Annotated in this window: 73 protein-coding genes and 2 tRNA genes; 37 read left to right on the top strand and 38 right to left on the bottom strand. The window is 61.3% G+C overall.

The window, feature by feature from the left end; genetic code table 11:
• Positions 1 to 155 precede the first annotated feature (155 nt).
• The 7 genes from AB1781_07975 to AB1781_07945 all read right to left on the bottom strand — a co-directional run bounded on the left by AB1781_07975 (position 156) and on the right by AB1781_07945 (position 10946).
• The gene (locus tag AB1781_07975) at positions 156 to 1886 is read right to left on the bottom strand and encodes a hypothetical protein (protein ID MEW5704503.1); all 1731 of its coding nucleotides are present in this window, start codon (positions 1884 to 1886) and stop codon (positions 156 to 158) included.
• Between the two features lie 399 nt (positions 1887 to 2285).
• A complete protein-coding gene (locus AB1781_07970) occupies positions 2286 to 4847 on the bottom strand; it encodes an MMPL family transporter (protein MEW5704502.1) in 2562 nt (853 codons plus the stop codon).
• Positions 4848 to 4866: 19 nt separating this feature from the next.
• A complete protein-coding gene (locus AB1781_07965) occupies positions 4867 to 5982 on the bottom strand; it encodes a YCF48-related protein (protein ID MEW5704501.1) in 1116 nt (371 codons plus the stop codon).
• A gap of 461 nt (positions 5983 to 6443) precedes the next feature.
• Positions 6444 to 7475 carry a 2Fe-2S iron-sulfur cluster-binding protein gene (locus AB1781_07960; protein MEW5704500.1) on the bottom strand — a complete coding sequence of 344 codons (1032 nt, stop codon included), beginning with the start codon at positions 7473 to 7475 and terminating at the stop codon, positions 6444 to 6446.
• 137 nt (positions 7476 to 7612) lie between these two features.
• The gene (locus AB1781_07955; protein ID MEW5704499.1) at positions 7613 to 8071 is read right to left on the bottom strand and encodes an MmoB/DmpM family protein; all 459 of its coding nucleotides are present in this window, start codon (positions 8069 to 8071) and stop codon (positions 7613 to 7615) included.
• A gap of 33 nt (positions 8072 to 8104) precedes the next feature.
• A complete protein-coding gene (locus AB1781_07950; protein MEW5704498.1) occupies positions 8105 to 9262 on the bottom strand; it encodes a methane monooxygenase in 1158 nt (385 codons plus the stop codon).
• Positions 9263 to 9380: 118 nt separating this feature from the next.
• On the bottom strand, positions 9381 to 10946 hold the full coding sequence (locus tag AB1781_07945) for a methane monooxygenase (GenBank protein MEW5704497.1): 1566 nt from the start codon (positions 10944 to 10946) through the stop codon (positions 9381 to 9383).
• Between the two features lie 442 nt (positions 10947 to 11388).
• Here AB1781_07945 and AB1781_07940 point away from each other — a divergent pair, with 442 nt between their 5' ends.
• Both AB1781_07940 and AB1781_07935 read left to right on the top strand, forming a co-directional pair.
• The gene (locus AB1781_07940) at positions 11389 to 12300 is read left to right on the top strand and encodes a LysR family transcriptional regulator (GenBank protein MEW5704496.1); all 912 of its coding nucleotides are present in this window, start codon (positions 11389 to 11391) and stop codon (positions 12298 to 12300) included.
• A 33-nt stretch (positions 12301 to 12333) separates the two neighbouring features.
• Positions 12334 to 13989: a sulfotransferase gene (locus AB1781_07935; GenBank protein ID MEW5704495.1), complete on the top strand. Its 1656-nt coding sequence runs from the start codon at positions 12334 to 12336 to the stop codon at positions 13987 to 13989.
• Positions 13990 to 14005: 16 nt separating this feature from the next.
• Here AB1781_07935 and AB1781_07930 read toward each other — a convergent pair.
• Both AB1781_07930 and AB1781_07925 read right to left on the bottom strand, forming a co-directional pair.
• Positions 14006 to 14094: transfer RNA gene (locus AB1781_07930), tRNA-Leu, on the bottom strand.
• Positions 14095 to 14162: 68 nt separating this feature from the next.
• Complete coding sequence (locus AB1781_07925) at positions 14163 to 14921, bottom strand: competence/damage-inducible protein A (protein ID MEW5704494.1); 759 nt, start codon at positions 14919 to 14921, stop codon at positions 14163 to 14165.
• A gap of 84 nt (positions 14922 to 15005) precedes the next feature.
• On the opposite strand from AB1781_07925, the gene sfsA reads away from it, so the two are divergent.
• From sfsA to AB1781_07905, 4 genes are all read left to right on the top strand, one after another.
• Positions 15006 to 15713 carry a DNA/RNA nuclease SfsA gene (gene sfsA / locus AB1781_07920; protein MEW5704493.1) on the top strand — a complete coding sequence of 236 codons (708 nt, stop codon included), beginning with the start codon at positions 15006 to 15008 and terminating at the stop codon, positions 15711 to 15713.
• A gap of 63 nt (positions 15714 to 15776) precedes the next feature.
• Positions 15777 to 16571, top strand: a complete 795-nt coding sequence (map, locus tag AB1781_07915) for a type I methionyl aminopeptidase (protein ID MEW5704492.1) — start codon at positions 15777 to 15779, stop codon at positions 16569 to 16571.
• Positions 16572 to 16583: 12 nt separating this feature from the next.
• Complete coding sequence (gene radC, locus AB1781_07910; GenBank protein MEW5704491.1) at positions 16584 to 17282, top strand: DNA repair protein RadC; 699 nt, start codon at positions 16584 to 16586, stop codon at positions 17280 to 17282.
• Between the two features lie 32 nt (positions 17283 to 17314).
• Positions 17315 to 17917: an arylesterase gene (locus AB1781_07905; GenBank protein ID MEW5704490.1), complete on the top strand. Its 603-nt coding sequence runs from the start codon at positions 17315 to 17317 to the stop codon at positions 17915 to 17917.
• 11 nt (positions 17918 to 17928) lie between these two features.
• On the opposite strand, the gene AB1781_07900 is transcribed toward AB1781_07905, so the two are convergent.
• Entirely contained in the window at positions 17929 to 18834 is a 906-nt protein-coding gene (locus tag AB1781_07900) for an alpha/beta hydrolase (GenBank protein ID MEW5704489.1), read from the bottom strand.
• A gap of 141 nt (positions 18835 to 18975) precedes the next feature.
• Between AB1781_07900 and bioF the strand changes: the two genes are divergently transcribed.
• The 3 genes from bioF (at position 18976) to purB (ending at position 22360) form a co-directional block, all read left to right on the top strand.
• Positions 18976 to 20166 (top strand): 8-amino-7-oxononanoate synthase, encoded by a 1191-nt coding sequence (gene bioF, locus AB1781_07895; GenBank protein MEW5704488.1) that lies wholly within the window; start codon positions 18976 to 18978, stop codon positions 20164 to 20166.
• 65 nt (positions 20167 to 20231) lie between these two features.
• Entirely contained in the window at positions 20232 to 20882 is a 651-nt protein-coding gene (locus AB1781_07890) for a hypothetical protein (protein MEW5704487.1), read from the top strand.
• A 179-nt stretch (positions 20883 to 21061) separates the two neighbouring features.
• Positions 21062 to 22360: an adenylosuccinate lyase gene (gene purB / locus AB1781_07885; protein MEW5704486.1), complete on the top strand. Its 1299-nt coding sequence runs from the start codon at positions 21062 to 21064 to the stop codon at positions 22358 to 22360.
• A 39-nt stretch (positions 22361 to 22399) separates the two neighbouring features.
• On the opposite strand, the gene AB1781_07880 is transcribed toward purB, so the two are convergent.
• Entirely contained in the window at positions 22400 to 22723 is a 324-nt protein-coding gene (locus AB1781_07880) for a DUF1476 domain-containing protein (protein ID MEW5704485.1), read from the bottom strand.
• A gap of 109 nt (positions 22724 to 22832) precedes the next feature.
• Between AB1781_07880 and AB1781_07875 the strand changes: the two genes are divergently transcribed.
• The 7 genes from AB1781_07875 to grxD all read left to right on the top strand — a co-directional run bounded on the left by AB1781_07875 (position 22833) and on the right by grxD (position 28313).
• Positions 22833 to 23582, top strand: a complete 750-nt coding sequence (locus tag AB1781_07875; protein ID MEW5704484.1) for an NRDE family protein — start codon at positions 22833 to 22835, stop codon at positions 23580 to 23582.
• Between the two features lie 121 nt (positions 23583 to 23703).
• Positions 23704 to 24468: a phosphoribosylaminoimidazolesuccinocarboxamide synthase gene (gene purC, locus AB1781_07870; GenBank protein MEW5704483.1), complete on the top strand. Its 765-nt coding sequence runs from the start codon at positions 23704 to 23706 to the stop codon at positions 24466 to 24468.
• A 34-nt stretch (positions 24469 to 24502) separates the two neighbouring features.
• Positions 24503 to 24745 carry a phosphoribosylformylglycinamidine synthase subunit PurS gene (purS, locus tag AB1781_07865; protein MEW5704482.1) on the top strand — a complete coding sequence of 81 codons (243 nt, stop codon included), beginning with the start codon at positions 24503 to 24505 and terminating at the stop codon, positions 24743 to 24745.
• 49 nt (positions 24746 to 24794) lie between these two features.
• On the top strand, positions 24795 to 25484 hold the full coding sequence (purQ, locus tag AB1781_07860; GenBank protein MEW5704481.1) for a phosphoribosylformylglycinamidine synthase subunit PurQ: 690 nt from the start codon (positions 24795 to 24797) through the stop codon (positions 25482 to 25484).
• Positions 25481 to 27682 carry a phosphoribosylformylglycinamidine synthase subunit PurL gene (gene purL, locus AB1781_07855; protein MEW5704480.1) on the top strand — a complete coding sequence of 734 codons (2202 nt, stop codon included), beginning with the start codon at positions 25481 to 25483 and terminating at the stop codon, positions 27680 to 27682. Before purQ ends, purL begins: the two co-directional genes overlap by 4 nt.
• 29 nt (positions 27683 to 27711) lie before the next feature.
• Positions 27712 to 27951, top strand: a complete 240-nt coding sequence (locus tag AB1781_07850; GenBank protein MEW5704479.1) for a BolA family transcriptional regulator — start codon at positions 27712 to 27714, stop codon at positions 27949 to 27951.
• Positions 27952 to 27977: 26 nt separating this feature from the next.
• Positions 27978 to 28313: a Grx4 family monothiol glutaredoxin gene (gene grxD / locus AB1781_07845; protein MEW5704478.1), complete on the top strand. Its 336-nt coding sequence runs from the start codon at positions 27978 to 27980 to the stop codon at positions 28311 to 28313.
• An 88-nt stretch (positions 28314 to 28401) separates the two neighbouring features.
• On the opposite strand, the gene rpsD is transcribed toward grxD, so the two are convergent.
• The 10 genes from rpsD to glmU all read right to left on the bottom strand — a co-directional run bounded on the left by rpsD (position 28402) and on the right by glmU (position 42073).
• Complete coding sequence (gene rpsD / locus AB1781_07840; GenBank protein ID MEW5704477.1) at positions 28402 to 29025, bottom strand: 30S ribosomal protein S4; 624 nt, start codon at positions 29023 to 29025, stop codon at positions 28402 to 28404.
• Positions 29026 to 29141: 116 nt separating this feature from the next.
• Positions 29142 to 29909 carry an RNA methyltransferase gene (locus AB1781_07835; protein ID MEW5704476.1) on the bottom strand — a complete coding sequence of 256 codons (768 nt, stop codon included), beginning with the start codon at positions 29907 to 29909 and terminating at the stop codon, positions 29142 to 29144.
• On the bottom strand, positions 29909 to 31513 hold the full coding sequence (gene cimA / locus AB1781_07830; GenBank protein ID MEW5704475.1) for a citramalate synthase: 1605 nt from the start codon (positions 31511 to 31513) through the stop codon (positions 29909 to 29911). The genes AB1781_07835 and cimA overlap by 1 nt, the downstream gene beginning before the upstream one ends.
• Positions 31510 to 32892, bottom strand: a complete 1383-nt coding sequence (gene cysS, locus AB1781_07825) for a cysteine--tRNA ligase (GenBank protein ID MEW5704474.1) — start codon at positions 32890 to 32892, stop codon at positions 31510 to 31512. The genes cimA and cysS overlap by 4 nt, the downstream gene beginning before the upstream one ends.
• 38 nt (positions 32893 to 32930) lie before the next feature.
• Complete coding sequence (gene gltX / locus AB1781_07820) at positions 32931 to 34286, bottom strand: glutamate--tRNA ligase (protein MEW5704473.1); 1356 nt, start codon at positions 34284 to 34286, stop codon at positions 32931 to 32933.
• Positions 34283 to 35944 (bottom strand): NAD+ synthase, encoded by a 1662-nt coding sequence (locus AB1781_07815; GenBank protein ID MEW5704472.1) that lies wholly within the window; start codon positions 35942 to 35944, stop codon positions 34283 to 34285. Before AB1781_07815 ends, gltX begins: the two co-directional genes overlap by 4 nt.
• Before the next feature lie 70 nt (positions 35945 to 36014).
• Positions 36015 to 37394: a class II 3-deoxy-7-phosphoheptulonate synthase gene (locus tag AB1781_07810; protein ID MEW5704471.1), complete on the bottom strand. Its 1380-nt coding sequence runs from the start codon at positions 37392 to 37394 to the stop codon at positions 36015 to 36017.
• Between the two features lie 98 nt (positions 37395 to 37492).
• Positions 37493 to 38872: a glutathione-disulfide reductase gene (gene gor / locus AB1781_07805; GenBank protein ID MEW5704470.1), complete on the bottom strand. Its 1380-nt coding sequence runs from the start codon at positions 38870 to 38872 to the stop codon at positions 37493 to 37495.
• 9 nt (positions 38873 to 38881) lie between these two features.
• Positions 38882 to 40705, bottom strand: coding sequence for a glutamine--fructose-6-phosphate transaminase (isomerizing) (gene glmS / locus AB1781_07800; GenBank protein MEW5704469.1), 1824 nt, complete (start codon positions 40703 to 40705; stop codon positions 38882 to 38884).
• Between the two features lie 9 nt (positions 40706 to 40714).
• A complete protein-coding gene (glmU, locus tag AB1781_07795) occupies positions 40715 to 42073 on the bottom strand; it encodes a bifunctional UDP-N-acetylglucosamine diphosphorylase/glucosamine-1-phosphate N-acetyltransferase GlmU (GenBank protein MEW5704468.1) in 1359 nt (452 codons plus the stop codon).
• A gap of 165 nt (positions 42074 to 42238) precedes the next feature.
• Here glmU and AB1781_07790 point away from each other — a divergent pair.
• Positions 42239 to 42313: transfer RNA gene (locus AB1781_07790), tRNA-Val, on the top strand.
• Between the two features lie 109 nt (positions 42314 to 42422).
• On the opposite strand, the gene aldA is transcribed toward AB1781_07790, so the two are convergent.
• On the bottom strand, positions 42423 to 43862 hold the full coding sequence (aldA, locus tag AB1781_07785; GenBank protein ID MEW5704467.1) for an aldehyde dehydrogenase: 1440 nt from the start codon (positions 43860 to 43862) through the stop codon (positions 42423 to 42425).
• A 285-nt stretch (positions 43863 to 44147) separates the two neighbouring features.
• Between aldA and AB1781_07780 the strand changes: the two genes are divergently transcribed.
• Positions 44148 to 44945 carry an FkbM family methyltransferase gene (locus AB1781_07780; protein MEW5704466.1) on the top strand — a complete coding sequence of 266 codons (798 nt, stop codon included), beginning with the start codon at positions 44148 to 44150 and terminating at the stop codon, positions 44943 to 44945.
• Positions 44946 to 44948: 3 nt separating this feature from the next.
• Here the strand turns inward: AB1781_07780 and AB1781_07775 are convergent, their stop codons facing one another.
• Positions 44949 to 45683, bottom strand: coding sequence for a phosphocholine cytidylyltransferase family protein (locus tag AB1781_07775; GenBank protein MEW5704465.1), 735 nt, complete (start codon positions 45681 to 45683; stop codon positions 44949 to 44951).
• Positions 45684 to 45834: 151 nt separating this feature from the next.
• On the opposite strand from AB1781_07775, the gene aepX reads away from it, so the two are divergent.
• The gene (gene aepX / locus AB1781_07770; GenBank protein MEW5704464.1) at positions 45835 to 47490 is read left to right on the top strand and encodes a phosphoenolpyruvate mutase; all 1656 of its coding nucleotides are present in this window, start codon (positions 45835 to 45837) and stop codon (positions 47488 to 47490) included.
• Complete coding sequence (aepY, locus tag AB1781_07765; GenBank protein ID MEW5704463.1) at positions 47487 to 48626, top strand: phosphonopyruvate decarboxylase; 1140 nt, start codon at positions 47487 to 47489, stop codon at positions 48624 to 48626. Before aepX ends, aepY begins: the two co-directional genes overlap by 4 nt.
• A 10-nt stretch (positions 48627 to 48636) precedes the next feature.
• Here aepY and AB1781_07760 read toward each other — a convergent pair whose 3' ends face one another.
• Positions 48637 to 49749, bottom strand: a complete 1113-nt coding sequence (locus AB1781_07760) for a 2-aminoethylphosphonate--pyruvate transaminase (protein MEW5704462.1) — start codon at positions 49747 to 49749, stop codon at positions 48637 to 48639.
• A 170-nt stretch (positions 49750 to 49919) separates the two neighbouring features.
• Between AB1781_07760 and AB1781_07755 the strand changes: the two genes are divergently transcribed.
• Complete coding sequence (locus AB1781_07755) at positions 49920 to 50519, top strand: CDP-alcohol phosphatidyltransferase family protein (protein ID MEW5704461.1); 600 nt, start codon at positions 49920 to 49922, stop codon at positions 50517 to 50519.
• On the opposite strand, the gene AB1781_07750 is transcribed toward AB1781_07755, so the two are convergent.
• Positions 50516 to 51130 (bottom strand): CDP-alcohol phosphatidyltransferase family protein, encoded by a 615-nt coding sequence (locus AB1781_07750; GenBank protein ID MEW5704460.1) that lies wholly within the window; start codon positions 51128 to 51130, stop codon positions 50516 to 50518. The genes AB1781_07755 and AB1781_07750 overlap by 4 nt on opposite strands.
• Positions 51131 to 51158: 28 nt before the next feature.
• Positions 51159 to 51932: a phytanoyl-CoA dioxygenase family protein gene (locus AB1781_07745; GenBank protein ID MEW5704459.1), complete on the bottom strand. Its 774-nt coding sequence runs from the start codon at positions 51930 to 51932 to the stop codon at positions 51159 to 51161.
• A gap of 320 nt (positions 51933 to 52252) precedes the next feature.
• Here AB1781_07745 and AB1781_07740 point away from each other — a divergent pair, with 320 nt between their 5' ends.
• Positions 52253 to 52987, top strand: a complete 735-nt coding sequence (locus AB1781_07740) for a VacJ family lipoprotein (GenBank protein ID MEW5704458.1) — start codon at positions 52253 to 52255, stop codon at positions 52985 to 52987.
• Positions 52988 to 53049: 62 nt separating this feature from the next.
• On the opposite strand, the gene AB1781_07735 is transcribed toward AB1781_07740, so the two are convergent.
• On the bottom strand, positions 53050 to 53397 hold the full coding sequence (locus tag AB1781_07735; protein MEW5704457.1) for a DUF2141 domain-containing protein: 348 nt from the start codon (positions 53395 to 53397) through the stop codon (positions 53050 to 53052).
• Positions 53398 to 53511: 114 nt separating this feature from the next.
• Positions 53512 to 54126, bottom strand: coding sequence for an ABC transporter substrate-binding protein (locus AB1781_07730; GenBank protein MEW5704456.1), 615 nt, complete (start codon positions 54124 to 54126; stop codon positions 53512 to 53514).
• Positions 54127 to 54246: 120 nt separating this feature from the next.
• On the opposite strand from AB1781_07730, the gene AB1781_07725 reads away from it, so the two are divergent.
• Positions 54247 to 56856, top strand: a complete 2610-nt coding sequence (locus AB1781_07725; GenBank protein MEW5704455.1) for an MMPL family transporter — start codon at positions 54247 to 54249, stop codon at positions 56854 to 56856.
• Here the strand turns inward: AB1781_07725 and hpnA are convergent.
• Positions 56853 to 57857: a hopanoid-associated sugar epimerase gene (gene hpnA / locus AB1781_07720; GenBank protein MEW5704454.1), complete on the bottom strand. Its 1005-nt coding sequence runs from the start codon at positions 57855 to 57857 to the stop codon at positions 56853 to 56855. The two genes, AB1781_07725 and hpnA, sit on opposite strands and share 4 nt — an antisense overlap.
• Before the next feature lie 253 nt (positions 57858 to 58110).
• On the opposite strand from hpnA, the gene ispH reads away from it, so the two are divergent.
• Entirely contained in the window at positions 58111 to 59079 is a 969-nt protein-coding gene (gene ispH, locus AB1781_07715; GenBank protein MEW5704453.1) for a 4-hydroxy-3-methylbut-2-enyl diphosphate reductase, read from the top strand.
• A gap of 28 nt (positions 59080 to 59107) precedes the next feature.
• Positions 59108 to 60232: an adenosyl-hopene transferase HpnH gene (gene hpnH, locus AB1781_07710; protein MEW5704452.1), complete on the top strand. Its 1125-nt coding sequence runs from the start codon at positions 59108 to 59110 to the stop codon at positions 60230 to 60232.
• Between the two features lie 6 nt (positions 60233 to 60238).
• Here the strand turns inward: hpnH and AB1781_07705 are convergent, their stop codons facing one another.
• From AB1781_07705 to hpnC, 5 genes are all read right to left on the bottom strand, one after another.
• Positions 60239 to 60949, bottom strand: a complete 711-nt coding sequence (locus tag AB1781_07705) for a hypothetical protein (protein MEW5704451.1) — start codon at positions 60947 to 60949, stop codon at positions 60239 to 60241.
• Positions 60949 to 62907 (bottom strand): squalene--hopene cyclase, encoded by a 1959-nt coding sequence (shc, locus tag AB1781_07700; protein MEW5704450.1) that lies wholly within the window; start codon positions 62905 to 62907, stop codon positions 60949 to 60951. The genes AB1781_07705 and shc overlap by 1 nt, the downstream gene beginning before the upstream one ends.
• A gap of 25 nt (positions 62908 to 62932) precedes the next feature.
• Positions 62933 to 64186 carry a hydroxysqualene dehydroxylase HpnE gene (gene hpnE, locus AB1781_07695; protein ID MEW5704449.1) on the bottom strand — a complete coding sequence of 418 codons (1254 nt, stop codon included), beginning with the start codon at positions 64184 to 64186 and terminating at the stop codon, positions 62933 to 62935.
• A 3-nt stretch (positions 64187 to 64189) separates the two neighbouring features.
• Positions 64190 to 65065 (bottom strand): presqualene diphosphate synthase HpnD, encoded by an 876-nt coding sequence (hpnD, locus tag AB1781_07690; GenBank protein MEW5704448.1) that lies wholly within the window; start codon positions 65063 to 65065, stop codon positions 64190 to 64192.
• 86 nt (positions 65066 to 65151) lie between these two features.
• Positions 65152 to 66006, bottom strand: a complete 855-nt coding sequence (gene hpnC / locus AB1781_07685; GenBank protein ID MEW5704447.1) for a squalene synthase HpnC — start codon at positions 66004 to 66006, stop codon at positions 65152 to 65154.
• A 130-nt stretch (positions 66007 to 66136) separates the two neighbouring features.
• Here hpnC and AB1781_07680 point away from each other — a divergent pair, with 130 nt between their 5' ends.
• On the top strand, positions 66137 to 66832 hold the full coding sequence (locus tag AB1781_07680) for a glutathione binding-like protein (protein ID MEW5704446.1): 696 nt from the start codon (positions 66137 to 66139) through the stop codon (positions 66830 to 66832).
• 9 nt (positions 66833 to 66841) lie between these two features.
• Positions 66842 to 67645, top strand: coding sequence for a 3'(2'),5'-bisphosphate nucleotidase CysQ (gene cysQ / locus AB1781_07675; protein ID MEW5704445.1), 804 nt, complete (start codon positions 66842 to 66844; stop codon positions 67643 to 67645).
• On the opposite strand, the gene fdhF is transcribed toward cysQ, so the two are convergent.
• Together fdhF and AB1781_07665 are read right to left on the bottom strand one after the other, a co-directional pair.
• A complete protein-coding gene (gene fdhF, locus AB1781_07670) occupies positions 67642 to 70422 on the bottom strand; it encodes a formate dehydrogenase subunit alpha (GenBank protein MEW5704444.1) in 2781 nt (926 codons plus the stop codon). The two genes, cysQ and fdhF, sit on opposite strands and share 4 nt — an antisense overlap.
• A gap of 1 nt (position 70423) precedes the next feature.
• Positions 70424 to 72130, bottom strand: coding sequence for an NADH-ubiquinone oxidoreductase-F iron-sulfur binding region domain-containing protein (locus tag AB1781_07665; protein MEW5704443.1), 1707 nt, complete (start codon positions 72128 to 72130; stop codon positions 70424 to 70426).
• Between the two features lie 146 nt (positions 72131 to 72276).
• Here AB1781_07665 and mobA point away from each other — a divergent pair, with 146 nt between their 5' ends.
• The gene (mobA, locus tag AB1781_07660) at positions 72277 to 72918 is read left to right on the top strand and encodes a molybdenum cofactor guanylyltransferase MobA (protein MEW5704442.1); all 642 of its coding nucleotides are present in this window, start codon (positions 72277 to 72279) and stop codon (positions 72916 to 72918) included.
• 19 nt (positions 72919 to 72937) lie between these two features.
• On the opposite strand, the gene AB1781_07655 is transcribed toward mobA, so the two are convergent.
• On the bottom strand, positions 72938 to 73993 hold the full coding sequence (locus AB1781_07655; protein MEW5704441.1) for a GGDEF domain-containing protein: 1056 nt from the start codon (positions 73991 to 73993) through the stop codon (positions 72938 to 72940).
• A gap of 254 nt (positions 73994 to 74247) precedes the next feature.
• Between AB1781_07655 and AB1781_07650 the strand changes: the two genes are divergently transcribed.
• From AB1781_07650 to AB1781_07615, 8 genes are read left to right on the top strand one after another with little or no spacing between them, the layout of a single operon-like run.
• On the top strand, positions 74248 to 74709 hold the full coding sequence (locus tag AB1781_07650; GenBank protein ID MEW5704440.1) for an SUF system Fe-S cluster assembly regulator: 462 nt from the start codon (positions 74248 to 74250) through the stop codon (positions 74707 to 74709).
• Positions 74710 to 74738: 29 nt separating this feature from the next.
• Complete coding sequence (gene sufB / locus AB1781_07645; GenBank protein MEW5704439.1) at positions 74739 to 76199, top strand: Fe-S cluster assembly protein SufB; 1461 nt, start codon at positions 74739 to 74741, stop codon at positions 76197 to 76199.
• 17 nt (positions 76200 to 76216) lie between these two features.
• On the top strand, positions 76217 to 76996 hold the full coding sequence (gene sufC / locus AB1781_07640) for a Fe-S cluster assembly ATPase SufC (protein ID MEW5704438.1): 780 nt from the start codon (positions 76217 to 76219) through the stop codon (positions 76994 to 76996).
• Positions 76997 to 77019: 23 nt separating this feature from the next.
• Positions 77020 to 78348, top strand: a complete 1329-nt coding sequence (gene sufD, locus AB1781_07635) for a Fe-S cluster assembly protein SufD (GenBank protein MEW5704437.1) — start codon at positions 77020 to 77022, stop codon at positions 78346 to 78348.
• Complete coding sequence (locus AB1781_07630) at positions 78345 to 79601, top strand: cysteine desulfurase (GenBank protein MEW5704436.1); 1257 nt, start codon at positions 78345 to 78347, stop codon at positions 79599 to 79601. The genes sufD and AB1781_07630 overlap by 4 nt, the downstream gene beginning before the upstream one ends.
• Positions 79601 to 80056, top strand: a complete 456-nt coding sequence (gene sufU / locus AB1781_07625; protein ID MEW5704435.1) for a Fe-S cluster assembly sulfur transfer protein SufU — start codon at positions 79601 to 79603, stop codon at positions 80054 to 80056. Before AB1781_07630 ends, sufU begins: the two co-directional genes overlap by 1 nt.
• A 34-nt stretch (positions 80057 to 80090) precedes the next feature.
• A complete protein-coding gene (sufT, locus tag AB1781_07620) occupies positions 80091 to 80645 on the top strand; it encodes a putative Fe-S cluster assembly protein SufT (protein ID MEW5704434.1) in 555 nt (184 codons plus the stop codon).
• A gap of 30 nt (positions 80646 to 80675) precedes the next feature.
• On the top strand, positions 80676 to 81017 hold the full coding sequence (locus AB1781_07615) for an iron-sulfur cluster assembly accessory protein (protein MEW5704433.1): 342 nt from the start codon (positions 80676 to 80678) through the stop codon (positions 81015 to 81017).
• Between the two features lie 9 nt (positions 81018 to 81026).
• Here AB1781_07615 and dusA read toward each other — a convergent pair whose 3' ends face one another.
• Positions 81027 to 82037, bottom strand: coding sequence for a tRNA dihydrouridine(20/20a) synthase DusA (dusA, locus tag AB1781_07610; GenBank protein ID MEW5704432.1), 1011 nt, complete (start codon positions 82035 to 82037; stop codon positions 81027 to 81029).
• A 113-nt stretch (positions 82038 to 82150) separates the two neighbouring features.
• Between dusA and AB1781_07605 the strand changes: the two genes are divergently transcribed.
• On the top strand, positions 82151 to 82681 hold the full coding sequence (locus tag AB1781_07605; protein MEW5704431.1) for a M23 family metallopeptidase: 531 nt from the start codon (positions 82151 to 82153) through the stop codon (positions 82679 to 82681).
• Positions 82682 to 82737 lie beyond the last annotated feature (56 nt).

Below are 82737 nucleotides of genomic sequence, written 5' to 3'. Positions count from 1 at the left end.
GCTTGTCAATGTTCGACGCGCTTAGAACCGTCCCTTCCGGAACTTCTTCCGCCAGCGCCGCTCCTCCCACAAAACCAAGCGCAATTACCAGCGCGCCAGCCTGTAGGACTTTTCCGATTTTCAGCATTTTCTAAGTCCTCTCAAAAGCCCCTTGGTTAGAATTGACGAGTCAAGCGAAGCACGAACTGATCCTGGTCCTCGAAGAGGCCGAAGGAGTGGCCGCCATTCCCGAGTTCGTTCGGATTGCCGCCGGCCGAGACCGGGATGTTGTTCGGGCTTGGCGAATGCGGCGCATAGAAAAGATCCGCTTCGGCGCGGAGCCGCCAGTAATCACCCCAGATGAACTCGACCCACGGCAGGAAGAACCCGCCGCCATGGGTAAGGTCCGTACCCCAGGCGATGCCGGGGTTGATCAGGTCAAAGTTGTAGTTCGTCAACAACACGATTGTCAGGACGAAGGTGTGCTCCGACGACGCCGCGTTCCACCCGGCGGTATCAAGCAGCTCGTCCGTTGCACGGAAGTCCGTGAGCCAACGGTCAAACAGCTGAACCGAGAGGAAGGAAGGCCGGCCCGTACCGATGTAGTCCTGCAGGCGGACACCCGTCGATTCGAGACGCAGCATCCACAACAGCTGGTTCTTCTCGATCGGCGAGAGGCCATGACCCGCACTCCCGAACGCCCCGGCGAAGGCTGCCGCCAGACCGCCCTGGGCGGTCAGGTTGGCGATACCTTGCGCGTTACCGGAGAAGCCCCGGTTGAAGGGCCGCTTCGGCGTCCACACGACTTCCGCCGCCAACGTTCCATTGAAGCCGGCGTCACTCAAGTCGTAGTTCAACGACATCGCGTAGTTGTTGATGACCGGGTAGATCGCCTGACCAAGGGCGCCCAAGCCGCCGTTCGCAACGGAAAGCGGCCCTTCGCCCTTGAAACCCTGGACGGAGGACGAAATCGGCGCCCCCGACAGATGGCTGCGGATGAAGGCAACGGAATAGCCCGTGTAGTTCGTCCACTCGGGCAGCGTGCCGGCCCACCGGACAGCGCCGGTTGGCGTATGGAAGTTACCCGTGTGGTGGGTGTAGTTGAAGGGAAGGATCCCCGCCTGGAAGAAGTCGATGGCATCGAAGGGATTCGGCTGCCAGCGACCGCCGTAGAAGTCAACCGAGGAGCCAATGTCCCGCTGGCGATCCAAGCCCGGACGGACGACGACCTGCAACGAGCCGTCCAATTCGGGCACCTGCATGATCACGTTGGCCAGGATGAGCGGCTTCCGCCATTCCTCGTTCTCCGGTTCGAAGAAGAGGCGCCAGCGGAGGTCGCGGCCGTGCAAGATATCCATCGCCTGGAAGAAGTCGGTCTCGCCCCAGACGACCTGCTGCCTACCCAACTTGACAACGAACCGATCGCCGACATCGAACTCGACGAAGAATTCGCGCATCTCCTCTTCCTCTAATTGCCCCTTGAGGAAGTTGGGTTCGGCCTGGCCGTCGTTGGCGCCTTGACCAAGCGCGTTGATGGCAGTGCCCTGGTAAGTACCCTCGTCGAGCCGCCGCAACCAAGGTGTTTCCGCTTCCCGCGCGACGCGGCCGACAAGACCGATGCGGAGCGGACCGATCTCGCCATCCAAGTCGATGCGGACGGTCGTCCGTATCATCGAAACATGGAACTGGTCGTCGAAGAACGTGCCGGGACGGTCCCGAAGGTTGAGGGAGATCTGCTCGCGGACGTACCCGCTTGTCACCCAATGTCCCGGAATAAACGGATCGTCTTCGAAGACCATCCCCGCCATCGCGCCGCCCGAGCCGAGCACGGCGGCCGGCGCCAGTGTTGCCGCCAGCAACATCGAGCGCGACGGCTTCTTTTTCGAAATCGCGTTTTTATGCTTCATCGCCATAATTCCCTAAGGTTTTCAAACACAAGCCCACTACAGGCCCCAAGCTACGCACAGTAAAAAGCCGAATACTTCCCTAATAAAGCCTTAAAAGACCGGCCGCACATCCGCAGCCAGCTTCTTTCGCGAACGAATTCGTGGTCGTTCTTAATTGAGTAGGAAGCCCCCCCTCCATCTTAGAACGACCCGCATTTTCCCCTATTTTCTTAAACAAAAACTTGTTTTGCGTTCGCTCGAACGGCTCACCTTTGACCGGCCGCTCCCGTTCACTTAAACGCGTAATTTTTTGTTTGTCCAGTCTTTTGTTAAGGATAGAAGGCGGCACGAAACGGTGCCGCCTTCTTCCGAATCATCTCTCATCTTTTTCGCGCTGCAAAACAAACTTGCTCCATGCGCTCAACTCACGTGGCTTCCAACACTTCCCGCCTTCACGCCCTTCACCTCCATCAGATCCTTGCCGAAGATGAAGTCCGGCCGGAAGACATAGGCCATCGCAGGGATGACGAACAGCGAGCTCAGGGCAGATACCGAGAGCCAGACGCACATCAAAATCCCCATTTCGGCCTGGAACCGGACCGAGGAGAACGTCCAGAGAACAATGCTGATCACCAGGGTGAACGCCGTGATGAAGACGCCGCGGCCGGCGCTGTGCAGCGCCTTGACGATCGCCCCCATCGGGTCTCTGGTTTCTCGCAGTTCCTCGCGGATACCGTCCGCCACATAGAACGCGTAGTCGACGCCAAGGGCAATGCCAAGCGCCGCCACCGGCACGGTGTTGATGTTCATGCCGATGTCTTTCATCGTCATGTAGCTGAAGGTGATCACGTTTGAGAGCGCGACCGGCACCATGAAGAAGAGGGCCGCCGCGGCGTCCCGGTAAACCACAGCCGCGCAGAGACCGACCCAAAGCAACGCCAGGGCGATAGCCTCGACCTGCTTGGCGAGGATGATTTCGTTCACCGCGCCCAGCACGCCGATCAAGCCGCCGGCCAGATAATATTCCGGCGTGGCTTGAGCCGCGATATCGCCGATTTCCGTGCCTTCTTCGCCTTTTTCCACCCGCGCGCCGGCGCCGCCGAGAACGGCCTTGCTTACCCCGCCGCCGTAGTCGGAAATTTCATGCGCCTTCCCGAAATCGTCTTCAAGTTGAAGCGGGTGCTTGGCGATGTATTCCTTCAGCCGGGCAAGCCCGGTTCGGATCGTGTCGCCCCGATGGTCGCGGAACATGAACCGAATCGAACCTTCGCTGTAGACGAAGTTGTTGAATTTATCGGCGTCCCCGGGCTCGGAGCCGGAGATGTAGAGATAGGCGAGCTCGCCGTTCACCAGAAGGTCATCGCCAATTTCATAGAAGCGCGGGTTGCCCTCGTAGAAAACCCGTTGAATCGCCGGCAGCACGTCGGCGAGCGAAACCGAGCCGCCGACTTCCGGCTGCGCCTCCATAAAACGCTGGAGGTTCGCCATGTTCCGCAGAATTTTCGGAGATTTAAGCGTGTTCTTCGGTCCCTTCACCACGATGAACATCTGGTCGGACCCGCGGTAGGTCGTATTGATCACTTCCGCGTCAACGTTGTAGGACGAATCCTGCCAGAGAATCGGCGAACCGGGATTGGCGTCCCCGACCGTAAGCTGGAAGGAAATCGCGCCCGCCACGACAAAGACGGCAAGGGCGCCGGCCAGGACCCATTTGCGGGCGGCAGGTCCGTTCGTCGTCGTGACGGCCAGGTCCAGGAACTTATGGATGGCCGGCTGCACGTTGATCGGGTGCAGGACTTTCTTCGGGTGCTGAACATAGCTCAGCAAGAGCGGCGTCAGGAAGTAGGCGCTGATGATGATCACCAACACCCAGATCATTCCGGTGATCGCCACTTTTTCCAGCAGCGGAATAGGGGTCAGGGCGACGACGGCCATGGCACCCGCATCGGCGACGATGCCCAGCATGAGGGGCCGGGTCAACATCGACATCGACTGCCACGCGGCTTCCTTCATGTCCGTGTAGCCCCGGTTTACGTTGTCGTCGAATCGAACCGTCAACTGCACCGAGTGGGAAATCGCCAGCGCCGTCAGCAGGAACGCCACGACGACGACGAGCGGGTCGAAGTTAAAGTCCATCAAGGCGACGAATCCAAGCGCCCAAGTGCCGGCCACGAGACCGGACAACAGGGGCAGGAAGGTGCCCCGCCACGTCCGCATGACGATGAACAGGAACGCCATCAACGCCGCCCAGGTCAGGGTGAAGATCGTCATCGTCTCCGGGAAATAGTAGTTGACCCAGCCATAAAGCATGGGCTCGCCCACCACCCGAATGTGGACCGTGTCGTCCCGTTCCTGATCAAGAATCTCGTTAATCCTGTTGAAGGCTGGCGTGTACTCAAGCAGGCGATCGATGAAGTCGATCGTGATCAGGACCGAGCGCAAATCCCTGGAAACGTAAGTGCCGTAAACGGTTGGCGAGGTCAGAACCGCATCCCGCAATTGGTCGAGTTCTGCCTGGGTCTGCGGCACGCCTTCGCCCGCCCGGTAAATTTCCTTGTCCATAAAGGGGCGGGTTTCGACGCCCGCCGTCGAGGCCGACACCGTCTTCAGCTTCCGTCCGGCCAGCGAAACGATCTGGAATTGATTGATGCCGGGAATGAGGCGCAGGTTGAATTGCAGATTCTTGACCTTTTTCAGGAACGGCGTCGTGAAGACGTCGCCCTCCTTGGTCTCCATCATGATGGTGACCATGTTGGAGCCGCCAAAGGTTTCTTTGTATTGTTCGTTGATCTGGACGTAAGGGTGGTCCTGCGGAAGAAGATCGGGGAAGTAACTCTCGATCCTTGTCTGCAGCGCCACAATGATGCCCAAGGCAAGCGTCAAAGCCCCCAAAACAAGAAGAAACGGAAGGCGGTTGCGGATGGTAAAAGAGCACATCCGTTCAATGGCTTGCGTCATCCGTTCGTTATAATTCTTAGCCATGGCTCATAATCCTCCGCAACTAGAAGTGCGATTCTTTACGGGGAAGATCTACCCATTCCCCGGATGACACCGTCCAGACCCCGACGTCCTCGCCGCAGACATAAAATTTGCCGTCGCTCACCTCGAGATCGACAAACCAGGGAGACTTGTTGGGATCAAACAGTTCGGCGGCCCAATTTTGCGCCGAGGCGTCGCTTTTCACGGAGACGCCACCCTCTCCCGTAGCAATCCACGCCTGATTCTTCGCGTCCCATTCGACGTCGTAAAGATGCGTGACAACCGCATCCCCCTTCGGTTCCATTTGTTCCCAATTGTTGCCGCCGTCCTCGGTAACGAGGATCGTCGCCGACCCGCCGACGGCTACGCCATGATCACGGTCCCGGAATTTGACGCTGTTGATGGTGTCGTAAGCCGGGCGAATTTCCCGCCAATTGTAGCCGCAGTCTTTCGTATGGATGGCATTCCCGAATTCGCCGACCACCATCCATTCGCACTCGCCCAGAATGGCGATGTCCTGCAGGGTGATGTCGCGCTCGAAACGGTAGCGACGAATGACGTCCTGGTTCACGCGTTGGACGCCGCCGGCAATGTCGTTGAATCGCTCCTCAAAAAAGGACCAGTCGTAATAGAAGTACTGCTGTTCCCACGTATCGCCCCTGTTCTCCGTGAGAAGAACCTTCCCCATGATGCCGACGGCGATCGCCTTATCGGTCCCCGGGATGATGCGTACGCGGATCAGTTTGTCGGCAACATTGGATAAGGGGATATCTCTTTTTTCCCATGTCTGGCCGCCGTCCCGCGTTACCAGAACGATCCCCATGTTGCCAACCGCCACGGCGTCGTTCTTGTCCCACGCGGCAACCGACATGAGGTTGAGGTCGGACGGCGTCTCCTGGATTTTCCAGGTGACCCCGTCGTCCTCGCTGCGGATGATCTTGCCGCCATTGCCGACCATCCAAAGGACGCCGGGCTCGGGAACCTGAATGCCGTAATAGCGGTCGCGTTCACCGATCGGGGGAATTTGAACCGGTTTGCCGACAGGCGCTGGTTCGATTCGTGAAACGATGAGAAGCCCCGCAATAATTGCCCACGGAGCTATCTTCGAAAGATAGACGCCTAATTTTCCTGTTTGCATACGCCCTTCCCCTAAAAGGTGTCGCCGTCGATGTTGTTATAGGCGAACGTTTGCCACCCTTAACCGACGGCGGTTTCCAAGTGATGCGATCGACCAAACGATTGGATTCACAATAGCAAGGGAGCTGGAAAACCGGACAGGATTCATCGCCTCTTTGGAACCCGGCGAAAATCCGATGGTGGATTTCTCGGCGTACCCCCCCTTAGTCGCATGATAATAAGCCCAAATTCTACGTTTGGTTGTTTCTAGCACTAGCGTGAAAGAGGCAAGGCCGTCAATAAAATTCACTTGGGTTTCCGGGAAACCGAAAGACCCGCCGGCCTCTGCGTACGGATCCTTGCTGCCGTTATCGATCGCCGTCGACAAGTTTCACCCGCCGCTGGTTCTAAAGACCGCGACGGGAAACTTCGTTAGGTGCCGCAGAGCGGCATTTAACAGTATTTAGAAGACTTTTAAGGCCGTTAAGATTTTGTCGCGCCGGAGGGAACAAATTCCTCGCGGTGAATGTGGGAACGCTCGACGCTTTTTTCGCGGAGAATCTTCTCGACGGCCTCGATCATCGGCGGTGGGCCACACAAGTAGAATTCATGACCGGCGAAATCCTCCCCGCCCATATGCTTGAGCAGGCTATCCGTTACAAACCCCTTGTCCCCCTCCCACGATTCGTCCGCGTTCGCGCAGGCGTAGTAGGGTACAAAATCGGGCAACGCTTCCTGCAGGCTTTCGATTTCCTTCTTGCAATGCAGGTCCCCGGGGTTGGTCACGCCGAAGAAAAGGCGGATCCGCTTCGGGTAGAACTGGTTCGAAAGCTGCCGGATCATGGCAAGATTCGGCGCAAGCCCCGTTCCGCCGCCGATGAAAACGGGCGGCCGATCGGTAATGTTGTAGAAGAAAAGTCCATAAGGACCTTTGATGTCCAGCGTATCGCCGACCTTGGCCTGGCCCTTGAGAAAATTCGAAAAAACCCCTTGGGGAAGAATGCGAACATAGAACTCGAGAACGTTTTCCATCGAGGCCGTGTTCGCCATCGAGAACATCCGCCACTCCGATGTTCCCGGCGCGTTGATGGCGACGTACTGGCCCGGATTCCAGAAGAAAATATCTGAAAATTCTGCTTTTAAAACAATGCGATATACCTCTCCGGACGGAGAGGCCGGGCCGACCTCCACGATCCTCGCCTTTCCCTCCTGAGGGGCGGTCACCCGGTCGGAATCGATTTCGAACTGCACCTCAAGATCGGTTTGCGGATGGGCCTGACAGAGAAGGACATAGCCCTCCTCCTCTTCGGTCGGGCTTAGGGCACCGAGTTCGGCGCGCCCCATATCGACCTCGCCTTCCGCGAGCCGGACCTTGCAGGTCCCGCAAATCCCTTCCATGCAATAGGCTGGGAGAATGATGTTCTGACGCCGGGCGGCCGAGATGACGTTTTCCTCCGGACCGCACTCGAACTCGAATTCCTTGCCGTCTAAAAATGTGCAATGCACCTTGTGCATCAAACAAACGCTCCTTTAAAAAAATCGCCCCATCCGGCGAAGGGTCACGCCTCGAACTTCTCCGTCTCTGCGCACCGGATCTCGGTGAGAGTGGCGGTCAATACCGACAAATTTGTAATCGGAATGGTCGGTTCTGGCTAGTCCTTAGGCTGCGTATCGACATCCATCTCTATGCCGACCAGCCGGGTCGTCAATATGAATTTGTTGCCGACGGTCATGGCCCGCCCCACGGTCGTCGAGAGGTTCACGAGAAAATCGTAAACGCTATAGGGACGGCCAAGAGCTTCTTCAATCTCGTCGAAATCAAGGACAACCTCCGTGTCCGCGTCCACGTAGTAGAAGGAGGCGCGGTCCTCAATGTAGATATTTTCTTTGCCCGCCAGGAATTCCTCCACGATGAATTCGATTTCTTCCGTCTTCATCAACGCCATCGCGACGCTATTGGTCGAACGAATCTTGTCCTGGCTTAGAAATTTGTCCTGAAAGGCTTGGGCGTCAAAGGTGTCCTCGTCGTATTGAATCTCTTTGATATGGTCTTCGTGACTTACGTTCTCGACTTTCTCAATCTCAATATCCGGCTTTTTCTTCGTGGTCATTTCAAGCCCTTTCGACTCGGTCGGTTGGTCGCGTCACGCAACGGCTTTCTTCGCCGCATCCAAATCCACCGTGATTCCCATCGGATCAAGGTGGGTTTCTTTCCACTCGGCCAAAAGGTCTGCAAAGCGTGCGTCAATGGTTGCTCCACCCATCGCCTGACGGGCAGATTGGATTTGCGGCAGGTCGAAAACCGGCTTGAAAGCCCGCACGCAGGCCAGCGTCTTCGGAAGCCAGCGGTTGAGCCAGAGTTGCATGATCTTCTGGTTCATCGGCCCGAATTCCGGGTCACCGAAGAAGACGTTGTGAAAGAGATCGAAATTCCAGTCCCTGGCTACGCGCTGGGCTCGGTTCATATCCGGCACGAAAAGGCCAATCAACGTATCGCCGAAGAAGCCGGCATAGCGTTCCACAAATTCGTTCCGGACGACGCGCCCGAAAAGCGGCAGGTGAACCATGAAGAGCGCAAACAGGATTTCGCAATGATCGCTGGTCTTGTCCCACAGCTCATCCACCAACCCGATGGTCGGCGCGTAAATCTCGGACGACCGCCAAACGTCCTTCCCGAGATCAATATCCGCCTTAAACGTGTCCGGAAAAATTTTGGAGAGAAACAGCCGTTGCATGTGAATCATCTGCGAGTTGTCCAGCAGGTCGAAGGCGCCCGTGCAGGTAGCGGCGCGAATGATGTCGCTGAGCACATCTCGGCAGACGGAGGACATGGCGTTGAATACGCCGTATTCGTGGTGGAGAAAGGCGGCCCAAATCTTACCGACGACCTCGTCCCGCCACCATGGGTTCATCCTTTCCCACTCGCGCATATCCGCATAGGCCCCGAGCCGGCGCTGCAGGTTGCGCCATTCGTCCGCCTTTTCCGACACATAGGGGTATTGCCAGCGCCGATGCGGGTCGCGAAAGGCGTACCAGTCTTGGCACCGCATTTCTGTGAAATAATTGCCCCACGTATCCCGGCCGCCGCTGAACCGCGCCGGGGTATCGCCCCAATCGAGACCGCCTGGAATCCAGTCCGGATTGGGTTGCGCGTAGAGGATGAGTTTTTCGTATTCGGTGAGCTTCTTCCACCGCGGTTTCGCGAAAAAACAGAATTCGCGATTCTCGGAAAGCGGCTCTGAACCTTGTGGCTCGGTGTTCGGAAAAATACCGCGATGAGTCTTGGTTTTCTTAATGGCCATAAAGGCGTTACTCCCTATCCGACCGTTCCCTGAAGCGGGAATCTTTATATTTTTTACCCGTAGAAACGAGGGGAGGTTTCCTTCCGGAAAGCCCCCCCTCTCAAAAACGCCGACTTGCCTAATGCTTGATCGCCACGCTCTGGAACTTGCGCAACGGATCCTCGATCACGCAATTGGCCGCGCGGAGATCGTCTATCGTCCACATGCGCTTCGATTCGAGATGCGGCTGGGACGTCAACGTCTTGCCGTCTGAACGAACGCCGTGGAATTTCTCGACGATGTCCGCCAGGTTCCAACCATCGAATTCCTCGAAGAACGTCGTCTGGTTGTGGTACCGCTCCGGCTCCATGAAGAACATCCGCTCGCACATGTTCGAGCAGAAGGCGTGCAGTCGGCCTTCGTATTCGACGATGCGCGCCTTCTTCGCCCCGCCGTATACATCCGGCGATACCGTCGGCATCTGGCAGGTGCGGCAGACGTGGACGGTGACGTTGTTCTTCATCAGCCACTGATAAGGAATGAAGTTACTGGAGGGATCCTGATAGTTCATGCCCTTCCACACGTCGTAGAACACGCCGTAACGCGCATACCAGCCCGGATAATTCTTCTCGAACCATGCCGCGTCCTTCTCGGTCGGCGGTTCGATGCGGATCATCATGAGCGGCCACAGCGCCGTGGCGACCTGCCAAGCCGCGTGGTGAGACCAGTAGGCTTCCGTCTTCGCCTCCAGCATGCTCCGTGGCGTCTTGATGCCGAATTTCGCAAGACGGCCCAGCCACATGGAGGCCCAGTCCTGATACACCCAGCGATCCCAGGTGACCGCCCAAGGCTCGACCTTGTTGACGGAGCCATATTCGAGGACCGCGCCGACGAACGGCGTGATGAACTTGTTCTGCAACCAGAACGTATTATCCAGGTCCGTCTGAATGTATTTGTGGTTTTCCTGATCGTGAATGATCGAGACGATTGTCTGGTAGCCGTTCGCCATATGGCGCAATTCGTCCGTCTCGATGCTGAGAAAAATGGTCGGCGTCACCTCGTCGCCGTTCGCCGCCGCCCATTCCGTCAAACCGACGATCAGGGGATTCGTGAAGCACGCCTCGGCAACCATCTGCAGGTTCAGTGAACATTCGACCGGATCGCCGGCGCAGAATCCGTCGACGAGGGCGCGGCGGCAAGGCCGCCATAGCGGATTCATGTAGCGCACGCGCCGGGCGTCCGCATGGCCCGCCGGATCGTAGGTATGCTTCGCCATATAGGAGTTCAAATAGCCGATCTGGGCCGTGTGCCGGATTTCGTCCATCGTCTGGGCGAGATAGCCGTTTTTAAGCTCAGGGCTTTGTGTCGCATTCCAGAGAACGGAGGTGCCGGAGATCGCCGCGTATTCACCGGACTCCAGTAAGTCGCCGCCAATTTTCATAACTTCGTTCCAGCGCGGCTCGATACGGCTGCCGACGTTCATCCGCGCCATGCCATCGAGGAGGGTGCTGTATTGGCGCTCGTCCTTCTCCTCTTCCATGCGGCAGTATTCTTTCGCGATCAGCTTAAACTGCTCGCGCGCGGAAGGGTTGTAATTGTATTTTGTCGGATACTTACCCCGACGTTTGTCGATGTTCCAGCCAAACTCCATGAGATACTTATGTACCTCTTGCGACTTGACCTCGATTTTCGGGACCGCAACCATTTTCTGATCCTCCGATTTTCGCGCCCCATTCCGACGGGCGACTTTACCCCTATATCTTGCCTTCTAACGTAGGGTTGCAAGCAAAAGAAGTCAATAAACCCCACCGCCCATTTAATGAAGACTAGTCTAATAAATTCCTAATAAATCAAAAAGTTAGCACTCCACCGCCGCCGCGAGCACCGCCCGCGGTACCCCTCTCCGATCTGTTCGCAAATCCGATCCTTAGGATCCGCCATACAAGGACGAACGATGCCTCTGTTCAAAGCAGGTATTTTTTCCTAAATCTGGCGCCAAAAACCTGCGAATGCCTTATTCTGCAATGAATGCATGGCCCAGTTCCCGTACTAACGCATTTTTTAGATAAAAGCTCATGCAAAAATTCGATAGCCGGCATCAGAATCCTATAAATTGCCTCCAGCGTCGAAACGGAAAGGCGGCCGGATTGTCCAAACCCAAGCCCGTCATGAACTGGGACCGTTTGCGCATCTTTCATGCGGTTGCCCAAGCAGGAAACCTGACCCTTGCCGGCGAACGGCTGGGCTTGAGCCAATCCTCGGTCAGCCGGCACGTTCGCCTGCTCGAACGGGACCTCAACACGCCTTTGTTCCACCGCCTATTCCACGGCGTCGCCCTCACCGAACCGGGAAAACTTCTCTATGAAACAACGCGGCAGATGGACGACGCCTTGGCCTTTACCGAAGCAACGCTCAACCACCGCAAGCAAATACCGGAAGGGCCGTTGCGGATTCTCTCCACCATCACCTTCGGCACCGTTTGGCTGGCGCCGCGGTTGAAGAAGTTCTTGGATCAAAACCCGAACATCAAGGTCAGCTTGACCGTTCAGAGTTACGATTCGGACCTAAGCGTGCGGGAAGCGGACGCCGCCATCCGAATATCGCCCCCCCGCCAGGCAAACGTTATCCAGCGCCATCTGACGACGCTTCGCGTACATCTTTATGCTTCGCGTGGGTACCTGCAACAATACGGCGCCCCGAAAAATGCGCGCGACTTAAAAAATCACAGGCTAATCCTCTACAATCAGGACTATCCGGCCATTCAAGGCAATTTGAACTTCCTATTGGACGTTGCCGATATCGATTTCAACCATCCGGCGGTCGCCTTGAAGGTGAATCACGCAAACAGCTTGTTCTTGGCGATGAAAAGCGGCGTCGGAATCGGAGGGCTTTCCGATTACATGGCCGCCGGAGACCCGGACATCGTGCGGGTTCTTCCCGAAATCGAGGGCCCGGCCTTCAAAGCCTATCTCGTTTATCCGGAGAAACTGCGCGATTCGAGACGCATTCAAGCGTTCTGGGATTTTCTGATCGGCGAAGTCCGCGAATCGGGTTTATAGGTCAGGTTTATAGGGTGGTCTTACGTGGATAGCATGCATACTTCAACCGGCCCTTCTCGCGAGGACGCCCTTCGCCTGCATCGGGAAGGAAAGCTGGCCGAGGCGGAGGCGATCTACCGTGAACTTCTAGAGCGGCAATCGAAGGACGCGGAACTTCTTCACCTCCTCGGCGCACTGTGCCAGCAAAAGGGCGCGAGCGTGGAAGCAATCACCTGCTTCGAGAAGGCGCTCGCGCAAACCCCGGACGCGGTGGATACGCTTTTCAACCTCGGCGCCGTTCTCCATCGGCTCGGAAAATACGAGGCGGCCGCTGACGCCTACCGACGCGTGCTCACGCTGGCGCCCGAGGACATCGACTCCAACCTCAATCTCGGAAATACCCTCCTGCTGCTCGGGCGGCTTGACGAGGCGGCCGCTGTCTACCGGACCTTCCTCGCGAAGCGACCGGAAAACGCCGGTGCCCACTACAACCTTGGCCTCGCCCTGATGCGCGCCGGCCGCTGCGGGGAAGCGGTCGCAGCGTATGAGGCCGCGCTTGAACGCCGACCCGATTTCGTCGAGGCGCGAACCAACCTTGCCGCCACCTTGCTGGAACTCGGCGAGATCGAGAAGGCCGAGGCCGGTTTCCGGCAAATTGTGAAAACCCGGCCGGAGGACGCCCGCGCCCATCTCGCACTTTCGCGCCTGACGACGTTCCGGGAAGGCGACGGAGCAATCCACGCGATGGAGCGTGCCCTTGCGAACCCTTCCCTGCCGAAGAAAGAAGCAACCCTTCTTCGCTTCGCTCTGGGCAAGGCCCATGAGGATACCGGCAAGTACGACCTCGCCTTCGACTGCTTCGAGAAAGCGAACCAACTGAAGCGCGAGTCGGCCCCGCACGGTACCGCGGCGGACGAAGAGAGGTTCGAGCGCATCCCGGCAATCTTCAACAAGCGGCTCCTGACCGAGAAGGCGGGCCACGGCTTCGCCAGCGAGCAACCGATCTTCGTTCTCGGCATGCCGCGTTCCGGTATAAGCTTGGTCGAGCAAATCCTGGCCAGCCACCCGGCCGTTTTCGGCGGTGGCGCGCTAGATACCTTCCCGGAACAGGTTCGCAAGATTCCAAACGGACCGGGGCCGGCGACGGGCTTTCCCGAAGCGGCCGCCGGGCTCGACGCCAACGCTTTTGAAAGGCTCGGCCGGGCGTATGTCGAGACGGTCGGCGCACGCGCGCCGGGCGCCGCGCGAATCACGGACAGCCTGGCGAGCAATTTTCAATATATCGGCCTCATCCATCTCGCCCTTCCCCAGGCGACCATCCTTCATTGCGCGCGCAACCCGATCGATACCTGTCTTTCCTGCTTCAAGACCTATTTCGCGGAAACGCCGAATTGCAGCGACGATTTGGCCGAACTTGGACGTTACTACCGGCGATACGAGCGGCTGATGCACCACTGGCGCGCCATGCTGCCGGGGCGGATTCTGGACATCCCTTACGAGGACCTCGTCGCCGATCAGGAGGGAACGACACGCCGGATTCTCGATTTCTGCAAGCTGCCGTGGGAAGACGCCTGCCTCACCTTCTTCAAAACGAAGCGGCCCGTGCATGCGGCAAGCATCGCCCGCGTCCGCCGGCCGATCGACACGGCGGCCGTAAGGCGATGGCGGCATTACGAGCACCACCTCGCCCCGCTCCTCGAGGCGCTGTAACGCGAAAGACAAAGGCTGGTGCCCGCTGCTGGACTCGAACCAGCACTCCCGTTTCCAGGAAACGGATTTTAAGTCCGTTGCGTCTACCTGTTCCGCCAAGCGGGCCATCGGAAAATCCGGGGAACCCTAATCCCGGGCGGCTACCCAGGCAACCGGGCAAGCAAGCCGACGCTTCAGTCAAGCGCTTCCTCGACCGGGTCGCCGCCCAAATCCTCCAGCAGGCGCACAACCTCGGCAAAGGCTTGCCCAACGCGCAACACCTCGACGCCGCGCACGACGATGCTCACCCCAAGTTGGCCCTTGCGAAAATAAGGATAGCTGCCGATTTCGACATCGGTGTGATGGGCCTGGACTTGGGCCAGACCCGCCGCGATCGTACCCTCGCCAAGTTTTGCGGAAGCCGCGCGCGTAAGGACCGGCGGGCCGCCGACGAGTCTTCCCTTTACCCCTTCGACCATCGCCTGCAGGACAAGCGGCGGGCCCGGCAGCACGAAAACGTTCTCTATTTGAAAGCCGGGCGACTTGCTGACCGGGTTGAGAATGAGCTTGGCCCCTCTCGGCATTTCGGCCATGCGCAGCCGGGAATCGTTGATCCGCTCCGGTCCGTAATAGTCCTCAAGGATCGCGGCGGCGCGCGGGTGGCGCTCCAAAGGCTGGCCGAAGGCCATCGCCACGGCGGCGGCGGTCACGTCGTCGTGGGTGGGGCCGATGCCGCCGGTCGCAAAGACGTAACGGTAGCGCGCGCGGCAGGCGTTCACGGCCTCGGCAATCGCATCCGGATCGTCCCGCACGACGCGCACCTCGGAGAGGCGGATCCCCCATTCGTTGAGCCGCTTCCCGAAATAGGGAACGTGTTCGTCCCGGGTACGGCCGGAAAGAATCTCGTTCCCGATAACCAGGAGGCAAGCGGTCGAAAGAGGGGTCATGGACATGCGGTTCAAGCCTTCGCTTCCAAAAAGCATAGGCCGGAAACGCGCCCGGTTGAAAGGCCAAAGCCAGGCCTCTACATTTCCGGTATGCGCTTTCCCGCCCCCCTCATCCGCGGCCGTTTCCTCACCCGCAGCAAGCGATTCTTCAGCACCGTGGAGCTTGAAAGCGGCGAACGCATAATTGCCCACTGCCCGAACCCGGGCTCGATGATGGGGCTGCTGGAGGAAAACGCCGAGGTATGGATATCGCCCGCGCAAAACCCGAATCGCAAGCTTCGCTACACTTGGGAACTCGTGCGCATCGGCGAAGGCCTCGTCGGCATCAACACGGTGCTTGCGAACCGGATCGTCGAGGAAGCCCTGCTTACCGACCGCATCCCTGGGCTTACCGGCTATGCCTCCATCCGGCGCGAGGTTCCTTACGGGCAAAATTCCCGCGTGGATTTCCTGCTCGAAAGCGGGGATAAACCCCGCTGTTACGTCGAAGTGAAGAACGTCACTCTACGGCTGAAAGACTTCGCCGCCTTCCCGGACGCCGTCACCACCCGCGGCGCGAAGCATCTTGCCGAACTTGCGAATGTCGTCCGGTCGGGCGGGCGCGCCGTCCTGCTTTACCTCGTCCAACGCGAGGATTGCACTGGTTTTGTTCTCGCCGAGGAAATCGATCCGGCCTATGTTGAAGCGGCGCGAGTGGCCCGGGCGGAAGGCGTGGAAAGCTTGTGTTTTTCCTGCCGGATAAGCGCCGAGACGATCGCGCTGGACCGCGCCTTGCCGCTCGCCTTTCGAATGGCTTGAAAACAACGCAAAGAAGTGGGCCCCGTGGAACAGGATTGGACAACCACCCAGCCGGCCGAAGCCTTGGAGGAAATCCATAGCATCACGTTTCACGATGCGAAGGGTTTCGAAGGGATGCGCCGCGCCGGCCGGCTTGCCGCCGAGACGCTCGACTTCATCACGCCTTACGTGAAGGCTGGCGTTACGACCGGAGAACTCGACCGGCTTTGCCACGATTTCATCGTGAACCATGGCGCGGTGCCGGCACCGTTGAATTATCGCGGCTTTCCGAAATCGATCTGCACTTCCGTCAACCACGTCGTTTGTCACGGCATCCCCGGCGAAAAGAAATTACGCGACGGCGACATTCTGAACATTGACGTCACCGTCATCCTCGATGGCTGGCATGGGGATACGAGCCGGATGTTTTACATCGGGAAACCCGGCGTCAAAGCCCGCCGCCTTGTCGAGATTACCTACGAATGCCTGATGCGGGGCATCGCGCAGGTCAAGCCTGGCGCCACGCTGGGGGACATTGGCCACGCCATCCAATCCCATGCCGAAGCCCAGCGCTACTCGGTCGTCCGCGATTTCTGCGGGCACGGCCTTGGCCGCATCTTCCACGATGCCCCAAGCATCCTGCATTTCGGTAAACCCGGCGAAGGCGTCACCTTGCAGGAGGGCATGTTCTTCACGATCGAGCCGATGATCAACGCGGGCGGGTATGACGTGAAAATCCTCGACGATGGATGGACGGCCGTCACCAAAGACCGCTCCCTTTCCGCACAGTTCGAACACAGCGTTGGGGTGACGGCGGAGGGGTGTGAAATTTTTACCCTGTCGCCGACCGGCCTTGTCTGCCCGCCCTATAACGTCTGACGGAGACGGGCGATGGACAGAAAGGCGACGGGGGACGAGAAGCCCCATTACCTGGGTCACCGCAAGCGTCTTCGCGAAAGATTCCTGAGCTCCGGGCCCGACTCCCTCACCGATTACGAGATGCTCGAGATGCTTCTCTTTCCGGCGTACCCGCGCCAGGACGTCAAGCCTTTGGCAAAAGCCCTGCTAAAGCGCTACGGCAATTTCGCGAACGTCCTCCAGGCCGAGCCCAAAGACCTTCTCGCCACCCCCGGTATGGGCGAGGCCGCCATGGTCGCCCTCAAGACCGTTCTGGAAGCGACCCTCCGGCTTGCCCGCCAGGAACTCCTGCACCAGCCGGTGATCGGCAGTTGGCAGCAATTGCTGGATTACCTCTACACCGCCATGGCGCATCGAAAGAATGAACATTTCCGCCTGCTTTTCCTGGACCGCAAGAACGCCCTCATCGCCGACGAAGTCCAACAGAGCGGGACGGTCGATCATGCGCCGATCTACCCGCGGGAAATCGTGAGGCGCGCCCTCGACTTCGGAGCTTCCGCCATCATCATGGTCCACAACCACCCAAGCGGCGACCCGACGCCGTCGAAGACCGATATCGCCATGACGAAGGAAGTGCGGCAGGCCTGCGAGACGCTTGGCATCGAATTGTACGATCACGTCATCATCGCCAAGCAGGGCCACCAGTCCTTCAAGACCATGGGGCTGCTTTGACCGGACGGCGGCGCGGGGCGTCCTTCTCCTTCTTGCTCCTGCTTGTGTTCTTGCTGGCGCCCGCCGCCGTGGCGGCCGATATCCGGATTGTCGCCTTCGGCGACAGTTTGACGAAGGGGTACAACCTGCCGCCGACGCAAGCCTTTCCGGCCCAACTTGAACGCGCGCTTCGCGCCAAGGGTTACGGTGTCACCGTCCTCAACGCCGGCGTTTCCGGTAACACGACGGCAAGCGGCCTTGCCCGCCTCGACCGTATCCTTGCCCTTGATCCGGAGATCGTAATTGTTGAATTCGGCGCCAACGACGTCTTCGCCCAATTCGAACCGCAGGAAAGTTACGTCAACCTGGATCGAATCCTAACCCTTCTTCGCCAGCAAAATATCCGAGTCCTGCTGACCGGCAGCCGCGTTCCTTCCGGCCTGGGCCCGGATTACGACGCGGCGTTCAACGCCATTTTCCCGGCTCTGGCCAAGAAACACCGCGTTCCGCTCTATCCCTTCTTTCTCGAAGGCGTGGCAAAGAATCCGAAGTTGAATTTGTTGGACGGGGTCCATCCAAACGCCGAAGGGGTCGCCATGATTGTTGAGGGAATCCTGCCGCACGTCCTGCGGTTGCTCGATTCCGAGGACAATTGAACGGGCGCGCGTCAAATCGAATCGGTAAATTTGTCGAACGTCTCCCAGAATCGCGCCCGAATGGGGTCGCGCTCGAACAAGAGCTCGTGGCGCGCTTCCGGAAACGAAACAAAGGTCGCCTGCGGCAGGTGATGGCAAAGGCGTATTTGAGCGTCGTTCCGGACGATTTGTTCCTCGGCGGCGCTTAGACAGAGCACCGGCACATCGATCCGGCGCACATAATCCGGGTTTTCCAGCTTACGAATGGACTGGTATGCCGCGTGCACCCAAGCGAAGGTCGGCCCGCCCAGGCCCAGCGCGGGGTTTGCTTGCGTAAGTGCCCGGCTGCGCTGGAAACGCACCGGATCGGACGTCAAAAGATTGTCCTTGAACGCGGCTGCGTAGGGGTCCGCATCCCCCATCCCAACCAAGTACTGCTTGCCGAGTCCGCACTGAACAGTAAGCCGGGCAAGTTGCTCGGCGAACGGCCGCGGCATCCCGCCGGTGTGGATATCCACCATCGGCGCCGACAGCACGGCCTTCGCAAAGAACCCCGGCCGTTCGGCCATGTAGCGGAGCGCCAGGTGCCCCCCCATCGAATGGGCCAGCGCGATATGGGGGCCGGGACTGCTTGGCCGCACGATCTCCGTCAAAAAAACGTGGAGATCCTCCAGCAAGGGGTCGAAGGAATCGGCATGCCCCTTTCGCGCGTTCGAAAGCGGCCGCGAGGAAAGCCCCTGCCCTCGCCAATCTTTCGACCAGACCGCAAACCCCCTGGCCAGCAATTCGTCGACCGTCTCGAAATATTTTTCGAGGAACTCCGTACGGCCATGCAGCAGGACAACCGCGCCGCGCGGCGGCCCTTCCGGTTGCCAGAAGGCGTAGCGAATCCGCGTCCCGTCGGCGACTTCGAAAGTGGCGAAACGGTCGTTCCTCATGCGTTTTTTAATGACCCTTCACTTCTAGTCACGCCACCTATCGTCACGCGAAGGCTTGCTCCTTCCCTATTACCGGTAGGCCTTGCCCACGTGGTATGTTTTGCACCCAAGTTGCCTTACCGACCACGCACCGAGACCCCCATGAAGCAGGCACCCCAAGCATACCATCACTTTCTGGAAAACCTGCCGGCAAACCGAAGGCGCCGGTTGCGCGCTTTCGGCAAGACGGACGGCAGCCGCATCGAACGCGAAGGCAAGACTCTCTGCAACTTCTCGTCGAACAACTATCTGGGGCTTGCTCAACATCCGGCCCTTCGCGAGCGCGCCATCGCGTGGACGGAGGCTTGGGGAACGGGGTCCGGGGCTTCCCGGCTGGTCTGCGGAAATTTAGAACTCTTCGAAAAAATAGAAGCAAAATTAGCCCGGGCGAAGCGCAAGGAGGCCGCCCTGGTAATGGCCTCCGGTTATCAGACCAACGTCGCCGTGCTGGCGGCCCTTTTGAATCGCCGGATTCTCGAGGCGGAGCCGCTCGTCTATTTCGACGCATTGAACCACGCCAGCCTTCACCAGGGCTGCCGGGCCGCCGGAGCGAGGCAGATTTGTTACCATCACAACGATCTCGATCATCTTGAATCCCTCTTGCGTGAAGGAAGGCGCGAAAACCGGCCACGCTTTATCGTGACCGAATCTGTCTTCAGCATGGATGGCGACCAAGCTGACATTAGGCAACTTGTTGAAATAGCAGATAAATATGGGGCTTTCCTCTACCTCGACGAGGCTCACGCCACCGGCGTTCTTGGCCCGGAAGGCTTTGGACTTGCCGCCGAATACGGCGACCGGATCGATCTCGTCATGGGGACCTTCAGCAAGGCACTGGGAAGCTTCGGGGCCTACGTGGTCTGTTCCGAAAAACTTCGGAGCTTCCTGGTCAATCGCTGCCCCGGCTTGATCTATTCAACCGCCCTGCCACCCGGGGTCCTGGGAGCCAATGACGCCGCTTTAGACCTCGTGCCGAAAATGGCCGCCGAGCGGGCTTGGCTCCAAGATGCCGCCGCGCATGTCCGTCACGTTTTCCGCCAGGCGGGGCTTGACATTGGGCGCTCAACAACGCAGATAATCCCCGTAATCGTGGGATCGGAAGAGAACGCGCTTCGTTTGAGTATCGCTTTGGAAACAAATGATATATTGGGTATAGCCATCCGACCCCCGACAATCCCAGAAGGAGAGAGCCGCATACGTTTTGCCATCACCGCCACCCACGACGATGCCGACATTGAGCGGCTGACTCGGGTCACGGTCAAGGCGGCCAGAGAATTACGTCTTATTCCCTGATCGGTACCGACGCAGCGCATCCAAATTTTGGAGAAAACTTTGGCTTTCAAACCAAAAACGCATTCATGGAAACGATGAAAATGACAAGGAGAGGGTTTGTGTTGCACCGGCTTCTGGTAAACTTTTTTTCCCTTCCCTTAGCCGTCCTTGCCCTGTTCGGCCTTGCCTTAGCGGCCAACCCTGCGTCTGCCAAGGATCTGTCCGAGGACAATTACCGCCCGCCGGATCTCCAGATCGTGCCGGTGAAGCCGCTGCGCGTCTCGAAAGACAACGTGATCGAACTTAGCGCGTCGGCCTGCCAGTTCGTCGAACCGGAAGGGGCCGCCCAGGACATTGCGGTTACCTTCCCGCGCGACTGCCCGCGGGAGAACCGCAAGACGCGAAGCGCCCGGGTGCCGAACATCCAGACCCTCATCATCAAGCCCGGCACGTACAAGTTCCGCGTCAAGAACGAGAACGTACCCTACGCGGTCGGTCTTGAGATTTACGAAGTCAATGACAAGGGTAAAAAGGCAAACAAGCCGCTTTTCTCCAAGGGCGAACTTCTGACCGGCTACGATGAGATTTACGAAGTCGAACTCAAGGAGGGACGTTACGTCTACACGGGGCGGCAAAACCCGACCTTCGAGTACCCATTGATCGTGACGAGTTCCGATGCCACCGGCGCAAAGGAGGCTCCGGCCGACGCGAACGAGGCTTCGGCCAAAGCGGAATAGTTCGAAGACCCGTTTCTTTATCTTTCGGGCCCAAGATTCGCCGGCGGGGGTTACCTTGCCCGAATCTCGACATTCCGGTTTTAAAAGTTTCGAACATCTGTAAAATCCGGGGCGCGGGAGATGCTTCCGCCCGCTAGGGTTGTCCGTTTCTTTGTGCCTTCTTTGGGGTGCCCGTACCCATGATTCCACGCTATGCGCGCCCGCAAATGACGGCCCTCTGGGCACCCGAAAACAAATTCAAGATCTGGCTCGAAATTGAGACATATGCCTGCGAGGCGCAGGCCAAGATCGGCGTCATCCCGCAGGAAGCCGCCGAGGCCGTGCGCAAACGCGGCAAGGTCGAGATCGCGCGAATCGAGGCCATCGAAAAGGAAACGCATCACGATGTCATCGCCTTCCTGACGAATCTAGCCGAACATGTCGGGCCAGAAGCGCGCTTCGTGCATCAAGGCATGACGTCCTCGGATGTGCTGGACACCTGCCTCGCCGTCCAGCTGGCCCAAGCCTGCGATCGAATTCTCGCGGACGTCGACCGGCTGCTCGCCGCCCTTAAGAAGCGCGCCTACGAGCACAAGGACACCGTTTGCATCGGGCGCAGCCACGGCATCCACGCCGAGCCGACAACCTTCGGCCTCAAGCTTGCCAGCCACTACGCCGCCTTCCAGCGCGGCCGCGGGCGGCTGCTCGCAGCACGCGACGAAATCGCGACCTGCGCGATTTCCGGCGCCGTCGGCACCTTCGCGAACATCGACCCCCGAGTCGAAGCCTACGTAGCGGAAAAGATGGGCCTTCGGGTAGAACCAATCTCGACGCAGGTCATCCCGCGCGACCGCCACGCGGCGTTCTTCGCCACGCTCGGCGTCACGGCCAGCACGATGGAAAATCTGGCCGTCGAAATCCGCCACCTACAGCGGACGGAAGTGCTTGAAGTGGAGGAATATTTTTCGCCAGGCCAGAAGGGTTCCTCGGCCATGCCGCATAAGCGGAACCCGGTCTTAAGCGAAAACGTGACAGGCCTTGCCCGCGTCGTCCGCGGGTACGTAACACCGGCACTCGAGAACGCGGTCCTTTGGCACGAACGGGACATTGCCCACTCCTCCGTCGAACGGATCATCGCGCCGGATGCGACGATCACGCTTGATTTTGCGTTGAACCGCCTTGCGGAAATCATCGAGAAACTGGTCGTCTATCCCGGAAACATGCGCCGTAATCTCGACGCCTTGGGCGGCCTGGCCTATTCCCAGCGCGTGCTCCTCGCCCTCACCCAAAAAGGGCTAAGCCGCGAAGCCGCCTACGCGGCAGTTCAGCGAAACGCGATGAAAGCCTGGGAGGAGAAAACCGCTTTCCTCGACCTTCTGAAGGCTGACGAAAACATCTCAAGCCATCTTGAGGCAGCGGTGCTGGAAGGGCTTTTCGACCCCCGTTACCACACGCGCCACGTCGATACGATCTTTGGGCGGGTCTTCGAAAACGCCTAGCAACGATCGGCCGCCCAGCCGGAAACCCGGAGACAACGTCTATCCGCTGGTAATTTGCTCAAAGGCGATTTGAAGGAAGCGATCCATTTCCTTGCGAACGCGGTGTTCGGAAATGTCGAGCCCCTTCTTCTGAAAATCCTGGAAGACCTTCTCGAGAACGTCGGCGTCGCCGGGCTTTTCGAAGTCGGCGGCGATGACTTCTTTCGCATACGTCTCGGCGTCGGTGCCCACGAGGCCCAAAAGCTCGGCTGCCCACAACCCAAGCAGCCGGTTGCGCCGCGCCTGGGCCTTGAACGTGGTTTCCTGATCGTGCTGAAATTTGGCTTCTGCCGCCTTCTCCCGATCCTTGAAGCTGCCGTTCATCGTCTCCACCCTGTGCTTGCCGTTTCGTTTGCTGACGGCGGGATTGCGAGATTCCCACCGCGCTCCTTATATAGCGAGCCCGGCACGGAAGTGGTATCTGAAAGTTCGCATGTGCACCCTTGTGTTCGCCTACCGTCCCGACGCCGACTGGCCGGTTTTGCTTGCCGCCAACCGGGACGAAAAGATCGGCCGGCCGGCTCTCCCCCCCGGCCGGCATTGGGATAACCGCCCCCAGGTGGTGGCCGGCAAGGACATCGAAGGCGGCGGAACGTGGCTTGGGTTAAACGACGCGGGCGTGGTGGCAGGAATCTTGAACCGGTCGGGAACGCTGGGACCGGCCGCCGGCAAGCGCAGTCGGGGGGAAATCGTCCTTCGAACCCTCGACTACGCGGACGCAACGACGGCCGCTCGGGCGCTGGACGAACTCGCTACGCAGGCCTACCGGCCTTTCAACCTGGTGGTGGCGGATAGCCGGGAGGCCTTCTGGCTGCGCAGCCTAGGCACGGGCGCCATCGAACGGTGGCGGCTGCCGCCGGGAATCTCGATGATCACGGCTCATGACCGAAACGACACGCGGTCGCATCGCATCCGCACTTATCTGCCGCTTTTCCAGGCCGCCCCCCTTCCCGATCCCGATAAGGACCATTGGGCGACATGGGAGGCCTTGCTCGCAAGCCGCGACCGCGCGGCCGACGACGGCCTTGAAGAAAGCGCCATGACGATCGCGGACCGGGATGGCTTCGGCACCGTCTCCAGCGCCTTGATCGCGCTGCCTGCCGCCGGAAAGGAAGGCCCGCCCGTCTTTCGGTTCGCCGACGGCCGTCCGGACGAGACGCTTTTCGAAAACGTGGCTGTCTGATCGCCCCCCCCCAGCCTGGCTGGCATTGTTTTCAAGGGGGAGAGTTGCTATATCTTGGGCGTGCTTTGAACCGCTCGTCCCACCGGTCGGGGGGTTTTTTCTTTTTCGGCACTGGGTATTCATGGCACGGCGCAGACGAATCTACGAAGGGAAGGCCAAAGTTCTTTTCGAGGGGCCTGAGCCGGGCACGCTCGTCCAATACTTCAAGGACGACGCGACCGCCTTCAACAACCAGAAACACGCCATCATCACCGGCAAGGGGGTCCTGAACAACCGGATCTCGGAATACCTGATGACCCGCCTGGGGGAGATCGGAATTCCGACTCATTTCGTCCGCCGGCTCAACATGCGCGAGCAACTGATTCGGGAAGTGGAAATCATTCCCGTCGAGGTTGTGGTGCGGAACGTCGTCGCGGGCTCGCTTGCCACGCGGCTGGGCCTCGAGGAAGGCGCGCCGTTACCGCGTTCGATTATCGAATACTATTACAAATCCGATAAACTCGGCGATCCGCTTATCTCGGAAGAGCACATCACCGCCTTTGGCTGGGCGTCGGCGCAAGAACTCGATGACATCCTGTCGATGTCGCTTCGCATCAACGATTTTCTTCTCGGCCTTTTCTTCAGCATCGGGCTCCGTCTCATCGACTTCAAACTCGAGTTCGGCAGGCTGTACGAAGGCGACCAGGTGTATGTCGTCCTCGCCGACGAAATCAGCCCGGACGGCTGCCGCCTTTGGGATGTGCGGACAAACGAGAAGTTCGACAAGGATCGTTTCCGCCGGGATCTCGGAAATGTCGAGGGCGCCTACCAAGAAGTGGCGCGGCGGCTTGGCATCCTTCCGGAAGGCGGACCAACGGACCTCAACGGTCCGGCCGTCATGCAGTGATCAAGGCGATCGTTCCATTGAAAAAGCGCGGCGCATGAAGGCGGGCATTCATATCATGCTGAAATCGGGCGTTCTTGACCCGCAAGGGAAGGCCATAGAGAACGCTTTGAAATCGCTTGGCTTTAACGGTATAAATGGGGTCCGCCAGGGCAAGTATATCGAAATCGAACTGGCGGAAACCGACCCCGCGCGCGCCAAAGAGGTCTTGAAGGCGATGTGCACGAAGCTGCTCGCCAACCTCGTCATCGAAAACTACGAAATCGAGTTGCTGGACTAAGGCCCGGATTTGTTCGTCCCGCCGTCAACCCCCCGAAGAGACCGTCGCCGTGAAGACCGCCGTTATCGTCTATCCCGGTTCGAACTGCGATCGAGACGTTCGCGTCGCTCTTGCGCACGCCATGGGGTGTCAACCGCTAGCCGTGTGGCACCGGGACAGCGAATTCCCTGAGGTGGACCTGATCGTACTGCCCGGCGGGTTCTCTTATGGCGATTACCTTCGTTGCGGCGCGATGGCGGCCCATTCCCCCATCATGCGGGAGGTGCGGCGACGGGCCGAACGGGGCGTGCCGGTGCTCGGCATCTGCAACGGCTTCCAAATCCTGACCGAAACGGGACTGCTTCCCGGTGCGCTGCTTCGGAACGAAGGCCTCAAATTCATTTGCCGCGACGTCCATCTGCGAGTCGAAACGCCCGCAAGCCTTTTCACGCAGGCCTACCGCAAGAACGAGGTGCTTCGCATTCCGATCGCCCATCTCGAAGGAAACTATTTCGCCGACGCGGAGACGCTTGAGGAACTGGAAGGGGAAGGCAGGGTCGCTTTCCGGTATTGCACCCCGGAAGGCGGAAAGGACGCAGGGTCGAATCCGAATGGATCCGCCCACGACATCGCCGGCGTGTTCAATGAAACGCGCACGGTTCTCGGCATGATGCCGCACCCCGAACGGCTGGCCGAACCGCTGCTTGGGGGCGAAGACGGCAAGCGCCTGTTCGAAGGCCTTGCGGCGAGTTTCGCATGACTGGCACCCCCCCCGACGTCACCCCCGACATCGCCGCCCAGCACGGTCTTAACGCCGAGGAGTACGAAAAGGTGCTCGCAATCCTCGGCCGGAAGCCGAACCTAACGGAACTCGGCATCTTCTCCGTCATGTGGAGCGAGCATTGTTCCTACAAATCCTCGAAACGCTGGCTGAAAACCCTGCCGACCGAGGCCCCTTGGGTCATCTGCGGGCCGGGTGAGAACGCCGGCGTCGTCGACATCGGGGACGGCCAGGCGGCTGTCTTCAAGATGGAGAGCCACAACCACCCCTCTTTCATCGAACCCTACCAGGGCGCGGCGACCGGCGTCGGTGGCATCCTGCGCGACGTCTTCACGATGGGCGCGCGACCGATCGCCAACCTCGATTCGCTGCGCTTTGGAAGCCCGGACCATCCAAAAAGTCGTCACTTGGTGGCCGGCGTCGTCGCCGGCATCGGCGGCTATGGCAACTGCATCGGCGTACCCACCGTTGGCGGGGAATGCAATTTCCATCCTTCCTACAACGGCAATATCTTAGTCAACGCAATGACGGTCGGCCTTGCGGACGCCGACCGCCTCTTTTATTCGGCGGCGGCCGGACCTGGGAATCCCATCGTCTACGTCGGGTCGAAGACCGGCCGCGACGGAATCCACGGAGCCACCATGGCCTCGGCGGAATTCGACGCGGATTCGGACGCCAAGCGCCCGACCGTGCAAGTGGGCGACCCCTTCACCGAGAAACTGCTGCTGGAAGCCTGCCTCGAATTGATGGCGACCGACGCAATTGTCGCTATCCAGGATATGGGGGCGGCGGGGCTGACATCGTCCTCTTTCGAGATGGCATCGAAGGGCGACACCGGCATCGAAATGGACCTCGACCGGGTGCCGATCCGCGAGGCAGGCATGACCCCTTACGAAATTATGCTTTCGGAAAGCCAGGAACGCATGCTGATGGTCTTGAAGCCGGAACGGACCGACGTGGCGCGGGCGATCTTCGAGAAGTGGGAACTCGACTTCGCCGTCATCGGCAAGGTTACGGACAGCGGCCATATGGTTCTGCGATCGAAGGGGGAAGTCGTCGCCGACCTTCCCATCGCACCGCTTGCCTCGGCGGCACCGAGCTACGACCGGCCGTGGACGCAGCCCATTATAGCGCCACCCCTTTCCTTGCCCATCGGCAAGGCGCCACAAGACCCCGGAGAAAGCCTCCGCCGCCTGATCGGCAGCCCCGATCTCGCCAGCCGCCGCTGGATCTGGGAGCAGTACGACCACATGGTGATGGCGGACACCATCAACCGGCCCGGCGGCGACGCCGCGGTCGTCCGCGTCCATGGCACGAACAAAGGACTTGCCATGACGACGGATTGCACGCCCCGCTATTGCGGGGCAAACCCCAGGGTGGGCGCGGCCCAGGCCGTGGCGGAAGCGTGGAGGAACTTGACGGCGGTCGGCGCCAGGCCGCTCGCCATCACGGACAATCTGAATTTCGGCAATCCGGAACGGCCGGAGATCATGGGCCAGTTCGTGGCCGCCATCGAGGGAATACGGGAAGCCTGCCTGGCCCTTGATTTCCCCGTCGTCTCCGGCAACGTCTCTCTCTACAACGAGACGAACGGGCAGGCGATCTTGCCGACGCCTGTGATCGGGGCGATCGGCCTGCTTGCGGATCTCGACAAGCGCATGACGCATGCCTTCAAGCGCGCCGGCGAGACGATTTGCCTGATCGGCGAGACGCGGGGCGAGCTTGGCGCTTCCGTTTACCTTCGCGAGATTTTTGGGCGGGAGAAAGGGGCGCCTCCCGCGGTGGATCTTGCCGCGGAACGGCGGAACGGCGATTGCGTGCGCCGCCTCATCGAAAGCGGGAAGGTGACGGCTTGCCACGACATCGGCGATGGCGGCATCGGCATCGCGCTCGCGGAGATGGCGCTGGCTGGCGGCATCGGCGTCGCGATAGAACCTAGGAACGACGGCTTGCCCTTAGAGGCCTGGCTCTTCGGCGAAGATCAGGGGCGTTACCTGCTTACGTCGGCGGAGCCCGAGGCCGTGCTGGAGGAGGCCGAACAGGCAGGCGTGCCCGCCTTCATCCTCGGGAAGACCGCCGGCGATGCATTGAAAATCGAAGGCATCCGGCCTATATCGTTAGCCAGCCTCCGGGAAGCCCATGAAGGCTGGTTTCCCGCTTACATGGCGGCCCTTTAAGGCCGACCTTTAAGAAAGAAACCCTGACGATGGCGATGGACGCCCACGAAATCGAGCGTTTGATCCGGGAAACGCTGCCCGACGCGCAAGTGACCATCACGGACCTGCGGGGGGATGGCGACCACTACGCCGCCCGGGTCGTTTCCGCCGCCTTCAAAGGCAAGAGCCGCGTCCAGCAACACCAGATGATCTATAAGGCTCTGCGTGGTAACATGGGCGAAGCCTTGCACGCCTTGGCGCTCCAGACCGCGCTACCGGAAGGGACCTAAGGCTTACTTCAAACGACGAGGAACCAATGGCCGATAGCCCCGTATTCGACCGCATCCGTGCGGATCTTTCCGAGAATCAGGTCGTCCTTTTCATGAAAGGCTCGCCCGTCTTTCCCCAATGCGGGTTTTCCGCCACCGTGGTCGAAATCCTTTCACGAATGGGCGTGAAATTTAAGGGGGTTGACGTGCTGTCGGACCCCGATCTCCGCCAAGGCATCAAGGCGTTCAGCGACTGGCCGACGGTGCCTCAGCTTTATATCAAGGGCGAATTCATCGGCGGTTGCGACATCGTCCGCGAGATGTATGAAAGCGGCGAACTTTCAGGTCTTCTGAAGGAAAAAGGCATCGAGGCGGCGAGCTAATCCCAAGAATCGATGGAATAGAGATGGAATAGATACGAAAAGGGCGGCCCTTGGGCCGCCCTTTTCGTATCCGAAGACCTGGCCTTCGTCAGCGTGAGTAGAATTCGACGACGAGGTGCGGTTCCATCTGCGCCGGGTACGGCACGTCGCCAAGCATCGGCACGCGCAGGAACTTTCCCTTCATTGCCTTGAAATCAACCTCGATATATTCCGGAACGTCCCGCTCGGACGACTGGGCCGCTTCCAGCACGACGGCCAATTCGCGGGATTTTTCCTTCACCTCGACGACGTCGCCTTCCTTCAGCAGGGCGGAGGGAATCGTCATGCGCTTGCCGTTCACGCGCACATGCCCGTGGTTGACGAATTGCCGGGCGGCAAACACGGTCGGCACGAACTTCATCCGATAAATGATCATGTCCAGCCGGCGTTCCAGCAGGCCGATCAGCCGTTCGCCCGTATCGCCCTTGAGCCGAATGGCTTCCTCATAGATCCGCCGGAACTGCCGCTCGCCGATGTTCCCATAGTAACCCTTTAATCTCTGCTTGGCGGCGAGCTGGACACCGAAGTCCGAGACCTTCCGCCGACGCAGATTCGACGGCCCATGCTGGCCGGGGCCGTGTTCCCGCCGGTTCACGGGACTTTTCGGGCGTCCCCAAAGATTAACGCGCAAGCGCCGGTTGATCTTGTATTTGGATTGCAGCCGTTTCGTCATCGGACCTTACATAATCAATAATATCAACTACTTCCCAGAAACCCCGCCGCCTTCGGCCGGGAGCGGCGTACTATACGCGCGAACGGCAGGCTGTCAAACCGATTTCCCGCCTATTTTCAGCCTTTCGACCGGCGATCGAGACAGCTCACGATGCCTCGAAGCGTGCTCACCTCCCGGTCCGTAAGTCCCGCCCGGGTGAAGATGTTCCGGATATTGCGAACCATTCCTGGCCGTTTCTCAAGCGGGCGGAGAAAACCGCAAGCGTCGAGCGCGCCTTCAAGATGCCCAAACAAACCCTGGAGTTCGACCTGGGCGGCCGGGCGTTCGTCATGCTGGCAGCGGGTGTCGGCGGGTGTCGGCGCAGCGAGACCGGCTTGAAACCACTCGTAGCCCAACAGAAGCACGGCCTGGGCAAGGTTAAGCGAGGCGAAGGCCGGGTTGAGCGGCACCTCGACGATGGCTTCCGCCAGAGTCACGGCGTCGTTCGTAAGACCGGCGCGTTCGGGCCCGAAAAGAATGCCGATTTTATCGCCCCTTTTTTCGGCCTCCCGCATGCGCACGGCAGCCGCGCGTGGGGCGAGAACGGGCTTTTCCATGTTACGCGGCCGGGCGGTCGCCGCAAAGACGTGCCGGAGATCGGCAATCGCTTCCGCAAGCTCCTCATAAACGCGTGCCTTCTCAAGCACCCGGTCGGCGCCCGCCGAAGCGGCAAGCGTTTTTTCGTTCAGCCAACCCTTGCGGGGGGTCACCAGCCGAAGTTCTCCAAGGCCGCAATTCCACATCGCGCGTACGGCGGTGCCGATGTTTTCTCCCAGCTGGGCATCGACGAGCACGATGATTGGACCGCCGCTTTTCGTAGCTCGCGTCGAATTGGTACCCGCCATCACACCTTGGCGCCCGCGCGGAACAGAAGGTAGGTAATGCTGTCGTGCAGCGCGTTGTAGGAGGCGTCTATCACGTTCGTGGAAACGCCCACCGTCGTCCAGTGATCGCCCTTGCCGGCGGCGCTTTCGATCATTACGCGCGTGCGCGCTTCGGTGCCAAAGCTCGAATCCAGAATCCGCACCTTGTAATCGACGAGGCGCAGCTTGCCGAGCTGGCGATAGATCGGCACCAGCGCCTGACGAAGCGCGTTATCAAGCGCGTTCACGGGCCCGTTCCCTTCCGCCACGGTGAGGGTGTTCTTGCCGCCGACGCTCACGTTGATCTTCGCTTCCGAAAGCGTAACCAGCTCGCCCTTTGCGTTCCAGCGGCGTTCATCGATGACCCGGAAGTTGTTGAGTCTGAAATATTCCGGAACCTTGCCGAGCGCCCGGCGGGCCAGCAGTTCGAAGCTGGCACCGGCGACGTCGTAGGAATAGCCCTCGTATTCCCGCATTTTTACCTTTTCGATGAGCGCCGACAGGCGCGGATCGTCCGCCTTCAGCTTGACCCCGATTTCATCGAGCCGGGCCAGCACGTTCGCCTTCCCTGCCTGGTCCGAAACAACGACGTGGCGATGGTTGCCAACGCGTTCGGGGTCGATGTGCTCATAGGTTTTCGGATCTTTCGCCACCGCCGAGACATGAAGGCCGCCCTTGTGCGCGAAGGCCGACACCCCGACGTAGGGCGCGTGGTGATTGGGAATACGATTCAGCCGGTCATCGATCAGGCGGGAAACGTGCGTAAGCTGCCGTAAATTTTTTTCGCTAACACCCGTCGTATATCCCATTTTCAGCATCAAGGTCGGCAGAAGCGAGACAAGGTTGGTGTTCCCGCACCGCTCGCCCAGGCCGTTCATCGTGCCCTGCACCTGGCGCGCGCCCGCCCGCACGGCGGCAAGGCTGTTGGCGACGGCGTTCTCCGTGTCGTTGTGGCAATGGATTCCAAGGCGCTCCCCCGGCACCTCTTTCGCTATCGCCGCGACGATCGCTTCCACCTCATGGGGCAGCGTGCCGCCGTTCGTGTCGCAAAGGACGACCCAGCGCGCGCCGGCCTCGTGGGCCGCCCGGATACAAGCGAGCGCGTATTCCGGGTTGGCCTTGAACCCGTCGAAGAAATGTTCGGCATCGAAGAGAACTTCGGCCACGCGCTCATTTGCGTAGGTGACGCTTTGGCGGATCATCTTGAGGTTTTCTTCGAAGGTGGCCTTAAGGGCGACCTTGACGTGAAAATCCCATGTCTTGCCCACCAGGCAGACCACTTTTGCCCCGCTTGAGAGCAGCCCTGCCATGCCCGGATCGTTCTCGACGCTGCGGCCGAGCCGGCGCGTCATCCCGAACGCGGCAAGCCGCGCGTTGCGCAGTCTCGGCGGTTTGGTGAAGAAGGTGTCATCGGTCGGGTTCGCCCCCGGCCAGCCCCCTTCGATGTAATCGATGCCGAGGCGATCCAGTTCTTCCGCGATGGCCACCTTGTCGCTGACGTCGAAATCGACCCCTTGGGTCTGCTGCCCGTCGCGCAGGGTGCTGTCGTAAAGGTAGACTCGCTTATCCGATTTCCTGCGGATCATCCTGCCCGTCTCCAAATTGTCTTTCCGGCCCGATCTTCGAGCAGGACCCCTTCGGCGGCAAGCGCGTCGCGGATGCGGTCGGCTTCCCGAAAGTCCCTTGCCTTGCGGGCTTGGTCGCGGCGGGCGATCAGGCGCTCGATCGCCGCCGCGTCGAAGGCGACGGCTCCCGCTGGATGCCAACGAAACCAAGCTCCCGGAGCCTGTTGAAGTAGCCCAAGGGCCGCCCCGCCCGCAAGCAATTCCGCCTTGATGTCCGCCTTGATGTCCGCTGTTTCGGCCTTGTTGAGCCGGCCGGCGAGGCCGGCGAGATGGCCGAGCGCCTCCGGCGTGTGAAGGTCATCAAGGAGGCGCGCCTCCACTCCTTCCGAAACCGTCGCCGTCGCGGCGTGAACGTCTTCCGCCTGACGAAGCGCGGTATACAGCCGATCGAGCTTTTCCTTCGCCTGGGTCAGCGTCTCGTCCGTCCAGTCCAGGGGCTGGCGGTAGTGGGTTGAAAGCACCGCGAAGCGGACGACTTCGCCGGGAGCCTGTTTCAGAAGGTCGCGGACTGTCAGGATATTGCCGAGCGATTTCGACATTTTTTCGCCGTTCACGGTAAGAAAACCGTTGTGGACCCAAAATCTGGCGAACGGCTTGCCGTCATGGGCGCAGGTGCTTTGGGCGATCTCGTTCTCGTGATGGGGAAACACGAGATCGCGACCGCCGCCGTGGATATCGAAGGTCTCGCCGAGATAGGCCTCGCTCATCGCCGAACATTCGACGTGCCAGCCGGGCCGCCCCCGTCCCCACGGGCTGTCCCACCCGGGAAGGTCGGGAGTGCTTGGCTTCCACAGCACGAAATCGGCCGGGTCTTTCTTGTAAGGGGCCACTTCGATGCGGGCGCCGGCGATCAGCTCGTCGCGGTTTTTCCCGGAAAGCTTGCCGTAACCTGGCAGCGTGCCCACCTCGAACAGGACATGCCCTTCCGCCACGTAGGCATGCTTTTTTTCGATCAGGCGTGCGATCATCGCCACCATGCGCACAACGTGTTCCGTCGCCCGCGGTTCCACGTCCGGCGGAAGCGCCCCAAGCGCCGCCATGTCTTCGTGGAAGGCATGGGCCGTCCGCTTGGTAAGCTCGGAAATCGACTCATTGTTTTCGGCGGCCGCGGCGTTGATCTTGTCATCCACGTCGGTGATGTTGCGGACGTAAGTGACGTTTTGGAAACGGCGTTTCAGCAGGCGGTATAAAACGTCAAAGACAAGGACGGGCCTGGCGTTCCCGATATGCGCCAGGCTGTATACGGTAGGGCCGCAGACATACATGCCGACCCTGTCCGGGATCAGGGGCGCGAAGATTTCCTTCTTGCGTGTCAGCGTGTTGTAGAGAACAAGTTCCATAGGTCACTATGGGCGGCATATGGCTTGACCAGACGCGTTCAGGCCGCCTCCCCCTGAAGCCGCGCGAGAGCCCGTTTTCGGCCGATCATCGGTAACAGATTCTGCATTTCGGGTCCATGTTCGGCCCCGGTAAGCGCCTGCCTGAGCGGGCGATAAAGCATCTTGCCTTTACGGCCGGTCACCTGTTTCACGGCTTCGGTCCATGTGCGCCAGGTATCTTGCCCCCATTCCTCTTCGGGCAGAAGCGAGGCCGCCTTTTCGACAAACGCCCCGTCCTCGATAACGGGCCGGACCTCGCCATAGCAGACGCGCCACCACGTCATGGCATCGGACAGGCGGTCCAAATTCTCGCGAACGGCCAGCCAGAAGGCCTCGGCGACCCCCTTGAGGCCCAACGCCTCGAGGCGCGCCCGCACCGTCGAAAAAGGAAGCGTATGAAGGAGCCTGGCGTTAAGGCCCTTAAGTTCCTCCAGATCGAATTTCGGCGTAGCGCGGGCGAATTTTTGCAAGTCAAAGCCGGCCAAGAGGGCTTCGAGCGAGGCAAAGGGGGCGACGGGGTCCGAGCTACCAACCGTCGCCAGCAGGCTGTTCAGCGCCATCGGTTCGAACCCATCCGCGCGCAGTTCGGCAACGGCAAGGCTGTCTTCCCGCTTCGAAAGGCCCTTGCCACCGATATCCGTCATCAGCGGAAGGTGGGCAAAGCGCGGCGGCGTCGCGCCCAACGCCTCGAAAATCTGGATTTGAACGGCCGTGTTCGTCACGTGATCTTCCCCACGCAGGATGTCCGTCACCGCGAAGTCTATGTCGTCGACGACAGCGGGCAGGATAAAAAGCGGCGTGCCGTCGGCGCGCAGGAGAACCGGGTCGCTCAAGTTCACCGCCGCGAACCGCACCTCGCCTCGGACGCCATCGGCCCAGCGGATTTCCCGGTCCTCGAGCAGGAAGCGCCAGTAAGGCTGACGGCCCTTCGCCTCGAACGCACGACGGTCCGCCTCCTGCACATGCAGCGCCGCCCGGTCGTAGATCGGCGGCTTCCCCCGGGAAAGGAGCGTCTTCCGTTTCAAGGCCAGCTCTTCCGCCGTTTCGTAACACGGGTAAAGCCGCCCCGCCGCCTTCAGCTTCTCGGCGGCGGCGGCGTAAAAAGCGAGGCGGGACGACTGTCGCATCTCCACGTCCCAAAGCAGGCCAAGCCAACGCAAATCCTCCCGCGCCGCTTCGACATATTCCTCCTGGCTGCGCTCGCTATCCGTATCGTCGAAGCGAAGGAGAAAGCGACCGCCGGACTTTCGCGCCAGCAGCCAATTGAGAAGGGCGACGCGCACGTTTCCGACATGCAGCCGCCCGCTTGGGCTTGGCGCAAAGCGCGCGACGACAGAGTGCCCAGCCTCGCTCATGCCAACCCCTTGTAGCGGTTCGTGATCGGGTAACGCCGGTCGCGGCCGAAGGAACGGCTGGTGATCTTGACGCCGGGCGGCGCCTGTCGGCGCTTGTACTCGGCGACATCCAGCATCCGCCAAACCCGGCTCACGGTCTCACGGTCGTGACCGCGGGCGGCGATCTCGTCCACGGACATGTCCTTCTCAATTAGGCAGCAGAGAATGTCGTCGAGCGCTGCATAGGGCGGCAGTGTGTCCTGATCGCGCTGATTCGGCTTGAGTTCGGCGGTCGGCGCCTTCGTGAGCACGCGTTCCGGGATAACGGCGCCTTTCGGCCCCAGGGAGCCTTCCGGAAAATGCGCGTTACGCCAACGGCTCAATCCATAGACCGTTGTCTTATAAACGTCTTTAAGGATGGCGAACCCCCCCGCCATATCGCCGTAAAGCGTGGCGTAACCGACCGACATTTCCGACTTGTTCCCGGTGCTGAGAACGAGGTAGCCGAACTTGTTGCTGAGCGCCATCAGCGTCATGCCGCGGGCACGCGCCTGGATGTTCTCCTCGGTTGCATCCGCCGGACGTTCCACGAAAAGATCCCTCAGCATCGAATCGAAGGCGCCCATCGCAGGCTCAATCGAAACCGTATCGAGACGAATACCGAGATTTTTGGCCAGCATCTCGGCGTCTTCGAGGCTTTCCTTCGAGGTGTAGGGCGAAGGCATGCGAACGCCGTGCACACGGTCCGCCCCCAGGGCGTCCGTCGCAAGCGCTGCGGTGAGGGCTGAATCGATGCCACCGGAAAGGCCGATCAAAACACCGGGAAAGCCGTTCTTCGCGACGTAATCCCGAAGGGCGAGCAAAAGCGCCTGATAAATCGCTTCCAGCCCTTCCGTTCCCTTCGCCACGGGACCCGGTTCGCACAGCCAAACACCCGTGTGCCGACGCCAACGGGTCAGCAGAATTTCCTCGCGCCAATCGCAGGCGCGGGCGGCAAGGTTGCGATCGTGTCGAAGGACAAAGGAACTGCCATCGAACACCAGTTCGTCCTGCCCGCCGACTTGGTTGACGTAAAGAAGCGGCAGGCCGGATTCGACGCCGCGCGCAACGGCAAGGTTCAGACGCTTGTCCGGCTTATCCACTTCGAAGGGAGAGCTGTTGAGAACCACGAGGATTTCCGCACCCGATTCGCTCAAGCATTCCGTCACGTCCGGCTTCCACATGTCCTCGCACACCATGACACCCAAGCGCACGTCGCGGAAGTTCATCGGCCCCGGCAACGGGCCTGGAGAAAAGATCCGCCCTTCGTCGAAGACACCATAGTTCGGAAGATCGTGCTTGAAGCGGACGCTCGCGATCTTCCCCTTCTCCAACAGCAGGGCGGCGTTGTAAAGCGCGTCCCCCTCCCGCCAAGGCGCGCCGACGAGAAGGCCGGGCCCGTCTTCTCGAAGATCCGCCACAAGACTCCGCACCGCCTCCTTGACCGCCGCCTGAAAGGAGGGTTTCAGAACGAGGTCCTCCGGAGGGTAGCCGGTCACAACGAGTTCGCTTGCGATGACAAGGTCGGCGCCCGCCTCTGCCGCCTCGCGGTAGGCCTTGTGAATCTTCACCAGATTCCCGGCGAGATCGCCGACGGTCGGGTTGATCTGGGCCAGGGCAATTGTCAGGTGATCGGTCATCGGGCTGGATGGCCTTGTCCGCGCGTCGGGGTTGAAGGACTTAACTACCGGGCCGCCAGGCAGGCCCGGCTTAGGAAACGGCCGAAGCCTGTGCGGCGGCGTTCCGTTCCTTCTTTAGGGCCTCCGCGACGAGAAAGGCAAGCTCAAGCCCTTGCGAAGCGTTCAGCCGCGGGTCGCAATGCGTATGGTAGCGATCGGCCAACCGGTCCTCGGTGATCTCCTGGGCGCCGCCGATACATTCCGTGACGTCCTGACCGGTCAGCTCGAAATGAATGCCTCCAGCGTAACTTCCTTCCGCCTGGTGGATCGCGAAGAACGCCTCGATCTCTTTCAGAATGCGATCGAAGGAGCGAGTCTTGTAGCCGTTCGACGCTTTGACCGTGTTGGCGTGCATCGGGTCGCAGGACCAAACCACCTTTCGGCCTTCCCGTTTAACGGCGCGGATCAGCGGCGGCAGGCGATCCCAGATCTGTTCCGCCCCCATCCGGCTGATCAGCGTCAGCCGCCCCGGGTCGTTGTTCGGATTCAGGATATCAATGAGGCGAAGCAGCTCCGCCGCTTCAACCTTGGAGCTGATTTTTACGCCGATGGGGTTGTGAATGCCCCGCAGAAATTCGACATGGGCGCTGTCCGGCTGGCGCGTGCGGTCGCCGATCCACAGCAGGTGAGCGGAGCAGTCGTACCAATCCCCCGTTGTGCTGTCGACCCGCGTCAACGCCTGCTCATAATGCAAAAGCAGCGCCTCGTGGGAGGTGTGGAAATCCGTCTGGCGGATCTCCGCGGACGTCTCGGAAGTCAGCCCGCACGCTTCCATGAAGGCGAGCGTTTCGGTCAGCCGGTCCGCCAAATCCCGGTATTTCTCCCCTTGCTTGCTCTGGCTGACAAAGCCAAGGTTCCAGCGGTTTACCTGATGCAGGTCCGCATAGCCGCCCTGGGCGAAGGCGCGCAAAAGGTTGAGCGTCGCCGCCGCCTGCGCATAGGCCTGAAGCATGCGCTGCGGATCCGGTGCACGCGCCTCTTCCGTGAAGGCCATCCCGTTGACGATGTCGCCGCGGTAGCTCGGCAGGGTCACGCCGGCTTGCGTCTCCATATCCTCCGAACGCGGTTTCGCGAACTGGCCGGCCATGCGGCCCACCTTGACGACCGGGCAGGCGGCCCCGAAGGTCAAAACGACCGCCATTTGCAACAGCACGCGGAAGGTGTCGCGAATGTTGTCCGCGCCGAACTCGGCAAAGCTTTCGGCACAGTCGCCCCCTTGCAGCAGGAAGGCGCGGCCTTCCGCCACCTCGCCCAACTTGGCGCGCAAGTGCCGGGCCTCGCCGGCGAAGACAAGCGGCGGGTAGCCGCGCAACGTCTGTTCGGCGTCGGCAAGCGTTTTCTTGTTGGGATAGTCGGGCAGTTGCCGGGCCGGCTTCTTCCGCCAGCTTTCCGGCGACCAGTTCTTCGCCATGTTCCTTAACCCTCCGACGCCTGCCCGGTAGATACGCCGGAATCCGTCGGTTTTCCAGTAAAAATCGCGCGAAAGCCCGGCGAAGTCCCGGATTTTCCTTAGTTTTCAGCGCCAGCGTCGGTTTTTGGACCGGCCATGGTCACGAACTCCTCGGCTGCCGTCGGGTGAATCCCGACCGTCGCGTCGAAATCCGCCTTCCGCGCCCCGGCCTTGAGTGCGATGGCGAGCGCCTGGATAATTTCCGGGGCGTCGTCGCCGACCATATGGCAGCCCACGACCCGATCGCTCGCCCGTTCAACGACGAGCTTCATCACGGTCTCGGTGGAACGGCCCGTAAGCGTGTGCTTCATGGGACGAAATCTTGAAAGATAGACGTCGATCTTCCCCAGCGCCGCGCGTGCCGCCTCTTCGGTCAACCCGACCGTGCCGACCGGTGGCTGGCTGAAGACGGCCGTGGGCACGCCGGCGTGATCCACCTGCCTTGGCTGCTTCCCGTAAAGGCTGTCCGCGAAGGCCCGCCCTTCGGCGATGGCGACAGGTGTCAGGTTCAGCCGATCCGTGCAGTCGCCGACGGCGTAAAGGTTGGGAACGACGGACCGCGACCACGCGTCCACCGGGATGGCGCCATTCGGGGCCAGGGTAAGACCGACTGCCTCGAGGCCAAGCCCGCCCGTGTTCGGCGCCCGCCCGGTCGCGTATAGGACGAGGTCGGTTTCGATGCGGCCGCCCTGACCGCCGGCGGCCGTCTCGAGCACGAGCCCTTCTTTCCTGCGTTCGATCTTCTGGACGAGGGTGTGCGCCTCGATCCGGATGCCGGCCTGGGTCATCTCTTTCGTCAACGCGGCCTGGATATCCGAATCAAAGCCACGCAGGATGCGATCGCCGCGGATGATTACCGTCACCTCCACGCCAAAGCGGCGGAAGATGCCGGCAAACTCGACGGCGATATAGCCGCCGCCGACGATGGCGATGCGGCGGGGAAGGCTGGGCAAGTCGAGCGCTTCGTTCGAGGAAATGGCATGCGCGATGCCGGGAATGTCCGGGAAGATCGGCCGGCCACCGGTCGCCACCAGGATGGTTTCCGCCGTCACCCTTTGGGAGCCGATTTCCGCCGCGTGCGGATCGAGTAGCCTGGCGCGACCTTCGATCAGCCGCACGCCCGCCGCGTCGAGCATCTTGAGGTAGATGCCGTTCAAGCGGTCGAGTTCGCGGTTCTTCCGCTCGATCAAGCGCTTCCAGTCGAAATCCCGCGAATTTATCTGCCAGCCGAACCCGGCGGCGTCCTCGAAGTCATCGGCAAAACGCGCCCCATAGACAAGAAGCTTCTTCGGCACGCAGCCCCGCAGGACGCAGGTGCCGCCCACCCGATCCGCCTCGCAGATCGCCACCCTGGCGCCATGGCCCGCGGCCCGCCGGCTGGCGGCGACGCCGCCGGAACCGGCGCCGATCGTCAACAAGTCGAAATCGAATTGCGCCATCCCGCGGGCTTATTCGACCGTAACGCTTTTTGCAAGGTTCCGCGGTCGATCAACGTCCGTCCCCTTCAGAACGGCGGTGTGATAGGCCAGCAACTGCACCGGAATTGCGTAAAGGATCGGCGTCACGAAAGGGTCAACCTCGGGAAGCTCGATCGTGGCCGCCGCCATACCGCCCAGGCGCTTCGCACCCCGGCGGTCGCTCAGAAAAATGACGCGTCCGCCGCGGGCGATGACTTCCTGCATGTTCGAAGCGGTCTTTTCGAAAAGAGAATCGCTCGGCGCAATCACGATGATCGGCATGCCTTCCCCAACCAACGCGATCGGCCCGTGCTTCATTTCGCCAGCCGCGTAACCTTCCGCGTGTAGGTAGGAAATTTCCTTCAGTTTGAGCGCCCCTTCAAGGGCGATCGGGTAGCTCGTTCCCCGCCCGAGATAGAGGACGTCGCGCACGCCGGCGATTTCGCCGGCAAGCTCTTTCAGGCGTTCGTCATGGTTGAGGACTTCAACAGCGCGGGAAGGCACCTCCGTAAGCGCAAGAGAAAGCCTTGCTTCGCATGCATGATCGATGGCGCCGCGGGCGCGGGCGATGGCAATCGCGAAACAGGCAAGCACCGTAAGCTGGGTCGTGAAGGCCTTCGTCGAAGCGACCCCGATCTCCGGCCCGGCGTAGGTGTGGAGCGTCGCCCCAGCCTCGCGCGCGAGGCTGCTTTGCGGCACGTTGACGAGGGCAAGCGTGCACTGGCCCTCCTTCTTCGCGTAGCGCAGCGCCGCCAGGGTGTCCGCCGTCTCGCCGGATTGCGAGATGAAAATCGCAAGCCCATCCTTCGGCATGGCGGCGGCGCGGTAACGGAACTCGGAGGCGATATCCACCTCGACGGAAAGCCGCGCCATGCTTTCGATCCAGTATTTTGCAACCAGCGCCGCATAGTAGGACGTGCCGCAGGCGATGATCGTGACATGGGAAACCTTCGCCAGGTCAAATGGCAGGTCGGGAAGAAAAATGGACCGCGTCACGGGATTAAGCAGCGCGTGCAGCGTGTCGCCGATGACGGCAGGCTGTTCGAAAATCTCCTTCAGCATGAAATGGGGGTAATTCCCCTTCCCGGCGAGCGCGCCGGAAGCCGTGCTTTTCACCATCTTGCGCTCGACGATGGCGCCCGTCTCGTCATGGACCGTCACCCCGGCCGGCGTCAGGACGGCCCAATCCCCTTCTTCGAGATAGGTGATCTTCGAGGTAAGCGGCGCCAGCGCCAGCGCGTCGGAACCCAGATACATCTCGCCGTCCCCGTGGCCGATCGCCAGCGGGCTTCCACGCCGGGCGCCGATCATGAGGCCGGTCTCGCCGGCAAAGATGACGCCAAGGGCAAAAGCGCCTTCCAGCCGGCGCAAGGTCTTCGCGGTTGCCGCCTCCGGGCGCAAACCTTCGCTTAAGTAATGGGCGATCAGGTGGACGATGACCTCGGTGTCCGTATCCGTCTCGAAACGAACGCCGAGGTCTTCCAGCTCCTTCCGAAGGGACTGGAAGTTCTCGATAATGCCGTTGTGAACGACGGCGACGCGGGCGTTGGCGTGGGGATGGGCGTTGTTCTCGTTCGGGATGCCGTGGGTTGCCCAGCGCGTATGCCCGATCCCGATTTTGCCCCGGAGCGGTTCCGCCTGCAGGCGTTTCTCCAGATTCGCGATGCGCCCCTCGGCCCGGCGGCGTTCGATCTTCTGATCAACCAGCGTTGCGATGCCGGCCGAATCGTACCCCCGGTATTCGAGCCGCCTAAGCCCTTCGAGCAGCAGGGGCGCCACTTCCGCCTTGCCGATAATGCCGACGATCCCGCACATTTCGGCGGCTTACCCCTTCTTTTTTTTTCCGGTGCGGATGGCCTTCTTACCCCGGCGCGCCCGCGCCCAGCCGCGGACTTCCTTTTGTTCCGCCCGCGCCAGCGCAAGGGAGAAGGCGCCGACGTCCCGGGTGATGACGCTGCCGGCGCCGACGACCGCGCCATCGCCGATGGTGACGGGCGCGACGAGAGCCGCGTTCGAGCCGATGAAGGCGCCCTTCCCGATCACCGTCCGCGCCTTCGTGAACCCGTCGTAATTGCAGGTGATCGTGCCAGCACCCACGTTGGCGCCTTCGCCCACTCTGGCGTCGCCGACATAGGCCAGGTGGTTCACCTTGGCGCCGGCCTCGACCTTCGCGGCCTTTACCTCGACGAAATTCCCGATATGGGCGCCCTCGCCGATCTCGGCCCCGGGCCGGAGACGCGCAAAGGGGCCGAGGATGGCGCGCGGGCCTATCTTCGCGCCTTCGATGTGGGAGAAGGCGCGGATGACGGCGCCCGCGGCCACCGTCACGCCGGGCCCGAAAAAAACGTTCGGACCGACCGTAACGTCGCGGCCCAGTTTGGTGTCGAAACTGAACCAGACCGTCGTCGGGTCGAGAAGCGTCACGCCTTCCGCCATCGCCCGGGCCCGACGTTCAAGCTGGAACAGTCCCTCCGCCTCGGCCAGGTCGGCGCGGTCGTTGATGCCCAGAAGCTCCTCCGCTTCGCCCTCCACATAGGCGCAGCCAAGCCCCTCCTTCCGCGCGATGGCGATCAGGTCGGTCAGGTAATATTCACCCTTTGCCGGGCTTTTCGCGACGCGGTCGAGAAGGCGAAAAAGCGCCTTGCCATCGACCGCCATGACACCGGAATTGCAGAGCGTGAGGCGGCGGGTCGCGGCGTCCGCCTCGCGGTATTCGACGATGGCCTCCAGGTCGCCGGCCGCGTTCGTGACGAGACGGCCATATTCGCCGGGATCGGCCGGGCGGAAGCCGAGGACAACGACGGCGGGTTCCGGCTTCGCCCGCCTTCGCGCCAACAGCCTTTTCAGGGTAGCCGGCGCCAGGAAGGGCGTGTCTCCGAAAAGGATGAGGACGTCGCCGGTAAAACCGGCCAACGCCTTTCTAGCCGCGCGGACGGCATCGGCCGTTCCGGCCTGCGTCTTCTGAAGCACCGTCGGCCATGGCTTGACCGCCTCGGCAACCGCCGCCATGCCGGGGCCGATGACGACGGCGGCGCGTTCCGGCTTGAGCGCCTTCGCCCCGTCCAGCGCATAGTGGATGAGCGGGCGCCCGCCCAAGGGGTGCAGCACCTTCGGAAAATCCGACTGCATCCGGGTGCTTTTCCCGGCGGCGAGGATGAGAACTGCGGTTTTTTGCTTGGCCATCGAATCGCGAACGGTTGGGAGTACTTTCTTCTTGCGGTCGCTCTGTGCAGATTGTCATAAAGCCCCTGCCCCGTCCAAAGCAAGATTTGCGCGCCGACCCGAAGCGGGAACCACCTTCCTTGACAGGCCGAAACCGGCCCCCTTATATCGCCTGTTATTGCATCCGGGCGCTTAGCTCAGCGGGAGAGCACTGCCTTCACACGGCAGGGGTCGCTGGTTCAATCCCAGCAGCGCCCACCACGTCTTGCAACCCACGCGCAGGGGACGGGCATGAAACGGGAAGGCCGGAAGCCCGCCCCCTCGCGCGTTTATCGGGCGCCGGATAAGGGCGGCGCCAAGGGTTTGCCGTTCAACTCTGAAGATAGACGACGTGGGTCTGGGTGTTTTCATAGAGGCCATGCTTGCCGTCCGCGCCGCCAATGCCGGATTGGCGCACGCCGGCGTGAAAGCCCTGCATCGCCTCGAAGTGTTCGCGGTTGATGTAGGTTTCGCCGAAGTTAAGTTCGTTACAGGCCCGCATCGCCACCCCGATGTCGCGGGTATAGATCGAAGACGTCAAGCCGTACTTCGAATCATTGGCACGCTCGATCGCTTCGTCCAGCGTATCGAAGGTATTGATCGGCATGACCGGCCCGAAGACCTCTTCCTGCATGATCTCGGAGCTTTGCTCGCAATTGCGCAGCACGGTCGGCTGATAAAAGAACCCCTTGCCGCCAACGTCGGCGATATGCCCGCCACTGACCAATTCCGCGCCGGCGCGGATCGCGCGCTTGACCATGCCGTCCGTCGTTTCCAGCGCCGCCTTGTTGATCATCGGCCCCATGTCGAGGTCCCGGATCACGCCCGGATTCCCGTACTTGGTTTCTTCCATCGCAGCCGAAAACTTGGAAATGAATTCGTCCTCGACGCGACGATCAACGTAAACACGCTCGGCGCAATTGCAGGCCTGGCCGGTATTGATGACACGCGAAGCCTTGACGGCCGCAACCGTCTTATTGATATCGGCGTCCGCCATGACAATGGCCGGCGCCTTGCCGCCCAGTTCCAGATTGACCTTGGTAATATTTTTGGCGCACGCGGCCATGATCCGAGATCCCACCCCAACCGAGCCGGTGAAGCTCACCAAGCCCACATCCGGGTTGTCGCAGAGCGCATTGCCGGTCGTGCTTCCCTTGCCATAGACGACGTTCACCACGCCCTTCGGCATATCGGTCTGGGCAAGCAAATCAACGAACATGGCGGCGTTATTCGGCGCATCTGTGCTGGGCTTCAGCACGATGGAATTTCCGGTAACCAGAGCGGGACCAAGCTTGCGCGCAATCAGAAAGAAGGGAAAGTTCCACGGCAAGATGCCGGCAACGACCCCAACCGGTTGGCGGAAGAGGAAAATGTTTTCGCCGGGGCGATCGGAAGTGATGATCTCGCCCTCGATCCGTCGCGCCCATTCCGCCATATAGTCGATGTAATCCGCGGTGAAGGCGATCTCGATCTCCGAGAGGGTCTGAACCTTGCCCTGCTCTTCGGTGAGAGCGCGGGCGAGCGCCGGGATGTTTTCGCGAATCTTTGCAGAAATCTGACGCAAATAACCCGCCCGTTGAATGGCGGGTAATTTTTTCCAGCTCTTCTGGGCCGTTTTTGCCGCCGCAACCGCATCGTCCACGATCGCCGCCGGTGAATCTGGAATCTCGGAAATCACCTCTTCGGTCGCAGGATTGAGAACCGGAATCATGTCGACCTTCGGCATGTCGACGAACTTGCCATTGATATAATTGCGATGTTGAATTCTCACTTGTCGTTCCCCCTTTTACCCGCTGCGGGCGGATTGAAACCCCTATGTATTGTTTTCCTTCCCTTCCAAGAATAGTAAGGTGGAAGGATATATACCGTGAACCTTTATTAAAGAGGCGGCCGCGTCTGCTTCATGACCTGTTTCATCCGCGTTGTGAAATAGTAGGGTATTTTGTGCCGCTTTTGTCGCACCTGCAAGCTTCAACGTCGCTCGGGTCCTGCCCTATAATTTAGGGCAAGGGGGAATTGAAACACTCCCCCCCCTTGCCGAAGAAAGTGATCCGCAATGGGAAAGAGAAAAGCGCTGTCTCGCCAACAAGACAAACCCGGGGCGGAACGGGAAGGCCGCAAACTCGACCCCGAGCGCGTCTATCGGTCCCCGATCCAGCGCTTCGCCCATTTCGCGCAGAAGCTACGGACAAAATACCGGACACGTTCGCGCGACCGGGACGTTGTCCTATTTCTGGGTCGGTTCATCCCCGAGCAGGGCGTCGTCTTCGATGTCGGCGCCCATACGGGCAGTTACACGAAGGCCTTCGCCCGGCTGCACGAAGGCCGCGTCGAGGTCCACGCCTTCGAACCGCTCGCCTATAATTTTTCCATCCTGGAAGACGTGGCCGCAGGGCACCCGAACGTGCATACGAACAAGGCGGCCCTTTCCGATCAGCCGGGCGAGGTGGATTTGCACCTGCCGGTGAAGGAATCCGGGCGGGTGGGCAGCAGCCTCGGCCATTTCGGGCCGGAGAACGCGCGCGACTACGTCATCGAGCGCGTCGCAACGACGACCCTCGACGCCTATGTCGGAGAACGCAAGCTCCCGCGCCTTGATTTCGTGAAATGCGACGTCGAGGGGGCGGAGTTTCTCGTTCTCAAAGGAGCGGCCGAGACGCTTCGCCGTTTTCATCCGACGATCTATATCGAGGTTTTCGAGAGTTATCTCGCCCGCCTGGGCCACGCGCCCAAGGACGTCTTCGGGTTTCTCGAATCCCTTGGCTACCGCGCGTATTTTCCAGATTCCGCCGGCACTGCCTTGCGGCTGGTCGCCGGTTATGAGGGGCCGGAAAACTACTTCTTCCGGGCGTAGGCTTCAGCCCAGCAGCTCCGGCAGCAAGGCTTCCGCCTTCCGGACGTCTTCGGGAAAATCGATCTCGACCCAAGGAAGACCGGTCACGTCCTCGAAGCCGAAGGCACCGGCGGGTTCGTTGCGCACCGCATCGCGGATTGCCTCCTCGTACCAGAGATTTTCCTCGCCGGCTTTCAGGCGGCGCTCGGCGTGGCCGAGAATTTTCCGAACGGTTTCCGGGGAAAAGCGGAAAAAGCCGACCGATTCGCCATAAAAATCGCAAGGCACCTCGAGGCGGCGATGGAAATCGACCGGCACGCCGCCCCGGATGCCGAGCTTTACCGGCTCCTCGCCCGGCTCTATATCGCGGTCGAGGAGGAAGCAGTTGGGGTGGCGGGCGGCCAAAAGCCGTTCGATCAGGCGCCGGTCGTAAAGGACGTCGGCGTCCATGAGCAGAACGGAATCCCCCGTCCGCAATGCGTCCCGGAGGGCCCAAAGGGTCGTGATGCTGCCCTTCCGATAGTCGGGGTTGCGAACGAGACGGACGAAGTCCCCGGCTTGCAGCCTTTCGACCTCGGCCGCGATCCGCTCCGCCTCGTAGCCTACGCCAAGGACGAGGGTAGCAAGGCCGGCACCGCGCAGGATCTCGATATGACGGGCGAGTAATGTCCGGCCCCCGAATTCCAGAAGCACTTTCGGCGGGGCATCGGCCCGGCCGAGCCGCGCACCGACACCTGCGGCCAGCATGATCGCTTGCATTTTCCCCTCGCTCTCGCCCCTCTTGCCCGCGTGGGTATCGCACCGGAAGGCCAAGCCTGGCAAGGCGGACCCTTCGGGCAACCGTCACAGACGTTTGAAAACCCTTGGAATATGACGTAGATGTTACGGGTCCATTTAGGAAATTCAAGCGATGGTCGTTCTTCCGAAACGCGAGATGGAAGCGCCCGCGGAGCCCACGAAGGCGGCGCTCCTGCGCCGGGAGTTGCTGGCGCCGAAGCTTTCCTTCCTCATGGAAGCCCATAACGGGCTTTCCGCGAAAATCGTCGAGGAGGCGGGATTCCGTGGCGTCTGGGCCTCCGGCCTTGCCATTTCGGCGGCGCTCGGCGTCCGCGACAACAACGAGGCGTCCTGGACCCAAGTCCTTGAAATTCTAGAATTCATGTCGGACGCAACCACGATCCCGATCCTGGTGGACGGCGATACGGGGTACGGCAACTTCAACAACGTCCGCCGTCTCGTCACGAAACTCTGCCAACGGCACATCGCCGGCGTTTGTATCGAGGACAAGCTTTTCCCGAAGACGAACTCCTTCCTCGGCGAAGGCCAGCCGCTTGCCGACATCGACGAGTTCTGCGGCAAGATCAAGGCGGGCAAGGACAGCCAGCTCGACCCCGATTTTTGCGTTCTGGCCCGGATCGAAGCCTTCATCGCAGGCTGGGGCCTGGACGAGGCGCTCCGACGCGCCGAGGCCTACCACCGGGCCGGGGCCGACGCCCTGCTTGTCCATTCCAAGCAGAAAACGGCGGATGAAATCTTTGCCTTCATGAAGGAATGGGGAGACACCTGCCCGGTCGTCATCGTACCCACAATGTATTATGCGACACCGACGGCGCAGTATGAAAAGGCCGGCGTTTCGACGGTCATCTGGGCGAATCAGAACCTGCGCGCCGCAATCTCCGCCATGCGGCAAGTCAGCAAACAGATTCACGAAACGCAAAGCCTGCTGAACATCGAGGATTCGATTGCCTCGGTGAAGGACGTCTTCGAGCTTTCCGGGCAACCGGAACTTTCGGAAGCCGAACAGCGCTATCTGCCGCAAAAGAGCGAGAAGGGACGCGCCATCATCCTGGCGGCAACGCGAGGGGATTCGCTGGGGCCGCTGACGGAAGACCGGCCGAAATGCATGATCGACGTCCGCGGCAAGCCCTTGCTTCGCACGATGGTTGCCACGATCCGCGGGTGCGGCATCCGCCATGTGACGGTCGTCGCCGGTTATGGCAAGGAAACGATCAACGTTCCCTCGATTGACTTGCGCACGAACCCGAACTTTGCCGAGACCGGCGAGGTGGCATCCCTCGCATGCGCGATCGACCAGTTGAAGGACGACACCTGCCTGATTTCCTACGGCGACATTCTGTACCGAAGCTACATTCTCGAACAGTTGCAGGGATCGAAGGCCGATATCACCGTTGTGGCCGACGGCCTTTGGCGGGAACGCCAGACGCTGAAGAAAGCCCGCGATTTCGTTCATTGCGACCAGCCGTTCCATCCGAATTACCTTGAAGGCGACACCGCGCGCCTGCTTCGCATCGGCACCGACTTTCCCCCGGAAGGCATCCACGGCGAATGGGTCGGCCTCGTCCTGCTGAGCCCGAACGGCGCCAGCGTCGTGCGGAACGAGATCGAGGTGATGGCCGCGGAGGGCAGTTTGGCGGCGGCCGACATGCCAGACCTTTTCAACCGGCTCGTCGAGGCCGGTCACAAGATTCAGGTGCAATACATCACCGGCCACTGGCTCGACATCGACGACCCCTTCGACCTCGCGAAAGCCCGCAACTTCTTATGATCGAAGCGGACGCCTTCTTGAAACCGGCGCGCGAGCGTGGGTTCGGTTTCTATTCCGGCGTGCCCTGTTCGTTCCTGACGCCCTTCATCAACCGCGCGATCAGCAGCCCCGACCTTCGCTACGTGGGCGCGGCAAGCGAAGGGGAAGCCGTCGCCATCGCGGCGGGCGCGTGGCTTGCCGGGAAGCGCAGCGTCATGATGTGCCAGAACTCGGGCCTCGGAAACACCGTGAACCCGCTTACCTCGCTTGCCCATACCTTTCGCATTCCCCTTCTTCTGATCACGACCTGGCGCGGCGAGCCCGGCCTTAAGGACGAGCCCCAGCACGAACTGATGGGGCGAATCACGGAGCGCCTGCTCGCCGACATGGAAATCCCCCACCGGCTTTTTCCGAAGGAAGAAGCCGAGATTCCGGAGGCCCTCGAGACGGCGGACCGGGCGCTCGTCGCTTCCGAACGCCCCTTTGCGTTCCTCATGGAAAAGGGCGCCGTTCGTGACGACGGCCTCAACCAGCGAAAGCGCACGCTGCCGCCGCCCGGAAAGCGGCATGACCACCGGGAAGGAATCGAGCGGCCGACCCGGGCGGTGGCGCTCGAGGCTTTTCTCGGCCTCGTTTCGAAGGAGGCGGCCGTCATTACAACGACCGGAAAATGCGGCCGCGAACTTTTCACCCTCGCCGACCGCGACCAGCACTTCTACCAGGTGGGCTCGATGGGCTGCGCGAGCGGGCTTGGGCTCGGCGTGGCGCTGAACGTCGCGCGCCCCGTCGTCGTGCTTGACGGCGACGGCGCCGCGCTTATGAAGATGGGCACGTTTGCCACGATCGGGGCCTACGCGCCAAAAAACCTGATCCACGTCGTACTCGACAACGGGACCCACGATTCGACGGGCGGCCAGGCAACGGTTTCGGAGAGCGTGGACTTCGCCGCCGTTGCATTGGCTTGCGGCTATCCCCATGCCTACAGCGCCGACACGCTGGCCGGATTCGAGCGCGCCTACCGGGAAGCGGCCAAGCTTACCGGCCCGGTGCTTCTTCATCTTCGCATTCGCCCCGGTTCGCTTGCCACGCTTGGCCGTCCGACGGTGAAGCCGGCGGCCGTCGCGCGGCGTTTCCAGGCTTTTCTGAAGAAGGCCTAATAAGGCCTGGTCAGGCGGCCGCTCCCAGCACCGTCATCGCCGCCCGAACCGCCACCAACACGCCCTCGATATCCCGCGCGGCGACCCGCCCGATGCAACCAATCCGGAAAGTGTCCGCCGCTGTCACCTTCCCGGGATAGATCACATAGCCCCGGTCGCGAAGGAGGTCGTAGAAAGCGGGAAAGGCGAAGTTGGGGTCCGCCGGCGAATGGAAAGCGACGATGATCGGCGCCCGCAGCGCATCGGGAAGAAACGGCCGGAAACCCAGCTCGCGCATACCTTCGACCAGTAAGCGGCAATTGCCGCGATAGCGCGCTCCGCGACCTTCGACGCCGCCTTCGGCCGCGTGCTCCTCGAGCGCCCGGGCAAGGGCGGCCACAACATGGGTGGGTGGCGTGAACCGCCACTGGCCGGTTTCTTCAAGGGCGCGCCATTGGCCATAGAGATCGAGGCTCAGGGAAGGCGCGTTCCCCTTCACGGCGGCAAGGGCCTCCCGCCCGACGATGGCAAAGGCGACGCCGGGCACGCCTTCCAGGCATTTGTTGGCGGAAGCGACGACCGCCTCGCAAGGAAGAGCCGCCACATCGAGCGGCAAGGCGCCGAAGGTGCTGATCGCATCCAGCAAAAGCCCGCAACCGTGCCTCGCCGTGACGGCGGCGATCTTCTCGATCGGGTTCAAAAGCCCGGCCCCGGTTTCGCAATGAACGGCGCCGACATGGGTGATCGCGGGGTCTGCCTTGAGGGCTTCCTCGAGCGCCGCCGGATCAACCGGCCGGGACTCCTCGAAAACGAGCGTCGCACAGGCCCGACCCAGGCGCACGACGATCTCGGCCATACGCGCGCCATAGGAGCCATTCACGAGAACGAGCAGCTTGCCGTGACGCGGGACGAGCGTGCCGAGCGCGGCTTCCATGCCGAAGGTGCCGCTTCCTTGGATCGGCACGCAGGTATGGCTTTCCATGCCGCCGACCAGCCGCAGCAGGTTTTCCCGCACCCCCTGCGTCAGCGCGATGAAATCGCGATCCCGCGAGCCCCAGTCGCGCAGCATCGCTTCTTTCGTCGCCCGGGAGGTGGTGATCGGCCCCGGCGTCAGCAGCAGAGGCTCTTCAGGGATATTCGCCATATGCCTAGTCCTTGAATGAGATCAGGAAACCGCGCCCACCCTATGGTGTCAATGACGGCCGAACGGAAAAAACTTTTTCTTTGAGAAAACGGCGACTACGATCCCGCCCGAGCCACCGCTAGGAACCGCACGCCGCCGAAACCATTTTACCACCCGCTCTGATCTCCGCCATGTCCCATAACACCTGGATCCACCGCTTCGTCCGCCCGCCGGTCCGGGTACTGGCGCGCACGCCCGTCACGCCGAACCAATTGACGACGCTGCGCCTGGTTGCCGGCCTCGGGGCGGGCGGCGCTTACGCCGCAGGCGACCCCTTCTGGACCTTGCTGGGCGGGCTTTTCTTCGTGCTTTCCATACTGCTCGATCGCGCGGACGGCGAGTTGGCACGGCTTACCGGCATCACGAGCGCGTGGGGGCATCGTTACGATCTGGTTTGCGACGCCACCGTCAACGGCATGGTTTTTGTCGGAATCGGCATCGGTCTTCGCGAAAGCGCGCTTGGTATGTCGGCGATTCCGCTTGGGGTTGTCGCGGGTTCGGCGGTGGCGGCGATTTTGGGTTTCGTTGTTCAGATGGAAAACCGAGAAGGTCATGGAAAGCCCGCCTTCGAAGGTGCTGGCGGTTTCGATCCCGACGATGCGATCCTCGCCATCCCGGTCGCCCTATGGCTCGGCTGGGGCGAGGCGTTGCTGCTGGCCGCCGGTATCGGCGTGCCCGCCTTTGCCATTTATGCCTATTTGCGCTTTCGCACGCCCAGGAACCGGGGCTAGCGTCCGGAAGCCTTGGCAGGCTCTCCTCTCAGATAGCAGCGGAACGTCCAGAGCAGGTAGCAGACGGCGCCGATGCCGGCGGCGGTGAAGAAAAACAGCAGCCCGCCCAGCCAGGTAATGGGGGCGATAAGATAAATGCCGTCCTCAAGCTCGAATCCGGCAAAAGACGGGTAGCCAACCGCCCCCTCCGCATTTTGCCGATCGATGCCGATATTTAGCGCCATCGCAAGAAGGGCGGCGGTCATGCCGGCCAATCCCAGAACGATGGACCAGTCCCCAAGCGCACTCTCCCGAAAGCCGACGCCCAAACCCAGGAAAAGGGCGGCGTAGCTTATGGCGCCCACGGTGTAGTCGAGGTAATAGCCGAAGCGCGAGGTGTGGCCGCTGTATCTCGCGAGTTCACCATCCACGTGGTCGAGGAATCGCCCCGCGACAAAAAGACCGGCCCCCCAATGGAGCAACACCGCCTCCCCGCTTGTGAAAAAAGCAGCGCCCGTGAGCGTAAGCACCAGCGAGAAAAGCGAAACCTGGTTCGGGGTTATCGGCGTGCGGGCGAGCCCTTTGGCGATCCGGAAGCCAAGGCGCTGATCCCAACTCCGCATCTTGCCCATTTCAACCCATCCTAAAAGCCTAAGAAGATCACACCCGGAAGACGTAAGGCTTGCCCGGCTCCCGTTCGATGTCCGGCGGAAAGCTGCGCCTTTTATCGGCATAGTAGCGGACGCGATGATCGCCGGCGGAGGCTTTGTTATAGGTGACGTAAAGGACACGCCTTGGCTTATTCGTCTGATTCGGATGCGACTGGTGGGGCGCATAGGAATCGAAGAAAGCCGCATCGCCAGGGTCACTCGTGAAGGGAACAAGCGCAAAACCTTCCCGGCTGGCGTCTTCTTCGTTCAGGGGTTCCCATTCCTTTCCGACCAGCCCCTTTCGATGATGGCCGGCGGCAAGTTCGAGGCAGCCGTTTTCCTGCGTTGACGGGTCGATGCTGACAAGCATCGTGATGAAGATATCGGCGTAGACCCCCCACCCGGCCTGTTGGTCCTGGTGCAGCTTGAACCCACCGCCGCCGGGTAATTTGAAGTTGATTTTTTCCTTGAAAAGGACCGCCGGTTCACCGAACAGCTCGGCAACGGCGCTGCACATTTTTGGGCTGTTGAACAGCTCCCAGAACTTCTCATGGTAGGGTGAAAAATTCTCGATTCGCTGAAGCACACGCTTTCCCGGCTCGCGAAGGTTTTCCTCGTAATAGACCATGTGATTGCCAGGCACCTCCGGCATGGCGACGACCTCGTTCGTCCACGCCTCGATCCGGCGCATTTCGTCGGCGTCAAACAACTGACGAACGATTACGAAACCGTTCTCGTGAAAGCTCTCTTTCTGGATCTCGGAAAGGATGGTATCTGGCGGCATATTGCTTCCCAACGCTCCCTCGTGCAGCACGCTTAGCACCCGGTAGTAAACAATAAACCGCCCCCCCTCGGCAACCACCCGGCCGTTGCGCTCAAGAACCAAAACGGGCGAACTGCGGCAAGGAATTGGTAAGGAAATTCTGTCAAAAATGTCGTTCACTTTGGCAAGAGACCGCTTGCGGACGCTTTAAAACGTGTTATCTTTCTGAAAAGGCTTAGGGAATGAGTTGCGAGGGAGTAGATAAAATGTGGGTAGGCCGGTCCCTTCCCCAACCGCTTCGTGTGCTTTGGGCGCCGCGCGCCTGGGTAGCGATGGTCTTGATGCTGGTTTGCATTGGGCTGCCCTTATCGGAGGCGCACGCTCAACAAGAAGAGGACATCAACGACCCCCTCGAAGACGTTAACCGCGGCATCTTGGATGCCAACCTCTTCCTCGACCGCAACCTCTTCAAGCCGCTGGCCCAGGGCTACCGTTTTCTCCTACCCGAGCTAATGCGGCGAGCCATTCGCAACGCGCTTCTCAACCTTCAGACGCCGACCGTGATCGCGAACCAGATTCTCCAGGCGAAATTCGAGAACGGGGCTGAAACCCTCGGTCGCTTCGTCATCAATTCGACCGTCGGCGTCGGCGGCTTTTTCGACGTGGCCACGGAATGGGGGCTCGAACCCCACATTGAGGATTTTGGGCAAACGCTGGCCGTTTGGGGCGTTCCCGAGGGTCCCTATCTGATGTTGCCGGTTGGCGGACCGTCGAACCCACGGGATCTCGTGGGCACTCTCGTCGACAGTTTTTCCGATCCCTTCCGTTTCTGGGCGAACAGCGAAGACAAGGAATGGGTTACCTATGTGCGAAGCGGGCTGAGCGCGCTTGATCGGCGCGAACGGAACATCGAGCGCTTCGAGGAATTGCAGCGGACCGCGATTGACCTCTACGCCACGATCCGAAGCCTCTATCGGCAGGATCGGATGGACAAGATTTACGACGGCAAGCTGCCCCTCGAAGGGGGATCGAGCCCCTATGGCTATTCCTATCCCGATTACGGCAACGGCGGATAACGCTTAAGCCCAAGACGATCTATCAAACGGCGCCCTTTGGGGCGCCGTTTTTGATTCCGCTCTCAATAGGAAAGCCGGATTTCAATCGTGCGCCCTTCTTCCCCAAGGGCAACCGCCGCCGAAGAAAAGCCGGGTGCGCTCAGAAAACCGCGGGCGTTGTTGCTGAAGCCATAGCCCTCCAGCGGCAAGCCGAAAAAACTGCTGTCGAATTTGTTGTTGCCGTTGGCGTCGTGATAAACCGCAACCGCGTAGCCGCCCGGAGCAAGATCGGCGAACACTGCTTCCACCACCCCCTCCTTCGGCACCGCTATGTCGAGATGGGCAAAGCGCCCTTCATAGGAAGGAAAACCGATGGCCCGATCGTAAAGGGCAAACCGCATGATGCCGGATCGGTTTTTGATTTCAGGCACCTGAACCCGCAAGTCGGCAGCCTTTGCGGAAGCCGCCGCGGCAGGTAAAAGAACCCCGCCTAGCAGGAGAAGGCCGAGGAAACGTCGCGTACCGCCAAGCATGTGGCCCAAGTGTCAGGATGCCGCGGCCAGGCTTGCCGCTTTTTTCCGGACGGCTCCGATCAACACGTCGACCCCCTGGTCGCGGATAACGGTCATGTACTCCGAGCGCCGTGCCGCCAGCTCGCTGATCGTTCCCTTCAGAAATATGTCAATAATGCGCCACCCGTCCGGCGTTTCCCGCAACAGGTAATCGATGCGAATTTTTTCGTCCGAGGTCACGATGTGCGTCTGCACGACGATATCCTTGTGCGGCGTTTCGAGAGTGCCGAGGGTTTCAAAAAATTCGCCCGAAAACCCCTTGAAGCGCGAGGCGTAGTTCGAAATCGTCATGTCCGTGAACGCCTCGACAAGCGCGTCCCTTTGCGCGTCCGTCATCGTCTTCCAGTTGCTCCCAACCGTCACTTGCGACATTCTGCGAAGGTCGAAGCTGGCCAGAAGAACGGGGGCCAGTTCTTCGCGCCGCCCCGCGTAGCCAAGCGCGTCGGCCGCCCTCATGACCGAGATCAGTTTTTCATGGAGTTTTTCGATAACTGCCGCTGGCGCCATCGGCTCTGCGCGAAGGGGAAATACCAGAAATACGGCGGCAACAGCCAGAAAGAGAATCTGCTTTATTTTTTGGCGCCGCATGTCCGTTTCCTTTCATGAGCCTTTCGTGTTGTGGGTGGCGTTGTTATGCTATTTAAGCATTCCCGAGCATAAAAACACCACCATCTTTGACTCTCCCACCATGGGCAGATAACGCTCCCCGTGATTGAACAGATAGTCCGCCGCTACCGCCATCTCCTTGGCCAATGGGTTGGCCTCGTCCACCACCGGGCAAAGGCTGTGCTATGGACCGCCTTTGCCGTGACGCTGGGCCTCCTCTACTACACGGTTGGCACCCTTGGTCTGAACACGAAAACGACGGATATGCTTTCCCGCGAGCTGCCCTTCCGGCAAAACGCCGAGGCGCTGAAGGCGGCGTTTCCACAATACTCCGACGTGATTCTTGTCGTTCTCGAGGGCGAAAATCCCGATCGCGTCGATGCCGCGGCAGAAGAACTGGTGGCGCACCTTCGCGCGCGGCCGGAAAGTTTTGGTGACGTCTTTTACCCGGCGGCCGATCCGTTCTTCAAAAAGAACGGGCTTCTCTATCTTGATCGGCAAGACCTCGACGATCTCGGCTTGCGCCTCTCCGATGGCCAGCCTTTCCTGGGAACCCTCGCAGGGAACCCCCGCCTTGACGGCCTGCTCGAGATGCTGGGACTTGCCACCGATCACGTCCTGGACACGGCCGAGGCGGAGAAGAAAAAAGCGGAAGGGCTCACGCGAATTCTGAACGGCGCGGTGGACGTCGTCGAGGCGATGAGCGCGGGTCGCCCTCGCGACCTTTCGTGGAAGACCCTTATGGAAGGCGAACCAAAAGCCGGCCTTGCCCGGCAACTGATCGCCGTACAACCGGTTCTCGATTTCGGGTCCCTTGCCCCGGCGAAGAAAACCATAAGCCTTATCCGCGCGCTCGCCCAAACGAACGGGTTGCCGGAAGACGTCCGCCTGCGGCTGACCGGCGACGCCGCCCTGGATGAAACGGAAATCCAAAGCATACAGGAAGGCATGGGCCTGGTCGGCGGCGTTTCCGTTGCTCTCGTTCTTGGCCTTCTCCTGATCGGCATGCGTTCGGTGCGCCTCGTGCTAGCGATCCTGCTGACGCTGGTGATGGGGCTTATCTGGAGTTTCGCCTTTGCCGCCTTCGCCGTCGGTCATCTAAACCTCATTTCCGTCGCTTTCGCTGTTCTCTTCGTGGGCCTAAGCGTTGATTTCGGTATCCACTTCGCCCTGCGCTTCCGGGAGGGGATCGAACGCGGAACGGAGCCGGCGGCGGCCCTGCAACAAACGGCGGAAGGGGTCGGCGGGGCGCTGACTTTCTGCGCCATCTCGGCGGCCATCGGTTTCTATGCTTTTCTGCCGACAGCTTATCGGGGCGTTGCCGAGCTTGGCCTTATTGCCGGGACCAGCATGTTCGTCTCTCTTTTCACCAACCTCACGATCTTGCCAGCCCTTCTCGTCCTTCTCCGGTTCCGGAAGGCGCCCCCCACCCCACGGCTGCGTTTCGACTTCTCCGCGGTCATCCGCCGGCGGGCGCGCTTTATCGTCGCTGCGAGCGGCGGGCTTGCGCTGGCCGGTCTCGTGGCGCTTCCTTTCGCCCGATTCGATTTCAATCCGCTGCACCTCAAGGACCCGAACAGCGAAGCCATGCGCACCTTCCTGGATCTTATGGAAGCCGGCGACATCGATCCTTACGCCATTGCCATCTTAGCGCACGATCTTGGAACGACCACCGCGCTCAAGGAGAAACTTTCAAAGCTGCCGGAGGTGAAAGAGGTCGTCATTCCCCAGGATCTCGTTCCAAAAGACCAGGGCGAGAAGCTCGCCACCATCGAAGACCTCTCCGTCATCCTGTTGCCCGTCCTGATGGGGAAAGCAGAGAAGCAGGAATTGACGGAAGCTGAGCGCAAGGAGGCGCTTGCCGTCTTTCGGAAAAAGATCGAAACCTTGGCCGATAGCGGGCATCCCGCCGATTACGTCCGGTCCGCCAAGCGGCTTGCCGAGGCGCTTCGGAAATTGGACGCCACCCCCCTCTCCTACAAAGCGCTGGAGGAAAGGCTGCTTGGCACGCTGCCCATGCAGCTGGAACGTTTGCGTGCCGCCCTTGGCGCACAAGCAGTGACGTTCGAGACGTTGCCCGTTTCCCTAAAGACGCGCTTCCTCAGCAAGGATGGCCAGGCAAGGGTCGAAGTCCTGCCGGCCGGCGACCCTAAAGATCCCGCCACGCTTCGCCGCTTCATCGCCACCGTCGAGGCCGTCGCGCCGAACGCGGCGGGCGATCCGATAACCATGCTCGGCGCAGCGGCGGCCGTCATCGAGGCCTTCTGGCAGGCGAGCGCGCTTGCCCTGGTTCTGATCACCGGCCTTCTGGCGCTTATTCTCAGGCGCACCTCGGACGTTTTGCTTGTGCTGGCGCCCTTAGGCCTGGCGGCACTTCTGACGAACCTTCTTGCCGTGCTTTTCGTCGTCCCTCTCAATTTTGCGAACGTCATCGTGCTGCCGTTGCTGTTGGGGATTGGCGTCGCGAACGGTATTCATTTCGTCCTGCGGGAGCGAAACGGCATCGACGTGGACGTCCTGCACACCAGCACGCCACGTGCCGTTTTGTTCAGCACGCTTACCACGATCGGCTCCTTCGGAAGCCTGATGCTTTCCACCCATTTGGGCACCGCCAGCATGGGCACGCTGCTGACCATCGCCCTGTTGCTGATGATGGTCTGCACCCTGACTCTCGTTCCGGCGTTTATGGCAATAAGGCGGAAGACCGTCTAGGGCATACGCGGCGGCGGACAGTAACTGCGCTCCGCGAACCACGCCACGGCGTCCCGCAGCGCCGTCTCCGCCGGACGCGGGCGATAGCCGAGTTCTTTCCGCGCCCGGTCGCTTGAATAGAACATTTGCTTCTTCGACATGCGAACGCTGTCGATCGTCACAAAGGGCTGGTCTCCGCCGCTGATCCGCGTCCAGGTTTGGGCAACCGCCGCAACCGAAAGAACAAAGCCGCGGGGAATACGGAATTTCGGCCCCCCCCTTCCGGTTAGCGCGGCGAGCCTTTCAAGAATCTCGCGAAGCGTCAGGTTCTCGCCGCCAAGAACGTAGCGCCGACCGACCTCGCCCTTCTCGAAGGCAAGCAGATGCCCCTTTGCCACGTCGTCGACGTGAACGACGTTGAGACCAGTTTCCACATAGGCCGGCATGCGGCCGGCAGCAGCCTCGACGATCATCCGGCCGGTGGGCGTGGGCTTGATGTCGCGGGGGCCAACCGGCGCCGAAGGGTTCACGGTGACGACGGGAAGCCCTTTTAAAACGAGGCGGCGAACTTCTTCCTCGGCAAGAAATTTCGAGCGCTTGTAATGCCCGATCATGTCGGCAAGCGTGACGGGGGTTTCCTCGTCGCCCGCGCCACCATGCTTCGGCAAGCCGAGGGCAGCGACACTGCTGGTATAGACGATGCGGCGGACCCCTGCCTCGCCCGCCGCCTCAAGGATCTGGCGCGTGCCGGTAACGTTGTTCTCGTATATGGTTTCCGGACGGCGTGCCCACAGGCGGTAGTCAGCGGCGACGTGGAAAAGGGCTTCGCACCCTCGAAGCGCGCGCTCAAGGGAAGCCCGGTCGCGGAGATCCCCAATCACGACATCGGCCCGAAGGCCCTCGAGGTTCCGCCGGTCGCTCGATTCCCGAACCAGCGCACGAACATCATGCCCCGCCTCGAGCAAGGCCCGGAGAATTGCCGAACCGACAAAACCGGAAGCACCGGTGACGAGTGTTGTCATGCCACCCTCTTATGCGAGTCCCTTTCGGGCAAGGAAAAGGGACAGAAAAATTAGGGTCATATTGCCACGTCAATGCCCTCGACTGAACGGTGGATAGGGCATGGAAAGCGCAAAATTGCTATGCCAAAGCCTTAAACCTTTGCCTTTTTGAAGATTTCAACGAATTATACGCGTTGCAAGGGGCGCCGCGGGTGTCCTATTGGTTTGCCCCGGCAAGCAGAAAAACCCGCGGGGAAAAGTATTTGGATTTTTCATGACCTCGGCAAAGCAAAAAAAAATCCGGGTCTTGCTCGCGCAGCCGCGCGGCTTTTGCGCTGGCGTCGAACGGGCGATCGAGATCGTGAATCACGCCCTCGAGAAGTACGGGCCGCCTGTTTATGTACGCCATGAGATCGTCCACAACAAGCACGTGGTGGACGCCTTGCGGGCGAAAGGTGCGCGTTTCGTCAACGAGCTCGACGAGGTGCCGGAAGGTGCCGTCACCGTCTTCAGCGCCCATGGCGTTTCCCAAAAAGTGATTGGGGAAGCGCAGCGCCGCGACCTACCGGTGCTCGACGCGACCTGCCCGCTCGTCTCGAAGGTGCACAAGGAGGGACAGCGCTACGCTCAGCGCGGCTACGAAATTATCCTTATCGGCCATGAGGGGCATCCGGAAGTGGAAGGAACCCGCGGGCAGATCCCAGGTGGCGTCCTGCTTATCTCCGAGCCAGGCGATGTCAGCCGGATCAAGGTGCGCGATCCCAATAAGCTGGCCTACATCACCCAGACCACGCTCAGCGTCGACGACACAAGGGACGTGATCGAGGCGTTGAAGGAACGTTTTCCGAAGATCCAAGGCCCTGACGTAAAGGACATTTGCTACGCGACCCAGAACCGCCAGGAATCCGTTCGTTACCTGGCGAAAGAGGTTGACCTGCTGTTGGTTGTCGGCGCCCCAAACAGCTCGAACTCGAACCGGCTACGCGAGATCGGCCTTGAAATGGGGCTGCCCAGCTACCTGATCGAGGATTCGCGGGGCCTGGATCCGAAATGGCTGGAAGGCATCAATACGATCGGGATCACGGCAGGGGCGTCCGCCCCCGAACAGCTCGTCCAGGAAGTCATCCAGCGGCTTGGCGACTTCGGCGTATTGGAGGTGCGAGCGCTTGATGGAATTGAAGAACACGTGCAGTTCAAGCTGCCGCCGGAACTGCTGGACGAGCAGCCGTCGGCTTGCGCCTGAAACGCAGCGGATAAAGGACAAGGACTAGATGGCGGTACCTCTTATTCAACAGATTCGCGTCGGCGCTTACGTGCTGAAGCAGCGCCTGCGGGGTGCAAAACATTACCCTCTCGTTCTCATGCTCGAACCCCTTTTCCGGTGCAACCTGGCCTGCGCCGGCTGCGGAAAAATCGACTACCCGGACGAAATCCTGAACAAGCGGCTTAGCGTCAAGGAATGCCTGGACGCCGTCGATGAATGCGGAGCGCCCGTCGTTTCCATTCCCGGCGGCGAGCCCCTCCTGCATAAGGAAATCGGGGAAGTCGTCCAGGGAATTGTCGCGCGGAAGAAGTTCGTTTATTTGTGCACGAACGCGCTTTTGCTTGAAAAGAAGCTGCACCTCTTTCAACCGAGCCCTTATCTCACTTTCTCGGTTCATCTGGACGGCGACCGCAAGACACACGACAAGGCGGTCTGCCAGGAAGGCGTCTTCGACCGCGCCGTTCAGGCGATCCGCACCGTCGCGGAAAAAGGCTTCCGCGTGAACGTGAACAGTACCTTGTTCGACGGGGCAGACGCGAAGGAGATGGCGGATTTCTTCTCCTACGTGACGAACGAGCTTCGCGTCGAGGGAATCACGGTATCCCCCGGTTATGCCTATGAGCGCGCGCCGGACCAGGAACACTTCCTGAACCGCCAAAAGACACGCCGGCTTTTCCGCGACCTCTTCCGGTTGGGGAAAGGGAAAAAGTGGCGATTTTCGCAATCCTCCCTCTTCCTCGACTTCCTGGCCGGCAATCAGAACTACCACTGCACGCCCTGGGGCAACCCGACCCGCAACATCTTCGGCTGGCAGCGGCCTTGCTATCTTTTAGGCGAAGGCTATGTGGGTTCCTTCCGGGAACTTATCGAGGAGACGGACTGGGAAAACTACGGCACCGGCAATTACGAAAAATGCGCCAACTGCATGGTGCATTGCGGGTATGAGCCGACCGCCGTGAACGACACGATCTCGCGGCCGTGGAAGGCGTTGAAGGTTGCCCTGTTCGGCGTCCGGACGGAAGGCGACATGGCCGAAGACATCCCGCTTGCCAGCCAACGCAAAGCGGAATACGTCTTCGAGAAGAACGTCCAACAGTTCATCGAGAAATCCCACACGAGCGACGCCGCTTAAAACCGCTTACGGCGCATCCCATTCCTCGAAGGCAAGCCCGACGCCGGCAAGCCCGATCAGCCGGCGGAGCGTGCCGAGCGCCAAGTGGTGCGAACGCCCAAGCCGCAGAAGCGCCGGCCATTCCCAAGGTGTCAGTGCGGCCTGCTTCAGCACAGCGAAAGGACGCGTCTCACCCATCGGGCCGATGCCAACCAGGGCGGACGCCGGAACGCCAGCGCCCGCCGGGTCCGCGATCGTACGGACAACGAGGCAGGGAAGCCCCCGCTCTTGCGCGACACGGGCAAGGACATGGCTTTCCATGTCGACGGCCAGCGCCGCGGTCTGCCCATGGAGGCGGCTTTTCTCTTCCGCCGTGCGCAGGACCACATCGCTTCCCGCCAACTCGCCGAGAGCGGGTTCCAAGGCGCCCGCCAGCCTGGCCAGGAGCCGACCTCGCCAAGCAATATCCACCCCATAGGAAGGCCCGCCCGCCGTTTGAACGGCAGAGGCCAGCACGAGCCTGCCCGGGGAAAGCCCGGGCGCCAGACCGCCTGCGATGCCGAAGCTCACTAAAGCGCCGGCGCCATCGGCCACCAGACGGCGGATGCCCGCCTCGGTCCGGCCCGACCGCACCCCGGCGCAAAATAAAAGCGGCCGGGTTTCTTCGGGCGCCTCGCGTGCCGCCGCCTCGACGATGACGGCTTCCGAGCGAAGTCCGGTGACAAAACCTAGGCGCATCACATGCCGTGCCGGGTGGGGAGCGCGTTGCCGCGCTTGAGATTCCGGTAACGCGTCAACGCCCAAACCGGAAAATAAGCGCTGTAGCCGTGGTAGCGAAGATAGAAAATGCGCGGAAAGCCGACCGCCGTGTACCAAGGCTCTTCCCATTGCGCGCCGGTTCTTGGCGCTTGCAGCAGGTAGGCCACACCGCGTGCGACGGATTCGCTTTCGACCTCGCCGGCGGCCATCAGGCCAAGAACGGCCCAGGCCGTTTGCGAGGCCGTGCTCGCCTTCGTTTCCGAGCGGCGTTCTTCCCAGTAGGTGGCGCCGTCCTCGCCCCAGCCGCCGTCCTCGCGCTGATGCGACTTCAGCCACTCCACCGCCTGCCGTATGTGCGGCGCGGCAGGGTCTTCCCCCAACGCCTGCAAGGCGGAAAGGACCGACCAAGTGCCGTAAACGTAATTCGTACCCCAGCGGCCAAACCAGGACCCGTCCGCTTCCTGTTCGCGTTTCAGGAATTCCATGCCGCGGACGACGACGGGGTGGTCCTTCCCGTAGCCGATCTGGGCAAGGAAACCTAAACAGCGTGCGCTGACGTCCACGGTCGGCGGGTCGAGGAGCGCGCCGTGATCGGCAAAGGGAATATGATTGAGGCCGTAATGGGCGTTCTCGGCATCGAAGGCGCCCCACCCCCCGTTTTCGCTTTGCATGCCGACGATCCATTCTCTCGCGCGGTCGATCGCCTCGGCGTAGCCTGCCTTGTCGAACCGGTGCAGCGCCATCGCGACGACGGCGGTGTCGTCGACGTCGGGGTAATAACCGTTCCAGTACTGAAAAGCCCATCCGCCGGGCCGCACGTGCGGCCGCCGGGCCGCCCAGTCGCCGACGGTGTCGAGGATCTGGCGGTCCTTCAGCCAATCGAGCGCCTTCCGATGCTGCGCGGCCTCCTCGCTTTTCGGCGCCTCCTGAAGGGCGAGCGACATGAGGCCGGTGTCCCACACCGGCGAGAAACAGGGCTGGCAGTAGGCCTCGTCTTCGCGCTCGACGAGCAGCCGCCGGATTGCCTTCTTCGCAACGACGACGTCCGGGTGGTCCTTCGGATAGCCAAGGCAATGAAAGGCGACGACCGAATTCACTATGGCGGGGAAGATAGCGCCGATGCCGTCCTCGCCGTTCAGCCGTTCCTTCGTGAAGCGATACGCCCTTTCAATCGCACGGGAACGGATGGCTTTCGGGAACCACGGCTCAACCCAGCGAAGCAGCGTATCGAACCGCAAGAGAAGCGCCGCGAGCCGCGAGCCGGTCGGGTTCACGTGGTAGCGCTTTTCCTTTTCGGGCGGAGTCGTGAAAAGCTCGCGGATGCCGACTCGGCGCGGATTCCCGGCCTTCGGTTTCATCGCCATCACGATCAGAAGCGGGACAATTACCGTCCGCGACCAGTAGGAAACCTTGTCGAGGTGAAAGGGAAACCATTTCGGCAACAGGCTGATCTCGATCGGCATGACCGGTACCGCCCGCCACGGCACCTGCTCGAAAAGAGCGAGCGTGATTCGCGTAAAGACGTTGGATTTTGCCGCACCGCCACGGGCAAGAATTGCCTCGCGGGCGCGCTTCATATGCGGGGCGTTCACGTCATCGCCGACGAGCTTGAGCGCATAGTAGGCCTTGACGCTTGCGCTCATGTCGAAATCGCCGCTGTAGAACAGCGGCCAGCCACCATGCCGGTCCGATTGATTGCGGCGGAGATAGGCCGCGATCTTCTTCTCCAATGCGGCGTCGATCTCGTCGAAAAAATGCTCGAACAGGATGTATTCCGAAGGAATCGTGGCGTCCGCCTCGAGCTCGAAGACCCAATGGCCGTCCCCGGCCTGCCGACGGAAGCAATCCCGCCTGCTTTCTTCGATGACTTGGTCGAGAAGCGGGTCGATCCGCGCCGAGCCATCCACCGCCGCGACGGGATCTAGAAAACTTACCATGTTGTCTCCGCTTGGTCGCGTTTCGTTAGCGTTTCATGGCGGCCGTGGCGGCCAGATGACCGGAGAATATAGCGCTTTCGATCGTAGCAGGGAGGCCGGTATCGGTCCAATCGCCGGCCAGGAAGAGGTTCGCATACGCCGTCCGCGTTTTCGGGCGTTGGGCGAGCGCGGAAGGCGTTTGGGAAAATGTCGCGCGGCGTTCCTTGATGACGCGGCAAGGCGGGGGGGAAGTTTCGGGAAGCTGAAGCGCCCGGGCAACGTCCGACCAAAGCCTTGGAATGAGCGCCTCCGGCGCCGCGTCGATATGAGCCCCGGCGGCGCTTACCGTCACCGAAGCGATCCGGCCGCGCAGGAACACCCATTGGGCAAGGCCGCCGACGACGCCGATGAAAGGAGTTTCGTGGGGCCAGGCCGGCGCCTCAGGCAACTGGAAGTGGGCATTCAAGATGGGTTCGTAGGCTTGCGGGCAGGTCAAGCCGGGCAGCAGATCGGCGGCGTTGCCCGGCGGCACCGCGAGGATCAGCCGGTCGTCTTTCCCAAGGTCAACGCGGCGTTCGCCGAAATCGAGCGCGCTGGCCGCGGCATTCGCAAAACCGATGCCCCGCAAGCGGTGCGTGAAACGAACCGTCGCTTCTTTCTTGCGGAGGAAGTCGAGCGCGGGATCCATAAAGCTTTCCGAAAGGCCGTCCCTTGCCACCATCGGGCGCGCCGCCTCTCGCCCTTTGCCGAAGACGCGCAGCACGACCGGCAGGAGAAGGCGCAAGGCCCCCCTCTCGGCCGGCGTGTTCAGCGAAGCAACGGCAAGGGGTTCCCAGAAATAGCGGTAGAGTGGGCCGCCGTCCGCAAAGGTCTCGGCGACGGTTGCCTGCCTGGGCGCCGTAAAAAGGCGAAGGGCCGTCAAATAGTCGGCCGCCTTGGTGCCCGGAATGCGGCGCGAGGGGGAAAGAATCCACCACGGAAAGAGCCCGCCGTTCAGGCGCACGACCCAACGCGCGCCTGTCTCAAGGTCAACGAAAGGAAAGGCGGGCTCGTGCGGGCAAATGAAATGTCCGACCGCGCCGATCGTTTGCAAATAACGAAGGGCTGCCCGGTTCCCGCGAAAAAGCAGATGGTTGCCGTTGTCCACGCGCTGGCCGAGGGTCGCGTCCAGATAGGACCGGCATCGCCCCCCCGCGTGATCGGCCGCCTCGTAAAGGACGACCCGTTTCCCCGCTTGGCCAAGACGCACCGCTGCGGAAAGGCCGGCAAGGCCGGCGCCTACGATGTGAAAGACGGTCATCCGCTAAAAGATTCCGTGGCGCAAGGCGATCCAGATCTTCTCCACCTTCGAAAGGCCGACCGAACGATCCAGATCCTTCCATCCCCTTGCCCGCAGGCCTTCAAGGAGCTTCCGGTAAACCCGCATCATGACGACAGCTGGGCGCATCTGCCGGCGGGAACATTCGGCAAGAGCCGCTTCCGCCTCCCGAAAGCGGCGCTCGGCAAGCCGGGCAAGATCCTCGCAGACCGCGGGCAAGGCGGGGTGCGCAAGCACCTTGCCTGGTTCGCACCCGATAATGCCATGTTTTTCCAGAAGCTCGGCCGGCAGGTAGAGGCGGCCTTCCCCGGCGTCCTCGCGAAGGTCCCGAAGGATATTCGTAAGCTGCAACGCCTGGCCAAGCTTGTCGGCGACGGCATAGCCTTTGGCGCCCGGCGCGCCAAACGCATGGACGGAAAGCCGCCCCACCGCACCCGCCACGCGGGCGCAGTAAAGCTCCAGCTCCTTCATCGAAGGTCTTCGGACGGGGCCGTTCGCGTCCATCTCCATTCCGTCGATGACGGCGAGAAAATCCTCCTTGCGAAGGCCAAACGAACGGATCGGTTCGGCCAGCGCGCGGGCCGTCAAGCTCAAGCCCGCGCTTTTTCCATCGGCGTAAAGTCTTTCGATCTGCGCGCGCCACTTGCCGAGAGCCTCGATCTTCTCCGCCCGCGGCAGGGAGTCGTCGGCGAGATCGTCCACCTCCCGGCAGAAGGCATAGATGGCGAACATCCCTTCCCGGCGTGACTTCGAAAGAAGCCGCATCGCCCAGAAAAACGAGGTGCCGGAACGGGTTGCGATCCGTTCGGCCGACTCGGACGCTGCCGTATCCGGAGAAATATGGGGGGCCGCGAAAGGCATCTGCACGTGAGGTTAACCGCTCAAATCCAGAGAAGGTATGAACATAGCCCGAAACGGGGGACGCGAAAAGAAAACGGAAGCATCCCTTACCAAAGCGCGCGGCCGACCCCCCTCAAGAAGCAGAACGCATATTCCATCCTTGTGAGAACGACACGCCCGGCCAGCGGGTCCCGACGGCGAAGTTTTCGCGTCAACGCCTCGGCGATTGCCACGATGACGGCGGATTCCATCGCCAGAAAACGGTTCCCGAGCACATCCGGAAGCCGGTGGGCGGTCACGAGGAGCGCCTCGACGCCATCCAGGCAGCGGTCGATCACCCGCCGAAGGGCAAAGCTTGCCGAAGGAGCCGCCAAGTCCTCAAGGGAGGCGCCGGCCTCGGCAAGCCAGGGCTCCGGAAGGTAGACACGGCCGAGACGAAGGTAGTCCTCCTTGCAGTCCTGAAGGTGATTCAAGACCTGGAGCGCGTTGCAGAGCGCGTCCGACGGCGGGTAGTTCGCCGCAGGCTCGCCATGCAGATCGAGAAGGTAACGTCCGACGGGCGCAGCGGAACGGTCGCAGTAACGCATGAGGTCTTGCCAGTCGCTGTAGCGAAGCTTCGTCGCGTCCTGCTTGAAAGCATCCACCAGGTCCGTGCAGTGAACGAAGGACACCTTCGTTTGCGCGAGGCTTTGGCGCAAACGATGCGCCTTCTCATAGACCGGGTCGTCTTTTTCCTCCCCCCGGATGGCGCGGGCGAAGCCTTCCAGGCGCCTTACCTTCTCGTCCGGTGCAAGGTCGGGACTGTCCGCAACGTCATCGATCGCCCGCGCGTAGGCATAGAAGGCGGCGACGTGCGGCCGGAGCCTCGCCGGAAGCAAGCGCGAGCCGACGGGAAAATTCTCGTCCGCCGCCCCTTTCCCGGATGGCGTTTCGACCGAATCGATGGCTGGCACGGACCGCATGAACCGAGAGTAGCATAAATCTGGAAGCTCTCCTTGACCGGTTGATCCGGTCTTTCCCGCCGGGCTCGTTTCAAGGAAGGAGGGGTGCTATAGAGGGGCCGAACACCCCTGTCCCTCAAAGGAGCGCCGGATGATCGATCTCTACACGGACGGCACGCCGAACGGCCACAAGATTTCGATCTATCTCGAGGAGGCGGCGCTGCCCTACCGCGTCACGAAGGTTGACATCACGAAGGGAGACCAGTTCGAACCGGAATTCCTGAAGATCAGCCCCAACAACAAGATACCGGCGATCGTCGATCCGGAAGGGCCGGACGGCAAGCCGCTGGCACTTTTCGAGTCCGGCGCCATCCTTATCTATCTTAGCGAAAAGACCGGAAAATTTCTGTCCAAAGACCCCAGGACACGTTACGTGACGATCCAGTGGCTGATGTTCCAGATGGGCGGCATCGGGCCGATGCTTGGGCAGGCGCATCATTTCCGGAAATACGCGCCGGAGAAACTGCCCTACGCCATCGCACGTTATACGAACGAAGCCGCGAGGCTTTACAACGTTCTGGACCGCCGTCTGGGCGAAAGCGCCTACCTCGCCGGCGACTATTCGATCGCCGACATCGCGACCTACCCCTGGATTCGCTGGCACGACATGCACGGGCAAAAACTGGAAGACTTCCCGAACGTCGAACGTTGGTACCGCGCAATCCACGAACGCCCTGCCGTCAAGCGCGGCATGGACGTGCCGCGAAAGATGGAGAAGGACTGGGCGGAAGACAAGGACGCCTGGAACACCATGTTCGGCAAGCGGCAATACGAACGGCATGAGTGAGAAAGCGGCATGAGTGAGAAAAAAGCACCGGACGCGACGGACCACCTCGCACTTGTCGGGGCGCTGCGCCCGGCCGTGCGTCAGGCGGGAAAGGAAATCGTCCGCATCTACGAGGCAAGGGATTACACCGTCCGGAAAAAAGACGACGCCTCGCCGGTAACGGAAGCGGACGAAATTTCGGAGCGTATTTTGCTGGATGCCATCCGGAAGCTGACGCCGGATATCCCGGTCGTTTCGGAGGAACGCTTCGAGGCGGGCGACGTTCCCTCCATCGCCGGCGGCAGGTTCTGGCTCGTGGACCCCCTCGACGGTACGAAGGAATTCGTCGGGCGTACCGGCGAGTTCACGATCAACGTGGCGCTGGTCATCGGCGACCGCCCGGTTTTGGGACTCATTCACGTGCCTTTGACGAGCATCACCTACGCGGCGGCCGGCCCCGGCACGGCCACGGTCGCTATCGGAGAGGAAAAGCCGAGACCGATCACCGCCGTCACAGCGTCGCCGGAGGGGTTCGTCGTGCTGGCCAGCCGCTCCCACACCGGGCCGGAGACGGAAACCTACCTCGCGAAATTCAAGGTGCGCGAGCGAAAGACCAGCGGAAGCGCCGTCAAATTTTGCGCGATTGCGGAAGGCAAGGCCGACCTTTACCCGCGCCTTGGCCGCACGATGGAATGGGACACGGCGGCTGGACACGCCATCCTGCTGGCGGCGGGCGGCAACATCACGACACTCGACAACGAAGAATTGCGCTACGGCAAGCCAGGCTTCGAGAACCCGGCCTTCGTCGCAAGAGGGCGCGGCCGCGCACCTTAAGCCTTGCGCGGCGCGACGTTCGGCTTCTCGCCCAAGGCCTCAACACGGGCGGCACAATATTTGAGTTCGGGAATCTTCCCGTAAGGATCAAGCGCCGCGTTGGTCAACCGGTTGGCGGAGGCCTCGGCGTAGCAGAACGCGACGAAGATGGCGCCTTGCGGAACGGCCGGGTCAACCCGGGCCGTAAGCTCGATCCCGCCGCGTCGCGTCTCGACGCGAATCCGCCCCCCCGGTCCTATGCCGAACCTTTCCAGATCGGCGGCGTTCAGGCTGGCGACCGCCTCCGGCTCGAGGGCGTCGAGGACGTCCACCCGCCGGGTCATCTCGCCCGTATGCCAATGCTCAAGCTTGCGGCCCGTGATGAGGACCATCGGGTATTCCTTATCCGGCACTTCGTCCGGCGGCACGACCGCGACCGGCACGAGGCGCCCGCGACCGCTTTGCGTCGGGAAGCGGTCGCCGAAGACGATGGCGCGGCCGGAAACGGAAGGCCCGTCGCACGGGTAGGTAACGGCGCCCTCCCGTTCCAAACGGTCCCAGGAAATATGATCGAGAGAGGGCATCGCACGGCCCATCTCGTCGTAGACGTCGCGCGGGTGCGTGTAACGCCAGTCCAGCCCGAGCCGCCGCGCGATCTCCTGGATGATCCACCAGTCCTCTCGCGCATCGCCAGGCGGCTCCAGCGCCTTGCGGCCCATCTGGATCTGGCGGTTCGTGTTCGTTGCCGTGCCGTCCTTCTCCGGCCAGGCGGAAGCTGGCAAAACGACATCGGCGTAGGCGGCCGTCTCGGTGAGAAAGATTTCCTGACTCACCAGATGTTCGAGCTTGATGAGCGCCGACCGCACGCGGTTCGCGTCCGGGTCCGACATGGCGGGGTTCTCGCCAACGAAATACATGCCCCGGATCCGGCCCCCGTGAACGGCCTCCATCATCTCGACGACGGTCAGGCCCGGGTCGGGATCGAGCTTCGCTCCCCACAGTTTTTCGAAGAAGGCGCGCTGGTCGGGAGAAGCCACCGGGCGGTAGTTAGGGTACATCATCGGGATGAGGCCGGCATCGGAAGCCCCCTGCACGTTGTTCTGGCCGCGCAAGGGGTGAAGGCCGGCGCCGGGACGGCCAAGGTGGCCGCAGAGCAGCGCGAGGGAAATCAGGCAGCGCGAATTGTCCGTCCCATGAACATGCTGGGTGACGCCCATTCCCCAGAAGATCATCGCCGCCTTGGCCTTGGCGTATTCGCGGGCGACTTGGCGGATCGTTCCGGCGTCGATCCCGCACGTCGCGGCGACGCGTTCCGGCGGGTAAGCTTCGAGATGGGCCCGCAGCTCCTCGAAGCCTTCCGTCCGGGCGGCGACGAAAGCGCGATCGTAAAGCCCTTCGGCGACGAGAACGTGCAGCATGCCGTTCAGCAGCGAAACGTCGCTGCCCGGTTTGATCTGCAGCATATGGGCGGCGTAACGCTTCAACGCCTGGCCACGCGGGTCAATGACGGCAAGCCGCGCGCCCCGCTGCACCGCGTTTTTAAAATAGGTCGCGGCGACCGGGTGGTTCTCGGTCGGGTTGCTGCCGGTCACGATGAAGAAGTCGCTGTTCAGCACTTCCGTGAAGGGGGCGGTGACGGCGCCGGAGCCGATCGTTTCTAGAAGGGCGGCGACGGAGCTTGCGTGACAGAGCCGCGTGCAGTGATCGACGTGGTTGCTGCCGAACCCGGTGCGGACGAGCTTTTGGAAAAGATAGGCCTCCTCGTTCGAGCATTTCGCCGAACCCAGCCCGGCGAGCGCGCCCTTTCCATTGCGCGCCAGGATCCTTCGGAAACCCTCGGCGGCGACGACAAGCGCTTCCTCCCAGCTCGCCTCGCGGAAATGGGTGAGCGGGTTCCGGGAATCGAATTCGGGGCTTGCCTCCTTGGGCACGTCCCGACGGCGGATCAGCGGCTTTTGCAGGCGATCTTGGTGCGCGACATAGCCGAGGCCGAATCGTCCCTTGACGCAGAGGCGGTCCTCGTTCGCCGGCCCATCTTCGCCTTCGACGAAGAGAAGGGTATTCCCCTTCAGGTGATAAACGACCTGGCAGCCGACCCCGCAATAGGGACAGACGCTCTGCACCCGTCGGTCAGCCGCGACGTGGCCAACGCCTTTCTCGTCCACCAAATTCGCCGGCATCAGGGCGCCGGTCGGACAGACCTGGACGCATTCGCCGCACGCCACGCAAGTGCTCTCCCCCATCGGATCGTCGAAATCGAAGACGACCTTCGTCGCCGGACCGCGGGCGGCCATGCCGATAACGTCGTTGACCTGCACCTCGCGGCAGGCGCAAACGCAAAGCCCGCAATGGATGCAGGCGTCCAGGTGAACGGCCATGGCGGGGTGGCTCGTGTCCTTTGCGACCGCAGCGCGCGCCGGGAAGCGGCTTTCGGAGATTTTCAGCCGGTCGGCCCAGCCCCAGAAATCGGACGCCGGGTCATGGGCGACTTTCCGCGGCGGCTGATCGGTGAGCAAAAGCTCCATCACCGTCCGCCGCACCGCGTCCGCCCGCTCGCCCGCCGTCGAAACCTTCATGCCATCCGCCGGCTTGCGGAGGCAGGCGGCGGCAAGCCTCTCCTCGCCCTCGATCTCGACGACGCAAGACCGGCAATTGCCGTCGGCGCGATAGCCCGGCGTTTCCCGGTAACAGAGATGGGGGATTTCGATGCCGAGCCGGTGCGCGACCTGCCAGATTGTTTCGTCCGGCTTCGCCGTCACCTGCTTTCCATCGAGAACAAAGCGGACGTGTTTTTCCACTTTAGGTTTCCCCCGGCGGCACGTCGTCCGGGAAATGGCGGAACAGCGACATCAGCGGATTCGGGGCCGTCTGGCCCAGACCGCAGATCGAGGCCTCGGCCATGGCCCGGGCAAGGTCTTCCAGAAGCGGGCGGTCCCATTTCGGCCGCTCCAGCAGTCTCACCATCTTTTCCGTTCCGACCCGGCAGGGCGCGCATTGACCGCAGCTTTCGTCCTCGAAGAAACGCAGGAGGTTAAGCGCGACGGCGCACAAATCGTCGCGATCGGAAAGCACGATCAGAGAGGCGGACCCAAGGGAGGCCCCTTCCGACTCGAGGGTGCCGAAATCGAGGGGCAGGTCCGCCAGCGCAGCCGGCAGGATGCCGCCGGCGCCGCCGCCGGGGAGAAAAGCCTTTAAGCGGTGGCCGGGCGCCATGCCGCCGCAGTGTTCCGCGATCAGCTCGCGCGCCGTGATGCCGACCGGCGCGCGCTTCACGCCCGGCGCGCGCACCCGGCCGGAAACCGAGAAAAGACGCACCCCGCTTCGGCCATGACGGCCCTCGCCCCGGTACCAGGCGGCACCCTTTTCCAGGATTTCGCGGAGCCAATAAAATGTTTCCACGTTCTGGATCAAGGTCGGCCGCCCGAACAGACCGGCTTGCGCGGCGAAGGGCGGCCGGTGGCGGGGGTAACCCCGCTTGCCTTCGAGGCTTTCGAGCATCGCCGATTCCTCGCCGCACACATAGGCGCCGGCCCCCCGGCGGAGGTGGATGCCGCCCGAAGGCGCCAAGCCCGCTATTTCGAGTTTCGGAATCTCCTTGCCCAGGATTTCCCGGATTTGGGGATATTCGTCCCGCAGGTAGAGGTAAACGGCGTCCGCCTCGATGACGTGCGCCGCAATCCCCACACCTTCGAGGACGCGGTGGGGATCGCGTTCCAGGCAAAAGCGGTCCTTGAAGGCGCCGGGTTCCCCTTCGTCGGCGTTGAGAACCAGGTAACGCGGCCTTGGCCCCTTGCGAACGGCGGCCCATTTCCGCCCCACCGGAAAGCCTGCGCCACCCAGCCCGCGAAGGCCGGCCGCGTCGAGCGTTTCGAGGATTTCGGAAGCCGGCTTGCCACGCAAACAGGCGCGAAGCAGAGCATACCCCCCTTCGGCGGCGTACGCCTCGAAGGAAAGAAAAGGAATAGCCGTCGCCGGCGAAGGACAAGCGACGGCCGCCGCAACGCTTTCCGTGCTCGCGCGATCGACAAAGCCATACGGAAGGCGCACGGTCGGCGCTTCGGCGCACCGGCCCATGCAGGGCGCGCGCAGGACGCGCACCTTGGTGCCTAAACGCTTGGGGAGTTCTTCCAGAAGGGCCCGACACCCCATCGTCTCGCAGACAACACCGTCGCAGACGCGAACGGTCACGGGCGGCGGCTCCTCCCCTTCCTTCACGACGTCGAAATGGGCGTAGAAGGTGGCGACCTCGTAAATCTCGGCCATGGAGAGGCGCATCTCTTCCGCCAGGGCCCGCAGGTGGGCGGCGGAAAGCCCATGGTAGGTATCCTGAAGCCGATGCAAGTGTTCGATCAGAAGATCGCGGGCCCGGGAACGCTTGCCGAGCAAGGCGCGAACTTCCGCCAGGGCGCGCGGGTCGATCTGGCGACCCTTCGGGGTGGCGCGCGTTCGCTTCTTCCCCTTCCCCGGGTGCCGAGGCACCCCTGTTTCCCTCTTGGTTTTCGTCATCCGCCCCTCAACCGCTATCCCCGAAAGGAAAGGAAGGCTGCCCTCCCTCCGTGGCGAAGCGACTGGTGAAGAGTGTAACAATAGCGGAAACTTTGTAGCCATGTTCCTGAAAGAGGCCATGTCCTGAAAGGGGAAAAGATCAAAAAATGGCGGGACCGGACCTGACGAAGGTGGTGGGCGTGCTGCTGGCGGGAGGCCGCGCCTTGAGAATGGGCGGGGGTCAGAAATATCTCCTCGCCCTTGGCGGCCGGACCTTGCTCGAACACGCGATCGAGCGGGCGCGACCGCAAGTGGCGCGAATGGTTCTTAACGCCAACGCGGATTCTGGCCGGCTGGCCCGTTTCGGGCTGCCCGTCGCGGGCGACGTCGTCGAAGGGCATGCGGGGCCGCTTGCCGGCGTGCTGACCGGCATGGAATGGGCGAGGAAGAATGCACCGGACGCCCGGTGGGTTGCCACCTTCGCGACGGATTGCCCCTTTTTCCCCCGCGATCTCGTGGGGCGCTTCCTGCAAGCCATAGAAGCGGCCATGGCAACCGAAGGCGCCGACCTTGCGCGGGCCGTTTCCGGCGGCAGGCCGCACCCGGTCTTCGGCCTTTGGCCGGTCAAGCTTGCCCAGCCCTTGCGCCAAGCGCTGATGGAAGAAGGTGTCCGCAAGATCGGCTGCTGGACGGCGCGCTACCGGGTGGCCGATATAGACTATCCAACGGAACCCGTGGACCCCTTCTTCAACGTCAACCGGCCGGAAGACCTGGTGCGGGCAGAGGAATTGCTGGGCAAGGCCGGGTAAGGCGCGCGGGCGCCTTCGATTAGCCGTGCATGACGATGCGTGAATCGTGGGACGCTTCGGAGACGACCCGGTTGCGCCCATGGCTCTTGGCCCGGTAAAGCGCGTTGTCGGCCCGCTGGATGAGGCTTTTCGGCGGCTCGCCCGGCAGGTATTGGGCGATGCCGATTGAAAGCGTGATGCCGCCGAGATTCTCGCTCGTCGCCCTGCGAACGATTTTTTTGGAGGCGACCCGCTTGCGAATTTCCTGCCCGAGCTTTTCGGCGCCGCCGATCGCCGTACGCGGAAGAATGATCGCGAACTCCTCGCCGCCGAACCGAGTGGGTATATCGCGCCCTTTGACGCATTCGACCAGCGTACTCCCGACGAGCCCCAGCACCTGATCGCCGAGCAGGTGCCCATAGGTGTCGTTGAATTTTTTGAAATGGTCGATATCGGCCATCATCAGGCAAAGCGGCTCGTTCGCCTCTACCGCCTGATGGATGACAAGCGAAAGCTGCTCGTCGAAATGCTTGCGATTCGGCAAGCCCGTCAGCGCGTCCGTCGTCGCCTCCCGGCGGATGTACTGGATGTTTTCCTGAAGTTCGATGATTTCGTGAGTCGCGGTTTTCAATTGGCTTTCGAGTTTATGACTTTTCGCCGCCATTTGCTTCGTTTCCAGCAGAATGCTCGTCACCGTCTCGCGAATGGCGTCTATGTTCGTTGCGTTTGCGATCTGCCCGGACATGGTTTCCAGCTTCTGGTTGTGGCGGGAAACCTCGGTGTTCGCATCGCCGAGATATTCGAGAACCCGCGTCACGGCGGATTGAATCCGCTCGCTCGCGGTTTGAATCTCCGCAACCTCGTTGGAAAGTCCAAAGAAGCGGTTGTAGAGTTCGCCGTTCAACGTTTCCGTGAAAGTTTGTTTCTTCTTCAGGATGGCGTCGATCATCCGCTTCAGTTCGGAATCTTTCCCGCCGAAATAGCTGTACCAAATCTCGAAATTGCTTGGTTGCGGCGGAATGGCAAGGACCGCCATCTTGGCGAGCGCCGCCCCAGCGTATTCCGCCGCCTGTTTCAGCGTTTCGCGGTAGATCATCCGTTGAAGGCCCCTTGGAACTGTGAGTGCTTTTTTTACGCAATCCAGGTTAAGAAATGCCTAGGAAATGGGTGGATTTTCTTTCCGCCCCATCGAAACCGCGGGCGAAGCGGCGGGTATGCGCCCGGACCGGCTGCCGAATATCCCTAGATTTTTAAAGGAAAATCTAGGCGTTCCGCCCTTGACAGGGACGCCATATTCCCTAATTTTAAAGCAGACTAAATTGGTGCTGATTTAATTTTAGGAATGTTGTCATGTTTCGCCTGAACCGGCTCGTCGATTACGGGGTCGTCCTGATGAGCCATATCGCAGCCCATCCGAACCAGCGTTTCAGCGCCCCGGATCTGGCGAGCGATCTTGGCCTTCCCGCACCGGTCGTAAGCAAGGTTTTGAAGCGTCTTACCCACGCCGGCCTGCTCACCTCCTATCGAGGGGCGAGGGGTGGTTACCGGCTCGCGCGAGGGGCCGCCGCGATCAGCGTGGCGGACATCATCTCCGCCCTCGACGGGCCCATCGCGCTGACCGACTGCATCGAGGACTCCCACGGCTCCTGCGGGATCGAATCTTTCTGCCCGGTCCGCAGCAACTGGCAAATCATCAACCGCACGGTCCGGAGCGCGTTATCCGAAATCAAACTTTCGGACCTGACGACGCCACTGCCGCCCTTCTTCGGGCCGGCGCTGGCGAAGGACGAAAAAGGCATCGGCGCCGCTTGAAGGCCAGAATACCGGAAAGAACCAAACGCATGACAACGAACACCGACACGGCCGAAACCATCCGCTCCGTCACGGGGGAGTACAAGTACGGCTTCGTCACCGAGATCGAATCCGAACGCGCGCCGCGCGGCCTGACCGAAGACACAGTCCATTTCATCTCGGCCAAGAAGGATGAACCGGCCTGGCTCCTCGAATGGCGGCTGAAGGCCTACCGCGCATGGCTTGCCCTTGGAAAGGAAGAGCCCAGTTGGGCGAATATCCATTACCCGCCGATCAACTACCAGGATGCCTATTACTACTCGGCGCCAAAATCCGACAAGGATCGGCCGAAAAGCCTCGATGAGGTCGACCCGGAATTGTTGGCCACCTACGAGAAGCTTGGCATTCCCTTAAGGGAACGGGAGGCCCTCGCCGGGGTTGCGGTCGATGCCGTGTTCGACAGCATTTCCGTCGCAACCACCTACAAGGCAAAGCTGGCGGAGGCCGGTGTCATTTTTTGCCCGATGTCAGAGGCGGTCGCCAACCATCCGGAGCTCGTGCAAAAATACCTGGGAAGCGTCGTTCCCTATTCCGACAATTTCTTCGCGACGCTGAATTCCGCCGTTTTCAGCGACGGCTCCTTCGTCTATGTGCCGGAAGGGGTTCGCTGCCCGATGGAGCTTTCGACCTATTTCCGGATCAACGCCGCGCAAACCGGCCAGTTCGAGCGCACCCTCATCGTCGCGGACAAGGGCAGTTACGTGAGCTACCTCGAAGGGTGCACGGCACCCATGCGGGACGAGAACCAGCTCCACGCGGCGGTCGTCGAGCTGGTGGCGCTGGACGACGCAGAAATCAAATATTCAACTGTGCAAAACTGGTACCCCGGCGACAAGGAAGGAAAAGGCGGCATCTACAATTTCGTCACGAAGCGGGGCGCTTGCCGCGGAAGAAACTCGAAAATTTCCTGGACGCAGGTCGAAACCGGCTCCGCCATCACCTGGAAATACCCGAGCTGCATCCTGCAGGGTGATAATTCGGTCGGCGAGTTCTACTCCGTCGCCACGACGAACAATTACCAGCAGGCCGACACCGGCACAAAGATGATCCACATCGGCAAGAACACACGCAGCACGATCGTCTCGAAGGGCATTTCGGCCGGAAAAAGCCAGAACACCTACCGCGGGCTCGTCAAGATTCTGGGCGGGGCGGAAAACGCCCGGAACCATACCCAGTGCGATTCCCTGCTTCTAAGCAGCACCTGCGGAGCCCATACGGTGCCCTACATCGAATCGAGGAACCGTACGGCCCGCGTCGAGCACGAGGCAACGACCTCGAAGATCGGCGAGGACCAGCTTTTCTATTGCAACCAGCGGGGGCTTTCGTCAGAAGACGCCATCTCAATGATCGTCAACGGCTTCTGCAAAGAGGTCTTCAAGGAGTTGCCGATGGAATTCGCGGTCGAGGCTACGAAATTGATGAGCGTTACCCTAGAGGGCGCGGTCGGCTGAGAAGGAAAAGGCGGAACATGGCAAAGCTTCTGGAAATCCGAAATCTGCACGCAACGATCGAAGACCGGCCGATCCTGCGTGGACTTACCCTTTCCATAGAGGCCGGCGAGGTGCACGCCATCATGGGGCCGAACGGTTCCGGCAAAAGCACGCTCGCGCACATACTCGCAGGACGCCCCGGCTATGAAGTGACGGAGGGCGAGGTCCTTTTTATGGGCAAGGACCTTCTGAAAATGCCGCCGGAGACGCGTGGCCGCGAGGGTCTTTTCCTGGGCCTTCAATACCCGGTCGAGATTCCCGGCGTTTCGAATATGTATTTCCTGAAGGCGGCGCTGAACGCGATCCGCGCCCACCGGGGCGAGCCGGAACTCGACGCCATCGAATTTCTGAAGGTAGCCCGGAAGAAGGCAAAACTTCTCGGCATCAGCGAAAACCTTCTCCAGCGCGGCGTAAACGTCGGCTTCTCCGGCGGCGAGAAAAAGCGGAACGAAATTTTCCAAATGGCGCTGCTGGCTCCCGCCCTTGCCGTGCTCGACGAAACGGATTCCGGCCTCGATATCGACGCCCTGAAAGTCGTCGCGAACGGGATCAATACCCTTCGCTCACCGGAGCGGGCGATCCTCCTGATCACGCACTACCAACGGCTTCTCGAATACGTGGTCCCGGATAAAGTGCACGTCCTTTCGGAAGGCCGCATCGTCGAGACCGGCGGTAGGGAACTTGCCCTTGAACTCGAAAAGAAGGGTTACGGCCATATCGAAAAGACCGGCGCGGCGCCCGTAACGGCCAGCGCCTGACCCAAACCCTTGGAACGAACCCCATGGCAATGACCGGCGTCGAATATATCGAACGCTATCCGGAATGGCGGCAAGGCCTTCCCGGCAAAGGGCAGGCTTGGCTTGCCGCCCTCCGAGAAGAGGCGTTGCGGCTATTCGGCGAACACGGCTTTCCGACGCGCAAGGTCGAGGCGTGGAAATACACGAACCTGGCGCCGCTTGCGAAGGACGTCTTCGCGCCGAAGGCCACAGCGGGAAAGACGCCCGCCGCGGACCTGCCGGAACCGTTTGGCGACCTTCCCGGCCATCGCATGGTTTTCGTGAATGGCCAATTCGCGATTGAACGACAGGCGGAAAAAGAGCTGCCGAAAGGTATCCGGGTCCTTCCTCTGAGTGAGGCGTTTTGCCGGCACCCCGAGCTGGTGAAGGCCCACCTCGCCCAGGCCGGCACCCCGGAAGTGACTGCCCTTCTCGAAATGAACACGGCCCTCATAGCGGAGGGGACGGTTCTTGTGATCGAAGCCGGAACCGCGCTCGAAGCCCCGCTTCACCTCGTCTTCCTCGCAACGGAAGCGGCCGCAAACGCCGGCCTGCACCTTCGCAACCTGATCATCCTCGGCAAGGGATGCCGGGCGAATGTCATCGAAAGCTATGTCGGAAAGACGAAGGCTAGCTATTGGACGAACGCGGTGACCGAGATCGTCCTCGCGGAAGGCGCCCACCTTCGCCACTACAAAGTGCAAGAGGAAGGCGAGGCCGCCTATCACACCGCCCTTACCCTCGCGAGGCTTGCCGATCGCACGGTCTACGAAAACTTCGCGCTGTCGCTTGGCGCCGAACTCGCCCGGAACGAGATTCAGGTCCTGCTCGACGGTAGCGGGATCGACTGCCGCCTGAACGGCGTCCATCTTGCCCGTCGCCGCCAGCACCTGGATACGACGACCGTGATTGACCACCTGAAGCCCGGAAGCCGTTCCAACGAAATCTACAAAAGCGTCGTGGACGGCCGCGCGGAAAGCGTTTTCCAGGGCAAGATCGTCGTCCAGCCGGATGCCCAGAAAACCGTGGCGCATCAGTTGAGTCGGACGCTGTTGCTGTCGGACACGGCCCAAGTGAACGCAAAGCCCGAATTGCGAATCCACGCCGACGATGTTCAATGCAGCCACGGCGCCTCCGTCAGCGAGCTCGACGCGCTGGCGCTTTTTTACCTCCGTTCGCGGGGGATCTCGGAAAGAACGGCGCGCAGCCTCTTGACGGAAGCCTTCGTGACGGAACAGATCGAGGAAATCGGGGTGGCACCCGTCCGCGAGCTGCTGCACCGCATGATGGCGAACTGGCTTGCGAACCCAAGGCAGACAAGCGGGCACCCATGACGGAGATGGCGCACCACATAGAGCAACCGGCGCCCGCCTTCGACGCCGCCCGCGCCCGACGGGACTTTCCCATTCTGCAAACCAAGGCGCGCGGCAAGCCGCTTGTCTTCCTGGACAGCGCGGCAAGCGCGCAAAAGCCCCGTCCGGTGATCGCGGCGGTGGAACACGTCTACACTACGGAATACGCCAACATCCACCGTGGCGTTTACGAACTTTCCGAAAAGACGACGGCCGCCTTCGAAGGGGCGCGGGAGAAGGTCCGCGCCTTTCTGAACGCCCGCGAGACCCGCGAGATTATCTTCGTCCGCGGAGCAACGGAGGCGATCAACCTAGTGGCGCAGAGTTTCGGCCGCACCCGCTTCAAGGCAGGAGACGAGATCGTTCTTTCCCACCTCGAACACCATTCGAACATCGTCCCTTGGCAAATCTTGAGGGAGATGACCGGCGCGGTTCTTCGCGTCGTGCCGGTGAACGGCGCCGGCGAGATCGAAATGGGGGCCTATGAAAGGCTTCTGAACGCGCGCACCCGCCTTGTCGCGATCACCCATGTCTCGAATGCGATCGGGACGGTCGTGCCGGTCCGGGAAATCGTCCGTCTTGCCCATGCCCAAGGCGTGCCCGTCCTTATCGACGGCTGCCAGGCCGTCCCCCACCGGCCGGTGGACGTTCAGGGTCTCGGTTGCGATTTCTACGCCTTTTCCGGCCATAAGCTCTATGGGCCGAGCGGCATCGGCGTCCTTTACGGCAGGGCCGAGCATCTGGAAGCGATGCCCCCCTATCAAGGTGGTGGCGACATGATTCGCTCGGTGACGTTCGAGAAGACGGAATACAACGTCATCCCCTACAAGTTCGAAGCCGGAACGCCGCATATTGCCGGCGCCATCGGGCTTGGTGCCGCGATCGACTACCTGCAGGGGCTTGGGCTTGCGGCGATCCAGGCCCACGAGGGGACGCTTCTCGACTACGCCACGCAGTGCCTTTCGGAAATCAAGGGCCTGCGGGTGATCGGAACGGCGAAGGAAAAGAGCGGCATCCTTTCCTTCACCCTGGACGGCGCCCATCCCCACGACATCGGAACGATCCTCGATGGCGAGGGAGTCGCCATCCGAACCGGCCATCACTGCGCGCAGCCGCTTATGGATCGCTTCGGCGTGCCGGCAACGGCGCGGGCTTCTTTCGGCCTCTACAACACCAAGGAAGACGTGGACGCGCTTGCCGCCGCCATCCGGAAAGTTCTGGAGATTTTTGGCTAATGTTCGATCTGAAAGAACTTTACCAAGAGGTCATCATTGATCACAGCAAGCGGCCGCGGCATTTCGGCGGGCTGGAAGGCGCAAACCGCGAGGCGGAAGGGTTCAATCCCCTTTGCGGCGACCGGCTTACCCTGCGGCTGACCGTGCAGGACGGGATCGTGAAGAACGCCGCCTTCGAAGGTGCCGGCTGCGCCATTTCGACAGCATCGGCCTCGCTGATGACGGACATGGTGATCGGCAAGACGGAAGCGGAGGCAAACGACTTGTTCCGGCGCTTCCAGGAACTTATCACGCGGAAAGAGCCGCCGACGACGGACGAGCTGCTTGAGCTTGAGAAGCTCGCCGCCCTTGCCGGCGTCCGCGCGTTTCCCGCCCGCGTCAAATGCGCAACCCTTGCCTGGCACACCCTGGCGGCGGCGCTGAACCGGCAGACCGAAGCCGTGAAGACCGAATAGGACAAATAGGACAAATAGGACATAAGGAAAAACGATGACGGAAGATGGCGTCCTCACTCTGCAGCGGGACTGCGACGCGACCCTCATTCCGGCCGGCACGAAGGTCGAACTGCAGGCCGGTACGCCGGTGACGATTACCCAGGCGCTGGGCGGCTCCTATACGGTCGCCGTGCACGGCAACCTGGCGCGCATCGACGGCAAGGACGCCGACGCCCTCGGGCTGGAGGCGGCAGGCGCTGCGGCACCGTCGGCCGCTCCCGAGGCAGACGGCGAGGCGAACGAAGAGGCAATCTGGGAGCAGCTGCGGACCTGCTACGACCCGGAAATTCCCATTAACATTGTCGAATTAGGTCTTATCTATAATTGCAAGACGACGGCCCTCGAAGGAAACGGGGGAAGCCGGGTCGAGGTCACGATGACCCTGACCGCGCCGGGCTGCGGGATGGGCGACATCTTGGCGGAGGACGTCCGTCAGAAGTTGTTGAGTGTGCCGAACGTCAAGGAGGCGCAGGTCGAAGTTGTTTTCGACCCGCCTTGGGATCAGAGTAGAATGTCGGAGGCCGCCAAGCTTGAAGTCGGCCTTCTCTAGAAAGAAGGCGGAAGAAGGAAGAAAAGAAGAATGGAACAAAAGGCCCCTCTAACGATTACGGATACCGCCGCCGCACGGGTCAAGGATTTGTTGGCACGGCGGCAGGAGAAGCCCGTTCTTGGCCTGCGGCTTGGCGTCACCAACGCCGGCTGCTCCGGCCATTCCTACAGGCTGGAATATGCGGAGGAGGTCATTCCCGGCGACGAGACCCTGAAGGACAAGGGCGTGACGATCTTCATCGAGCCGGCGGCCCTCATGTTCCTGATCGGCAGCGAGATCGATTACGTCGAGGACAAGTTCCAGTCGGGCTTCGTTTTCCGCAACCCCAACGCCACCGGCACTTGCGGCTGCGGAGAATCCTTCAGCGTCTGATTGCCGCGCCTAAAGAGCGGTCGCGGCCCGCGTTTCCGGCTGCCCCATCGCGCGCAGGGCCTTGGTCACGATTTCCGGGCCGGCATCGGCGCGGAAAGCTTCTTCCGTCAGACATCGGCGCCAGGCGCGAGCCCCCGCTATCCCATTGAAAAGCCCCAAGAGATGCCGCGTCATCCGGCTTAAGGGCACCCCCGCCGCGACCTTCGCTTCGAGGTAGGGCAGCATGGCCAGAACCACCGCCTCGCGGACGGGCGGCGGGGCCGCGTCACCGAAGAAGCGACGATCCGCTTCCACCAAAAGATAAGGGTTCTCGTACGCCGCCCGGCCGATCATGACGCCGTCCACCTGGCGGAGATGATCTTCCGCCGCCTCCAGCGTCTCGACGCCGCCGTTGAGAACGATCTCCAAATCCGGAAAATCCGTCTTCAGCCGATAGACCACCTCGTAGCGAAGCGGTGGGACGGTACGGTTCTCCTTCGGGCTTAGGCCCTGGAGATAGGCCTTGCGGGCGTGCACGATGAAAGTTGCACAGCCCGCGGCGGCGACTAGGCTTACGAAGCGGGCCAGGAATTCGTAATCGTCGTGCGCGTCCACCCCGATCCGGGTCTTGACCGTGACCGGGACCGCAACGACGTCCCGCATCGCGCAAACGATAGCGGCGACGCGCTCGGGCTCCGCCATCAGGCAGGCGCCGAAGCGGCCGCGTTGAACGCGGTCGCTCGGACAGCCGACGTTAAGATTGATCTCGTCATAGCCGAAGGCCTCGCCGATGCGGGCGGCGGCGGCGAGGGCGCTTGGCTCGGAACCGCCGAGTTGAAGCGCAAGCGGCTGCTCTTCCTCATCGAAGGCGAGAAGGCGCGCGCGATCCCCGTGCAGGACGGCGTCCGCCGTCACCATTTCCGTATAGAGAAGCGTGCGCCGCGTGATGCGCCGGAGGAAAGAGCGCTGGTAGCGATCCGTCCGATCCATCATCGGCGCCACGGAAAGGCGCCGGTCGAGATTTTTTTCCATCGCGGTCATGGCGGGAATCTGGCGGCGTCTTCCGCCAAAGGCAACCGGAAAGCCGCGACCCTCTTGACGCCACCGCGCCAATTAATTTAGGATACTATTCCTAACTCACCGAAAGGCGACCCATGTCCCGCGAAACCCCGAATACCCTGCTTCCTTCCGACCCCGCCATGCCGCCGCTTCCGCGCTTGGCAAGCCCAGTGCCGAACCCGGTGATCCGGAAACGGGACGCACAGGGCGAAGGCCATTTCGGCGCCGCCCGGAACGGTGGCAAGCGAAAGCATCAGGGGGTTGACCTTGTTGCCGCCGCGGGCACGCCAGTCACCAGCGCGGTGAGCGGCGTCGTCACCCGTATCGGTTGGCCCTACCGGAACGATTCCCACTACCGTTACGTGGAGGTGACGATGGAAGCGGGCCTTATCGTCCGCCATTTCTACGTGAGCCCGACCGTCAAGATGCGCGAGCCGGTCGAGGCCGGAAAAACCCGCCTCGGTACGGTGCAAGACCTTACCCGGCGCTACCCCGGAATCACCAACCACCTTCACCTCGAACTGCGCCAAGCCGTTCAAGACCATCGCGCGGACGGTGAAGCTGCGCACCGCTACGACGCCTATCCCGTTATCGACCCCACCCCTTTGCTTCCTATGCAGGCTTGAAGGCGCTATAGAAAAAGCTGTCCCGACGGGTAACTCTCGAGTCGCGTCAAACCTTG

The sequence above is a fragment of the Pseudomonadota bacterium genome, from assembly GCA_040752895.1.
Lineage (GTDB): Bacteria > Pseudomonadota > Alphaproteobacteria.
The sequence above is the reverse complement of the archived record's forward strand: the minus strand, read 5'-3'. Positions and strand labels throughout refer to the sequence as shown.

Coding starts and splice junctions, on each gene's coding strand:
- cysQ (MEW5704445.1), top strand. CDS start 66,842: ATGAGTGAGAAAAAAGCACCGGACGCGACGGACCACCTCGCACTTGTC.
- AB1781_07775 (MEW5704465.1), bottom strand. CDS start 45,683: ATGCAAGCGATCATGCTGGCCGCAGGTGTCGGTGCGCGGCTCGGCCGG.
- AB1781_07665 (MEW5704443.1), bottom strand. CDS start 72,130: ATGACGAAAACCAAGAGGGAAACAGGGGTGCCTCGGCACCCGGGGAAG.
- hpnC (MEW5704447.1), bottom strand. CDS start 66,006: ATGCGGTCCGTGCCAGCCATCGATTCGGTCGAAACGCCATCCGGGAAA.
- AB1781_07810 (MEW5704471.1), bottom strand. CDS start 37,394: ATGGCGAAGAACTGGTCGCCGGAAAGCTGGCGGAAGAAGCCGGCCCGG.
- sufU (MEW5704435.1), top strand. CDS start 79,601: ATGTTCGATCTGAAAGAACTTTACCAAGAGGTCATCATTGATCACAGC.
- glmU (MEW5704468.1), bottom strand. CDS start 42,073: ATGGCCAAGCAAAAAACCGCAGTTCTCATCCTCGCCGCCGGGAAAAGC.
- aepX (MEW5704464.1), top strand. CDS start 45,835: ATGGTCGTTCTTCCGAAACGCGAGATGGAAGCGCCCGCGGAGCCCACG.
- AB1781_07630 (MEW5704436.1), top strand. CDS start 78,345: ATGACGGAGATGGCGCACCACATAGAGCAACCGGCGCCCGCCTTCGAC.
- sufB (MEW5704439.1), top strand. CDS start 74,739: ATGACAACGAACACCGACACGGCCGAAACCATCCGCTCCGTCACGGGG.
- purC (MEW5704483.1), top strand. CDS start 23,704: ATGGCACGGCGCAGACGAATCTACGAAGGGAAGGCCAAAGTTCTTTTC.
- AB1781_07945 (MEW5704497.1), bottom strand. CDS start 10,946: ATGGTTGCGGTCCCGAAAATCGAGGTCAAGTCGCAAGAGGTACATAAG.
- AB1781_07935 (MEW5704495.1), top strand. CDS start 12,334: ATGCATACTTCAACCGGCCCTTCTCGCGAGGACGCCCTTCGCCTGCAT.
- AB1781_07740 (MEW5704458.1), top strand. CDS start 52,253: ATGCTGGTTTGCATTGGGCTGCCCTTATCGGAGGCGCACGCTCAACAA.
- AB1781_07900 (MEW5704489.1), bottom strand. CDS start 18,834: ATGAGGAACGACCGTTTCGCCACTTTCGAAGTCGCCGACGGGACGCGG.
- AB1781_07850 (MEW5704479.1), top strand. CDS start 27,712: ATGGCGATGGACGCCCACGAAATCGAGCGTTTGATCCGGGAAACGCTG.
- shc (MEW5704450.1), bottom strand. CDS start 62,907: ATGGTAAGTTTTCTAGATCCCGTCGCGGCGGTGGATGGCTCGGCGCGG.
- AB1781_07955 (MEW5704499.1), bottom strand. CDS start 8,071: ATGACCACGAAGAAAAAGCCGGATATTGAGATTGAGAAAGTCGAGAAC.
- hpnD (MEW5704448.1), bottom strand. CDS start 65,065: ATGCCTTTCGCGGCCCCCCATATTTCTCCGGATACGGCAGCGTCCGAG.
- cysS (MEW5704474.1), bottom strand. CDS start 32,892: ATGGAACTTGTTCTCTACAACACGCTGACACGCAAGAAGGAAATCTTC.
- cimA (MEW5704475.1), bottom strand. CDS start 31,513: ATGATCCGCAGGAAATCGGATAAGCGAGTCTACCTTTACGACAGCACC.
- AB1781_07925 (MEW5704494.1), bottom strand. CDS start 14,921: ATGTCCATGACCCCTCTTTCGACCGCTTGCCTCCTGGTTATCGGGAAC.
- AB1781_07975 (MEW5704503.1), bottom strand. CDS start 1,886: ATGAAGCATAAAAACGCGATTTCGAAAAAGAAGCCGTCGCGCTCGATG.
- purL (MEW5704480.1), top strand. CDS start 25,481: ATGACTGGCACCCCCCCCGACGTCACCCCCGACATCGCCGCCCAGCAC.
- AB1781_07655 (MEW5704441.1), bottom strand. CDS start 73,993: ATGATCTACCGCGAAACGCTGAAACAGGCGGCGGAATACGCTGGGGCG.
- AB1781_07960 (MEW5704500.1), bottom strand. CDS start 7,475: ATGCACAAGGTGCATTGCACATTTTTAGACGGCAAGGAATTCGAGTTC.
- AB1781_07745 (MEW5704459.1), bottom strand. CDS start 51,932: ATGCCGCCAGATACCATCCTTTCCGAGATCCAGAAAGAGAGCTTTCAC.
- AB1781_07835 (MEW5704476.1), bottom strand. CDS start 29,909: ATGGCGGGTACCAATTCGACGCGAGCTACGAAAAGCGGCGGTCCAATC.
- purS (MEW5704482.1), top strand. CDS start 24,503: ATGAAGGCGGGCATTCATATCATGCTGAAATCGGGCGTTCTTGACCCG.
- grxD (MEW5704478.1), top strand. CDS start 27,978: ATGGCCGATAGCCCCGTATTCGACCGCATCCGTGCGGATCTTTCCGAG.
- sufC (MEW5704438.1), top strand. CDS start 76,217: ATGGCAAAGCTTCTGGAAATCCGAAATCTGCACGCAACGATCGAAGAC.
- bioF (MEW5704488.1), top strand. CDS start 18,976: ATGAAGCAGGCACCCCAAGCATACCATCACTTTCTGGAAAACCTGCCG.
- hpnA (MEW5704454.1), bottom strand. CDS start 57,857: ATGACAACACTCGTCACCGGTGCTTCCGGTTTTGTCGGTTCGGCAATT.
- AB1781_07615 (MEW5704433.1), top strand. CDS start 80,676: ATGGAACAAAAGGCCCCTCTAACGATTACGGATACCGCCGCCGCACGG.
- AB1781_07730 (MEW5704456.1), bottom strand. CDS start 54,126: ATGCGGCGCCAAAAAATAAAGCAGATTCTCTTTCTGGCTGTTGCCGCC.
- AB1781_07880 (MEW5704485.1), bottom strand. CDS start 22,723: ATGAACGGCAGCTTCAAGGATCGGGAGAAGGCGGCAGAAGCCAAATTT.
- AB1781_07780 (MEW5704466.1), top strand. CDS start 44,148: ATGGGAAAGAGAAAAGCGCTGTCTCGCCAACAAGACAAACCCGGGGCG.
- aepY (MEW5704463.1), top strand. CDS start 47,487: ATGATCGAAGCGGACGCCTTCTTGAAACCGGCGCGCGAGCGTGGGTTC.
- AB1781_07875 (MEW5704484.1), top strand. CDS start 22,833: ATGTGCACCCTTGTGTTCGCCTACCGTCCCGACGCCGACTGGCCGGTT.
- hpnE (MEW5704449.1), bottom strand. CDS start 64,186: ATGACCGTCTTTCACATCGTAGGCGCCGGCCTTGCCGGCCTTTCCGCA.
- radC (MEW5704491.1), top strand. CDS start 16,584: ATGGACAGAAAGGCGACGGGGGACGAGAAGCCCCATTACCTGGGTCAC.
- mobA (MEW5704442.1), top strand. CDS start 72,277: ATGGCGGGACCGGACCTGACGAAGGTGGTGGGCGTGCTGCTGGCGGGA.
- rpsD (MEW5704477.1), bottom strand. CDS start 29,025: ATGACGAAACGGCTGCAATCCAAATACAAGATCAACCGGCGCTTGCGC.
- AB1781_07970 (MEW5704502.1), bottom strand. CDS start 4,847: ATGGCTAAGAATTATAACGAACGGATGACGCAAGCCATTGAACGGATG.
- AB1781_07890 (MEW5704487.1), top strand. CDS start 20,232: ATGGAAACGATGAAAATGACAAGGAGAGGGTTTGTGTTGCACCGGCTT.
- glmS (MEW5704469.1), bottom strand. CDS start 40,705: ATGTGCGGGATCGTCGGCATTATCGGCAAGGCGGAAGTGGCGCCCCTG.
- AB1781_07965 (MEW5704501.1), bottom strand. CDS start 5,982: ATGCAAACAGGAAAATTAGGCGTCTATCTTTCGAAGATAGCTCCGTGG.
- sufD (MEW5704437.1), top strand. CDS start 77,020: ATGGCAATGACCGGCGTCGAATATATCGAACGCTATCCGGAATGGCGG.
- AB1781_07760 (MEW5704462.1), bottom strand. CDS start 49,749: ATGGCGAATATCCCTGAAGAGCCTCTGCTGCTGACGCCGGGGCCGATC.
- sufT (MEW5704434.1), top strand. CDS start 80,091: ATGACGGAAGATGGCGTCCTCACTCTGCAGCGGGACTGCGACGCGACC.
- hpnH (MEW5704452.1), top strand. CDS start 59,108: ATGGCGGTACCTCTTATTCAACAGATTCGCGTCGGCGCTTACGTGCTG.
- dusA (MEW5704432.1), bottom strand. CDS start 82,037: ATGACCGCGATGGAAAAAAATCTCGACCGGCGCCTTTCCGTGGCGCCG.
- ispH (MEW5704453.1), top strand. CDS start 58,111: ATGACCTCGGCAAAGCAAAAAAAAATCCGGGTCTTGCTCGCGCAGCCG.
- AB1781_07650 (MEW5704440.1), top strand. CDS start 74,248: ATGTTTCGCCTGAACCGGCTCGTCGATTACGGGGTCGTCCTGATGAGC.
- gor (MEW5704470.1), bottom strand. CDS start 38,872: ATGGCGCAATTCGATTTCGACTTGTTGACGATCGGCGCCGGTTCCGGC.
- AB1781_07815 (MEW5704472.1), bottom strand. CDS start 35,944: ATGACCGATCACCTGACAATTGCCCTGGCCCAGATCAACCCGACCGTC.
- AB1781_07605 (MEW5704431.1), top strand. CDS start 82,151: ATGTCCCGCGAAACCCCGAATACCCTGCTTCCTTCCGACCCCGCCATG.
- AB1781_07755 (MEW5704461.1), top strand. CDS start 49,920: ATGTCCCATAACACCTGGATCCACCGCTTCGTCCGCCCGCCGGTCCGG.
- AB1781_07950 (MEW5704498.1), bottom strand. CDS start 9,262: ATGGCCATTAAGAAAACCAAGACTCATCGCGGTATTTTTCCGAACACC.
- sfsA (MEW5704493.1), top strand. CDS start 15,006: ATGCGCTTTCCCGCCCCCCTCATCCGCGGCCGTTTCCTCACCCGCAGC.
- purB (MEW5704486.1), top strand. CDS start 21,062: ATGATTCCACGCTATGCGCGCCCGCAAATGACGGCCCTCTGGGCACCC.
- AB1781_07705 (MEW5704451.1), bottom strand. CDS start 60,949: ATGCGCCTAGGTTTTGTCACCGGACTTCGCTCGGAAGCCGTCATCGTC.
- AB1781_07680 (MEW5704446.1), top strand. CDS start 66,137: ATGATCGATCTCTACACGGACGGCACGCCGAACGGCCACAAGATTTCG.
- gltX (MEW5704473.1), bottom strand. CDS start 34,286: ATGAGCGAGGCTGGGCACTCTGTCGTCGCGCGCTTTGCGCCAAGCCCA.
- AB1781_07750 (MEW5704460.1), bottom strand. CDS start 51,130: ATGGGCAAGATGCGGAGTTGGGATCAGCGCCTTGGCTTCCGGATCGCC.